Annotated in this window: 93 protein-coding genes; 70 read left to right on the forward strand and 23 right to left on the reverse strand. The window is 46.2% G+C overall.

Annotation, left to right across the window (positions count from 1 at the left end; genetic code table 11):
* Positions 1 to 435 precede the first annotated feature (435 nt).
* The 16 genes from hisG (at position 436) to typA (ending at position 14,740) form a co-directional block, all read left to right on the forward strand.
* Complete coding sequence (gene hisG, locus C8N47_RS02805; protein ID WP_107820994.1) at positions 436 to 1,296, forward strand: ATP phosphoribosyltransferase; 861 nt, start codon at positions 436 to 438, stop codon at positions 1,294 to 1,296.
* Between the two features lie 29 nt (positions 1,297 to 1,325).
* The gene (hisD, locus tag C8N47_RS02810; protein WP_107820995.1) at positions 1,326 to 2,615 is read left to right on the forward strand and encodes a histidinol dehydrogenase; all 1,290 of its coding nucleotides are present in this window, start codon (positions 1,326 to 1,328) and stop codon (positions 2,613 to 2,615) included.
* A gap of 15 nt (positions 2,616 to 2,630) precedes the next feature.
* Positions 2,631 to 3,662: a histidinol-phosphate transaminase gene (hisC, locus tag C8N47_RS02815; protein ID WP_107820996.1), complete on the forward strand. Its 1,032-nt coding sequence runs from the start codon at positions 2,631 to 2,633 to the stop codon at positions 3,660 to 3,662.
* A gap of 41 nt (positions 3,663 to 3,703) precedes the next feature.
* Entirely contained in the window at positions 3,704 to 4,072 is a 369-nt protein-coding gene (locus C8N47_RS02820) for a four helix bundle protein (protein ID WP_107820997.1), read from the forward strand.
* A 46-nt stretch (positions 4,073 to 4,118) separates the two neighbouring features.
* Positions 4,119 to 5,240: a bifunctional histidinol-phosphatase/imidazoleglycerol-phosphate dehydratase HisB gene (gene hisB / locus C8N47_RS02825; RefSeq protein ID WP_107820998.1), complete on the forward strand. Its 1,122-nt coding sequence runs from the start codon at positions 4,119 to 4,121 to the stop codon at positions 5,238 to 5,240.
* A gap of 48 nt (positions 5,241 to 5,288) precedes the next feature.
* The gene (locus C8N47_RS02830; protein WP_107820999.1) at positions 5,289 to 5,663 is read left to right on the forward strand and encodes a GxxExxY protein; all 375 of its coding nucleotides are present in this window, start codon (positions 5,289 to 5,291) and stop codon (positions 5,661 to 5,663) included.
* A 55-nt stretch (positions 5,664 to 5,718) separates the two neighbouring features.
* On the forward strand, positions 5,719 to 6,603 hold the full coding sequence (gene purU, locus C8N47_RS02835) for a formyltetrahydrofolate deformylase (RefSeq protein WP_107821000.1): 885 nt from the start codon (positions 5,719 to 5,721) through the stop codon (positions 6,601 to 6,603).
* Between the two features lie 12 nt (positions 6,604 to 6,615).
* Complete coding sequence (locus C8N47_RS02840) at positions 6,616 to 7,152, forward strand: TlpA family protein disulfide reductase (protein ID WP_107821001.1); 537 nt, start codon at positions 6,616 to 6,618, stop codon at positions 7,150 to 7,152.
* A 57-nt stretch (positions 7,153 to 7,209) separates the two neighbouring features.
* Positions 7,210 to 7,572 carry a four helix bundle protein gene (locus C8N47_RS02845; RefSeq protein ID WP_107821002.1) on the forward strand — a complete coding sequence of 121 codons (363 nt, stop codon included), beginning with the start codon at positions 7,210 to 7,212 and terminating at the stop codon, positions 7,570 to 7,572.
* A 39-nt stretch (positions 7,573 to 7,611) separates the two neighbouring features.
* Complete coding sequence (gene hisH, locus C8N47_RS02850) at positions 7,612 to 8,211, forward strand: imidazole glycerol phosphate synthase subunit HisH (protein ID WP_107821003.1); 600 nt, start codon at positions 7,612 to 7,614, stop codon at positions 8,209 to 8,211.
* Positions 8,212 to 8,330: 119 nt separating this feature from the next.
* Positions 8,331 to 9,056, forward strand: a complete 726-nt coding sequence (hisA, locus tag C8N47_RS02855) for a 1-(5-phosphoribosyl)-5-[(5-phosphoribosylamino)methylideneamino]imidazole-4-carboxamide isomerase (RefSeq protein WP_107821004.1) — start codon at positions 8,331 to 8,333, stop codon at positions 9,054 to 9,056.
* Positions 9,057 to 9,156: 100 nt separating this feature from the next.
* Positions 9,157 to 9,912 (forward strand): imidazole glycerol phosphate synthase subunit HisF, encoded by a 756-nt coding sequence (gene hisF, locus C8N47_RS02860; protein WP_107821005.1) that lies wholly within the window; start codon positions 9,157 to 9,159, stop codon positions 9,910 to 9,912.
* 33 nt (positions 9,913 to 9,945) lie between these two features.
* Positions 9,946 to 11,037: a PDDEXK nuclease domain-containing protein gene (locus tag C8N47_RS02865; protein WP_107821006.1), complete on the forward strand. Its 1,092-nt coding sequence runs from the start codon at positions 9,946 to 9,948 to the stop codon at positions 11,035 to 11,037.
* 10 nt (positions 11,038 to 11,047) lie between these two features.
* On the forward strand, positions 11,048 to 11,644 hold the full coding sequence (gene hisIE / locus C8N47_RS02870) for a bifunctional phosphoribosyl-AMP cyclohydrolase/phosphoribosyl-ATP diphosphatase HisIE (RefSeq protein WP_107821007.1): 597 nt from the start codon (positions 11,048 to 11,050) through the stop codon (positions 11,642 to 11,644).
* Between the two features lie 337 nt (positions 11,645 to 11,981).
* A complete protein-coding gene (locus C8N47_RS02875) occupies positions 11,982 to 12,797 on the forward strand; it encodes a carboxylesterase family protein (protein ID WP_107821008.1) in 816 nt (271 codons plus the stop codon).
* 137 nt (positions 12,798 to 12,934) lie between these two features.
* Positions 12,935 to 14,740, forward strand: coding sequence for a translational GTPase TypA (gene typA, locus C8N47_RS02880; RefSeq protein ID WP_107821009.1), 1,806 nt, complete (start codon positions 12,935 to 12,937; stop codon positions 14,738 to 14,740).
* Between the two features lie 389 nt (positions 14,741 to 15,129).
* Here typA and C8N47_RS02885 read toward each other — a convergent pair whose 3' ends face one another.
* The gene (locus tag C8N47_RS02885) at positions 15,130 to 15,732 is read right to left on the reverse strand and encodes a DUF4494 domain-containing protein (RefSeq protein ID WP_107821105.1); all 603 of its coding nucleotides are present in this window, start codon (positions 15,730 to 15,732) and stop codon (positions 15,130 to 15,132) included.
* 253 nt (positions 15,733 to 15,985) lie between these two features.
* On the opposite strand from C8N47_RS02885, the gene C8N47_RS02890 reads away from it, so the two are divergent.
* Positions 15,986 to 16,192, forward strand: coding sequence for a YgaP family membrane protein (locus C8N47_RS02890; protein WP_107821010.1), 207 nt, complete (start codon positions 15,986 to 15,988; stop codon positions 16,190 to 16,192).
* 76 nt (positions 16,193 to 16,268) lie between these two features.
* On the opposite strand, the gene C8N47_RS02895 is transcribed toward C8N47_RS02890, so the two are convergent.
* The 3 genes from C8N47_RS02895 to C8N47_RS02905 form a co-directional block, all read right to left on the reverse strand.
* Positions 16,269 to 17,771, reverse strand: coding sequence for an aminoacyl-histidine dipeptidase (locus C8N47_RS02895; RefSeq protein ID WP_107821011.1), 1,503 nt, complete (start codon positions 17,769 to 17,771; stop codon positions 16,269 to 16,271).
* 97 nt (positions 17,772 to 17,868) lie between these two features.
* Positions 17,869 to 18,978 (reverse strand): DUF4831 family protein, encoded by a 1,110-nt coding sequence (locus tag C8N47_RS02900; protein WP_107821012.1) that lies wholly within the window; start codon positions 18,976 to 18,978, stop codon positions 17,869 to 17,871.
* Positions 18,979 to 19,342: 364 nt separating this feature from the next.
* Positions 19,343 to 20,866, reverse strand: coding sequence for an NAD(P)H-hydrate dehydratase (locus tag C8N47_RS02905; RefSeq protein ID WP_107821013.1), 1,524 nt, complete (start codon positions 20,864 to 20,866; stop codon positions 19,343 to 19,345).
* A gap of 235 nt (positions 20,867 to 21,101) precedes the next feature.
* Here C8N47_RS02905 and C8N47_RS02910 point away from each other — a divergent pair, with 235 nt between their 5' ends.
* Positions 21,102 to 22,628 carry a peptide MFS transporter gene (locus C8N47_RS02910; protein WP_107821106.1) on the forward strand — a complete coding sequence of 509 codons (1,527 nt, stop codon included), beginning with the start codon at positions 21,102 to 21,104 and terminating at the stop codon, positions 22,626 to 22,628.
* A gap of 87 nt (positions 22,629 to 22,715) precedes the next feature.
* Here the strand turns inward: C8N47_RS02910 and C8N47_RS02915 are convergent, their stop codons facing one another.
* The 3 genes from C8N47_RS02915 to acs form a co-directional block, all read right to left on the reverse strand.
* Positions 22,716 to 23,636, reverse strand: coding sequence for a putative 2-dehydropantoate 2-reductase (locus C8N47_RS02915; protein ID WP_107821014.1), 921 nt, complete (start codon positions 23,634 to 23,636; stop codon positions 22,716 to 22,718).
* 69 nt (positions 23,637 to 23,705) lie between these two features.
* The gene (locus C8N47_RS02920; protein ID WP_107821015.1) at positions 23,706 to 27,173 is read right to left on the reverse strand and encodes a PPi-type phosphoenolpyruvate carboxykinase family protein; all 3,468 of its coding nucleotides are present in this window, start codon (positions 27,171 to 27,173) and stop codon (positions 23,706 to 23,708) included.
* Positions 27,174 to 27,418: 245 nt separating this feature from the next.
* Entirely contained in the window at positions 27,419 to 29,332 is a 1,914-nt protein-coding gene (gene acs, locus C8N47_RS02925; protein ID WP_107821016.1) for an acetate--CoA ligase, read from the reverse strand.
* A gap of 266 nt (positions 29,333 to 29,598) precedes the next feature.
* On the opposite strand from acs, the gene C8N47_RS02930 reads away from it, so the two are divergent.
* The 4 genes from C8N47_RS02930 to C8N47_RS02945 all read left to right on the forward strand — a co-directional run bounded on the left by C8N47_RS02930 (position 29,599) and on the right by C8N47_RS02945 (position 32,306).
* The gene (locus tag C8N47_RS02930) at positions 29,599 to 30,660 is read left to right on the forward strand and encodes an SDR family oxidoreductase (protein WP_107821107.1); all 1,062 of its coding nucleotides are present in this window, start codon (positions 29,599 to 29,601) and stop codon (positions 30,658 to 30,660) included.
* On the forward strand, positions 30,657 to 31,307 hold the full coding sequence (locus C8N47_RS02935; RefSeq protein WP_107821017.1) for an NAD(P)H-binding protein: 651 nt from the start codon (positions 30,657 to 30,659) through the stop codon (positions 31,305 to 31,307). Before C8N47_RS02930 ends, C8N47_RS02935 begins: the two co-directional genes overlap by 4 nt.
* A 143-nt stretch (positions 31,308 to 31,450) precedes the next feature.
* Positions 31,451 to 31,900 carry a hypothetical protein gene (locus C8N47_RS02940; RefSeq protein WP_107821018.1) on the forward strand — a complete coding sequence of 150 codons (450 nt, stop codon included), beginning with the start codon at positions 31,451 to 31,453 and terminating at the stop codon, positions 31,898 to 31,900.
* Positions 31,901 to 32,030: 130 nt separating this feature from the next.
* Positions 32,031 to 32,306 (forward strand): hypothetical protein, encoded by a 276-nt coding sequence (locus C8N47_RS02945; RefSeq protein ID WP_107821019.1) that lies wholly within the window; start codon positions 32,031 to 32,033, stop codon positions 32,304 to 32,306.
* A gap of 65 nt (positions 32,307 to 32,371) precedes the next feature.
* On the opposite strand, the gene C8N47_RS02950 is transcribed toward C8N47_RS02945, so the two are convergent.
* Both C8N47_RS02950 and C8N47_RS02955 read right to left on the reverse strand, forming a co-directional pair.
* Positions 32,372 to 32,785, reverse strand: a complete 414-nt coding sequence (locus C8N47_RS02950; RefSeq protein WP_107821020.1) for a DoxX family protein — start codon at positions 32,783 to 32,785, stop codon at positions 32,372 to 32,374.
* A gap of 105 nt (positions 32,786 to 32,890) precedes the next feature.
* Positions 32,891 to 33,394 carry a nucleoside deaminase gene (locus C8N47_RS02955; RefSeq protein ID WP_245915660.1) on the reverse strand — a complete coding sequence of 168 codons (504 nt, stop codon included), beginning with the start codon at positions 33,392 to 33,394 and terminating at the stop codon, positions 32,891 to 32,893.
* A gap of 517 nt (positions 33,395 to 33,911) precedes the next feature.
* On the opposite strand from C8N47_RS02955, the gene ilvD reads away from it, so the two are divergent.
* The 11 genes from ilvD to C8N47_RS03010 all read left to right on the forward strand — a co-directional run bounded on the left by ilvD (position 33,912) and on the right by C8N47_RS03010 (position 50,292).
* Positions 33,912 to 35,741, forward strand: a complete 1,830-nt coding sequence (ilvD, locus tag C8N47_RS02960; RefSeq protein ID WP_107821021.1) for a dihydroxy-acid dehydratase — start codon at positions 33,912 to 33,914, stop codon at positions 35,739 to 35,741.
* 25 nt (positions 35,742 to 35,766) lie between these two features.
* The gene (gene ilvB, locus C8N47_RS02965) at positions 35,767 to 37,464 is read left to right on the forward strand and encodes a biosynthetic-type acetolactate synthase large subunit (RefSeq protein ID WP_107821022.1); all 1,698 of its coding nucleotides are present in this window, start codon (positions 35,767 to 35,769) and stop codon (positions 37,462 to 37,464) included.
* An 18-nt stretch (positions 37,465 to 37,482) separates the two neighbouring features.
* Positions 37,483 to 38,025: an acetolactate synthase small subunit gene (gene ilvN / locus C8N47_RS02970; RefSeq protein WP_107821023.1), complete on the forward strand. Its 543-nt coding sequence runs from the start codon at positions 37,483 to 37,485 to the stop codon at positions 38,023 to 38,025.
* A 72-nt stretch (positions 38,026 to 38,097) separates the two neighbouring features.
* Positions 38,098 to 38,988 (forward strand): AraC family transcriptional regulator, encoded by an 891-nt coding sequence (locus C8N47_RS02975; RefSeq protein WP_107821024.1) that lies wholly within the window; start codon positions 38,098 to 38,100, stop codon positions 38,986 to 38,988.
* A gap of 422 nt (positions 38,989 to 39,410) precedes the next feature.
* A complete protein-coding gene (ilvC, locus tag C8N47_RS02980; RefSeq protein ID WP_107821025.1) occupies positions 39,411 to 40,886 on the forward strand; it encodes a ketol-acid reductoisomerase in 1,476 nt (491 codons plus the stop codon).
* Positions 40,887 to 41,613: 727 nt separating this feature from the next.
* On the forward strand, positions 41,614 to 43,113 hold the full coding sequence (locus C8N47_RS02985) for a 2-isopropylmalate synthase (protein WP_107821026.1): 1,500 nt from the start codon (positions 41,614 to 41,616) through the stop codon (positions 43,111 to 43,113).
* Between the two features lie 97 nt (positions 43,114 to 43,210).
* Entirely contained in the window at positions 43,211 to 44,611 is a 1,401-nt protein-coding gene (gene leuC / locus C8N47_RS02990) for a 3-isopropylmalate dehydratase large subunit (RefSeq protein ID WP_107821027.1), read from the forward strand.
* A gap of 118 nt (positions 44,612 to 44,729) precedes the next feature.
* The gene (leuD, locus tag C8N47_RS02995) at positions 44,730 to 45,314 is read left to right on the forward strand and encodes a 3-isopropylmalate dehydratase small subunit (RefSeq protein WP_107821028.1); all 585 of its coding nucleotides are present in this window, start codon (positions 44,730 to 44,732) and stop codon (positions 45,312 to 45,314) included.
* Between the two features lie 127 nt (positions 45,315 to 45,441).
* On the forward strand, positions 45,442 to 46,998 hold the full coding sequence (locus tag C8N47_RS03000) for an alpha-isopropylmalate synthase regulatory domain-containing protein (RefSeq protein ID WP_211316019.1): 1,557 nt from the start codon (positions 45,442 to 45,444) through the stop codon (positions 46,996 to 46,998).
* Between the two features lie 32 nt (positions 46,999 to 47,030).
* A complete protein-coding gene (gene leuB / locus C8N47_RS03005) occupies positions 47,031 to 48,095 on the forward strand; it encodes a 3-isopropylmalate dehydrogenase (protein ID WP_107821029.1) in 1,065 nt (354 codons plus the stop codon).
* A 229-nt stretch (positions 48,096 to 48,324) separates the two neighbouring features.
* The gene (locus C8N47_RS03010) at positions 48,325 to 50,292 is read left to right on the forward strand and encodes a cation:proton antiporter domain-containing protein (protein ID WP_107821030.1); all 1,968 of its coding nucleotides are present in this window, start codon (positions 48,325 to 48,327) and stop codon (positions 50,290 to 50,292) included.
* A gap of 242 nt (positions 50,293 to 50,534) precedes the next feature.
* Here the strand turns inward: C8N47_RS03010 and C8N47_RS03015 are convergent, their stop codons facing one another.
* On the reverse strand, positions 50,535 to 50,987 hold the full coding sequence (locus C8N47_RS03015) for a cold-shock protein (RefSeq protein WP_107821031.1): 453 nt from the start codon (positions 50,985 to 50,987) through the stop codon (positions 50,535 to 50,537).
* Positions 50,988 to 51,442: 455 nt separating this feature from the next.
* On the opposite strand from C8N47_RS03015, the gene ybaK reads away from it, so the two are divergent.
* The 4 genes from ybaK (at position 51,443) to nhaA (C8N47_RS03040) (ending at position 56,226) form a co-directional block, all read left to right on the forward strand.
* A complete protein-coding gene (gene ybaK, locus C8N47_RS03020) occupies positions 51,443 to 51,925 on the forward strand; it encodes a Cys-tRNA(Pro) deacylase (RefSeq protein WP_107821032.1) in 483 nt (160 codons plus the stop codon).
* Between the two features lie 117 nt (positions 51,926 to 52,042).
* A complete protein-coding gene (locus tag C8N47_RS03025) occupies positions 52,043 to 53,053 on the forward strand; it encodes a fasciclin domain-containing protein (RefSeq protein WP_107821033.1) in 1,011 nt (336 codons plus the stop codon).
* Positions 53,054 to 53,280: 227 nt separating this feature from the next.
* Positions 53,281 to 54,570, forward strand: coding sequence for a Na+/H+ antiporter NhaA (gene nhaA / locus C8N47_RS03030; RefSeq protein ID WP_211316020.1), 1,290 nt, complete (start codon positions 53,281 to 53,283; stop codon positions 54,568 to 54,570).
* Between the two features lie 336 nt (positions 54,571 to 54,906).
* Positions 54,907 to 56,226 carry a Na+/H+ antiporter NhaA gene (nhaA, locus tag C8N47_RS03040; protein ID WP_146161413.1) on the forward strand — a complete coding sequence of 440 codons (1,320 nt, stop codon included), beginning with the start codon at positions 54,907 to 54,909 and terminating at the stop codon, positions 56,224 to 56,226.
* A gap of 650 nt (positions 56,227 to 56,876) precedes the next feature.
* Here the strand turns inward: nhaA (C8N47_RS03040) and asnB are convergent.
* Together asnB and ychF are read right to left on the reverse strand one after the other, a co-directional pair.
* A complete protein-coding gene (asnB, locus tag C8N47_RS03045; RefSeq protein ID WP_107821037.1) occupies positions 56,877 to 58,547 on the reverse strand; it encodes an asparagine synthase B in 1,671 nt (556 codons plus the stop codon).
* A gap of 539 nt (positions 58,548 to 59,086) precedes the next feature.
* Positions 59,087 to 60,187, reverse strand: a complete 1,101-nt coding sequence (ychF, locus tag C8N47_RS03055; protein WP_107821039.1) for a redox-regulated ATPase YchF — start codon at positions 60,185 to 60,187, stop codon at positions 59,087 to 59,089.
* 211 nt (positions 60,188 to 60,398) lie between these two features.
* Here ychF and C8N47_RS03060 point away from each other — a divergent pair, with 211 nt between their 5' ends.
* From C8N47_RS03060 to C8N47_RS03075, 4 genes are all read left to right on the forward strand, one after another.
* The gene (locus tag C8N47_RS03060; RefSeq protein ID WP_107821040.1) at positions 60,399 to 61,148 is read left to right on the forward strand and encodes an NUDIX hydrolase; all 750 of its coding nucleotides are present in this window, start codon (positions 60,399 to 60,401) and stop codon (positions 61,146 to 61,148) included.
* A gap of 100 nt (positions 61,149 to 61,248) precedes the next feature.
* The gene (locus C8N47_RS03065; protein ID WP_107821041.1) at positions 61,249 to 61,797 is read left to right on the forward strand and encodes an RNA polymerase sigma factor; all 549 of its coding nucleotides are present in this window, start codon (positions 61,249 to 61,251) and stop codon (positions 61,795 to 61,797) included.
* Between the two features lie 53 nt (positions 61,798 to 61,850).
* The gene (locus C8N47_RS03070; protein WP_107821042.1) at positions 61,851 to 62,303 is read left to right on the forward strand and encodes a hypothetical protein; all 453 of its coding nucleotides are present in this window, start codon (positions 61,851 to 61,853) and stop codon (positions 62,301 to 62,303) included.
* Between the two features lie 4 nt (positions 62,304 to 62,307).
* The gene (locus C8N47_RS03075) at positions 62,308 to 62,775 is read left to right on the forward strand and encodes a hypothetical protein (protein ID WP_107821043.1); all 468 of its coding nucleotides are present in this window, start codon (positions 62,308 to 62,310) and stop codon (positions 62,773 to 62,775) included.
* 77 nt (positions 62,776 to 62,852) lie between these two features.
* Here the strand turns inward: C8N47_RS03075 and hisS are convergent, their stop codons facing one another.
* From hisS to ettA, 5 genes are all read right to left on the reverse strand, one after another.
* On the reverse strand, positions 62,853 to 64,217 hold the full coding sequence (gene hisS, locus C8N47_RS03080; protein ID WP_107821044.1) for a histidine--tRNA ligase: 1,365 nt from the start codon (positions 64,215 to 64,217) through the stop codon (positions 62,853 to 62,855).
* 136 nt (positions 64,218 to 64,353) lie between these two features.
* Positions 64,354 to 64,704, reverse strand: coding sequence for a DUF4870 domain-containing protein (locus tag C8N47_RS03085; RefSeq protein ID WP_107821045.1), 351 nt, complete (start codon positions 64,702 to 64,704; stop codon positions 64,354 to 64,356).
* Positions 64,705 to 64,743: 39 nt separating this feature from the next.
* The gene (locus C8N47_RS03090) at positions 64,744 to 66,027 is read right to left on the reverse strand and encodes an MgtC/SapB family protein (protein WP_170111266.1); all 1,284 of its coding nucleotides are present in this window, start codon (positions 66,025 to 66,027) and stop codon (positions 64,744 to 64,746) included.
* Between the two features lie 296 nt (positions 66,028 to 66,323).
* A complete protein-coding gene (locus C8N47_RS03095) occupies positions 66,324 to 66,917 on the reverse strand; it encodes a hypothetical protein (RefSeq protein WP_107821047.1) in 594 nt (197 codons plus the stop codon).
* A gap of 193 nt (positions 66,918 to 67,110) precedes the next feature.
* Entirely contained in the window at positions 67,111 to 68,796 is a 1,686-nt protein-coding gene (ettA, locus tag C8N47_RS03100; RefSeq protein ID WP_107821048.1) for an energy-dependent translational throttle protein EttA, read from the reverse strand.
* A 136-nt stretch (positions 68,797 to 68,932) separates the two neighbouring features.
* Between ettA and C8N47_RS03105 the strand changes: the two genes are divergently transcribed.
* On the forward strand, positions 68,933 to 69,316 hold the full coding sequence (locus C8N47_RS03105; protein WP_107821049.1) for a response regulator: 384 nt from the start codon (positions 68,933 to 68,935) through the stop codon (positions 69,314 to 69,316).
* Here the strand turns inward: C8N47_RS03105 and C8N47_RS03110 are convergent.
* Together C8N47_RS03110 and C8N47_RS03115 are read right to left on the reverse strand one after the other, a co-directional pair.
* On the reverse strand, positions 69,313 to 70,053 hold the full coding sequence (locus tag C8N47_RS03110) for a nitroreductase family protein (protein WP_107821050.1): 741 nt from the start codon (positions 70,051 to 70,053) through the stop codon (positions 69,313 to 69,315). The two genes, C8N47_RS03105 and C8N47_RS03110, sit on opposite strands and share 4 nt — an antisense overlap.
* A gap of 121 nt (positions 70,054 to 70,174) precedes the next feature.
* The gene (locus C8N47_RS03115) at positions 70,175 to 72,415 is read right to left on the reverse strand and encodes an Ig-like domain-containing protein (protein WP_107821051.1); all 2,241 of its coding nucleotides are present in this window, start codon (positions 72,413 to 72,415) and stop codon (positions 70,175 to 70,177) included.
* 798 nt (positions 72,416 to 73,213) lie between these two features.
* Here C8N47_RS03115 and C8N47_RS03125 point away from each other — a divergent pair.
* The 13 genes from C8N47_RS03125 (at position 73,214) to C8N47_RS03190 (ending at position 89,162) form a co-directional block, all read left to right on the forward strand.
* Complete coding sequence (locus C8N47_RS03125; RefSeq protein ID WP_107821053.1) at positions 73,214 to 73,561, forward strand: hypothetical protein; 348 nt, start codon at positions 73,214 to 73,216, stop codon at positions 73,559 to 73,561.
* A 145-nt stretch (positions 73,562 to 73,706) separates the two neighbouring features.
* Positions 73,707 to 74,714: a type I glyceraldehyde-3-phosphate dehydrogenase gene (gap, locus tag C8N47_RS03130; protein WP_107821054.1), complete on the forward strand. Its 1,008-nt coding sequence runs from the start codon at positions 73,707 to 73,709 to the stop codon at positions 74,712 to 74,714.
* Between the two features lie 683 nt (positions 74,715 to 75,397).
* Entirely contained in the window at positions 75,398 to 75,922 is a 525-nt protein-coding gene (locus C8N47_RS03135; protein ID WP_107821055.1) for an IS1096 element passenger TnpR family protein, read from the forward strand.
* 52 nt (positions 75,923 to 75,974) lie between these two features.
* Complete coding sequence (gene miaA, locus C8N47_RS03140; protein ID WP_107821056.1) at positions 75,975 to 76,898, forward strand: tRNA (adenosine(37)-N6)-dimethylallyltransferase MiaA; 924 nt, start codon at positions 75,975 to 75,977, stop codon at positions 76,896 to 76,898.
* A complete protein-coding gene (locus C8N47_RS03145) occupies positions 76,879 to 77,340 on the forward strand; it encodes an NUDIX domain-containing protein (protein ID WP_107821057.1) in 462 nt (153 codons plus the stop codon). The genes miaA and C8N47_RS03145 overlap by 20 nt, the downstream gene beginning before the upstream one ends.
* The gene (locus C8N47_RS03150) at positions 77,337 to 78,485 is read left to right on the forward strand and encodes a glycosyltransferase (protein ID WP_107821058.1); all 1,149 of its coding nucleotides are present in this window, start codon (positions 77,337 to 77,339) and stop codon (positions 78,483 to 78,485) included. The genes C8N47_RS03145 and C8N47_RS03150 overlap by 4 nt, the downstream gene beginning before the upstream one ends.
* 170 nt (positions 78,486 to 78,655) lie before the next feature.
* Positions 78,656 to 80,902 carry a RelA/SpoT family protein gene (locus C8N47_RS03155; RefSeq protein WP_107821059.1) on the forward strand — a complete coding sequence of 749 codons (2,247 nt, stop codon included), beginning with the start codon at positions 78,656 to 78,658 and terminating at the stop codon, positions 80,900 to 80,902.
* Between the two features lie 103 nt (positions 80,903 to 81,005).
* Positions 81,006 to 81,410, forward strand: coding sequence for a Fur family transcriptional regulator (locus C8N47_RS03160; protein WP_245915661.1), 405 nt, complete (start codon positions 81,006 to 81,008; stop codon positions 81,408 to 81,410).
* A 189-nt stretch (positions 81,411 to 81,599) separates the two neighbouring features.
* Positions 81,600 to 82,874 carry an adenylosuccinate synthase gene (locus C8N47_RS03165; protein WP_107821061.1) on the forward strand — a complete coding sequence of 425 codons (1,275 nt, stop codon included), beginning with the start codon at positions 81,600 to 81,602 and terminating at the stop codon, positions 82,872 to 82,874.
* 1,139 nt (positions 82,875 to 84,013) lie between these two features.
* Positions 84,014 to 85,144, forward strand: coding sequence for an alanine racemase (locus C8N47_RS03175; RefSeq protein ID WP_107821063.1), 1,131 nt, complete (start codon positions 84,014 to 84,016; stop codon positions 85,142 to 85,144).
* An 86-nt stretch (positions 85,145 to 85,230) separates the two neighbouring features.
* On the forward strand, positions 85,231 to 86,148 hold the full coding sequence (locus C8N47_RS03180; protein ID WP_170111267.1) for a Ppx/GppA phosphatase family protein: 918 nt from the start codon (positions 85,231 to 85,233) through the stop codon (positions 86,146 to 86,148).
* A gap of 31 nt (positions 86,149 to 86,179) precedes the next feature.
* On the forward strand, positions 86,180 to 87,343 hold the full coding sequence (locus tag C8N47_RS03185) for a sigma-54-dependent transcriptional regulator (RefSeq protein WP_107821065.1): 1,164 nt from the start codon (positions 86,180 to 86,182) through the stop codon (positions 87,341 to 87,343).
* A gap of 337 nt (positions 87,344 to 87,680) precedes the next feature.
* Positions 87,681 to 89,162, forward strand: coding sequence for a DUF2079 domain-containing protein (locus C8N47_RS03190; RefSeq protein WP_107821066.1), 1,482 nt, complete (start codon positions 87,681 to 87,683; stop codon positions 89,160 to 89,162).
* Positions 89,163 to 89,173: 11 nt separating this feature from the next.
* On the opposite strand, the gene C8N47_RS03195 is transcribed toward C8N47_RS03190, so the two are convergent.
* Complete coding sequence (locus tag C8N47_RS03195) at positions 89,174 to 90,598, reverse strand: hypothetical protein (RefSeq protein ID WP_146161414.1); 1,425 nt, start codon at positions 90,596 to 90,598, stop codon at positions 89,174 to 89,176.
* A gap of 191 nt (positions 90,599 to 90,789) precedes the next feature.
* Between C8N47_RS03195 and coaD the strand changes: the two genes are divergently transcribed.
* Together coaD and C8N47_RS03205 are read left to right on the forward strand one after the other, a co-directional pair.
* Entirely contained in the window at positions 90,790 to 91,272 is a 483-nt protein-coding gene (gene coaD, locus C8N47_RS03200; RefSeq protein WP_107821068.1) for a pantetheine-phosphate adenylyltransferase, read from the forward strand.
* Positions 91,265 to 92,683 carry a TlpA family protein disulfide reductase gene (locus tag C8N47_RS03205; RefSeq protein WP_107821069.1) on the forward strand — a complete coding sequence of 473 codons (1,419 nt, stop codon included), beginning with the start codon at positions 91,265 to 91,267 and terminating at the stop codon, positions 92,681 to 92,683. The genes coaD and C8N47_RS03205 overlap by 8 nt, the downstream gene beginning before the upstream one ends.
* Here the strand turns inward: C8N47_RS03205 and C8N47_RS03210 are convergent.
* Entirely contained in the window at positions 92,671 to 93,297 is a 627-nt protein-coding gene (locus C8N47_RS03210) for an NUDIX hydrolase (protein WP_170111269.1), read from the reverse strand. The genes C8N47_RS03205 and C8N47_RS03210 overlap by 13 nt on opposite strands.
* 32 nt (positions 93,298 to 93,329) lie before the next feature.
* Between C8N47_RS03210 and pyrE the strand changes: the two genes are divergently transcribed.
* From pyrE to C8N47_RS03240, 6 genes are all read left to right on the forward strand, one after another.
* Positions 93,330 to 93,965, forward strand: a complete 636-nt coding sequence (gene pyrE / locus C8N47_RS03215) for an orotate phosphoribosyltransferase (RefSeq protein WP_107821071.1) — start codon at positions 93,330 to 93,332, stop codon at positions 93,963 to 93,965.
* A 122-nt stretch (positions 93,966 to 94,087) separates the two neighbouring features.
* Positions 94,088 to 94,537, forward strand: a complete 450-nt coding sequence (locus C8N47_RS03220; protein ID WP_107821072.1) for a polyketide cyclase — start codon at positions 94,088 to 94,090, stop codon at positions 94,535 to 94,537.
* 35 nt (positions 94,538 to 94,572) lie between these two features.
* Positions 94,573 to 95,604, forward strand: a complete 1,032-nt coding sequence (gene mnmH / locus C8N47_RS03225; RefSeq protein ID WP_107821073.1) for a tRNA 2-selenouridine(34) synthase MnmH — start codon at positions 94,573 to 94,575, stop codon at positions 95,602 to 95,604.
* The gene (gene selD / locus C8N47_RS03230) at positions 95,597 to 96,628 is read left to right on the forward strand and encodes a selenide, water dikinase SelD (RefSeq protein WP_107821074.1); all 1,032 of its coding nucleotides are present in this window, start codon (positions 95,597 to 95,599) and stop codon (positions 96,626 to 96,628) included. Before mnmH ends, selD begins: the two co-directional genes overlap by 8 nt.
* A gap of 219 nt (positions 96,629 to 96,847) precedes the next feature.
* Positions 96,848 to 97,555, forward strand: a complete 708-nt coding sequence (locus C8N47_RS03235) for a hemerythrin domain-containing protein (protein ID WP_107821075.1) — start codon at positions 96,848 to 96,850, stop codon at positions 97,553 to 97,555.
* Positions 97,555 to 98,157 carry a helix-turn-helix transcriptional regulator gene (locus tag C8N47_RS03240; protein ID WP_107821076.1) on the forward strand — a complete coding sequence of 201 codons (603 nt, stop codon included), beginning with the start codon at positions 97,555 to 97,557 and terminating at the stop codon, positions 98,155 to 98,157. Before C8N47_RS03235 ends, C8N47_RS03240 begins: the two co-directional genes overlap by 1 nt.
* A gap of 80 nt (positions 98,158 to 98,237) precedes the next feature.
* Here the strand turns inward: C8N47_RS03240 and C8N47_RS03245 are convergent, their stop codons facing one another.
* Complete coding sequence (locus C8N47_RS03245; RefSeq protein ID WP_107821077.1) at positions 98,238 to 99,635, reverse strand: S41 family peptidase; 1,398 nt, start codon at positions 99,633 to 99,635, stop codon at positions 98,238 to 98,240.
* A gap of 80 nt (positions 99,636 to 99,715) precedes the next feature.
* Positions 99,716 to 100,465, reverse strand: a complete 750-nt coding sequence (locus tag C8N47_RS03250) for a biotin--[acetyl-CoA-carboxylase] ligase (RefSeq protein ID WP_107821110.1) — start codon at positions 100,463 to 100,465, stop codon at positions 99,716 to 99,718.
* A 120-nt stretch (positions 100,466 to 100,585) separates the two neighbouring features.
* On the opposite strand from C8N47_RS03250, the gene rsfS reads away from it, so the two are divergent.
* The 7 genes from rsfS (at position 100,586) to C8N47_RS03285 (ending at position 106,235) form a co-directional block, all read left to right on the forward strand.
* On the forward strand, positions 100,586 to 100,966 hold the full coding sequence (gene rsfS / locus C8N47_RS03255) for a ribosome silencing factor (RefSeq protein ID WP_107821078.1): 381 nt from the start codon (positions 100,586 to 100,588) through the stop codon (positions 100,964 to 100,966).
* 3 nt (positions 100,967 to 100,969) lie between these two features.
* A complete protein-coding gene (ftsH, locus tag C8N47_RS03260) occupies positions 100,970 to 103,012 on the forward strand; it encodes an ATP-dependent zinc metalloprotease FtsH (RefSeq protein ID WP_107821079.1) in 2,043 nt (680 codons plus the stop codon).
* 9 nt (positions 103,013 to 103,021) lie between these two features.
* Positions 103,022 to 103,654: a LutC/YkgG family protein gene (locus C8N47_RS03265; protein WP_107821080.1), complete on the forward strand. Its 633-nt coding sequence runs from the start codon at positions 103,022 to 103,024 to the stop codon at positions 103,652 to 103,654.
* An 8-nt stretch (positions 103,655 to 103,662) separates the two neighbouring features.
* A complete protein-coding gene (locus C8N47_RS03270) occupies positions 103,663 to 103,869 on the forward strand; it encodes a putative signal transducing protein (protein WP_107821081.1) in 207 nt (68 codons plus the stop codon).
* A complete protein-coding gene (locus C8N47_RS03275) occupies positions 103,866 to 104,681 on the forward strand; it encodes a phosphatidate cytidylyltransferase (RefSeq protein ID WP_107821082.1) in 816 nt (271 codons plus the stop codon). Before C8N47_RS03270 ends, C8N47_RS03275 begins: the two co-directional genes overlap by 4 nt.
* A 151-nt stretch (positions 104,682 to 104,832) precedes the next feature.
* Positions 104,833 to 105,489: a phosphatidylserine decarboxylase family protein gene (locus tag C8N47_RS03280; RefSeq protein WP_107821083.1), complete on the forward strand. Its 657-nt coding sequence runs from the start codon at positions 104,833 to 104,835 to the stop codon at positions 105,487 to 105,489.
* Entirely contained in the window at positions 105,489 to 106,235 is a 747-nt protein-coding gene (locus C8N47_RS03285) for a CDP-alcohol phosphatidyltransferase family protein (RefSeq protein WP_107821084.1), read from the forward strand. The genes C8N47_RS03280 and C8N47_RS03285 overlap by 1 nt, the downstream gene beginning before the upstream one ends.
* Positions 106,236 to 106,443 lie beyond the last annotated feature (208 nt).

Here is a 106,443-nt window from a genome sequence, read left to right on the forward strand (position 1 = left end):
AAGGCTGCTACTCATCGTCAAACACCAAAAGCAAAGACCTGCTTCAACTCAATAACCGGCACCGCCTCAGACCTTCGTTGCTATTGATAATTCGTCAAAATCATCATTTCTTATTTTTAGCTTTTTGACAAGACTTTCCGGAACATCCAAACAAGTAAAAACCGAAGAAAAATCCCCGCTGTGGAGGCAAAAAACAACAAAAACAACTTCTTAATTTTAAATTAACAGCAATTCGCTTTGTTCAATTTCAATTTATAACTATACTTGCAACACAAAATACAGAACAATGACATTCAATAACGGACATCACGGCCATCATCATTTTTTCCTATTACAAGGTAGGCCGTAATTCTTTTGTCCGCATTGAAACAAAAAATATTAACAAAAAGAAGGCTTACCATCAGGTAGGCCTTTTTTATTTTTAACAAACTGATCATGACACAATTGAAAATTGCCGTCCAAAACAAAGGACGCTTGTTTGAAGATTCGATGGACTTAATTAAAGAAACCGGAATCAAATTTTCGCTCGGCAGCAGCCGTGTGCTTCTGGCCTCGGCTAAAAACTTTCCAATGGAAGCACTTTTCCTGCGCGACGACGACATTCCGCAAACCGTTGCCGATGGGGTAGCCGACATCGGTATTGTTGGCGAAAACGAAGTGCTTGAAAAGAAAATGGACGTTGTTGTTGCCAAGCGTCTTGGATTCAGTAAATGCCGCTTATCGCTGGCCATCCCCAAGTCTGATGATTACAAGGGGCCCGAATATTTTAACGGGAAAAAAATCGCCACTTCTTACCCGGTTATCCTAAAAGACTGGCTCGATAAAAACAAGGTAAACGCCGAAATTCATGTCATCACGGGCTCTGTTGAAATCGCTCCCGGAATTGGTTTAGCCGATGCTATTTTCGACATCGTCAGCTCCGGTTCAACGCTGGTTGCCAACCGTCTGAAAGAAGTAGAGGTAGTGACGCCATCTGAAGCACTTTTAATCGCAACTCCGAATCTTTCATCTGAAAAACAAGCCATCCTCGACGAACTGATCTTCCGTTTGGAGTCTGTTCAGCGTGCTGAAGGTAAAAAATACATCGTCCTGAATGCTCCGAAAGAGAAAATCGCCGCAATTTCAGCGATTCTTCCCGGGATGAAAAGCCCAACTGTTACGCCGTTGGCAGAAGAAGGATGGGTATCCCTATCGTCGGTCATTGCTGAAAAAGAATTCTGGGAAATCATCGGAAAACTGAAAGAAGCCGGCGCCCAGGGAATTTTAGTAATGCCGATTGAAAAAATGATTCTCTAATAACTTCTAACGGGAAAAAATCCACACGCATGAAAACTTATATTGCTCCGGCCCCTGCTGAATGGCCGAAACTGCTGGAACGCCCCCTGTTCAATGCCAACGACCTGGCCGGGCGAGTGCAAGCCATTTTGAATGACATTAAAATTGAAGGTGAAGCCGCTGTTCGACGTTACACCGAAAAATTCGACGGCGTTGTTCTGGACGAGCTGGCCGTTAGCGACAGCGAAATTGAAGAGGCCATCGCACTGGTGGCTCCCGAACTGAAAGCTGCTATTGAAACAGCCGCCGGAAATATCCTGCGTTTTCATGCGCAACAAGCCACCGAAACCCGCAAAGTTGAAACCACCCCCGGCGTTACCTGTTGGCAAAAAGCGGTGGCCATCGAAAAGGTTGGCCTCTACATTCCGGGGGGCTCCGCCCCGCTTTTTTCAACGGTTTTAATGTTGGCTCTTCCGGCCAAAATTGCAGGCTGCAAGGAAATCGTGTTGTGTACGCCTCCGGGAAAGGATGGTAAAATCAACCCGGCCATCTTATTTGCAGCCAAGCTGGTAGGGGTTACAAAGATTTTCAAACTTGGTGGTGTTCAGGCGATTGGCGCAATGGCTTACGGCGCCGGCCCAGTGCCCAAAGTGTATAAGATTTTTGGCCCGGGCAACCAATACGTCATGGCAGCCAAGCAACTCATCAGCATCAGCGACGTGGCCATTGACATGCCTGCCGGCCCATCCGAAGTGGCGGTTATGGCCGACGAATCAGCCAATCCGGCCTTCATTGCCAGCGACCTGCTGTCGCAGGCTGAACACGGCCCCGACTCACAGGTCGTGCTGGTAGCAAACTCAGGCAACCTGATTGAAGCTGTTCAGACCGAGCTGGACAAGCAACTCGAACAACTCAACCGGGCCGACATCGCCTTAAAAGCCCTCGACAATAGCGTCGCTATCGTATTGGACAGCGAAGCAGAGATGGTTGAGCTAATCAACGAGTACGCCCCCGAGCACCTGATTATCTCCATGAAAAAATACCTGGAGGTAGCCGGGAAAATCACCAATGCCGGATCTGTATTTCTGGGCAATTACACCCCCGAGAGCGCCGGCGACTATGCCTCGGGAACCAACCACACCCTGCCGACAAACGGCTGGGCCCGTTCCTTCAGTGGGGTCAACCTCGACAGCTTTACAAAAAAAATAACCTTCCAGGAAATCACCGAACAGGGTATCCAAAAGCTCGGCCCGGTTATCGAAACTATGGCTGCTGCGGAACAACTGGACGCGCACAAAAATGCAGTAAGCTTGCGCTTAAAAGCACTTACAAACGACTAATGGAGATCAAGAACGATGAACTTAGATAAACTATTACGCGAAAACGTTAAAAACCTGAAACCATACTCGTCGGCAAGAGATGAGTTTTCGGGTGAAGCAATGGTATTTTTGGATGCCAACGAAAACCCCTATAATGCGCCTTACAACCGCTACCCGGATCCACTGCAACGTCAGTTGAAAGAGAAAATATCGGGTATCAAAGGATGTGCTCCGGATAAGATTTTCCTGGGTAATGGCAGCGACGAGCCCATTGATCTCCTCTTTCGTGCTTTCTGCGAGCCAGGCAAAGACAACATTGTTTCCATCGACCCAACTTATGGTATGTACCAGGTTGCTGCCGATATCAATAACATTGAAGTTCGAAAGATTAAACTGAAGGAAGACTATAGTTTTTCGGCTGACGAACTATTGGGACAGGCCGATGAAAACAGCAAACTGGCTTTCGTTTGTTCGCCCAACAACCCAACAGCCAACCTGATGGACCAGGGAGAAATGCTGAAACTCATTCAAAATTTCAAAGGCTTGGTTGTGGTCGACGAAGCTTACATCGACTTTGCGCCGGGTGCCAGTTTGTTGCCCGAGCTCGATCGTTATCCCAATCTGGTGATCCTGCAAACCTTCTCCAAGGCTTGGGGAATGGCCGGCATCCGACTGGGGATGGCTTTCGCCTCTCCCGATATCATTAAAATCTTCAACAAGATTAAATATCCCTACAACATCAACATCCTGACGCAACAAAAAGCCCTGGAGTTGATTGAGCAGGAAACCGAAAAGAACGCCTGGGTAGAAACGCTTCTGGCAGAACGTACAAAACTGAGCGAACAACTGAAGGCTTTTCCTTTTGTTGTAAAAATTTACCCTTCCGATGCCAACTTTCTACTGGTCAAGTTGCACGACGCCCGCGGAATTTACGACTACCTGGTTGAAAATGGCGTCATCGTTCGCGACCGCTCCAAGGTAATTTTGTGCGACGACAGCCTTCGAATCACAGTCGGCTCACCGGAGGAAAATGAGATACTGATTGAGAAACTAAAAGAACTAATATAGAAAATATCCAATATCGGATACTCAATAACCAATATCCAAGGATGAATACCGAATCGAGAATTTTTGATCTGGAAGACCGCTTAATTGACTTTGCTCTGAAAGTTGATGAAATCGTTGAAAAACTTCCAAATACGAGGTTAGCCAATCATTTGGCTGGTCAAGTTGTTCGAAGCAGTACTGCTCCGGAACTGAACTACGGAGAAACGCAGTCTGCTGAATCACAACGCGATTTCATTCACAAAATGCAGATCATTTTGAAAGAACTTCGGGAAACAAGAGTGACATTGAAAATTATTCTTCGCAAACCGTTGTTGCCATTCGAAGTTGTTGATTCTGTTCTAAAAGAAAACGAAGAATTGATAGCCATTTTTGCTAAAAGCATTAAAACGGCCAAGTCGAAGCTATCTTAATTGGATATTCAAAATTGTTTATTCATTATTCGAAATTATTAACACTATGAAGAAAGCTCTTTTCATCGATAGAGACGGAACCCTGATTATTGAACCGGCGGACGAGCAAATCGACTCGCTGGAAAAACTGGAGTTCCTGCCCAAGGTTTTCCGCAATATGCATTTTATTGCCAAAAACCTCAACTACGAGTTGGTGATGGTGACCAACCAGGACGGTCTCGGAACTGATTCATTTCCGGAGGACACCTTCTGGCCGGCACACAACAAAATGCTGAAAGCGCTCGAAAATGAAGATGTTGTTTTTGACGACATTTTAATCGACCGTCATTTTCCGCACGATAACGCGCCTACCCGCAAACCGGGCACCGGAATGATGGGCAAATACATGGACGGCAGTTACGACCTGGCCAACAGCTTTGTGATTGGCGACCGCCTGACCGACATCATGCTGGCTAAAAACCTTGGGGCTAAAGGAATCCTGATCAGCGACGGCTCATTGGTCGATGAAATGAAAGCACAAGGGCTGGAAGACTTCTGCGCTTTGATAACCAACGACTGGGACGATATTTACGCACGCGTTGCTGCTCCGGAACGTACCGCCCGCGTTGAACGCAACACCAAAGAAACGAAGATCCTCGTCGAGCTGAACCTGGATGGAACCGGCAAAGGAAACATCTCAACCGGGCTCGGCTTCTTCGACCACATGCTGGACCAGATTGCCCGCCACGCCGGAGTTAACCTGACGGTAAAAGTTGAAGGCGACCTGCAGGTAGACGAACACCACACCATTGAGGACACCGGACTGGCACTGGGAGAAGCGTTCAAGATCGCTTTGGGCGACAAACGAGGCGTGGAACGTTACGGCTACTGCCTGCCTATGGACGATTGTCTGGCCCAGTGCGCCATCGACTTTGGCGGACGCCCCTGGATTGTATGGGACGCCGAGTTCAAGCGCGAAAAAGTCGGCGACATGCCAACGGAGATGTTCTTCCACTTCTTTAAGTCATTTTCCGACACCTCGCTTTCGAACCTGAATATTAAAGCTGAAGGCCAGAACGAGCATCACAAAATCGAAGGAATCTTTAAAGCGCTGGCCCGCGCCATAAAAATGGCAATTAAGAAAGATGTGTTTAACTTTGAGCTTCCTTCAACTAAAGGAACCTTGTAGCAAAACGAACCACAAAGAACGCAAAGACTTGCACAAAGCACACGAAGTATGAATGATTTGGAAGACACGTTTAAATTGATACTCGACAATTCGTTTAAAGTACACTCAGCATTAGGGCCGGGGCTTCTTGAAAGTGCCTATGAAGAATGCCTGGCGTATGAATTGCTTCAATGCGGCTTATTTGTGGAACGCCAGAAAGCACTGCCTCTGGTTTACAAAGATGTAAAACTGGATGCTGGCTACCGGGTCGACTTGATGGTTGAACGAAAAATCATCATCGAAATTAAATCGATTGATGCACTGGCTGATATTCATTTGGCTCAAATACTAACTTATATGAAACTGTCCGATTCAAAACTCGGGCTCTTGGTTAACTTTAATGTAAAAAAACTCAAAGACGGCATTAAACGAGTTATCCTATAACTCTTTTGTGACCTTCGTGAAAAAACTTAGCGCCCTTTGTGGTAAAAAATAGAATATGAAAAGCATCAAACAACTTCGTGAAAAAAAGAATACAGCGATTCTTTTAATACACTGCCCCGATAAACAAGGAATTTTGGCAACAGTTACTGAATTTCTGAATGAAAATAACGGCAATATTATCTACCTGGATCAATATGTCGACCGCGTTGAAAAGATTTTTTACATGCGGGTTGAGTGGGAACTGGAAGGTTTTGCCATTCCCGCGGATAAAATCAAAGAATATTTCGACACGCTGATTGCCTCGAAACTGGAAATGGATTACTCGATCCATTTTTCGAAACAGATGCCCCGCATGGCCATCTTCGTTTCCAAGATGTCGCATTGTTTGTTCGACATCCTTTCGCGCTACACCGCCGGCGAATGGGATGTTGAAATTCCGCTGATCATCAGCAACCACAAAGACCTGGAGCCCGTTGCTCAGCGTTTCGACATTGCCTTCCACTACATTCCGGTAACCAAGGAAAACAAAGCCGAACAGGAAGCCCTGGAAATTGAACTGCTGAAAAAATACAAAGTCGATTTCATTGTCTTAGCTCGATACATGCAGGTTCTTTCTCCGGAGTTTGTCAGCAAGTACCCCAACCGGATTATCAACATTCACCACTCGTTTCTCCCCGCTTTTGCAGGGGCTAAGCCTTACCATGCCGCACATGCCCGTGGTGTGAAGATTATTGGTGCCACCAGCCACTACGTGACCAGCGAGTTGGATGGAGGCCCGATCATTGAACAGGATGTAACCCGCTGCAGCCATATTGATACGGTTGAACGCCTGGTTCGCAAAGGGCGCGACCTGGAGAAGATTGTCCTGTCGCATGCCGTATTCAAGCATCTGCAGCGCAAAATTTTGGTTTACAAGAACAAGACCGTCGTCTTTAACTAGTAACGATATTTTATGAAGAAATTGAAGAACACGCTGAAAAGCATCATTAGCCTAATTGCAATATTTGCAGGCATCAACGCCTCGGCCCAAACGGACTATGGCTACCTTGTGAAGGTCGGCGATCGGGCTCCGGATTTTGAAACAACAACTCCCGATGGGACGATCGTCAAACTTTCGGATCTGCGCGGAAAGGTTGTGATGCTTCAATTTACAGCCAGCTGGTGCAGCGTTTGCCGCAAAGAAATGCCGCATATTGAAGCCGATATCTGGAACAAACACAAGAGCAATCCCGATTTCGCCCTGTACGGAGTGGATCTGGATGAACCGGCGGAGAAAGTCGAAGCCTTTGCCCAACAAATACCGGTGAGCTACCCGCTGCTGCTCGATGCGAAAGGAGAAATTTTCTACCAATATGCTGAAAAAGGAGCCGGCGTCACCCGCAACGTTATCATCGACAAAAACGGTAAAATTGTTTTTCTCACGCGGCTTTTCAAGCAAGAAGAGTTTGACCAGATGAAAGCTGTAATTGAAGAATTGCTGAAAAAATAGTACAGAAGTACGAAGTACATGAGTTCATAAGTACTTCCACAAACGAAATAATCGACGATGAAAACCTACCGTGAATTTGTTGCCTGGCAAAAAGCCATGACCTTTGTAACCAAAGTGTATAAGACTACCCGCAATTTTCCTCGCGAGGAGTTATTTGGGCTCACAAGTCAGATCCGAAGGTCAGCGATTTCGATTCCCTCAAATTTTGCAGAGGGCTTTGGACGGAAAGGCAACAACGAGTTTCTACGTTTCATCCGCATTGCTATCGGTTCACTTTATGAATGTCAAACTCAATTAGAAATCGCATTCAATATTGAATACCTTGAAATGCAAAAATTCGAAGAACTTTTCGAACAAAGCAGAGAAATTGAAGCGCTGTTAAGGGGACTAGAAAAGAAATTATCGGCCCAAAACTCATGAAATCATGTACTTTACACTCATGAACTAAAATTAAAACCCATGAATTTAGTCATCATCAAATACAACGCCGGGAACATTGAGTCGGTGAACAACGCACTGGAGAGATTGGGCGTAAAAGCTGAAATTACCGGCGACCACGAGAAAATAAAAGCGGCCGACAAGGTCATTTTTCCGGGAGTTGGCGAGGCCAGCACAACCATGGCTTTCCTCAAACAAGAAGGCCTGGACAAACTGATCCCCTCCCTCAAACAGCCGGTTTTAGGCATCTGCCTCGGACTGCAACTGATGTGCAGCCATTCGGAAGAAGGCGACACAGCTTGCCTCGGTATTTTCGAAGAAAAAGTGAAACGCTTTCAACCAAAACCGGGCATGGAGTACGTCACCAAAGTACCGCACATGGGCTGGAACACGATTACCAACCTGAAAAGTGACCTGTTCGACGCGTCTCTGCAAGACCAGTTCGTATACTTTGTTCACTCGTACTACGCAACGGTGGGAGAACACACGGCTGCAGTGGGCAATTACATCAACCCGTTTAGCGCGGCTTTGCACAAAGACAATTTTTACGCCACCCAGTTTCACCCTGAAAAAAGCGGAACTGTAGGCGCCAGGATCTTGGAAAACTTTATAAAATTATAAGCCCCTCCTAACCTCCCCGAAGGGGAGGAACAAAGAAGGCGAACAGATAAGAACTTTTTAGTAAAACTTCAAAAAAACGATTCCCCCTCCCTCGGAGGGGGCTAGGGGGAGGCCTATTTATGATTACAATAATCCCAGCCATCGACCTGATCGACGCCAAGTGCGTGCGCTTGTCTCAAGGCGATTACAATCAAAAGACTGTTTACAACGAAAATCCGCTCGAAGTAGCCAAGATGTTCGAAGATGCCGGAATTACCCGTCTTCACCTGGTTGACCTGGATGGCGCCAAAGCCAAACACATTGTCAACTACAAAGTTCTGGAAACCATCGCCTCTAAAACCAACCTGGTAATCGACTTCGGAGGTGGGTTGAAAAGCGATGAAGATCTGCGCATCGCCTTCGAAAGCGGCGCACAAATGGTTACCGGCGGAAGTATCGCAGTGAAAGACCGGGAAACTTTCCTGAGTTGGATTGAAACCTACGGAGCCGAAAAAATCATACTTGGAGCCGATGCTAAAGACAAGAAAATCGCGGTAAGTGGCTGGCAGGAAGTTTCGGAACTGCCGATCCTCGATTTTATCGATGGCTACACACAAAAAGGCATCCAAAAAGTGATCTCAACCGACATTGCCCGCGATGGTATGTTGAGTGGACCAAGTATTGAGCTTTACAAAGAAATATTGGATCAATTCCCGAAACTGGAATTAATTGCCAGTGGCGGAATCGCGTCGATGAAAGATATTATTGAACTGGACGAGATGGGCGTGCCCGGCGTAATTACCGGCAAAGCCATTTACGAAAACAGAATCAGTTTGGAAGAAATTGAAAAGTACATAAGTAAATAGTCCATTCGTGTATAAGTCCAAAGTACATAAGTTCCGATAACGAACACCACTTATGGACTTATGAACATCGCACTTATGAACTCAAAATCAAAACTGCATCATGCTTGCAAAACGAATAATACCATGCCTGGATATCAAAGACGGTCAGACCGTGAAGGGCATCAACTTTGTCAATATAAAAAGTGTGGGAGACCCGGTTGAACTGGGCGCGATGTACGCCGAGCAAGGAGCCGACGAGCTGGTTTTCCTCGACATTACCGCGACCCACGAAGGCCGCAAAACCTTTGTTGACCTGGTGAAACGCATCGCCCGCGAAATCAACATTCCTTTCACAGTTGGCGGCGGCATCAGCGAACTGAAGGATGCGGAAGCCCTGTTGAGTGCCGGTGCCGACAAGATCAGCATCAACTCATCGGCTGTGCGCAACCCGAAACTGATCGACGAGCTGGCCCTCAATTTCGGAACACAGTTCGTGGTGGTTGCCATCGACGCCAAAAACTACGATGGCCGCTGGACGGTAACTGTCAATGGAGGCCGCATTCCAACCGACAAAGAGTTATTCTCGTGGGCCAAGGAAGCGGAAAATCGGGGCGCCGGCGAGATTCTGTTCACCTCGATGGATCACGATGGAACGAAAGCTGGTTTTGCCAATGCCGAATTGTCGAAAATGGCCGACATGTTGAAAATCCCGATCATCGCCTCCGGCGGTGCCGGTAACATGGATCACTTTGTCGATGTTTTCACCAAAGGAAAGGCCGATGCCGGACTGGCAGCAAGCATCTTCCACTACAAGGAAATTGCCATCCCCGATTTGAAGCATTACCTGAAAAACAAAGGTATTGCAGTTCGCGAATAAGCTGACTATCTTTAGGACTCTCAAGTTACAACCATGAAACCAGTGCCACAGCAACAGTTATTCGAATCAATCAGGCAAGTGCTAAACAGCGCCTGGAAAAACATTTACCGCGCAACCAACTCGAACATGGTCGTTGCTTACTGGCAAATTGGCAGGCTAATTGTTGAAGACGAGCAAAACGGTGAGTCCCGCGCCGATTACGGCAAGATGATCCTGCAAGAACTTTCCGGGAAACTCACGGAAGAATTTGGACGAGGATTCTCCGTTACGAACCTCAAAAACTTCCGGAAATTCTACCTGACTTTCCCGGAAATACAGGGAATTCACGGTGAAACTGATGATCAAATGCAAAAAAGTCAGACAGTGTCTGACTTATTGAGCTGGTCACATTACTGCCTGTTAATGAAGGTTGAAGATATCGAAGCCCGCAACTTTTACATTCAGGAATCGATAAACCAGAACTGGAGTGTCAGAGCCCTCGACCGGCAAATCAGCACCTTGTATTACGAACGATTGCTGTCCAGTCAGGATAAATTGGCCATTCAACAAGAGGCCGAATCAAAAACGAACGATCTGAAAGACTCAGCACGCGACTTCATTAAAGATCCCTATATTCTTGAATTTTTGAAATTAACGCCGGGGAATACTTACCTGGAGAAAACACTCGAAAATTCGCTATTAGAAAATCTTCAGTCCTTCATTCTCGAACTGGGAAAAGGTTTTGCCTTTGTTGGCCGTCAGTACCACATCAATGTAGGGAACGAGCATTACTACATCGATTTGGTCTTCTATAATTACATCCTGAAATGCTTTGTATTGATGGATCTGAAGGTGGGTAAATTAACCCACCAGGATGTCGGGCAGATGGACATGTATGTTCGCCTGTTTGAGGAAAAAATTCGACAAAATGACGACAACCCCACAATCGGAATCATTTTGTGTTCTCAACAAAACGAGTCGGTTATTAAATATTCGGTCTTGGCCGAAAACAAACAACTTTTCACGTCAAGATACAAGCTGTACCTTCCGACTGAAGAAGAATTGAAAAAAGAAATTGAACGCGACCGAATTCATATTGAAAACCGGTTACAGGAAGAATTTGTAAAATATTATTCAAAAAAATAGCATCATAATTATGTCTCAAGTAGATTTTGAAAAAATGAATGGCCTGGTTCCGGCCATCATCCAGGACAACAACACCAACAAAGTGTTGATGCTTGGTTTTATGAACGAAGACGCACTGGCAAAAACCGAAGAGCTGGGCAAAGTAACTTTCTTCAGCCGCACCAAAAACCGTCTTTGGACCAAAGGTGAAGAAAGCGGAAACTTCCTGAATGTTGTTTCAATCGCCTCAGACTGCGACAACGACACACTGCTGATTAAAGTGAACCCGGTTGGGCCGGTTTGCCACACCGGCAGCGACACCTGCTGGAACGAAACGAACTCGGAAGATGTAATGTTCCTGAAATACCTGCAGGATTTCATTGACAAGCGCAAGGAAGAAATGCCGGAAGGATCGTACACCACTTCCTTATTCCAAAAAGGAACACGCAAAATCACGCAAAAAGTAGGTGAAGAAGCTGTTGAAACCATCATTGGCGCCATGGCAAACGACGACGAAAACTTCCTGTACGAGGGAGCCGATCTGCTTTATCACCTCATCGTTCTGCTAACACACAAAGGTTACCGGATCGAAGATTTGGCCCGCGAACTGAAAAAACGCCACAAATAATACCGGAGAGCAAAGCTGCTACCGGTATCGGATGATAACAAAAGGGACGAATTTTTCGATTCGTCCCTTTTGTGCCAACTTCAAACTTTATCGGACAACCTGCAAACGCTGTCAGATCACCTGCAAGCTTCGTCGGGCGACCCGCATACAGCTGCGGACGAGCCACCGGTTTTAACGGGCCAATCGCAAATACCATCGCCCAAACCAACAGGTTCTGCCTGAAAGTCGAAAATGATTCAAAACAGTTGTTAACAACTGTAAAACAATCCGTTTTAACAGGACTTGCTATTTCGCAGAATCAACTTTTGCCTATATTCGCCCCAACAATTCCCCCGGTATGCGCTTAAAACTGCTCTTCATCGTTTTCCTGTTCTTTTCGATTGCTTTCAGATTGGAAGCTGCCGAAGGTGAACGACCATTAAAGCAGGTACACTACAACTACCTCACCTACGTGCCCGAAAACTACGACAGCACACAAGCCAATTTGTACCCGGTAGTCATCTATCTGCATGGTCGGTCGGCATCGGGAACGGACCTCAACCGGGTTCGCCGCTACGGTCTGCCCTACTTCCTGGATCACGGTAAAAAGATGGATTTTATTGTTGTTGCACCGCAATGCCCCTGGGGAAAACGCTGGTCGAGCGAAAATTGGCTGGACTCGATGATGGTTGAATTGAATGCCAAGTACCGGATTGACAACGATCGGATTTACCTGACCGGCATGAGTCTCGGCGGCTTTGGAACCTGGGAGTTAGCCAATATGTACCCGAATCGGTTTGCAGCCATTGCCCCCATGTGTGGCGGTGGAAATACAGCCTGGGCCGACAATATTTTCCATATCCCAACCTGGGTTTTTCACGGGGTTCAGGATCGTTTGGTTCCGGTTCTGCGATCAGATCAAATGGTGAAGGCACTCGAAGCGCATCATGCTTTGGTCAAGTATGACCGTTTGAGTAAAAAAGGGCACGACTTGAGTCGCCTTTTCAATGATGACAGGCTCTATGCGTGGTTTGCCCAATTTACACGCCGTCCAATTGACGAAGATAATTCTCTTCCCCCTATTGAACCTCTTTGGTTCAGCGAATTCAAGAGTCCAACACCCGAAGTATCCCCAACGTCAGGTCTTCCATCGCCCAGGATCGGCTCATTTTAGGCGTAGTGACACTTACAAATTTCGATTGATAGTCAGAAGCTTCCGATTCTCCTGTTAAGTTACCGTCAAGAAATAACAGGCAACGAACAATCCATTCGAAATAAAACTATCTTTGCGCCACCAATTTTGGAGAATATATGCAGAAGATCAGAAACATCGCGATTATCGCGCACGTTGACCACGGCAAGACGACCTTGGTTGACAAAATCATTTACTACTGTAACCTCGTTAAGGATCACGAAAAACGTGAAGACCTGATTCTCGATAACAACGATCTGGAACGTGAACGCGGGATTACCATTCTGGCAAAGAACGTTTCGGTAACTTACAAAGATGTAAAGATTAACATTATTGATACACCGGGTCACGCCGACTTTGGTGGCGAAGTGGAACGCGTGCTAAACATGGCCGATGGTGTACTTTTGCTGGCTGATGCCTTTGAAGGAACCATGCCTCAAACGCGCTTCGTACTTTCCAAGGCATTGGCACTGGGCTTGAAGCCAATTGTTGTGATCAACAAAGTTGACAAGCCAAACTGCCGCCCCGAGGAAGTACACGAACAAGTATTCGACCTGATGTTCAGCCTCGATGCAACTGAAGAGCAGCTGGAGTTCCCGACAATCTACGGATCGGCCAAAGAAGGCTGGATGACAACCGATTTGGCTCAAAAATCGGATAATATCGGACCTCTGCTGGATGCCATTTTGGAAAACATTCCTGCACCTAAAGAAAATCCCGGCACTCCGCAGATGTTGATCACCTCGCTGGATTATTCATCTTACGTTGGTCGTATCGCTATCGGCCGCATCCACCGCGGTGAATTGAAAGAAGGCATGCAAGTTGCACTGGCCAAACGCGATGGTTCGGTTAAACGAACAAAAATAAAAGAAATTCATACCTTCAGCGGCTTGGGTCGTCAAAAAGTAGAATCGATGCACGATGGTGACATCTGTGCCTTGGTGGGAATCGATGGCTTCGACATCGGCGACTCCATCTGCGACATTGAGAAACCCGAACCCCTGGATCCAATCGCTGTTGATGAACCAACCATGAGCATGGTTTTCACCATCAACGATTCACCATTCTTCGGTAAAGAAGGAAAATTTGTGACTTCGCGCCACATCAAGGAACGTCTGGATAAAGAGCTGGAGAAAAACCTGGCGCTGCGTGTTGTTCAGGGCGAATCGGCCGATTCATTCACCGTTTACGGACGTGGTGTGCTTCACTTGTCGGTATTGATTGAAACCATGCGTCGCGAAGGATACGAGTTGCAGGTTGGTCAGCCCAAAGTATTATTCAAAGAAATTGGTGGTATTAAATGTGAGCCGATCGAGGAAATGCACGTTGATGTACCGGACGAATACAGCGGCAAGGTTGTGGAGATGGTGACCATCCGCAAAGGTGAAATGCAAAACATGGAACGCAAAGGCGACCGGATCCACCTGGAATTTTTGATTCCGTCGCGCGGCATCATCGGTTTGCGTACCAATATGCTAACCGCAACAGCCGGCGAGGCCGTGATGACGCACCGTTTCATCGAATATCAACCGATGAAAGGGGAAATCGAAGGTCGCCAAAACGGTTCGTTGATTGCCAAAGAACCCGGAACAACCTTTGCCTACGCGTTGAATAAACTGCAAGATCGTGGTAAATTCTTCATCGGACCGCAAACCGAGGTTTACGAAGGTATGGTGATTGGTGAAAATAGTCGCGCCGACGATATCGTGGTAAACGTTACCCAGTCGAAAAAACTGACCAACATGCGTGCCTCGGGTTCCGACGACAAGGTGAAGCTTGCTCCGCCAATCGTGTTCAGCCTGGAAGAAGCGTTGGAATACATTGGTAACGATGAATACCTGGAAGTAACGCCACAATCGTTGCGGATGCGTAAGATCTTCCTGAAAGAAGCCGAACGTAAACGCGGTGGCAAAATCAACTACTAGTAGCTGCAACAAATAACACGCTATAATTCAAACAGCGCTTATCCGACAAACTGGGTAAGCGCTGTTTTTTTTGCTGCGTCATCACGGAGACGCTTACGAGTTGCTAAGGCGAATGTCAATAACGAGTCTTGATTCGACGTGGAACGACAACCCGACAACTTTTGAAAACAACGACAACAGCATCGTTGAAAAAATCCAAAACTTTCATCCCAATTGAAACTTCCCGGGCTCCTGCGCTTTTTTACATTCAGGATATGCTCTCTGCCCTTGAATTGTTGTAACTTGCTTCGTGTTAGCCAAACAAAGTACTTGTTTTAGCAGCATTGCACCCCTGTGGTTTCCTCTAAAAAAACAGGCCCGCCTGAGCGTATCAGACGGGCCTGTATTTTTTAAGCATTGGGATCTTCGTCGGTCTCCCCGTCGGCAATTGGCGGGTCATCGTCAAAGTCACCTTCTTCGGCATCACTTTCTTCAAACTGCTCGGAAGCCATCAACTCCTCGGTCGATTCGTGCACCTGCTCAACCGGCTTTAAATGCGGAGGTACCTCTTGCGGCTGTTGATCTTCCGAGAAATACGGGAACACGTCAACAATGGGGCTTAAGGCCATCGATGTGGTGTTGTAAGGAACCAAGATGTAGGAAAGTCCTTCTTCCAAACGTTGAAAAGCCTCCTTGAAATCGTCGGCGGCCACCAGAAAATAGTTGTTTACTTTCTTTTCCTTGCCCGCTTTTTCGTCGATGGTTACAATGGCAATGCGCGCCTTGTACCAATATTCGCCACTCTCGGCCGGGAAAATTTCAATAATATTCGATTTTTTGATGTTGTCGATATGAAACTCACCACGGATAATCTGTTGCATTTGCTGAATTGTCCGCGTTTCAGCATCGGTGAATGAAACGGCATCAACCAGGTAAGATTCGCTGACTTTCTTCTCGCGACCATCCTGGTCAATTTTTACATATTTTACTTTTACTTCGAACCAAGTTTGCATGTTATTCATTTTTTATCCACCCACAAAGATATTCGCTTTGCCGAGTATGTGCCTCCTTTTCAATATTATTTATCCGGAAAATGTGTTTGATCGACGGCAACGCTACTGACAGCCGACTGGGCTGAACATTGCATATTGGGCACCCCCGTAGTATCTTCAGCCACTCTTATGCTGTCTGTTGCTGACTGAGGCGAAACATCTAGCAGCGCAAAATGCTATCTTAGCGGAATAGGTCAAATTAAACTATCATTCCATGAAACGAAATATCGGAAGGGCCGATCGGCTACTGCGCGTAATCATTGCAGCAATTATTGCTTTGTTGTTCCTCAACGGTACAATCGGTCGAACCTGGGGGCTGGTCTTAATGGTTATTGCCATCGTTTTGGTTTTAACCAGCCTGTTTCGCTTTTGCCCGCTTTACCGCCTTGGGGGCATCGACAGTTGCCGGAAAAAGCCGTAAATAGCCGGCTAAAAAAAACAGGTCCGACTTCGCAAAGCCGGACCTGTTTTTTCTGTTACTTGGAATGGTCGAAAAACTATTCAACTGCATCCTCTGCACCACCTTCCGTTTCTTCCTTCACGGGGATGCTTTTGAGCGTTTCGAGCAGAAAATCCCAGAATTTAGCAACCGATGGCACATTGACTTTTTCGTCGGGCGAGTGCGGGAAGCGAATCGTCGGTCCAAAAGAGATCATGTCCCAATGCGGATAAGTGCCTCCCAGGATACCGCATTCGAGACCGGCATGGATGGCTTTGATCTGCGGAAGCTTTCCGTATTTCGCCTCAAAAATACCCTGCATGGTTTTCAAAATCGGCGAATCCATATTGGGGTTCCAGCCTTGGTACGAACCGCTGAATTTCACCTTGGCGCCGGCCAACGAGAACAGCGCCTTAATCCGTTGTCCCAGGTTTACTTTCACCGAATCTACCGAGCTGCGCATCAGAAAATAAATGCTGACAGTCTTTTTCTTTTTATCGGATTTTACAACGGCCATGTTGCTGGATGTTTCCACCAGCCCAGGCATACTGTCCGACATCCGAATCACGCCATTGGGACAAGCCAGCACTGCCTCGGTTAAGCGAAGCTGTGTTTTTTTATCAATGACCTTTTCAATGACGTTTTCGGGCACCAGTTCAATCCGAATATCGGGATCAGTGAGGGCAAATTCCTGCTTGATGATTTGTTCGAGCGAGCTCACCAAAGCACACACTTTGTCCCACTTTTTCTTTTTCACAGCCACCACGCCAAAGGCTTCACGCGGAATAGCATTGCGCAGGCTTCCCCCCTCGATGCTCACCAGACGAACCTGGTGTTTCTCGAATGCGCGGCTAAGCACCCGAAAGAATAGCTTGTTGGCATTGGCTCGCTGCAAGATAATATCCATGCCCGAGTGGCCACCTTTCAGTCCGGTAACGCTCAAACGACCACCGATATAATTTTTCGACATTTCTTTTTTCTTGTAGTCAAAAGTAACCGAAACGTCTTCGCCACCGGCACATCCTACATACAGTTCGCCCTCGTCTTCCGAGTCCATGTTCAACAGAATTTCACCTTGCAAAAGGCCCGCTTCCAGCCCTTCGGCACCATCCATCCCGGTTTCCTCGGTGGCGGTAAACAAGGCCTCAACCGGCCCGTGTTCCACCGACTTTGATGCTAACACCGCCATGGCTGCTGCGGCACCAATTCCGTTATCGGCCCCCAGTGTCGTGCCATTGGCCTTTACCCAATCGCCATCGATAAGCGTCTCGATCGGGTCGTTTTCAAAATCATGCGTCTTATCCGAATTTTTCTGCGGCACCATGTCCAGGTGGGCCTGCAGAATCACTCCTTTACGGTCTTCGAAACCCGGTGTTGCAGGCTTACGAATAATAATGTTTCCAACTTCGTCTTTCACGGTTTCCAGCCCCAGACTAAGTCCAAAATTGTATACAAAGTCCTGAATTTTTTCTTCATGATTTGAAGGACGCGGTATTTGCGTCAATGCATGAAAGTTCTCCCAAAGCGCTGTTGGCTCCAGTTTACTAATGTCATTACTCATGCTCCTGTTATTTTAAAGGTTGAATATTTACGAATGAAAAAGCCGGGTTTGAGTCCGGCTCTGTTGTTTAAACACCTGTCAATTCGTCGGGTTCAATTTATTTCGCGCCAACATTTTTAATGGCGCCACTCGTGGAGTGAAAAACAACGGTGTGATTCCCATCGAGCAATTCGTCCGGCACTGGAAGTACAGTTCCGAACTGAGCAATATCCAGGCGGGCCATAGCCAACAGGTTAACACCGTTCATTAACCGAAGTTCGGCCTTACCCGGCATGCGGTAGAAGATATGACTTACACCAGCCGTTGCCCCCTTTTGTTTTGCCTGTGCCGAAGCTAGCTCGTCAAGCTTTTTCAGCTCTATTTGCACCGGTTTGCCACTCAGATCGGTCTTCGGAAGCACCCCTTTGGTCTCGGAAAACCTGAACACAACATCGCCCGACACGGAGTTGTCGCCGGGGATATAGTCGAAACTGTATTCAAAACTGTTCTTATAACTCTTTCCAATAAAAAGTGCCACATAGTCATCTTCCAGTTGGTCCAGTTCTTTCACCATCACGGCGTAAGCCTTACCATCGGGCAGTTGCTCATCATAGGCATTGGCCAGGGCTTTAAAGCGGCGTTTGCGTAATTTGGTGATGGTATGGGCTGCTTCCTGCGCCTTTTGCTGGAGCGACTTCGCGATCAAGACATTGGCCGAAGCAGAGTCGGGCTTTTCAAAGAAGGGGTTTAACGATAAGTCGGGGAACGGATAAGCAGGAATGCTGCTATCGTCGGCAAAAGTAGCCACCGCAGGCGCTACTGTCCGGGTTTCAACAGCAGTATTGATCGCTGCCAGCACACCGTCGTCGGTCAGGTTGATCAGCGAGCCATTCAAACCGGCAGTTTTGTAAATCTGATTAGGATCGGCTTCGCCAAAGGTTTCGATACGAACGCCGGTGATCAGCCATTTTTCGTGATCGGTGGTTGGGGCATTTTTCAGGCCCAGCATAGCCTCGGCGAATTGCGCATAAGGACCGGCAAAGAACTTTTCCCGTTCAGCCTGAACATGAATACGCAGACCGGTGCGTGGTAAGCTATAGGCCAATCCGTCCGTGAGAACCGGCATCGCGTTTTTATCACTGCGCTGTGCGAAGGCCGGCACACAAAAGGCGGCCAGCAAAGCGAACAAAAGAAATTTGGTTTTCATATTTTCCTGTTTGAATTTCATGCTTTATGTGATCAATTTTAGACTGATAAAAGATCAGCCAGCCAACCAGGGCCGACCCAACCAGTTCTGTAAGTTCCAAAAATAGCGAATCGATCAGCAATCTACGATGATTTTAATCTTAAAAATTCGTAACAACGAGACTCGGGCGCCCTTCCCCGAATGCTGACAAGCCCCTCTGCGACCTAATACCTCTGCCCGCTTGCCTACTGACTGAATGAATGAAAACCGGGGAGAAGACAATTCTTCAAAAACTAAAATAACGCCGTAGATCTGCTCTCTCAAGTCGATATCGCTAAAAAAAGGACAGAAACTTCTTGAGCCCGAACTAAATTCGCCCCCGGTTCCCGAATCACCATCCCCAGAGTCAATCAGCCCAATTCTGCAATAGCGAAAAAGCCTCGCCGAGATGCGCCACAATGTCGCTCGCCAACAGCGCTTCGTAACCGAGATGATTGGCAGCCAGGTCGCCGGCCAATCCATGCAGATAAACGCCCAGCAAGGCTGCTTCCTTCGGGCGATAGTGCTGAGCCAGCAAGCCCAGGATGATTCCGGTGAGCACATCGCCACTACCGGCTGTTGCCATACCGGGGTTGCCGGTTGTGTTGAAATAGATGTCGCCGTCAGGCAGGCTGATGGATGTAAAGCCTCCCTTCAGGACAACAATTACACCGTATTTCCGGGAGAACGCCTGTTGTGACTGAAGCCGGGAGTAGTTGTCGCCGGTAGCTTCTGTGAGGCGCTCAAACTCCTTGGGGTGCGGTGTCACGATGGCATTGGCGGGCAACAGATCGAGCCATTCTTTGTGCATCGACAAGATATTCAATGCGTCCGCATCCAACACCAGCGCATCGGGTTGGGCCAGCAGGAGCTCTTTGAGGGCCCGCTGCGAGTTGGACTTGGTTCCGATACCGGGTCCGACACCAACGGCCGAGAACTGCTTTAGGTCCGGAAACTCGGTAAACATCAGGTCCGAGGCGTCGATCGAGCACATAGCCTCAGGTACTGCCGTTTGTAAAACAGCTGTTCCCGAGTGTGGTACATGGGCCGTTAACAAGCCCACCCCCGAGCGCAGACAACCTTTAGCTGCGAGCACTGCTGCCCCCATTTTGCCATAGGCCCCGGCCACCAGCAAACCATGGCCAAAAGTTCCTTTGTGGGCAAACAGCGAGCGCACCTTCAGCAGGGCGGCCACATCGTCGGTATCTACGAAAAAGTACGACGTTTGCTTTTGGACAATCCCCTCCTCGTGCAGACCGATGGGCAACACTTCCCAAACGCCAATCAAATCTTCGGTCTCGGAATAAAAAAAGCACAACTTCGGGAACTGAAATGTCAAGGTGTAGGTTGCGCGAATCACATTCTCGAGCGGATTGCCGGCGTTATCCTCGCCAAACAGCCCGCTTGGAATATCGATGGCCAGGATTTCTGCGGGTTGGCTGTTCAGATAATTCACCACTTCCAGCGGCAGTCCCTGCAGCGGGCGGCTGAGGCCCGAGCCAAAGAGGCCATCCACGATCAGTGCATCATCGGGGATCTCCGGAAAGTCGACAGCTGTAGCAAGCACGGTGATTTCAGCTTTCATCTGCTGCTGCAAACGTACCAGGTTCACCTCGGGTGCGCCGGTTAACGAATGCCCCAGATCGAGCAGAAATACCCGACAACGGTAGTCCACATTCGCCATCAGGCGGGCAAGAGCCAGTGCGTCGCCGCCATTATTACCAGGCCCGACAAAAAAATACAACAGACGCTCGTTAACAATATTTTGCACAATCCAGTTGGCTAGCTGTAAGGATGCGCGCTCCATGAGATCGATATTCGAGATTGGTTCGTTCTGCATAGTGTATTGATCCAGCTCAGCGATTTGACGGCTTGTAAATATTTTATTCATGATAGTAATGTTTTTTCCAAAAAGCAGCGAGCTTTTCTTCCTATAAATGTACGCAATGAACTTTGCCTGCACAAAGGCTCAAAACGAAAATTTCCTGCAACTATTCGGGAAAAATATCAGCAAGCAGGATGATTTTATTTCTTAAGAATATCAAAAGAATGACATCTTTCAACAATTTGTGTTTTTTAAAATGATAAATTTGACAGCTTATAATCAAAAAAATTTTTTCGCAGTTATGAGTGACAAGAACAAAGCTTTCTTTGGGCATCCGATTGGACTGTCGACGTTGTTTGCCAGTGAGATGTGGGAACGGTTCAGCTACTACGGAATGCGCGCCTTGTTGGTGCTGTTCCTGACAGCGCAATTTGCAACCGGTGGTTTCGATATGGCAGAACTGGATGCATTCACCATTTATGGGATTTTCACCGGCTTAGTCTATGTAACCCCGATTTTTGGCGGAATCCTGGCTGACAAAGTACTAGGGCAGCGCAAATCGATATACATCGGAGGAGTAACCATGGCTATCGGCCAGTTTTTGCTGGCCTCGAGTGCCTGGCTTCACGGAGCCGACACGGCTTTGGAAACCCGTCAAACCTTGTTTTATGCCGGCTTGGGTATTCTGATTGCCGGGAATGGGTTCTTCAAGCCCAACATCTCGACGATGGTTGGTGAACTGTACGACAACAACGACCCGCGCAAAGACGGTGGATTCACCATCTTTTATATGGGTATTAATATTGGCGCATTTTTGTCGCCGCTTGTGGCCGGTAAACTGGGGGAACAGGTGGCCTGGCAGTATGGTTTCTTGGCTTCCGGTATCGGGATGCTTATCGGTACAACCTGGTTTTTCCTGCGCAGTCATACCCTGGGGCACATTGGCATGCCTCCGAAAGTAAAATCGGAACGCGTGCGTTTGGCCATCAACGACTGGATGAACATCCTGGTTTATGTGGTAGCTGTGGTGGCGCTTATTTTTGGGGTAATTCTGGGATGGACCGCCATACCGTCGGCTGTATCCACCGGATTAATCTACCTCATCGCCATTGGCGCCGTGTTCGTGTTAGGCTTCAACATATTTAAAGGAACATCGGGAAAAACCGAATGGTCGCGTATTGGTGTGATTCTGGTTTTGGCTTTGTTCAACATTTTCTTCTGGAGTGGATTTGAGCAAGCGGGTACAACCTTCAACATTTTTGCGCGCGACAATACGCAACGCATGATCGGCAGCTGGGAAATTCCGGCAACCTGGTTTCAGAGCGTCAACGCGATTTACATTGTCATTTTTGCTCCAATCTTCAGTGTACTGTGGACCGCCCTGGACAAACGCAAATTGAACCCCAACACGCCGATGAAATTTGCCTGGGGGATGATTTTACTCGCTCTCGGCTTTGTAGCCATGGCAATCGCCTATACCCGTTCTACCTCGGGCGAAGAAATCCGTCTGGTTAGCCCGCTTTGGTTATGCCTGGTATTCTTGCTCCATACCTTTGGCGAGTTATGCCTGTCGCCCATCGGGCTGTCGATGGTTACCAAATTGTCGCCTCCCAAACTGGTGTCAACGATGATGGGAATCTGGATGGGATCCTTTGCTGCCGGTAACTTTGTGGCCTCACAAATGAAAGCGATCTCCCTGAAACTTCAGGAAAGCTTGAATATGGAAATTCAGGTATTCTGGCTAATTGCGATTCAATCGGCCATTATTGCAGTTATCCTGATTTTACTATCTCCCTGGTTAAAGCGTATGATGCACGGTATTAAATAACACCAACATTGAGATCTAAAAAACGGGCTGTCCATCTAATTTTGCGGACAGCCCGTTTTCTTTTTGGGGCGAATCAAGCAACGACTGCTATTGCAGATTCATCGCATTGTAAAAATGCAACTGCTTCTCGAGCACCTCAACTTTAGACATTTTAAAACCGCATTTCAACGCCTCGGCTATGGGCTGACTGTATATTGCATCAATCTCCATGGGACGTTTATGCTCATAATCGAGCTTCATGCTGGGCGCATAAGGAGTCATTTTTGCCGTTACAGCCATCATCTTATCCGCAAAATCGCGCTTTAACGGAACACCAGATGCATTGGCTGCATCAACGACTTCATACATCATTTCATGCGCAAGTTTACTGCTTTCTTCGTTAGCCATAATTTGATCGGTCGTTGCATTCAGCACCACCGTGAGTCCGTTAAACGGGACATTCCATACCAACTTCTGCCAACGCGCCATAGCCAAATCATCGGTAAGCTGACAGGGAACACCGGCATCGTTAAAATCGAAGCGAATCTGCTGCAGAACCTCCGGCTGTTTCAAATTAAACGAACCAATCGTAAGCTTTCCCAAATCGAGGTGGTGAATATGCCCTGGCCCAACTTTGCTGGAACAAATAAAGGCCAGTGCTCCGGCAATCTGAGCACCCGGCAAACTGGCTGCGGCTTGTTGCTCGACACCTAGCCCGTTCTGAATGAGAACAACAATCGTATCCTCGTGCATTATGGGCGACAAAAGTTCCTTCAGCAGATGATTGTTTGTTGTTTTCAGGCAAACTAACACCACATCAGCTTTGGGCATCGCTGAGGCGTTGGAATAAGCATGAATCGGCTTAACAACAAAATCGCCCGTCACGGAATCGACCCGAAGTCCCAGATCCCGCACCTGTTGATAATCGGAGTTCAACAGAAAATGAACGTCCTGCCCGTTTTTCGCTAACATTCCACCATAAAAGCCTCCCAGTGCTCCGGTTCCGATAACCGCATAACGTAAATTCATAAACAAGCTATTTGTATTAAAAAACGAAAGGGAGCAAACTGCTCCCTTTCAACTATTTGTAAATTTGATTTATTCAGCAATAGGCTGCATCGGATCCAGTCCGAGTGTACCTTTTAACTCGTTCAGATATTCGGGGCTGCTCACTTTCTCCAACTCTGCTTTGGCTTTGGCCAGACGGGCTGGTAAATCCAGACGCACAGCGGTTGAAGCATAATTTTTGCGGCTCAAAACATCTTCGATATAGGCAACACTTTGTGCACAACGCTCGATATCGGCATTTTGCTTAGCAACCAAACGCTCTTTGTACCAGTCGCTGTTCAGCACCACTTCAGGGGTAAACATGGCACGAATCTCCGGATCGTTGCGGTCTTTACCGTTGTATTTGCCATCCACCATAATGTGCACCAAGGCTTTCAACGGCGGGCAAAGACGCTCAATCGTTCCATCGGTCATCAAGCCTTCGGCAACACGTTTTTGAGTAATTGACAGGTTATCGATTGAAGCGACGAACATATCGAGATCCTGCAATTCAGGATGCAGCATTTCTTCGTTAAACACCGCATCAGCCTTACTGAAGATACGGGCCATGAAATGTTTCACAAACTTCACCGTAATCCGGTAGCCCAGCAAACTGGCATCAATTTTCCGCCCTTTGTATTCGAAATCTTCCACTTTTTCAAGATATCCGTTTTCGATCAGGAACTTCGGATCGCGCTCAGCAACCGACATACGACACCAGATTTCAGGAATCAACAGGCTGACATCGTGGTCAACTTTGTATTTCGGACCGACATAACCGGCGGCCGAGCTAAAGCCGTCGTAGCCCGTCAAAATGTACGACAAGAAAGCATTGTTCAGGTCGGCAGCGGGCAACAAGCTGTTAAACGGGCCTTTGGTCAAAGCACCTTCAGAACCGAAACCGGTTGTCGAGGGCGACTTACCAGTGATACTGCAGATAAAGTCGATAAACAGTTCGGGCAGCTCCTGGTAGTGAACCGGGTTGTATACAGCCAGTGGCGGTACATTGTTGGCCGGTTCTGCCGGGTTGTTCCGACGTCCGGGCAACACTGCGTTAACCGGCATGTATAATGGTTTATCCAAAGGTATCTTCCGGTGGATCCGAGCTGAAATTTCAGCAACATATTTATCCAGCGGATCAACCAAGTCGGGGCGGGTTTGCAGATAACGTACGTTCTTTGACGGTTTTCCGTCGACGATTCGAGGCTCTGAAGATATGACCAGATATTCGGGTTTATCCGATTTCAGGAAGTTGTTGATCAACTCCTTAACCGGTTCTGTGTACAATTCAAAACCAATCGCATCATCCTTAATCGCCTGAACCTGTTCGCGGGTCAAAGGCTCGAAGTTAGATACAAAGGTACCAGCACTTGAAAGATCTTTCTCAGCTTGTTTGTCATATCCTTTAACAACAGCATCGTCAGGACGCTGGAACAAACGAGCCTCACAGTTTTTAACGATCTTCACACTCGGGTTTTTATATTCCGGGTTCAGGTTAGTCAATTTATCTGCACCTAAAACAACTGAAGCGGTGATATCATCTTCAACCTGAACTTTTGCTGAAGGGTTAAAATCCTGACGCAACAAGAAGATTCTCCAGGAACCGTCCGCATCGTGACCTACACGCAGGTAGTTCGACAGCAGTTTGTTGCTCTTATATTTCAGCTCATTACCCGGAACACCGTTAACTTTATCAACCGAGAAATATTTTCTCCAGTCGGTATCCCATTCCTGCGAATAGTTTCCTTTGATAACGTAAATCAACACTTTGATACGCTGTGGCAAGGAAACCAGCCATTCGTTGTATTCGTCGGTATATAAATCAGAAGGAGTCAACAACTTAATCACCGATCCCAATGAACGCTTCGGGCTTAGGATGTGACGTGGCTTGTTTACCGAATAGTCTGCCGGAACTTTGAAACGATTTGAAAAATCATGCGCCATGATCTTTTCAACCATATCCAAATCTTCATTCAAATCACCAACAATGTACGATCCCTGGATCATGGCATCCTTGATTGATTTTGAAATCTCAGACTTACCACCTCCGGATACTGTACAAGGTTTGTGGCAAAGTGTTCCTTCGGCATAAGTACCAACCAGGTGCCATTTGGGTCCTTCGATGCGTTTTTTCATCTCTACCTTATAACCGTTCGGGTAGATGTAAACTTTATATGGCAACAACTTGATTGATTGCTTTTCTGTTCCCTGTTTCCAGCTTACACTTTGCGTGTTTAAGTCGAAAACAGCATCTTCGGGAACATACAGTACATTGTTGAAGTTAACATCAACGGCGTACCCTTCCGGTTTCAATTCAATCAGGTCGGCGTATTGATAAATAAAGGAGGCGAAGTTCATTCCGTTAGAAGGAATACGCTCGTCGATATAGCATTTTTCCCCTAAGTTATAGCTGCGGCAAGCAATTGCACCACCGGCATGCTCTTCTTCAGCCAAACCATACAAGTTGGCCGAGTAACCAATCATGGTTTTTACTTCCTTCTTGCAATAACCGAAGTAGTTATCCGAGATCAGTGTAACAACCACGCCACGTTCATCACGGCAAGTGATTTTAAAGGCGCTTCCATCGTTATACTTTTCGGTTTCATCTTTCCAGCACATGCCATCGCGGCGCTGACGTTCGGTCGCATTATCGTAATGGGGTAATCCCAATTCTTTTTTGGTAAAGCTTGTCAGGTGCGGAGCCAAAATCACACAGCCCGTGTGTCCGGTCCAGTGTTCGGGGTCGAGTGCGGCATCGTTTTCCGGTAGAAACGGGTCTCCGGCATTACCAAAAATTGACTCCACAAAGTCCAGGTTCGACACCAGGCTACCGGGAGCTAAAAAGGCAACTTCCATTGATTTTTCGGCAATAACGCCAGGAACTTCAGGAACAACGATTGGCCGAAGCATTAAGCTTACAAACAGCTGTGCCGGATTTTCCAACTTTGCAGTAAACGGCAAGGTCATCGTTTCTTTTGGCGGGTTCAGAGCCGCCTGCAAAAGTTTACTGAAGGTGATTTTGGGCACGGCTTTTTTATCAGCAGCAATTGGCAAGCCTCCTTCGACGACGTGGAACACTCCTTTTGTTGTACGGCGGTCTGAGGCGGGGTTGTTCAGGATCCCCTGAGCTGTGCGATAAGTTTTAATCTGCTCGGTCTCGTGAAAATCTTCTCCCGGAGGGATCGAGATAATACGAGCCAGGCCGTAGCGATCTAAGATAAACGGATTTTCCGGGAAAGTGATGGTGTTATCACCCGGCACATCACTGAGGTAGTCTTCCAGGAAGTTCCGGATTCTCTGCCCCAAGGGTGAAGCATTATTGGATAACAAACGTGATTTGATGTTATAGTTATTCAATAACGGCTTTGCAATCTCCAGGAAATCAGTTTTGATACCTGAATTACAAGTCGGATAACCATCGGCTGCCAGCTTCAAATTAATGTACTGGATCTTTTTTTTCTCTGACACCTCGGGCTCATTCACTTCGGAGCCAATTCCAAAGGTTCTGTTTACAGTCATGGTTTTTGAATTATTTAAATTAAACTCGATGTTCTGAAGGATCGTTTTTTTTCCTATTTACGTTCGTGTAATTCGATAGTTTCCTTCAGACTCCGGCCAATCAGCCGAAGTTTTAACTTCTCAAAAATAAACAGAAATAAATGCTACAATCAGAATGCAAGCTTTCCGGCTTGAATTTTAACACAAAGATTACACCGTCGGAAAGCAGTCCCCAAAGCGATATTTACATCCATTTTCGTCCTATTTCAGCGTTTCACATCCACCAATGCAGACCCGATTATTGCATCAACAATTTCTTCATCCAACAAAGTTGTTGTATCTCCCAGATTGCTCGCATCGCCCTCGGCGATCTTGCGCAAAATCCGCCGCATAATCTTTCCGCTTCGGGTTTTGGGCAAGCCGGGGACAAGCTGAACCAAGTCGGGCCGCGCAATGGGACCAATTATTTTACTCACTCCTTGCTTAATTGAAAGCCGAATTCCTTCTTCTCCTCCGGTTGACAGCTCCGGACATACCACAAAAGCATAAATCCCCTGCCCCTTGATGGGATGCGGATATCCAACAACGGCAGACTCATTAACCAGCGGGTGTTCATTAATCGCATTCTCAATTTCTGCAGTCCCCAGACGGTGTCCGGATACATTAATTACATCATCCACACGGCCAAGAATCCGGTAATAGCCATCCTCGTCGCGACGCACCCCGTCGCCGGTGAAATACAAATTCTTAAAGCTTGAAAAATAGGTTTCCCGGAATCGCTCATGGTCACCCCATAAGGTGCGGGCCATGCCGGGCCAGGGGTACTCAATACACAAATTACCTTCAACCGAGTTCCCCCTAAGCTTTTCGCCCGCATTATCAACAATCACCGGCACAACCCCGGGCAGTGGCAAAGTGGCAAAGGATGGTTTGGTGGGGGTTACTCCCGCCAACGGCGAAATCAACACACCTCCGGTTTCGGTCTGCCACCAGGTATCCACAATCGGACATCGGTTTTTCCCAACATGGTCGTGATACCAGTGCCAGGCATCCTCGTTGATCGGCTCTCCAACCGTTCCCAATACCTTCAGCGAGGCCAGGCTCTTCCCCTCCAGATGTTGGTTTCCCAGCGACAACAACGAGCGAATGGCTGTTGGTGCAGTATAAAACTGGTTGACCTGGTATTTATCAACAATATCCCAAAAGCGGCCGGGATCGGGCCAGGTTGGAATTCCTTCAAACATCAAACTTTGGGCTCCGTTCAGCAGTGGCCCGTAAACGATGTAGGAGTGACCGGTAATCCAGCCAATATCGGCTGTGCAGAAATACACATCGCCCCGGCTGTACTGAAAGACATTCCGGAAAGTGTAGGCCGTGTAAACCATATACCCTCCGGTGGTATGAACAATGCCCTTGGGCTTACCCGTTGAGCCGGAAGTGTATAATATAAATAGCGGATCTTCTGCATCCATATCTTCAGCGGCACAGTAATCAGCCTGCCCTTCAATCAGGTCGTGCCACCAGATATCTCTTCCGCCGACCATTTGCACGGCTGTATTTGTTCTCTTTAAGACAACCACGCTGCGAACTCCCGGACAGCTTTCGAGAGCCTCATCGGTAATGTCCTTTAATGGTGTTATTTTCGATCCGCGGAAACCGCCGTCAGCGGTCAGCACAAGCTTGGCATCGGCATCATTAATCCGTTCGCTCAACGCCTGGGCCGAGAAACCGGCAAAAATTACTGAATGAATAGCTCCAATACGGGCACAAGCCAGTAGCGCAATGGCCAATTCGGGGACCATCGGCATATACAAAGCAACCCGATCTCCTTTCGTCACCCCCAAACTACGCAAACTGTTGGCAAATTTATTCACCTCCGCATACAACTCGCGATAGCTTAAGCGAATGGAAGCCTCCGTCGGATCGTTGGGTTCCCAGATAATGGCGGTGCTATCTCCGATTGTATATAAATTCCGCTCGAAAATATTCTCAGTAATGTTTAACCGGGCATTGACAAACCAATTGATCCGGGGCTCTTCAAAATTCCAGTCAACCACTTTATCCCATCGTTTACGCCAATAAAGACAATCGGCCTGCTGCTCCCAAAAAGACTCCGGATTAGCTATGCTTTTCTGATACTCGTGAAAATACCCGCCCAATGTGTGAATTTTATTCATCATTTTATTTCGCTTTTAGTGGTTTACCTCACTGCTTTATCCTTCTAATTTAGTCTGAATAAAAATAAGAACAAAAAGGTTATACAACACCAAAACACTAACAATGAAAGCATTCAGCAACCAGCCTCGGCTGCGACACCAGATATGCTGCCGTATGCATTACGAGATCCGCAAGAAAATTTGACTTGATTTTGATCGAAAAATAATTCAACTTCGTGGAAATTCTCCATTCCCGCGAGCAAGAGCAATTGACAACGTTTGAAAACAATATGAAAACGATCGATCCCCAAAAACCTGTATTAGTGACCGGTGGTAGTGGCTATATGGCTTCCTGGATTATAAAATACCTTCTCGACCAAGGCTTCACAGTGCATGCAACCGTACGTAGTATTCACAATCGGGCAAAGATTCAGCATTTGCTCGATATGGAGCACAGAAGTGCCGGAACGCTCAAGTTGTTTGAAGCTGATTTATTAAGAGAAAACGCTTTCGACAAAGCCATGCGAGGATGCGAATTAGTCATCCACACAGCTTCACCTTTTCGGCTGACCGGCGTGAAAGATGCCGATGAAGAGCTCATTCGGCCGGCCTTGCAAGGTGTTCAAAATGTATTTTCATCTGCTTACGGGAGTACAACCGTTAAGCGCATCGTACTCACGTCGAGCATCGTAGCGCTGATTGGCGACACCATTGAAATTGCAGATCTACCCAACAAAAAAGTGGACGAAAACTGCTGGAACACCACCAGCACAATCAGCCATCAGCCTTACCCGTTTTCGAAAACCATTGCCGAACGGGAGGCCTGGACTCTGAGCAAGCAGATGGACCATTTTGACTTGGTGGTGATTAACCCCGGATTAATTTTTGGTCCTTCGCTTAGCAAACGGATTGACTCGACCAGCATCAGCCTGATGATCCAAATTCTGTCCGGAAAATTCAGAACCGGTGTTCCCAAGGGAGCACAAGCCGTGGTTGACGTACGAGATGTAGCCAAAGCCCATATTCGTGCGGGCTTCACGCCGCAGGCCAGTGGCCGGCATCTTGTGGCTGCCGATCTGGCCGATTTCCTCGACATCGCCCGAATCATCCGGAAGAACTATCCAAACTACCCGTTGCCCCAAAAGCATGTTCCCAAATGGCTCTTCAAGCTCATTGCTCCGCTGCTGGGTTACAGCCGGCAGTTCGTTGAACGCAATATTGGCTACGATTTCAAGTTCAACAACACTTATGCGGTCAGCGATTTAAACATCCGCTTCACCCCATTCGAAAAGACCGTTCTGGATCAGGTTGATCAACTGGCCAATGACCAACTAATTGCCGATAAACGATGAAAGCACTAATTATTGGAGCCACCGGCCTGGTAGGCTCGGAGCTCACCCGCCTGCTGTTAGCCGACAACTTTTTCTCGGAAGTCATCGTTTTTGGCCGCCGAAGTTGCGGAATAAACCATCCGAAATTGAAAGAATACCTCATCAATTTCGATGAGCCCGAACAATGGCGGGAACATGTCCGGGGCTTTGTTCTTTTTTCGGCGCTGGGCACCACGCTGAAGCAAGCAGGAAGTAAAGCAAACCAATATCGGATTGACTACCAATATCAATATGAATTTGCAGCGATTGCGGCACAGCACAATGTAAGGCATTACGTCTTGGTTTCGTCGAGTGGTGCAAATGCCAACTCCCGCTTCTTCTACCCAAAAATAAAAGGCCAACTGGAGGAAGCGGTCCTTCAACTCGACCTGCCCAATATCACCATATTCAGACCTTCGCTATTGCTGGGCAAACGAGCCGAAAAACGCCTTGCTGAGTCGATTGCACAACGAATTATGCCATGCTTAACTCGTTTTATCTTCCGCAAATACCGTCCAATTCCGGCAACAACGGTGGCTCGCGCCATGCTGCTGGAATCGGTCCGCCCGGCCGGACGCAAGATCTACCAAGGAGCCGAAATTTTTGAACTGTTGCAGCCGAAAAACTAAACAGCTGAACACGTAGAAATTACAGACAGCAGCGATCAGCTCAGCCAACTATTGACAATTATTAACAAAAGAAACCGCTATCTTAGCCTCTTCTTTCAACCAAATGCTTGTTACAACGTTTTAGAATCAAAAAAAAGATTGAAATGGATCATCTCTACACCGGGTTCTTACATCTTCACAACACACTGCGCTGGATCATCCTGCTGGCAGCGTTGGTTACCTTGCTTAAATATTTTATCGGCTGGTTTGGTCAACAGAAATGGGATAAATCAGCAAACATCCTTGGTGCCGTATTCACCGGCTTAATGGATTTGCAGTTGCTGACCGGAATTGCACTTTATGCCTTCCTAAGTCCCATTACCAAAGCGGCCTTCCAGGACTTTGGCGTGGCGATGAAAAATGCTGACTTACGGTTCTATGCCGTTGAGCATCTGGTTATGATGCTTGTTGCCATTGTGTTGGTCCATATCGGGCGCATCAAAAGCAAGCGAGCACAGCACAGTAAGACCAAATACAGTGTTGGCCTTCTGTTTTTCGGAATTGCCTACATTATCATTTTAGCAGGAATTCCCTGGCAACGGGTGATTGGCTAAACACCGGCAACAAACGCCCCCCAGCTAACAGACCGAAAGGCAATCTACGCGGATCATCAATCATCCCGAAGTTTGTCAATCCGGGCAACACAAAATAATCACAAGCATTGCTTGCACGAAACAATGAAACATGAAAATACTACTGGTCGCATTGTTGGTTTTTCTGATTAACCTCCCTTTTGGAGCGCTGCGAGGGAGTGAGCGCAAATATTCTTTCAAATGGTTTTTATACATCCATCTGCCTATTCCGCTGGTGGTCTTCTTAAGAATATTCTGTGATATTGGTTTTGCACTTTACACCTATCCGGTACTCATTGCGGCCTTCTTCGGAGGTCAGCTTCTGGGACGAAAGTTTCTCCCGCTGAAAGCCCGAAACAAAAAGAAAACGAAAACCGATTGTGCCTGATCAGATCCCTGAGTGAAAATCGGAATCAACCAGCTTTGGTTTTCGTTCTCCCCTGTTCGAACAGGCTAATTTCCCCGTATAAGGTTCCCCAGCGCAAACCGACCGCTACCAAACACCAAAATACTGGTAAAGAGCAGTAGGTAAAGCACAGCCATTTCTTTAGCCGCAAAAGCATCGTGCCCGTGAATAATAAAGATTGCGACAAGCATGGTGATAATGACCGGAATCGTCGCCAAACGTGTTGTGATCCCGACAATCACCAAAACAGAACACAAAAATTCAGCAAACACCACCAGAATAAACGACGGCAAAGCTCCGATACCAAAAGGATCGGCAAAAGCAGTGTCGCCATGTAGCAACTTCAGAAATTTCGGAATCCCGTGGGTTAACATTCCCCCGCCGGCTCCAATTCGTAACAGTAACAGCCACAGATTTTCAACAAAGTCATTCGACTTCGAACCAAGCATTCTCTTTCCCATGGTCTAATTTTTTTTTTTCGCGTTTTAACGTATTTTTCTCTGTCGTGCGAAAATACAATAAACCAACATAATTTTCACGCCGATCGATTATTTCTCACGACAAATTCAATAACGGGTAAACTCACCATTGTTTTTCCATTTCTCAAACACAAGCAGTGCTTCGTTCCGGCCAAGCTGGTTAAATAAGATACTTCGTTTTTCAACGGGCAGCTCAATCTCGCGGTAAACAAAGTGATCGTCAAAATCGACTGCTGCGGCATCCTCCTTAGTGCAGGCATACACCACCCGGTCGGGACGGGCCCAGTAGATCGCCCCCAAACACATCGGACAGGGCTCACAAGAGGTGTAAATCACACATCCCGACAACTGAAAGCGTCCTAATTTGCGGCAAGCTTCGCGGATAGCCAACACTTCGGCGTGGGCTGTCGGGTCGTTCTGCGAGGTCACGCAATTGTAGCAGCCGGCAATTACCACGCCATCCCTGACCACCACCGCACCAAACGGCCCGCCGGCTTTCCTGCTCATTCCCTCTTCGGCCAAAGCAATTGCCCGTCGCATAAATTTCAAATCCTGTTCGTTGGTTCCCGTCATCGTTTTTGGCTTCAACATATTCTATCAACTTAAAAACACCCTCAAATATTATCTGTTTATCAATCAAAAGATAGCACCACTAGCCAACACGCTCCAAAAATGCCGGCACATTTCCGGTTTCATGTTTTGCAATTGGTTTAAGTAAGGGATTTTCAGCAAACAGCAACTTTTGCTTACAAATTAGTTTTGCGTTTTGAAATTAATTCATACTTTTGTTTCAAATAAAAAATAAAAGATGAAAATCTCGGCTATCATATCTAACGTTGTTGTCCTTCTGGTCGTTGTCATTTCGCAAGCGAAGTGAGGGTGTTGCACGTTGGTATATCAGGTAGCCATTCTCACTCAAAAGGGAATGGCTTTTTTCATTTTTAAAAAGATCTATGAAGCATTATTCGACATATCACTTGGTGGTCCTTCTCCTCGTCATTCTTAGTTCATTCTGAGAGAGGCCGCCTGTTGTTGAATGAAAATATAAACAAGCCTTTCTCAACAAGAGAAGGGCTTTTTTTTAGGATATTAAAAAAGCACGAAAGAGATGCAAAACAAATTAAGATCAGCCACCACGACTGAAGGAAGAAGAATGGCCGGTGCACGCAGCCTTTGGCGTGCTAACGGTGTGAAGGAAGAGCAATTCGGAAAACCGATGATTGCGATCGTCAACTCATTTACCCAGTTTGTTCCGGGTCACGTCCATCTGCACGACATTGGTCAGTATATTAAAGGTGAAATTGAGAAACAAGGATGCTTTGCAGCCGAATTTAACACCATTGCCATTGACGATGGAATCGCCATGGGCCACGATGGAATGCTTTATTCGCTTCCTTCACGCGATGTTATTGCCGACAGTGTGGAGTATATGTGCAATGCCCATAAAGTTGACGCCATGGTTTGCATTTCAAACTGCGACAAAATTACCCCGGGCATGTTAATGGCAGCCATGCGCCTGAATATCCCGGCAATTTTCGTTTCGGGCGGTCCCATGGAAGCCGGCGATGTTGAAGGGAAAAAATTCGACCTGGTTGATGCCATGGTATTAGGTGCCGATCCCAATGTTGACGAAAGCTACCTGGCCAAAGTTGAACGCGATGCCTGCCCAACCTGCGGTAGCTGCTCGGGGATGTTCACGGCCAACTCCATGAACTGTTTAACGGAAGCCTTAGGCTTATCGCTGCCCGGCAACGGCACCATTGTTGCGACCCACGCCAACCGCAAGCGCCTGTTCGAAACAGCAGCTCAAAAAATTGTGGAAATCACCTATGATTATTACGAGAAGGGCAACGACAGCGTACTCCCCCGCAATATTGCAACAAAAGCTGCATTCGAAAACGCCATGAAGTTAGATATTGCGATGGGCGGATCGACCAATACCGTGCTGCACATTTTGGCAGTAGCCCACGAAGCCGGCGTAGATTTCACCATGAAGAATATCAACGACTTATCGAGGACAACTCCCAATTTGTGCAAAGTTGCACCAAACGGCCATTACCACATCGAAGATGTGAACCGTGCCGGGGGCATCCTCGGCATTCTGGCCGAGATGAACCGCGGCGGACACCTGGACACCTCGGTTACCCGTGCCGATGGCCTGACATTGGGTGAAGCTATCGCCCGCTACGATATTATGGCTCCGGCAGCCAACGAGGAAGACATTCAACGTTACAAATCGGCTCCGGGAGGTTACCGCAACCTGGTGATGGGATCGCAGGAAAACTATTACACCGATTTTGATAAAGACCGTGCCAATGGCTGTATTCGCGATTTGGAACACGCCTACAACAAAGATGGTGGTTTAGCTGTTCTGTACGGCAACATTGCCGAAGATGGCTGTATTGTAAAAACGGCGGGTGTTGATCCTTCGGTCTATCAATTTAAAGGAACCGCCCGTGTGTTTGAGTCGCAGGAAGCTGCCGTCAACGGAATCCTGGGCGACGCCGTGCAAGCCGGTGATGTTGTCATCATCCGCTACGAGGGTCCCAAAGGAGGACCGGGCATGCAGGAAATGCTATACCCCACCTCGTATCTGAAGTCGATGAAACTGGATAAACAATGTGCCCTGCTGACCGACGGTCGTTTCTCGGGCGGTACATCGGGCCTGTCAATTGGTCACGCATCACCCGAAGCAGCTGCCGGTGGAGCCATCGCCCTAATTCAGGACGGCGACCCGATTGAGATTGATATTCCGGCGCGCAAAATCAACGTCATGATCAGTTCCGAAGAACTGGATAAAAGAAGAAAACAAGAGGAGGCAAAGGGTAAAGATGCATTCAAACCCGCAGGCCGCCAAAGAAATGTAAGCAAAGCACTGAAGGCCTATGCCAGCCTGGTATCGTCGGCCGACCAAGGTGCTGTTCGCTTAATCGATTAGTAAATCAACAAAACTTGAATTAAATATGGCAACAAAACGAATCACAGGATCACAAGCGATCATTCTTTCTTTATTGGAAGAAGGAGTTGACACCATTTTCGGCTATCCGGGTGGAGCGATCATGCCGGTATACGACGCCCTTTACGATTTCGACAAACAAGTCACACACATTCTGACTCGTCACGAACAAGGAGCTGTCCATGCCGCTGAGGGCTACGCAAAAGTTAGTGGGAAAGCAGGTGTCTGCTTTGCAACCTCTGGTCCTGGAGCGACGAACCTGATTACGGGAATTGCCGATGCTCAGATTGACTCGATTCCGTTGGTGTGCATCACCGGACAGGTTGCATCTCCGCTTCTGGGAACCGATGCTTTCCAGGAGTCAGACGTAATCGGCTTGTCGATGCCGATTACCAAATGGAATTACCAGGTTACTGAAGCCTCTGAAATCCCGGAAGCTATTGCCAAAGCTTTTTACATTGCCCAATCAGGTCGTCCCGGCCCGGTATTGCTCGACATTGCCAAAGATGCGCAAGTACAGGAGCTGGACTTCGAATACAAGAAGTGCACAAAAATACGGTCGTACATTCCCGAACATCCGGTTGACCCGTTCAAAGTGAAGGAAGCCGCGGAATTGATCGACGCCGCGAAAAAACCCCTTTTATTGTTTGGGCAGGGTGTCATTATTGCCAATGCCGAACAAGAACTGAAGGACTTCGTTGAAAAAACCGGCATTCCGGCAGCCTGGACACTGCTGGGCCTCTCGGCCCTGCCCAGCAACCATCCGCTGAATGTAGGTATGCTCGGCATGCACGGCAATTACGGCCCCAACATAAAAACCAACGAGGCCGACTTGATCATTGCTGTGGGTATGCGTTTCGACGACCGCGTAACCGGCAAGGTAAGCTCCTATGCGACCAATGCCAAGATCATCCACCTGGAAGTTGATCCGGCTGAAATCGGCAAGATCGTGAAAGCTGATGTTGGCGTATTGGGAAGTGCCAAAAAATCGCTACCGATGTTGACCATGAATGTAAAGGCCAACAAACACGAGGCCTGGCTGAGAGAGTTCCGCGATTGCGACAAAATTGAGATGGAGAAAGTAATCCGAAAAGATACCTTCCCCTCGAAAGAAGGCTTAACAATGGGCGAAGTTGTCCGTCTTACATCTGAAAAAGCCAACAACGACGCCGTTTTGGTAACCGATGTGGGCCAACAGCAAATGATTGCTGCGCGCTACTTCAAATTCACCCAATCCAAAAGCATCGTCACTTCCGGAGGACTCGGCACCATGGGCTACGGCGTCCCCGCAGCTCTGGGAGCTCAACTGGGAGCAAAACACCGCACCGTTTGCTGCTTTGTGGGTGATGGCGGTTTCCAGATGACCCTTCAGGAATTAGGTACCATTGTGCAAAACAAGCTTCCGGTAAAAATCATCTTACTGAATAACAACTTCCTGGGAATGGTTCGCCAATGGCAGCAACTGTTTTTCGACCGTCGCTACTCGTTCACCGAGTTGCACAATCCCAATTTCATCATGATTGCCAATGGTTTTGGCATGCCTGGCCACAAAGTAACCAAACGCGAAGAGCTGGAAGCCGGCATTGAAAAAATGATTGCTCACGATGGACCTTACATCCTGGAGGTAATTGTTGAAAAAGAAGATAATGTATTCCCCATGGTACCGTCAGGAGCTTCGGTATCCGATATCATTCTTGAAGCTTAATTATTAAACAAATCCATTATGAAACAAGAATTTATCATCACCGTTTATTCGGAAAACAATATCGGTTTACTGAATCGAATAACCATCATTTTCACACGCCGGAAAATTAATATTGAAAGCCTGACGGTATCGGCATCAGCCATTCAGGGAATCTCGAAGTTTACAATCGTTGTAAACGAAACCCCGGAACGCATCAAAAAAGTAGTTGGCCAACTTGAAAAAGTAGTCGATGTATTGAAAGCCTTCTACCACACCAACGACGAAATGGTGTTCCAGGAGCTGGCCTTGTACAAAGTCCCCACCGATGCGCTTTACGACAGCGACCAAATTGAGCAGCTGGTCCGCAAATCGGGAGCCCGCATTTTGGAAATCACCAAAGAGTTCACCGTGATTGAAAAAACCGGACACAAAGAGGAAACTCAAAAAATGTTCGATGATCTTTCCCAGTTCGGCGTTCTTCAGTTTATCCGCTCTGGCCGAATCGCGATTACACGCGACCCGATTGAGCGTTTGTCGGAGTTCCTGAAGGAACGCGACGCGTTATTGCAAGCAATGGACTAAGCCGCGACTTGAGAGAGTGAGGGCTTGACTCCAAGTCAAACCCTCACTTTCTTTTTTACAACAGCAGCCTGTATGAAACCCATCAACGAACATTTACCGGTTTACAGCCTCGACAACTTCAGCTCAGGCGAGCGGAAAAGTCAGCAGTTTCAGGTTGAAGTGTTTGATGCCAAGCGCCACTTCAGCGTAAAATATCCGCACCGGCACGACTTCTTCGAAGTGCTTTACCTGATGCGCGGCTCCGGCTTTCATGTGATTGATGGAAACCGATACGAGATAAAACCGCCCTGCATATTTTTTATGTCGCCGGGGCAGGCACACAAAATTGAGTTCTCGCACGATATTGAGGGCTACATTTTCATTTTTACCGCCGACTTCTACCTGGCCAACCGCAGCAACCAAAACAGCCTGATTGAGTTCCCGTTTTTTTACAACCTGCAACAGAACAACCCGCCACTGCTTTTGACGAATGCCAACGACATTTCATTTCTGGAAAGCCTGTTTCAACGCAGCATCAGCGAGCTCGACAATAACGACAACAACAAATTCGATCTGCTTCGTTCGTTACTGGACCTCATTCTGACAACCTGCAGCAGCCGCTACAAAACAACCGAAAATATCGCCGTAAAAGGCAAAGGACACATCCTGGTAAAACGCTTCTACCACCTCATTGAGGAATATAACCATGAAAACCTCTCGTTAAAAGCCTACGCCGAAATGCTTGCCGTTACCCCCAACCACCTCACGCAAACCGTGAAGAGCCTGACCGGAAAAACTTCGAGCCAAATTATTAAAGCAAAACAAATACTGGAAATTAAGCGGCTGTTGGTTCACACCAACCTGAGTGTCGCTGAAATTGCACACCAGCTCAACTTTGAAGACCAGTCGTATTTCACCAAGTTTTTCAAACGAGAAAGCGGCTGCTCACCGCTACAATACCGGTCCCAAGCTGTTTCAAAATAAAACATTCATGATTTCGAATGAATCTCCAACAAGGATGAAAGCTGGATCTTGTTCACCTATCAAGTTGTCGTAGTTGTCATCAGTTGTCGGGTTGTCAATTAATTTCTATTCAAGACTAACGAATACATTTGCGACTCGGCGTCTTTGCGCGAACGGACTTTTAAAATAAAAATTACCAATCGGTCGACTTCCAACACAAAGCTTAAACATCTGAATTTTAAGAAAGACAAAACAAACAACTTCGACCCACGCCTAATAATCCATGAAAAGTACCAAAAAATCAAGCTTTTTTACTCGCCTTTCTTCTGAATATTCTGTTGCTTTGTATTCGAGAATTAATAAGCCCGATTTCCTAACCCGAAACCGGTGACAACGTAAGTTGAATTTACAGACTTAAATCATACAAATTAAATACACAAAAAATGGCAAACTATTTCAACACGCTCCCATTGCGCTTACAATTGGAACAATTGGGAACTTGCGAATTCATGGACAAAGCTGAATTTGCTGATGGTGTTAAAAAACTGGAAGGTAAAAAAATCGTTATCGTTGGTTGCGGTGCTCAAGGTTTAAACCAAGGGTTAAACATGCGGGACTCGGGTCTGGATATCTCTTACGCATTGCGCGAAGGAGCCATCAAAGAGCAACGCCAGTCCTACAAAAACGCTGCTGAAAACGGGTTCAAAGTGGGTACTTACCAGGAAATGATCCCAACTGCTGACTTGGTCATCAACCTGACTCCCGACAAACAACACACCAGCGTAATCAGCGCTGTTATGCCATTAATGAAACAAGGTGCTGCTCTCTCCTATTCTCACGGTTTCAACATCGTTGAAGAAGGAATGCAAATCCGCAAAGACATCACAGTTGTGATGGTTGCTCCTAAATCTCCGGGTTCTGAAGTTCGCGAAGAATACAAACGTGGCTTCGGTGTTCCGACGTTGATCGCTGTTCACCCTGAAAACGACCCGAATGGCGACGGGTTGGAAATTGCCAAAGCTTACTGTGTTGGTACGGGTGGCGACCGCGCCGGCGTATTGCGTTCATCTTTCGTTGCTGAAGTAAAATCAGACTTGATGGGCGAGCAAACCATCCTTTGTGGTTTGTTGCAAACAGGTTCTATCCTGTCGTTCGACAAAATGATTGAAAAAGGCATCGAACCGGGATACGCTTCAAAGCTGATCCAATACGGATGGGAAGTAATTACAGAAGCTTTGAAACACGGCGGTATCACCAACATGATGGATCGCTTGTCGAACCCCGCAAAAATTAAAGCCTTCGAATTGTCAGAAGATATGAAACGCATCATGCGTCCGTTGTTCCAAAAACACATGGATGACATCATGAGCGGCCACTTCTCGAAAACAATGATGGAAGACTGGGCCAACGACGACAAAAACCTGTTGACCTGGCGTGCAGCAACTGCAGAAACAGCTTTCGAAAAAACGCCGGCAGGTGATGTTGAAATCAGCGAACAAGAATACTTCGACAACGGTGTTTTGATGGTTGCTTTCGTGAAAGCCGGTGTTGAATTGGCTTTCGAAACCATGACTGAAGCTGGGATCAAAGACGAGTCGGCTTACTACGAGTCACTGCACGAAACTCCGCTGATCGCGAACACAATTGCCCGTAAGAAATTGTACGAAATGAACCGTGTAATTTCTGACACGGCAGAGTACGGTTGCTACCTGTTCGACCACGCTTGTAAACCATTGTTGGCCGACTTCATGAAAACCATCGATACTGATGTGATTGGTGAAACTTACGGCGAAGGTTACGACAACGGCGTTGACAACAAACAATTGATTGCTGTAAACGAAATCATCCGTTTCCACCCGGTTGAACTGATTGGTTACGAATTGCGCGAATCAATGACTGCGATGAAAAAAATCGTTTAATCAAAACGAGTCACAATATCAGAAAGCCCGTCATTTTTTTTTGGCGGGCTTTTTTGTTGCGCAATTGCGATCCGAGGAACTCAACTTCGCAACAAACAAAAACCGACGATGCCCGGGAAATGCGCAAAAAACCTGCCTGATTCCGGGGAATCACCAATTGGGATGAAAGTTTACTATTTTTCGACGATGCTGTTGTCCTTGTATTCAAAAGTTGTCTGGGTTGTCGTCCCACATCTAATCAAAACCTTTATTGACATTACACCTTAGCGTCTTTGCGTGGCAGACTTTCAAAAAAAAAACGAGACCACTCATTTCCCTTACACAAAAAATCATCCTTCAGCCTTTTTCCGACAAAAAAGCGAACTTACTCCGAAACGTTTTTTAGATCTTCCGTGTTATACACTAAAAGATAACATTTTTCAAACCGAGCAGTTTTATCGCTTAATAAGTCAAGTGAATCTTTTTCTTTAAAATCGTAAAATTAACAAGCCAAATATTTTCAGTTTAAAATTTAATTGTCATATTTGCAGGAAATCATTTGAAGATGACAAGAATTAGCACCATTTCTATTCTCAATATTCTACTCGGTATTCTACTCTGGATGCGCGATTGAGAATGGTATAGGTGTATTAATAATATTTTAAATGACATAAAGCCATTCTCAGCAGAGAGTGGCTTTTTTGATGTGTAAAAATTAGTAACAGATTATAAAACAATTCATTTCATCATGAGCGACAGATTGTACATTTTTGACACCACATTGCGTGACGGCGAACAAGTGCCGGGCTGTCAGTTAAACACAGTTGAAAAGATTGAAGTGGCCAGAGCATTAGAAGAATTAGGCGTCGATGTGATTGAAGCCGGATTCCCCATTTCCAGCCCGGGAGACTTTAAATCAGTAGTCGAAATTTCAAAAGCGGTTACCTGGCCAACAATTTGTGCCCTAACCCGCGCCGTTGAGAAAGATATTGATGTTGCTGCCGACGCGCTCAAATACGCCAAAAAAGGACGTATTCACACCGGTATCGGAACATCATTCTACCATATTCACCACAAACTCAACTCGAATCCTGATGAAATTATTGAACGTGCGGTTCGCGCTGTCAAGTACGCCAAAAAGTATGTCGAAGATGTAGAGTTCTATGCTGAAGATGCCGGAAGAACGGAAAACGAATATTTGGCCCGTGTTGTTGAAGCGGTTATTAAAGCAGGTGCTACCGTGGTAAACATTCCGGACACAACCGGTTACACGATGCCTTACGAGTTTGGCGAAAAAATTAAATACCTGATCGACAATGTAAAAGGGGTACACAATGCGATTATTTCAACGCACTGTCACAACGACTTAGGTATGGCAACAGCCAACACGGTTTCAGGAATCATCAACGGTGCTCGTCAGGCCGAAGTAACCATCAACGGTATCGGTGAGCGTGCCGGAAACACCTCGTTGGAAGAAGTGGTGATGACACTGAAAAGCCGTTACAAAGTGTTGGGAATTGACACCAACATCAACACCAAAAACATCTATAAAACAAGCCGCTTGGTTTCGAACCTGATGAATATGCCGGTTCAGCCCAATAAGGCAATTGTTGGCCGTAACGCATTTGCACACTCGTCGGGAATCCACCAGGACGGCGTGTTGAAAAATCGGGAGAATTACGAAATTATCGATCCGGTAGAAGTTGGCATCAACGAGTCGTCGATCGTATTGACTGCTCGCAGCGGACGTGCCGCCTTAAAACACCGACTGGAAGTTTTAGGTTACGAACTGACCAAAGAAAAGCTGGACGATGTTTACCAAAAATTTCTGGAATTGGCCGACAAGAAAAAAGACATTCGCGACGACGATGTTGCCATGTTGGTTGACGACCACCGCAAAAAAGAACGTCAAATTAAATTGGACTTCTTACAAGTGGTTACCGGAAAATCGCTGCAACCAATGGCGTCAGTACGATTGGATATCGCCGGTGAGAAATTCGATGCTACAGCATCGGGCAACGGACCTGTTGATGCAGCCATCAATGCAGTCAAACAAATCGTGAAACGTCACGTAATCCTCGAAGAATTCCTGATTCAGGCCATCACCCGAGGTAGCGACGATATTGGCAAAGTGCACATGGAACTGGATTTTGAAGGCGTGAAATATTTTGGCTTCGGAGCGAACACCGACATTATCACGGCCTCGGTCGAAGCTTTCCTGGATGCCATCAACAAAATGAAAGCATAACAGATAGTCCGTTTTCAACAAGAGAAACGTCTAAAAATAAATACATTCGAGATGCTGCCTGTAGCTATACAGGTAGCCTGCATGAAAAAAAATTTTTATGGAAGCTAAAACATTATTTGATAAGATTTGGGACGCCCACGTGGTAAAGCAAGTTGAAGGCGGCCCCAATGTATTGTATATCGATCGTCACTTCATCCACGAAGTAACCAGCCCGGTTGCCTTCCTGGGCTTGAAAAGCCGCGGTCTGAAGGTTTTCCGTCCGGATCAGACAACCGCCACACCGGACCACAACGTACCAACAATCAACCAAAACATGAGCATCAAAGATGAGTTGTCTCGCAACCAGGTTGAGATGTTGAAAAAAAACTGCGAAGAAAACGGCATCGTTCACCATGGCTTGGGAACTGATGGTCACGGCGTGGTTCACATTATCGGGCCGGAAATGGGTTTAACTCAACCGGGTATGACTATCGTTTGTGGCGACAGCCACACCTCGACGCACGGTGCATTCGGTGCTATCGCGTTCGGTATTGGTACCTCCGAAGTAGAAATGGTATTGGCCAGCCAATGCATTATGCAGCCCAAACCCAAGAAAATGCGCATTACTGTAAATGGTGAATTGGGTAAAGGTGTTACCGCAAAAGATATCGCTCTTTACATCATCTCAAAAATCTCAACCTCAGGTGGTACCGGCCACTTCATCGAATACGCCGGTTCTGCCATCACGGGCTTATCTATGGAAGGCCGGATGACCTTGTGTAACCTGAGTATTGAAAGTGGTGCCCGTGGCGGAATGATCGCTCCGGACGAAACCACCATCAACTACGTTAAAGGTCGCCAATTCGCCCCTAAAGGTGAAGCCTGGGATAAAACAGTAGCCTACTGGGAAACATTGAAGTCGGATGAAGGTGCAAAATTCGATACAGAATACAGTTTTGATGCTGCCGACATTGAGCCGATGATTACCTACGGAACCAATCCGGGAATGGGACTGGGTGTTAGCCAAACAATCCCAACTGGTGAAGAACTGACGGGTACCGACAAAGCAACTTTCATGAAATCACTGAAATATATGAATTTCAATCCAGGGGATGCCATGAAAGGTAAGAAAGTGGACTATGTATTCCTGGGTAGCTGTACAAACGGCCGTATTGAAGACTTCCGTGCATTCGCCGATTTCGTTAAAGGCAAACAAAAAGCCGACGACGTAATTGTTTGGTTGGTGCCGGGCTCTAAAGCTGTAGAAAAACAAATTATTGCTGAAGGTTTGGATAAAATCTTCGAAGCTGCCGGCATGTCACTTCGCCAACCGGGATGTTCGGCCTGTTTGGCCATGAACGACGATAAAATTCCGGAAGGCAAATACGCAGTATCAACTTCGAACCGTAACTTCGAAGGTCGTCAAGGTCCTGGTGCCCGCACCTTACTGGCCAGCCCGCTTACTGCTGCAGCTGCTGCTGTAACAGGTGTGATCACAGACCCAAGAGAGTTTTTGTAGACAGCCCCCTAACCCCCGGAGGGGGAATTGGGAAAGTCATAATGATGAACGATAAAAAAAAATCGCGCTCTTTTCTCCTCCCCTCAGGGGAGGCCGGAAGGGGCTCAATCTAAAAAAAATGGCATACGATAAATTTTCAAACATAGTATCTCCGGCTGTTCCACTGCCGATTGAAAATGTGGATACCGACCAAATTATCCCTGCACGCTTTCTGAAAGCGGTAGAACGCAAAGGATTTGGCGACAACTTGTTTCGTGACTGGCGTTACGACAAGAGCAACCAACCGATTGCTGATTTCGCCCTGAACAATCCAACTTACAGTGGCAAAATATTGGTTGGCGGTAAAAACTTTGGTAGCGGATCGAGCCGCGAACATGCAGCCTGGGCGATTTACGATTACGGTTTCCGGGTGGTGGTTTCGAGCTTCTTCGCCGACATCTTTAAAGGAAACTCGTTGAACAACGGATTGCTTCCTGTTCAGGTTAGTCCTGTGTTCCTGGAGAAGATCTTCGCTGCCATAGACGCTGATCCAAAGGCTGAATTTGAAGTTGACCTGCCCAGCCAAACCTTCACCATCAAGGCCACAGGCGAATCAGAAGAATTCGACATCAACCCCTACAAAAAGCATTGCCTGCAAAACGGGCTCGACGATATCGACTATCTGGTTAGCTTGAAAGACCAGATCGCTGCATTTGAGCATTAATACAACAAGAGCAGAGAAATGCCTGTAACCCTTGCAGCGATCTCTGCTCTTATTTTTACAGAGCCGGCAGACAAACCGGCTGGTTGAAGAAATTATTCACTGAAGGCATAAAGGAGAAAAACAAAACATGACGGTAAAATCAGGCGAATTAGCCCAACGAACCTTGCAAATCATGGACACCACGCTGCGCGACGGTGAACAAACCTCCGGCGTATCGTTTACAGATACCGAAAAGCTTAGTGTGGCAAAAGTGTTGCTCGAAGATGTAAAAGTTGATCGAATAGAAATTGCTTCGGCCCGGGTTTCGGAAGGCGAGTTTAAAGCTGCTCAGCGAATCATGGCCTGGGCCGCAGAAAAGGGACATCTGAACCGGGTTGAGATACTCGGCTTCGTGGATAGAAAGACTTCACTGGACTGGATCAACCGTGCCGGCGGAAAAGTGTTGAACCTGCTGTGCAAAGGATCACTCAACCATGTGACCCACCAACTGCGCAAAACTCCAGAAGAACATATTGCCGACATTCAAAAGTCAGTTGATTACGCCAGCCAATTGGGCATCTCTGTCAATGTTTATCTGGAGGACTGGTCGAACGGTATGCGCAACTCCCGGGATTACGTTCATTTCATGATCTCAAACCTACAGAAAATGAATGTTCAGCGCATTATGCTTCCCGACACGCTGGGGATTCTGGATCCGGACGAAACCTTTGATTATTGCAAAGAAATGATCGATACTTATCCGGATGTGCTGTTCGATTTTCATGCGCATAACGACTACGACCTGGCCATTGCCAATGTCTTCCATGCCCTAAAAGCCGGTATCGACTGCGTGCACACAACCGTAAATGGCCTGGGTGAACGTGCCGGGAATGCCCCCTTATCGAGCGTTATTGCCACGGTTAAAGACCATACGCAGATCAAAACAAAGGTGAACGAAAGTATGCTTAACCGGATTTCCAAAGTCGTGGAAAGTTTCTCCGGCATCCGCATTCCGACCAACAAACCGCTGATTGGCGAGTTTGTATTCACCCAATGCAGCGGGGTACATGCCGACGGCGACAACAAAAACAAACTTTATTTCAACGATCTTTTACCCGAGCGCTTCGGTCGCACCCGAACTTATGCACTCGGAAAAACATCGGGGAAAGCCAATATTAAAGCCAACCTTGAAGACTTGGGCATCGAATTGACGCCTGAGGCTCTTAAATTGGTAACCGACCGGGTGATTGAATTAGCCGATCACAAAGAAACGGTAACAGCCGAAGATCTACCCTACATTGTGGCCGATGTACTGCAGGAAAGCGTTGAACAGCGCATCTCCATCAACAACTATGCCCTGACACATGCCATGGGCCTTCGTCCTTCGGCAACAGTGAGCATCAACATAAACGGCAAATCCTACGAAGCCAGCTCTTCGGGCGATGGTTTGTACGATGCCTTTATGAAAGCTGTCAAAAGTATTTACGCTAAGATGAATAAACCATTTCCGACGCTGATCGACTATTCGGTAACCATCCCTCCGGGCGGCCATACCGATGCACTGGTTGAAACGGTCATTATCTGGAAAATGGATCGGGAATTCAAAACCCGTGGCTTGGCGCCCGACCAAACAGCAGCTGCCATTAAAGCAACAACCCGGATGCTTAACCTGATTGAGCATACCTATAACGAGAAAGTTGACTAATACATTTTAAATATATTTGAAACGATTATAAGATGAAATTAAAATTAGCTGTTCTCCCCGGAGACGGAATCGGTCCTGAGATTGTTGATCAGGCGATGAAATCAGTGAAAGCAATCGCTGAAAAATTTAACCATGAGTTAGAATATGAGTTTGCACTGACAGGTGCAACGGCCATCGACCAGGTAGGTGACCCCTACCCCGAAACGACCCACGATATTTGCATGAAAGCCGACGCCGTGCTTTTCGGTGCCATCGGCGATCCCAAGTTCGACAACAACCCCAAAGCAACGGTTCGCCCGGAGCAAGGATTGTTAGCGATGCGCAAAAAACTAGGTTTATATGCCAACATTCGCCCGGTAGAAACATTTGAGTCCTTGTTGCACAAATCACCACTTCGTCGCGAATTGGTTGAAGGGGCCAACTTTGTGGCTATCCGCGAGCTGACCGGTGGTATTTATTTCGGCGACAAAGGACGTAGCGACAACGGAAACACCGCTTATGACCACTGCGTTTACACGCGCGAAGAGGTAGAGCGGATCCTGAAGCTGGCTTACGAATTTGCCGGAAAACGTAACAAAAAACTAACGGTTGTTGACAAAGCAAACGTTTTGGAAAGCTCTCGCCTGTGGCGCGAAGTAGCTCAGGAAATGGCTCCAAACTACCCGGACATCAAAACCGAGTATATGTTTGTTGATAATGCTGCCATGCAAATCATTCAGTGGCCGAAAAACTTCGACGTGATGGTAACTGAAAACATGTTCGGCGACATCCTGACTGACGAAGCGAGTGTGATCACCGGTTCGTTAGGCTTGCTGCCTTCTGCATCAATGGGAATCCACACTTCGGTGTTCGAGCCAATCCACGGTTCGTACCCGCAAGCTGCCGGTAAAAACATTGCGAACCCAATTGCAACGATCCTCTCGGCTGCCATGATGTTCGAATATGCATTCGACCTGATGGAAGAAGGAAAACTGATTCGTGAAGCTGTTGATGCATCAATGGCTGAAGGTGTAGTTACAACCGACATTGCTGAAGGAAAAGCATTCAGCACATCGGAAGTTGGCGACTGGATTGCCGACTACATTGCAAAGAAATAATTCGGTTTCGAAGCAAAATAAAAGGAGGCTTTCCGCAATTCGGAGAGCCTCTGTTTTTTTACGCACAAAGCAAGCCTCCCCACCAATAGCGCAGTCCACCCAAATCCCCGTCCTCTCCAAATCAACGCCTTAGATCATCTATCTTGCCAGCTCGCAAAATTTCGTTGAATCGCTTCAATTTTTCCACAGTTGCTTTATTCATCTGTAAAAACTATATTGGGAAAAGAATATGATACTCCAATTCGAACATTTCCTCTTTTTCCTGTTAGCTTTCCTCTGGATTGTGATTGGGAGCTTTCATGTGGCGAAATATTTTCAGAAGATAAAACTGCCGCTGATAACCGGATTCCTCATCTCGGGAGTCATTGCCGGCCCCTTTTTCCTGGAACTTGTTTCGGATGAATCGATCCTGAACCTTCAGATTGTCAACGAATTTTCACTCTCATACATCGCATTTGCTGCCGGAACGGAACTATTCCTCAAAGAGATCCGAAGCAGCCTGAAAAGCATCCTTTGGAATACCTTCGGACAGCTGGTGATCACCTTTGGCGTGGCTGTGGTCGCAATCATTCTATTAGCCGATCACATTCCGTTTTTGTCGGGTTTATCGCAGAGCAATGTCCTGGCCATCGCCCTGCTAACGGGAACCATCTTTGTAGCCCGGTCGCCATCGTCGGCCATCGCCATCATTAACGAAATGCGGGCAAAAGGGCGTTTTACCAAAACGGCCATCAGCGTCACCGTGATTAAAGATGTGCTGGTAATTCTGCTATTTGCCATCTGCTTATCCATTGCAAATTCACTGGTCAAAGGGGTTGAATTAAGCTATTTTTTCTTGCTGGAACTCCTCGTTGAACTTTCGGCAACCTTCTCCATGGGGATTATCCTGGCTCGGATCCTGAAGTTTATTTTTTCGTTCAAGATACACCAACACCTGAAGGTCGCCATCTTGCTGGGATCAGGTTATGCCGTCTATCCATTTTCACACTACATCCATCATTTAAGCGAAAACTTTCTGCCGTTCGAGATTCTGATAGAGCCCCTGCTGGTATGTATCACAGTCAGTTTTATCATTGTGAACTACACCAGTTTGCGGATCGAATTTCAAACGATCGTGGAGAAAATAGGCCCGGCCATTTACGCAGCGTTCTTCACACTGGCCGGCGCCATGATGTCGCTCGACATATTGGCCGACACCTGGAAGATTGCCCTGCTGTTTTTTATCATCCGTCTGGTTGGCATGATGGGCGGTGCCTGGCTTGGCGGCACCTTTGCCGGCGACCCCAAACTATTCCGACGCATTGGCTGGATGCCTTACGTCACTCAGGCGGGTGTTAGCTTGGCGCTTGTTATGGTAATCAGCAACAGCTTCCCGGCTTGGGGAAGTCAATTAGCCACCATCATCGTTGCAGTGGTTATCGTCAATCAACTGGTTGGTCCACCGCTTTTCAAATGGGCTATAAAACGGGTTGGCGAAAACCGAAATCAGCCCCGGGATCACTACGAGCACTCGCGCCGCGTTCTGATATTTGGCTACGAAAACCAGTCGGTAGCCTTATCCAACGAGTTGCAGAAAAACAACTGGAAAGTATCCATTGCCACGCGCAAACCCCAAGATCAGATCGAAGAAATTCCCGGCGTAAAAACCTATCACATCCCCGGCCTGCAAGCCGAAACATTGGCCAACTTAAACCTAAAGAAATTCGACACCTTTGTTTTACTGCACTCCGATCGGGGCAACTACCATATCGCCGAATGGATTTATGAAAATATTGGAGAAAAAGTGGTTATCGTCCGTCTGGCGGATCGGAAAAACCTGAAAAAGTTTTACGATCTGGGAGCCTTGGTCATCGATCCGTCAACAGCTTTTGTAAATCTGCTTCAACATTTCGTTCGATCTCCTCTGGCAACCTCATTGCTCATGGGCATGGAGGCCGATAAAGATACGCTGGATGTAACAGTCGAAGATGAAAGCCTCTTTGGCATCGCCTTGCGTAACCTCCGCCTGCCGGTAGATGTTTTGATCCTATCGGTAAAACGAAAAGGAAATATCATCATTACCCATGGCTACACGCGCTTGCGGCAGGGAGATGTGGTGACCGTTGTCGGATCTGTTGAAAGTTTAGAGAAAGTGGCCCTGCAATTTGAATCGTTTGAGCTGGAAAAAAACAGCACGCGCTCTGCCGGCAACAATTAATGTCTGGCAATATTAGCATCCAATATGCGGGATGCTTATCCCATTAATTTGAAAATCGTTTTGGCTTACAGGACACCCGGCTGCCGCAAATGGCCGACTTGTCGTTACCGATTGTTCGCAAAACCAGGGACATCTGCGTTCCGCCGTCTTGCATCCATGAGGCAAAAAAAATACTGTTTCTGCATTTATAAACAGAAACAGTACTTCATAAAATGGGCTTATCAATAAGCCGTATATCTTACCTAGCGGTTAACTTTTACCTGCACGGCCATCATACCTCTGGGGCCACGTTCCATTTCATACGAAACAGAATTGCCTTCGGTAATTGGCTCCAAAATATTATTCACATGAACAAACAAGCTTTCGCCGCTTTGCCCGTCACGAATAAAACCAAAGCCCTTCGATTGATTAAAGAAGGTTACTGTTCCTTTACGCACTAAATCCTCCGGTTCTAAATCAGCCTCCTTGGGCACTCCGATAACAATATCTTCAACCTTCACCTCTGTTTTCTTATCCGGATCCGGAGGCGTATCGGTAATCATACCATTTTCATCAACATAAGCGATCATATCGTCCAGACTATTGGGCTTATCGCTCTCTTTACGTGCCAAACGCTTGGCTTCTTTTTCTTTACGTTTCTTTTCCTTTTTGTTTCGTACTTCCTTTTTTTGAAATGATTCTTGTGATCTACCCATATATAAATTTATCTTTTTTGTGACGGGTTTTGGCCTCTGACAGGAAGGATGCTGCAATCAACTTGCGGTAAACATGCAAAAGGCCGGTTGAAAACAAATTTTCAGGCAGTCAAGCGTGACTTTGTTTCCGAAAAAACCCGGTGTTATTATTCGTTGGTGGATTCCAAAAGAACTAATGAAGACTAATTAAAAGCGATAAATCAGCACCAGACTAAGCTCCTTCCGAATTTCTAAGCTCTAAAATTAGTCATTTTAATTGACAAAGCAATCCGCTTTTAGCCTCAGCCTGCAAGTTCTGCTAAAATTAACGTGCTTTAGGGCAAAACCGTCGGGTTTGAATTACAAAAACTTAACAAACACCGTCCCCGCGATTCTTGAACTAACGCAACAAAGTCCGGCATCGTTGGATCTTCCCTCAACTGGTTTTCCTAATTTTGTCTGCCAAATAAGCAACGATGAAAACTCCTGCCAAGACCAATGCCTCACGCTTGCTCGACAAGCAAAAAATAGCCTACGAACTATTCGCCTATGAGGTAGACGAGACGGATTTAAGTGCCGCGAGCCTGGCGGCAAAACTCGGACAAAACGTGAAGCAGATTTTCAAAACCCTGGTTCTGCGGGGAACCAACACCGGCATATTCGTTTGTGTAATCCCCGGCGATGAAGAGGTTGACCTGAAACTTGCTGCCAAAGTATCGGGAAACAAAAAAGCTGAACTGATTGCCATGAAGGAATTACTGCCCGTTACCGGATACATTCGCGGAGGCTGTACGCCAATCGGAATGAAAAAACAATTCCCGGTGTTCATTCACGACAGTTGTCTGATGTTCGACAAAATCTACATCAGCGGCGGAAAACGGGGCCTCCAGCTAAAACTCTCACCTCAGGACATCATAGCTGCCAGCAAGGCAAACTTGGCAAAACTCGTCGTAAGTTGAAGCGTTCGATCTTCTGCAAAAGAATGTTTTTTGAAGTTTTGTTTAAACTTTATTGCTTTTTCTTAAACATTTTGATCTTGTTCACGTTTAGACTATTGAAACTTAAACAAAAACAAGATGAAAACATTAAATTTTAGACACTCGATCCACCCGTTTTTTGCAATCAGTATTCTTGTACTGTTAGCAAGTTTGCTATTTACCAGCTGCAATGACGACGATGACGATGATATGGTCATGCAACCCACGCCGGAGAATATCGTTGGCGTTCTGGATCAAATAACCGAAAGCCCGGAATCGTACATGACCGATGACACCAAAAGTGCCCGCCTCAAAGCCACAAAACCCAAGTTTAAGCATTTACGCCAGGCATTAGTGAAAACAAAATTGGTAAGCACTGTTGCCTCAACCGAATTAACGGTATTTGCACCAACCGACGAGGCCTTTAATATGCTCTTTGAACAACTGGGTATTGATGGAATTGACGATCTGACTGCCGAACAGCTTACGCCCATCCTTCTGTATCATGTTGTTGGAGGAAAAGTGAGCTCTGGTAAATTAAGCAACGGCTATGTCGAAACGGTGAATGGCTCTGCCATCCGGGTAGACCTAACGGATGGGGTCATGATCAACGATGCTCAGGTAACCATTGCAGACCTTCACGCAGCCAACGGTATCATCCACATCATCGATAAAGTTTTACTTCCACCATCGATGAATTTAGTAGAAACAGCTTTGAGTTACGATCCGGAATTTTCAATTTTGGTACAAGCGGTTGTCAAAGCCGACTTACAGGAAACACTTGAAACCGGAGGACCTTTTACTGTTTTTGCACCGACCAACGATGCCTTTGTGGCACTGCTCGGCGAATTAGGGCTTCCGGATTTGGATGCCATTCCGACTGAAACTTTAGTTGAAGTTTTAAAATATCACGTGGTCGCCGGGCGGGTTTACAGCAGCGACCTGGTATCCGGAGAAGTGTCAAGCTTGAATGGCACCTTCAGCGTGAACACATCTACACTGACAATTACCGATGCACAGACCAGAGAAGCAAACCTCATTCCATCGTTATTAAATGTCCAGGCAACAAACGGAGTCATTCATGTGATCGACAAGGTACTGCTGCCCTAATTCATAAAACGTCATGACATTTTCCAAGAAATTTAAAGCTCCTTAAAAAAGGGGCTTTTTTATTTACAAAAACGTTCAAAAAATCTGTTTTTGTTAGCTAATTGTTAAATCGGATTCCGGTTATTTCAGGATCGAACCTGAAAGGCGTTATTTGCGTTTATTATTCTTTGAAAACAGAACAAACGTCCTGAATGAAGGATCTTTAATTATTACGAATTATGTCGCCTATGAAATTTATTGCCGAGCCTTTCAATCGGTTTTTTAAACAAGAAAGTTCATCCAGCATCTTGCTGCTTGCCGTAACACTACTGACGCTGATCTTTGTAAACGTCGGTTTTTACGACCAGTACTTCACCCTGCTCCACCAAAAACTCACCTTTGGCATCAGTAGCTTCGTACTGTCAAAGTCATTAATTCTGTGGATCAACGATGGCTTGATGGCCATCTTCTTTTTTGTGATCGGGCTTGAAATAAAACGGGAGGTTATGATTGGTGAATTATCCACCGTACGTAAAGCCAGTTTACCGGTTTTTGCGGCAGTGGGAGGAATGCTGTTCCCGGTTATTATTTACCTGACACTCAATAATTCGCCGGAGACTCACCAGGGATGGGCGATCCCGATGGCCACCGACATTGCTTTTACACTGGGGATTATGAAACTTTTAGGCAAACGCGTACCCTACGGGTTAAAAATATTCCTGACGGCCTTTGCCATTGTTGATGACCTGGGAGCCATTCTGGTTATTGCGCTGTTTTACAGCTCATCCATTCAACTTTCACTTATTCTCAGTGCGCTGGCTCTGTTTGCCTGCTTGCTTGTGCTGACCCACTTTGGCCTTTTCAACAAGTACTTCTACTTTATCGTTTCAGTGATCATTTGGGTACTGTTCCTCAAATCGGGCATTCACGCAACACTTGCAGGGGTGCTGGTAGCCTTTGCCATCCCAATCCGCAAAAACATCAAGATCACGCATTTCCAGGACAAGATGCACGATGCTTTAGGTGAATTTAAGACCATTAGCAACAAGCTTCACTCGAAATACACCCTGACAAACGATCAGATGGCAGCCGTTGACCAGATGGATGATTTAACCGAACAAGTTCAGTCGCCACTGCAATATCTCGAGAAAAGATTACACGGCTGGGTGGCTTTCGTCATCATGCCCATTTTTGCATTTGCCAACGCCGGGGTACGCATTAATGCCGAGAGTTTTGCCAATATGGATTTATCGCTCATTATTGCAGTCAGCTTGATCCTGGGAAATGTAATCGGAATCAGTTTGTTCTCATTCCTGGCTATCAAACTGAAGATGGCCAGTTTACCCGAAAACACGTCTTTTAAACAACTTGCTATTACCGGCTTGCTGGGTGGTGTTGGCTTTACCATGTCGCTGTTTATAACCAATCTCGCTTTCGAGAGCAACAGTTATATCGACGCCTCCAAAATCGGAATTCTACTGGGTTCCCTCATTGCCGGAATCGGCGGTTACTTCCTGTTAAAATCAACCATAAAATAGATCTGGAGAGCCGCAATTTGCGGCTCTTCTTTTCTTTGATACTCTTACACCGCAGAGGTGCTAAGGCGCAATGTCAATAAAGGTTTTGACCAGAGGTGGAACGACAAGCCGACAACTTTTGAAAACAACGACAACACGTGACAACCAAAACACCAAGATTTCCGGAATCCGGCAAAACAGCCTTCCAGCTCAAAATACAATCACCCATAAAACTTGCTGGCTGATTATCGTTCATTTATGCTCATTGTATTCCGGTTTAACCGACATTTTTGCTTAAATTAGACCATAGGCCACGGCTCAGTTTTGGCTAAAAATGGCCTGGAAATTTTAGTGCGTATGTCACCAATAGCGCTGTCGCTAAAACCGTTTAATCGCTTCATCAAAAATGAAAGCTCGCCAAGTATTCTCTTGCTTGTCGTCACTGTTGCGACCCTACTTGCCGTAAATTTGGGGCTCCATGAGTCGTATGTGCATCTGCTTCACGAGGAATTCGTCATCGGATACAGCAAATTCACGCTTTCCAAATCGCTGCACCACTGGATTAACGATGGCCTGATGGCCCTGTTTTTCTTTTCGGTTGGCTTGGCCATCAAACGCGAAATATCGATTGGGGAACTATCAACAATCCGCAAGGCCAGCCTCCCTGTATTTGCCGCACTGGGCGGCATGGTTTTTCCTGTTATTTTCTTCCTTTTACTGAACAACACGGCTGAAACGCAGGATGGATGGGCCATACCGATGGCTACCGACATCGCTTTTACAATTGGCATTATGAATCTGCTGGGGAAACGGGTGCCTCATGCCCTGAAAGTTTTTATAACCGCCTTTGCTGTTGTTGACGACCTTGGAGCAATTCTGGTTATTGCCATTTACTACAGCACATCCATTCAAATGCACCTGATTTTATCTGCCATAAGCCTATTTTTACTTTTACTGATATTAACGCGGTTCGGGCTCTACAATAAATACTTCTATACGGTGGTCAGCATTGCGATCTGGCTGCTTTTGCTCAGATCAGGCATACATGCAACCATTGCCGGGGTATTGGTCGCCTTTGCAATCCCGATCCGCAAAAAACGAAAGATTTCCCGCTTTCCGAAACATATTCAGAAAGCCGTTGATCAGTTTAAAAGTCTAAAGGGCAAAATTCCCTCCCGATACATTTTAACCGAGCACGAAATGAAAGCCATTAAGCGCATCGACCGTCTAACCGAGCAAGTACAAACACCGCTTCAAAAAGCCGAAAATAAACTGGAAGGTTGGGTTGCTTTTGCCATTATGCCTCTGTTCGCCTTTGCAAATGCCGGCGTAAAAATAGATGCTGAAAGTTTTATACAGATCGATTTCTCGATGATTATTGCAGCAAGTCTGCTATTTGGCAAACTAATCGGAATTAGCTTGTTCTGCTACCTGGCCATCAAAATGAAACTGGCAAGCCTGCCCGAGAATGCTAGTTTTAAGCAGCTAAGCATCACCAGTCTGTTGGGAGGTGTAGGCTTTACCATGTCACTGTTTATTGCAAACCTGGCATTCGAGTACAATCATTTTATCGATGCCTCAAAAATCGGCATCTTGCTGGGATCAATTCTCGCAGGTACAATTGGTTACTTTTTGCTCAAATCGACCTTAACCCGAGAGTCTGACTCGCCCGGTTAGGATTATATTTTAGCTACAGAAAAAAATGCAACGCCGGCAAAGGCTATTAATGCCCACTGAAGCTCTTTCAAATTCAGCTTTTTCTTTAAATATCACGATGGCGGCACGAATAACTATCAACGGCACAATAGCTATAATTATAGCTGCAATACGAGCCAGCAAATGAAAACCGACAAAAAATAAGTAAGAGTAACAAAAACCGATGGTTAATGCTTATATTTACGAGATTGAAAAAGTACTTTTATTAAAAGCAAAATATTGTCAGCAATGGCAATACAGAAGAATGCAATTAACTTCTTTTGTTACTCATGATTAAAAGACCGCAGCACCAAGCGGTCTTTTTTCATAAAAGCTCCCCGTCCCAACCCAATCGTTGAATTTTCCGGAAGCATTCCGCAGCCCGTATTAGATTCCAGTGCTGGTATCAAATCTGCATCCAATCCTTCGAAAAGATTCGGCACCAGCCCGAACACATTCAAGACATCGGCAAAACCATAAAAGAAGAAACCAGCATCGAAAGGACGCTGGTTTCACACTCATTTTTGGCAAAATGATTGACTTCGGTTGTAGTCAATATATCTTCAGGATATGAATGAGATATCCTTTTTACAAACGAATTTGCCCCCTGAAATATCTAACGGTATCACCAATTAATCTTCCAGATCGTGCTCATGCACACCACGCACGGCACGCCCTGATGGGTCGGCGTTATTCTGAAACGAAGCATCCCAAGCCAAAGCTTCGGCGGTACTACACGCGATAGAGGGTACCGAAGGCACACAAGCTGCTGCCTGATCGGACGGGAAATGCTCGGCAAAAATTGACCGGTATAAATACTCTTCTTTCGAGCGCGGCGTATTCACCGGGAAGCGGAAATGCGCATTTTTCATCATCTCATCCGATACTTTATCGGTTGCAATTTGCTTCAACGTGTCAATCCAACCGTATCCTACACCATCCGAGAATTGTTCTTTCTGTCTCCAGGCTACGCTCTCGGGCAACACATTTTCGAAGGCTTTGCGAACCACATATTTCTCCATTTTTCCTTTTCCGGCCATTTTGTCGGCAGGATTCAGGCGCATGGCCACATCCATGAATTCTTTATCCAGGAACGGCACCCGACCTTCAACGCCCCAGGCTGAAAGCGATTTGTTGGCTCGCAAGCAATCGTACAAGTTCAGCTTGCTGATTTTGCGTAAGGTTTCGTTGTGAAACTCCTGAGCGTTCGGGGCCTTATGGAAGTACAGATAGCCACCGAAAATTTCGTCAGCCCCCTCTCCGGTGAGCACCATCTTAATACCCATCGATTTAATCACACGGGCCAGCAAGTACATTGGAGTAGAAGCGCGAATTGTAGTAACATCGTAAGTCTCGATGTGATAGATGACATCACGGATGGCATCCAAGCCTTCCTGAATAGTATAATGGATCTCGTGGTGAATTGTTCCGATATAATCGGCCACTTTTCTCGCTGCGGCCAAATCGGGCGATCCTTCCAGACCAATTACAAATGAGTGCAACTGAGGCCACCAGGCTTCTTTTTCTCCTCCTGCTTCAACGCGCTTACCACTGAATTTTTTGGCTAGTGCCGAAGTGATCGATGAATCCAAACCGCCCGACAATAAAACCCCGTAAGGCACATCCGACATCAATTGGCGCTGAACTGCATCTTCCATCGCCTGCCGCAAGTCATCGATGCTGGTCATGTTATCTTTTACATTCTCGTAATCCATCCAGTCGCGGGTCCACCACCGTTTCACCTCACCATCGGTGCTCAACAAATAATGCGCTGGCGGAAATTCCTGAATCCTGGTACAATAGCCTTCCAGGGCTTTCAACTCGGAGGCTACATAAAACTGACCGTGGGCATCCCACCCCATATACAAGGGAATAATACCAATGTGATCGCGCCCTACCAGGTACAAATCTTTCTCAACATCGTACAATACGAAACCAAAGATCCCATTCAGATCATCCAGAAAATCCACCCCTTTCTCTTGATAAAGAGCTAAAATCACTTCACAATCCGATCCGGTTTGATATTCGTATTTATCTTTTGTGCGTTCCCGGATTTCACGGTGGTTATAAATCTCACCGTTCACTCCAAGAATCAATTTTTTATCTTTGCTATATAATGGCTGACCTCCGGATTCGGGGTCAACAATCGACAAGCGTTCGTGTGCAATAATTGCCTTATCGCCACAATAAATACCGGACCAGTCCGGCCCGCGATGTCTTATTTTTTTCGATTGTTGCAATACTTGAGTTCTCAACTCCTGAGCATCCATCTTCAAATCGAATACACCTACAATTCCACACATAATGCCAAAAATTATTCGTGTTATTTATCTTCAAAAATTATTCAATCGTCAAAACTAAGCTTTTTGTTTCACATACAAAACAATGACTGTCTTTTTTCCATCATTATTGCCCATTGCCTAGCAAATAATCATGCAATTTGCACTTTAAACCTCAAAATGAAATACCAATTTTCAGAGACACTCCCCCAAACATAAAGGGATAACTTCTTGTGAAACCCATTTTTTAACACACCGCCCCCTCTACACGGCAGGGTCCTGTAAGAAAAAACAGCTTGATTTCCGAAATCAATAAAAAAAGAAGAATCTAAAACATTTTTGGCACATTTTATCCTTCGATCCGTTACAATTTGTCCGTCTTCCGGCGCAGCATATTCAAAAAACAACGAGTATGCTATCCGTCGGACTCCCTTACGCAGACCGACTCCGTGAAAATTCGAGCACAACTGCTAAAAAAACGGGTATTCATCGTTTAAATTAAAAAGGCACAAAAAAAGCAGCTTAGAAACTAAACTGCTTTGAGATATTTTACGGGACTTCCGTTACACATTGAAACGGAAGTGCATGATGTCGCCATCATGAACGACATAATCTTTTCCTTCTACCGACATTTTACCGGCTTCTTTGCAGGCTTGTTCCGATCCGTATTTGATGAAGTCGTCAAACTTAATCACCTCAGCCCGGATAAATCCCTTTTCAAAGTCAGAGTGAATCACGCCGGCGGCCTGAGGAGCTTTAAATCCGCGGTGATAAGTCCAGGCACGCACTTCTTTCACGCCGGCGGTAAAGTATGTTTCAAGTTGTAACAAACGGTAGGCCGACTTAATCAGCTTATTAACCCCCGATTCGGTCAGGCCTAAGTCGTCGAGGAACATCTGCCGCTCTTCATAGGTTTCCAGCTCGGCGATATCGGCCTCCGTAGCAGCTGCAATCACCAAAATTTCGGCATTTTCATCCTTTACGGCATCTTTCACGGCATCAACATAAGCGTTACCGGTTAAAACAGCAGCTTCGTCAACATTACAGACGTATAAGATTGGCTTATTCGTGAGCAACTGCAAATCTTTGGCCAGTTTCAGGTCCAGGTCGTCAATTTCAACCGTACGGGCCGATTTACCTTGCAGCAAAGCTTGCTGATAGATTTTCAGTACATTTACCAGACGCTTGGCTTCCTGATCGTTGCCGGATTTTGCTTGTTTTTCGGCTTTCAACAGTCTAGCCTCAACGGTCTCCAGGTCTTTCAGTTGCAATTCAATATCGATGGTTTCCTTGTCGCGAACCGGATCAATCGTAGTATCGACATGGGTGATGTTGTCGTTTTCGAAACAACGCAACACATGTATGATCGCGTCTGTTTCGCGAATATTGCCCAGGAATTTGTTCCCCAAGCCTTCGCCCTTACTGGCACCACGCACCAAGCCGGCAATATCAACAATTTCGACGGTTGTAGGCTGTACCCGTTCCGGTTTCACCAATTCGGCTAACTGATTTAACCGTTCATCGGGAACAGTAATTACCCCAACATTCGGCTCGATTGTACAAAAGGGGAAGTTTGCCGACTGCGCTTTTGCGTTCGACAAACAATTAAACAAGGTTGACTTCCCGACGTTGGGAAGTCCGACGATACCACACTGTAATGCCATTCTAATTAAGTTCTAAAAATTGCGGTGCAAAGTTAAACCTTTTTCCCTATTTTCGAATAAAACACCTGTCTCAGGCCCGACATTCGAATATTTTTCACTAAAATGCAGCCAGGCATCGCGTAATGTGATAATATTGCCGGGCAGCAGATACCTAAGAAATAATATGAACCAAGCAGGAGTCAGCACGATTTCCACTAAACCTGAATGACCTATGATCTTAAAATCAATATCGGTCGATTGTGTCATCTTTGGATTCGACAACCAATCGCTCAAAGTTTTACTGTCCAGACAAAATCCGGAGGTTATCCTCAACCAAATCAACCAGCAGGAAAGCTGGGAGGAGGTAAAACACCTTTTCGAAAATCATCCTTCTTTTTCCAACAATCCAAGCTGGAATGTTATCGGGGCTCACATCCCGTCTACCACTGACTTGGATGCTTTTGCCCGCGAAATTGTTGAGAATGCAACCGGGATGAATGATGTTTACCTCCAGCAATTTCATTGTTTTGGCCAGGTAAATCGGGTACCAAACCACCGGGTCATAACAATTGGCTATTATGCACTCATCAATCCCACCCATCACTTAATCCGCAAATCGGTTGCGGTTAAAGCGCTGGAGTGGTTTGACCCGACCGCGCTTCCGCCGCTCGCTTTCGACCATGCTGAGATTGTTCAAAAAGCACTGGAATCGCTTCGACAAGAAGTGCAATACCGGCCAATCGGTTTTCACCTGCTTCCCGAGCAATTCACCTTGACCGAGTTCCAAAGCCTTTATGAAGTGATCCTGGGCAAAAAGATGGATACCCGTAATTTCCGAAAAAAAATTGCCAATATGAATCTGCTGATCGATACGGGTGAAAAACAAAAAAATGTATCACACCGTGCGGCCAAGCTCTATCGCTTCGATATGGATGTGTATGAACAATTGAAACGCGAGGGTCTAAAATTTCGCATCGAATAAGTATCGGGGAAACACGATCGACAAACCTGGCAAAAAACGCCTCTGCCGGTTAAACTTGTCGACCGTTGTGCAGTCCTAGCAAAAAAGCCTGAAAGAAGGAATGATTGATGAGCAGCAACTTATAGAAGACCTTAAAAACGAATCGAGCAAACAACAAGCGTTTCGTGTACTGGTTGGTCGCTACAAAGAGCGGCTGTACTGGCATGTGCGAAAAATTGTGCTGAACCACGATGATGCTGACGACGTTTTGCAGAATACCTTCATTAAAGTGTGGCGCAATATTGACACATTCCGTGCCGAATCGGGTCTGTACACCTGGCTGTACCGAATTGCAACAAATGAATCGCTGACCTTTCTGAATCAAAAAAAGAAAAAGACTTTTGGCGGTTCCGATGATGATCTGCAGGAGCACCTGATTGAAAACATTCAATCCGATCCGTATTTTGACGGAGATGACATTCGGCAAAAACTGCAGGAAGCCATTGCCCGCCTGCCCGAGAAGCAAAGGCTGGTTTTCAACATGCGCTACTTCGACGACATCAAATATCAGGATATGGAAAAAATACTGGAAACATCGGAAGGCGCACTAAAAGCATCCTACCACCATGCCGTAAAAAAGATTAGTGAATTCATGAAAAACCTCAGCTAATCTTGAAGAAAGTGGAATTAAACCTTTTAAAGAAAGCAGAGTCACAAAGACAGATGAGAAAATTTGACGACATATTAAAGCACACCAACGGGAAGCAAGCCGAACATCCGTTTAAAGTACCACAAGGCTACTTTGAAACGTTTGAAGATCGGCTGGAAGCACAACTGCAAGCTGCGGAGGAACAAAAATCGCCCCGTCAAACAATTGTTCGCATCCTGAAGCCGGTTTTAGGGCTGGCTGCCAGTTTTGTCCTAATTATGCTTCTGATAAAGTATCCGTTACAGGAAATTACGCCCATGATCGGTTCCGAAGAGCTTAGTGCTCAGAATGACTCCGGCTGGTTTGAGGATGTATTGATCAGCTCGACAACCTTCATGGATGACAATAGCCTGCTTTTGAATATTGACCAAAACGAAGATCAAACGCCGGCAGAGTCGGAAGAACTGATCAACTACCTAAGCACCGAGTTAAATGATTATGAAATTTTTGCAGAACTCAACAATTAACAAGATGATGAGAAAAACATTCATATTCCTTGTCCTGAGCATATTTACAGCTTCTGTTTTCGGGCAACCACCACAAAACGACAAACACGAAGACTTTGAAATTTACAAAGCCAAACGGGTGTCGTACATGACCGAAAAGCTACAGTTAACACCGGATGAAGCGCAGAAATTCTGGCCTCTCTACAACGAATTTGATAAAAAAAGGGCCGATTGCCACTGGACCCGCAAACGAATGGAAGACGAAATTCGCCAGCAATACGATCAATTGACCGAGAAGGATTTCAAAAAAATGAATTCCGAGATTGTCCAGCTCTACATACAGGAAGCCAATCTTTTAAAAGAATACAACGACAAATTCCTGACCGTTCTGCCCGCACGCAAAGTTATTTTGGTGGGGCCGACAGAGAATGAGTTTCGCTTTCAGATGATTCGCGAATACCGACAAAAACGCAGGGACGAAAACAAACAATAAGTCAACACATATCACAACAAAGGCCGGAAAGTTCAATTTCCGGCCTTTGTTATAATGGGCTATTTAAACATCTTGCTTTACTCCGCAAGCTTAGCAAGCAACTCTTCGGGGCTAACTAATGCCTGGTCGCCTGTTTTCATATTTTTCAGTGTCAGCTTGCCTTCGGCCATTTCGCTTTCACCAGCCAGGGCCACCCAGGCAATCTGTTTGCGGTCGGCCCAGGTCATTTGCTTTTTCATTTTTGCTGCTTCGGGGAAAATTTCAGCATTCACCCCGGCTTTTCTAAGCTGCTGCAATATTGGCAAACAATAGGCTTGTTCTTTCTCCCCAAAGTTCACAAACATCAACTTGGTTGATGACACGGTTTCTTCCGGGAAAAGTTCCAGTTGTGTCATCACGTCGTAAATACGGTCGGCTCCAAAGGAGACACCAACGCCCGACACTCCCGGCATACCGAAGATCCCGGTTAAGTCGTCGTAACGCCCACCACCACAAATACTGCCAATCTGCACATCCTTCGCTTTTACTTCGAAGATTGCCCCTGTATAATAGTTTAGTCCGCGGGCTAGCGTCAAGTCCAGTTCAACTTCGGTATTCAACTCAACCGAGTTAATGTAATTAAAGAACGTACGAACCTCTTCAATTCCTTTTTTGCCAACTTCGGTAGCGCCAATCACCGCCTCAATGCTATCCAGCTTTTCGTCGGTTGTTCCGCTCAATTTCAAAATAGGTTGAAGCTTATCCACGGCTTCTTGCGATACGCCTTTTTCAACTAGCTCAGCATTTACTTTTTCCAGACCAATTTTATCCAGTTTATCAATCGCAACTGTGATATCCACAATCCGATCAGCTTCGCCAATCGATTCGGCGATACCGGCTAAAATCTTTCGGTTGTTAATTTTCACTACCGTATTCACCTGCAGACGAGTAAACACATCGCTGATAATTTGCACCAACTCGAACTCGTTCAGCAACGAGTCGCTGCCAACAATGTCCACATCGCATTGATAAAACTCGCGGTAACGCCCTTTTTGAGGACGGTCGGCACGCCACACCGGCTGTATTTGGTAGCGTTTAAAGGGGAAGGAAATATCATTGCGATACTGAACCACAAAACGGGCAAACGGAACGGTCAGGTCGTAGCGCAGGCCTTTTTCCGAAATTTGATTGGTCAATTTAACACTGTTGCGTGCCAACAAATCGGCTTCGTTGGCCTTGGATGCAAAGTCGCCCGAGTTCAAAATCTTAAACAACAGCTTATCGCCTTCTTCCCCGTATTTCCCCATTAAGGTTGAAAGATTCTCCATCGCCGGAGTTTCAATCGGTTGAAAACCATATAACTGAAATACCGACTTCACGGTATCAAAAATATAATTCCGGCGAGCCATCTCCACCGGCGAAAAATCTCTTGTTCCTTTTGGGATTGAAGGTTTCTGTGCCATTTTATTCCGAATTTACACTCCGCATCAGCGGACAGATCTTTATGTGAGGCTGCAAAAATAATCAAAAATGACTGGTCTTCAAGAACTGTTGTTACAGAAAGACCAGTCATCCTAATATTGGCTTAAAACAAAATGACTATTTCAGGAAACGAATGGTTATCGGATAACGGTAAAACTCGCCTTGCGCGGCCTTTACTGCTCCGATCACAGTAAAGATCAGTGAAACCAAACCAACCACCACCAACAGTAGAATACCAATCAGCAGGATGGTCAGTATGGCCGATACCATCAGGGCGATGGTCATGGTAATTTGAAAATTCAGCGATTCTTTACCTTGGTCTTCCACAAAATCGTATTCGTCGCGCTTGATGCTGTATACGATCAGCGGGCCAACAATATTTCCAAAAGGAATAAAACCGGCCAGTGCCGCCAGATGACAGAGCATTCCCCAGGTTCTTTCGTCGGGGTTGTCAATAATTCTTTCCATAAAACAATTTTCAGGGGTTCAACATGAGTTTTTTCAGTACTAACAGTAAATGTAGTAAAAAGCTGCTGAAATGATCAATCCGGAAACGACGAGTACCAGAAAACTGTAGAGCAACAGCTTACGCGAGGACTTACTGATAAGCCCCAGGGCGTAAATCATCTTCATGATATTGTTGCTGTTTGTTGCATTGATAACTGCCAGCGCAATCATGGCGGCCAACAAACCGGAGTTTTGTTGCAAAAGGTACAGCAAAAACGGATCGACATCGAAAACTCCAATAACAAAAGCCAGTCCGGCCACGCCACTATCGCCATAATGCTCCATAACAAACTGGGTGATCAAGCCGAAGCCCACAAACATGATCCCAAAGATCGTTGCCGTCTTTAGCTCCAGCGGGTTTTTCGACTCAGTTTCGTGAATTTCCGGCTTTGCATCGCCCTGCTTTCCGGATCGGCGAAGGACGACACGCGAAAGGATATACGCAACAACAAACTGCACCAGAAACGGCCATACCAACATCGCTCCAATCGAGCTATTAAACACAAACGCAAGCACCAACACGCGCAGGTACATCATGCCATTGGCCAGCATTATAGCCGACACCGACTGCAAACCGGTATGTTCTTCGCGCTCGCGACGGGCCAAAATAACTGTCGTGGCCGTGCTGCTGTAAATACCGCCCAGCAAGCCGGTAAGCTGAATACCTGAATTGGGAAACAAAAACTTTTTGATCAGATAGCTGACGTACGAAACCCCCGACACTACAACAATAGCCAGCCAAATTTGATAGGGCGAAACCGGAATGAAATCCGCAATATTCTCGGCCGGCAACAAAGGCAAAATAATGCCGGCAAAGGCAATAAACTTGGCCAAAGTTGTAAATTCCTCCTGCGAAGCCTTCTTCGAAATGGTCCGGAAAGTACGTTTCATCTCGGTAAGAATGAGAATGGCCACCACAAACGACAACACCAGCCACACCGGCTGAGTAAACACCATAATCGACAAGCAGTAGGTCAACAGCGCCAACACCGAGGTGGTAAGCCCGAAGTCCTTCAACGATTTTATTTTATGGAAATACTGAATCCCGATCAGCATTCCAAGCACGACAAAGCCCACCAGAAAAGGCACCCGTCCGTTGGGATCGAACAAAAAAAGCACATAACCCAACAAACCAATGAAAGTAAAGGTACGATCGGTACCAAACAGCTCATTGTCGTCCTGACTAAGGTGGTGTCGCCGCTGCCCCATCCCGATAAGCAGTGAAAAAACCAACACCAGGAAAAAATTGATAATCTCGGTCGGTAAATATTTCTCCAGATCCATGGCCGACATTTTTAAATAAAGATAGCACTCCCGGCAAACGAAAGCAATTATCGCGCAGATTTAATCCGGTTGATCGAACCAGGAATCTCGCGTTTCAGGAAGGCTCTCTTCCGAAGAATCCATTTCTTTTTTTGGAGAAAAGCTAATCACGCCACATCGAGAAATAAGCACTGCCAGCGGGAAAAGAACAAGTTGAATTTGAGAAATAAGGTCTTACATCCGTGAAATAGCAAGCTTCACAGAGGAAATAAGGCTTGAGAGATTAAAAATTGTCCTTGGTGACGCATCGTTCGTTATCAGATCGCCCCTGGCGCATTGCTGCGCTCCTGTCCCGACTGCTTTTGCTCGTCCCGAAATTGTTCAAAATGCTGCTCAAATTCCTTCCGGATCTCTTCGAACTCGCGAGGATTGCCAAAGAAGTCGAATCGCAGATCACCGGGAATCGTATCGTATTTGATTTGAGCGGTATCACGCTGAAAAAACTGACTAAAATGCTGCATCATGCGCTGGTGCATTTCTTCCAGATCGGGGAAAGCATTCTGAAAGCCCGGCATCGTTAGCGTGCTGTCACCAGGCTGGTTGAAAAAATCCTTCGCCGAACCGGGGAAAGGATCCCCGAAAAAGTTGTCGGCATCGTCGCCAAAGGCACCACTGAACATCTCCTGCATCTGTTTTTGCAATTGCTCAACATCCTCAGGGCTCATGGTCATGGTCGAGTCCGACGACCAGCTTTTCACATAAGTTGAATCGAAGCGAATCAGGTTCCCGTTTTCGTCGTATTCACGGGTTACTTTCGATTGTTCATTGGGTTCACCGGGTTTCTCGCGTTGTTGAGCCTGTGCCATTGGAGCCACAAACAGAAGCATCACGAAGGGAATCAACTTTTTCATAACGCTAAACTATTTTGGATGATTTTTACGATTCAGCAATTTTTAGTTCGCTTTCAAAATTAAGCCATCGAACTGCAAATTTTTGTCAAAAAAGTTTAAACAATTCTTATCGGGAAATCATTTGCAGTCTTAGCCAATGCACTCACCCTTTTAAATTAAAAATGGCCACCTTCGTGGCAGCCATTTTCATCGTTTATTCAACTAACTTCTTGTATTTTATGCGGTGCGGGCCAGTATCGCCCAGTCGCTTCTTCTTGTTTTCCTCGTATTCCGAATAACTACCTTCGAAATACTGCACGTGCGACTCTCCCTCGAAGGCCAGGATGTGGGTCGCAATCCGGTCGAGAAACCAGCGGTCGTGCGAGATCACCACGGCACATCCGGCAAAATCGAGCAAGCCTTCTTCCAAAGCACGGAGGGTATTTACGTCGATATCGTTGGTCGGCTCATCGAGCAGCAGAACGTTGCCTTCTTCTTTCAGGGCCAAAGCCAGATGCAAACGGTTACGTTCACCACCGGAAAGAATACCACATTTTTTCTCCTGATCCGATCCGGTAAAGTTGAAACGCGACACATAAGCACGGGCGTTAATCTGGCGGCCTCCCATGGCAATCAGATCGGCTCCGCCCGAGATCACCTCGTACACTGTTTTATTCGGGTCGATGGCGGCATGCGACTGATCAACGTAGGCCAGTTTTACGGTATCCCCCACATCGAAGGTCCCTTTATCGGCCTCGAGCTGCTTCATTATTAATTTGAAGAGCGTGGTTTTACCGGCACCGTTTGGCCCGATGACCCCTACAATACCGTTCGGCGGCAATACGAAGTCCAGGTCATCAAACAAGATGCGTTCGCCAAAAGCTTTGGTCACGCCATGCGCTTCAATTACCTTTTCGCCCAAACGAGGCCCGTTCGGGATGAAGATCTCCAGCTTTTCTTCCTTCTGCTTCACATCTTCGTTCATCATCTGGTCGTAGGCACTGATACGCGCTTTCGACTTGGCATGACGGGCTTTGGGGGCCATTTTAATCCACTCGAGCTCGCGCTCCAGCGTTTTACGACGCTTGGATTGCTGCTTCTCTTCCATGGCCAGCCGCTTCGACTTTTGCTCCAACCACGATGAGTAGTTCCCTTGCCATGGAATACCTTCGCCTCGATCGAGTTCCAGGATCCAGCCGGCCACATTGTCCAGGAAGTAACGGTCGTGCGTAATGCAAATCACGGTTCCTTTATATTGTTGCAGGTGAAGCTCCAGCCATTGCACCGACTCGGCATCCAGGTGGTTGGTCGGCTCATCAAGCAGCAACACATCCGGTTCGCGCAGCAACAGGCGGCAAAGAGCCACACGGCGTTGTTCACCACCCGAAAGTTCCTTCACCGGCTGGTCGCCCGGGGGGCAGCGCAGGGCATCCATAGCACGTTCCAGCTTCGAGTCCAGGTTCCAGGCATCGTACTGGTCAATTTTATCCTGAAGGCTGGCCTGCTCATCCATCAAAGCCTGCATTTTATCGGGATCTTCCAGCACCTCCGGATCCATAAATCTCTCATTGACTGCCTCGTAAGCTTTCAGCACGTCAACGACTTCCTGAACACCTTCTTCAACAACTTGTTTCACTGTTTTCTCCGGATCCAACTGCGGTTCCTGCTCCAGGTAGCCAACCGTGTAGCCCGGCGAGAACACCAACTCGCCCTGAAATGATTTATCCAGTCCGGCAATGATCTTCAACAAAGTTGATTTTCCGGAACCATTTAAACCGATAATACCAATCTTTGCCCCTAAAAAGAAGGACAACGAAATATCTTTAATCACATGTTTCTGCGGAGGGTAAGTTTTACTCACCTTATACATCGAAAAGATGATTTTTTTATCGTCGCTCATAGTATAAAATTATATTCAACACAAACAGATGCCTGTTTCAAGCTATCCAACTCAAAACTTTGGTTAGCAAAACTAATGCATTTTTGTTTCCAAAATTCCTTATTTTAGACTTAGATAATACAAAAACAGGAACGCTTTGAAAATACTCGTTGTTGATGATAATCCGATTAATCAGAAGTTCGTGCAGTTATCGTTGCGAAATGCCCATGTTATTGAAACGGCTAACGATGGCGAAGAAGCTGTCATCATGGCTTCGCGAAACATTTATGATCTGATCATCATGGATTTGTGGATGCCCATCATGGATGGGGCGGAAGCAACGCTTCGGATCCGTCAGATCGATCAGGAAAATAACCGAAAAACGCCGATCCTGGTTTTTACCACCAGCAATATGGAAAACGACCGTACCCGCTGCCTCGAATACGGAGCAAACGAGTACTTGGTTAAGCCAGTCAGGGCGGCTACGCTGATGGAAAAAGTATCCTATTTCTCCAACCAGGGCAGCGCCTCATTCTCTTAAAATTGAAAACCTTGCGCTTTCAGAAAATCCAGCAACTTTGCTGAGAAGTGCAGGTTGTCGGCCTTCTTGTATCGAATATCGGTGAACACCTGCGCCAGATTATCCTTCGCATTTTCGGCAACAAATTTTCGGGAACTGTCCAAGGCCTCCTTTTCGGCGTACAAACTATTAATCCGCTCTTCGGTATTGGCCTCATATTTTTCATTGTACACCACAGCCGACAAGGGTAAACGATCAGTCAAAGGTGGATTCTGATCGGGATAGCCAACCGTAATTGCCGTAAGCGGAATTACCCCTTTAGGCAGCTCCAGTGCTTCACTAATCTCTGGGGCATTATACAATGCTGTACCCAGGTAGCAAATACCAAGTCCTTCTGATTCGGCGGCCACGCAAATATTCTGAGCAAACAGCGAAGCATCAACCACGGCATTTAAAATCCAAAGGAAGTTATCGTAACCAGCATCGGCATTCCGAAATTCGCACCAACTGTTAAAGCGATTCAGGTCGGCACAAACGGTGAGCAGCACCGGAGCCTGCTTAACCATGGGTTGATTAAAATGCAGCGGCGCCAGCTTTGCCTTGGCCTCCTCATTGCGTGTCACCACCACACTGTACAACTGCATATTGCCGGTGGTTGATGCGCGTGTTCCGGCTTCCAGAATTTTATCCAGCAGCGCTTGATCTATCGGTTTTGATTGATATTGACGAATAGATCGGTGATTAAATATTGTTTTCATTCTTGCATATTTTCGTTCAGCCGTCAAAGTTACGCGCTTAGGACGATTAATAAAAAGGCGGATGCTAAAAATAACAAAGGGAAGCTTAAAGCTTCCCTTTTGTCTCTCTCATAGCATGCACTTAGCGCTTTACAATCGTCTGCGTACTAGCTATTACATTGTCGTCTAACATGAGGGTAATAATATAAATTCCATCTCGCAGATCCGAGGTCGATACCATGCCATTGGGATTGGTTACTTCTTTCACCCGTTGCCCAACAACATTGGTAATGTAAAGACGGCTAATATTTTCGGAATTTGAAATGTAAATCACATCGTCAAAGGGATTGGGGTAAACGGCATAGTCGTCGCTCATGGCCAATTGGTCATCAGCGGCCAAAGCATAATCCGTGCCGGTCGTAAATGTCCAAACCGATGGATCTGCAACTCCGTCAAAACTGTTTCCATCGGCATTCCCGATGGCTTCGGCATCAACCAACACGTAATAATCGGTATTCAGATCCAGTCCACCTGTCACTGCTGCATCGTAGCTCACATTGACCTCGTTGTTCTCAAACATATCCGATGTCAGCGGAATCGTTAACGATGGAGTGGTATCTCCTACTTTGTAGACATACACGTTGCCCCCCTGCGCCGATAAAGACACCGGCTGATTAAATATCATGGCCAGATTGGGGTGATTATCCGGAATTGTTGTCCCATTGGGTTGATAAGCTAATACCTGCAAATCAGACTCATCGACAGCTGTTGTAAACCCCCAGTTAAACACTTTCTTAATACCTGCAAACGACTCGGGCGTAAACGTGGTATTTTGAACAAAATCCGTATTAACAATAATATAGTATTCGGTATCCGACTCCGTGAGTCCGGTTAAGTCAACCGACACATATTGCCCGGAGATAGAAACACGGTCGTCAGTTGCGCCAATCGTTGTCACGAGTGTATTTTGTCCATCGTGAATGTGCAGCTCCAGAACACCGGTTCCGGCTTGCATATCCATGTCAAACTCCATCACGAAGATTTGATCCAACGGCACATCAACCGAGTCATCCTCAGGTGTCAGCTGAACCAAAGTTGGCTCAACATTGTATTCTGTTTCAAACTGCCAGTCGTCGGCTGAGATTGCAGCGGAAGCCTCGCCTGCTGACGAAACAAAAGCTCCGGCTTCAACCGCCACTTTATAAGCTGTTGCCGGACTTAAGTCGTCGATTTCAATATAAACACTATTGCCGATTGTATTGAAATCAAACGCATCATCGACAACATTCAGGGATTGAACAAGCGTGCCATCCGCCAAATAAATTGTCACGGTTCCTTCGCCCAAGTCAACCGGCATATCAAATTCAATCATCAGGTCGGCCTCGGTCGAAATGTTTTCGTCGATGGGCGAATAACGCAAAATGTCGGGCACCAGATCCTCGCGAACGGTAAATGCCCAGTCGTCTTCCTCTTCGATACCGGCAAACGCATTGCCCGACAAGTCGACCACGGCTCCAGGCTCCATGGTCACATAATATTCTTCACCTGATTGGAGACCATCCACTTTACCGACGACGATAATCGACGGATCGTTCGGATCAGTCGTCAAGCTGGCAGCATCAATGGTCTGAACCAAAATTCCGTTCCAGGTATAAATATATACGTTACCTGTACCGGCTACAACCGGCTCTTCAAAATCCAACTGGAGCGAATCGGTGGTTAAAATTGTCTCGCCGCTTCCAACATAGTAACCGTCTTCCCACAAACCGGCATCGGCATCAACATCCAAAACCGGAGCTGACAAATCCTGTGTGATGTAGGCATTTTCGGCATAGATATCGTTGTGAAAATCGCTGTTACCCAGCGGCTGTGAGTTTCCCTGTCCAATCTGCAACTTATCATCAAGTATACTTAAAGTGAAACGGGTACCATCCTCCAACTCTTCAGTCGGTGTTATGGTGACCACCGTAGGCTCCCCGCTTCCGGATACAATAGCCACCGAGAAGTCGACGAGCAGGCCACGATCGGTGTCTGTCAGTTCAAAGCAGTTCTGAAGATAGGCTTCGGATATTTTGATATTATTTTCAGGGATACTTTGCACATAAGTAAACAACTCGCCGGCGAACGAAATGGTGAACACCTGACCGATCGAAACCAATGTCGGTGTTGAAACATCTCCGTTGTCGGGCTCAAAGCTGGCAGCCACCTCGGTTGTTTGAAACTGGTAAGTAAAATTATCCTGATTGTCTGCCTGAGCCAGTAAAGCTCCTGAATCCGAAATAGCGGCATCAACTGTCGGCTGAGCATTAACAGCACCTAGAGCGAGCCCAATAAACAGGAAAAGAATAAGGGCTCTTTGATAGGTAGTAACACGACTCTTCATAAGCGCCAGTATTATTAAAATGAATCAAAAATGTTTTGTTTATTAACAGCTGCATAAACCTCAGATTATTCTCTCGTGCAGGACTGTTAACCATTACAAACCTAAAACATTTCGTTTCAAAACACAATAGTTTTCAGGCATAAAAAACAAACGACACTCAAAAAAATAAGCCCAGAATGCCCGCAAACACTAGCCTTTTGCATTTTTTAACATTTTATAGATCCTAATTTTCATTTTATCTATCACAGGAATTAATTATTTTCTAATGACCAAATCGTGGTAAAAAATCTTTTCATTAAAACGAAAACAATAAATCAATTTTCATTCAGTTTTATTGGCAAACGGCGCAATCAAAGAAGTCAAATAAAGGCCTGTTTGATTGAGCAAAACAAAATCGTCATAGCTATGAAAAACGCAGCTGAAGCAGTCTTCATCAAATCAGAACAACGCCGCAAGCGCAAGTGGCCTTTCGGGGGTCTGGCAATTTCGACGTCTCTTTTATTGGTCCTTTTTTCGTCTTGCAAGACTTGCGAATGCCCCGCATACTCGTCGAAATACACCAACCCAATTTTAAAGCCGATCTGCCAGAAAAGTACAATCAGCCCGAACCGACAAAACATAAAACATCCAACTAAACATATCACACAATCCACCTACCAAAATTGGCTTTTCACCTATCAAAATTAGCTTTTCAGTGATTTTTTAGTCCATTTCAATCGATCAGGACTTCAAAAACAGCCAATCACCCCGACATGAGAGGCCAAAAAACTTCATGATTCCGGGGAATCACCAACAGAAATGAAAGCTTACTATCCTTCAACGATGCTGTTGTCGTTGTTTTTAACAGTTGTCGTTCCACATCTAATCAAAACCCTTATTGACATTGCGCCTTTGCGTGCAGCCACTTTCACCCAAAATGGTTGGAGCAAGGCTCACCCACAGTTTTACTACAAAGTCATGCTGCAAACAAGGCCTGCGAACTTTAGGCAAGCGGCTCAATTCATTGTCGAATTTCAAGCAACCAAATTCATAACAACTGGCCAGGGGTACCAACCAAAGGACAACCTGCTGCATCATCGACAATTACAAGCCGACGAAACGACCTTTTCCGACTCCATGATCCGACTCTCTAACAGGCAACATTAACTAAATTTTAAACTCAGGGAGCGAAACAGCAAAACCGATTTAAAAAATTTGACCGTTATGAATTTAGTTCGTTATTTTGTGTGGCTTTGAAAAATGAGCTAATGAATCAAAGATAAATCTTTCATTAATTATTAAACTTTCAACTATGTCACAAATTAAAATCGGTATCAACGGATTTGGTCGTATCGGTCGTTTCGTATTCCGTCAAGCTGTTAAAAAAGGTACTGTTCAAGTTGTAGCTATCAACGACTTGATCGATGTTGAATACATGGCTTACATGTTAAAATACGATTCTACTCACGGTATTTTCGATGGTACTGTAGAAGTTAAAGACGGTAAATTGGTTGTAAACGGTGTTGAAATCCGCGTTACTGCTGAAAGAAACCCTGCTGATATCAACTGGGGTGCTGTTGGTGCTGAGTATGTTGTTGAATCAACTGGTCTTTTCTTGACAAAAGAAAAAGCTCAAGGTCACATCGACGCTGGTGCTAAAAAAGTTGTTATGTCTGCTCCTTCTAAAGACGACACTCCTATGTTCGTTATGGGTGTAAACAACAAAAACTACACGAACGACATGACTTTCGTATCAAACGCTTCATGTACTACAAACTGCTTGGCTCCTATCGCTAAAGTATTGAATGACAAATTCGGTATCGTTGAAGGTTTGATGACAACTGTTCACGCTACTACTGCAACACAAAAAACTGTTGACGGTCCTTCAATGAAAGACTGGAGAGGTGGTCGTGGCGCTGGTCAAAACATTATCCCTTCTTCAACTGGTGCTGCTAAAGCCGTAGGTAAAGTAATTCCTGAGTTGAACGGTAAATTGACAGGTATGGCTTTCCGTGTTCCTACTCCTGATGTATCAGTTGTAGACTTGACTGCACGTTTGGCTACTGAAACTACTTACGAAGCTATTTGCGCTGCAATGAAAGAAGCTTCTGAAGGCGAATTGGCTGGTGTATTAGGTTACACTGAAGACGCAGTTGTTTCTAACGACTTCGTTGGTGACACTCGTACTTCAATCTTCGACGCTGGTGCAGGTATCCAATTGTCTCCTACTTTCGTGAAAGTTGTATCTTGGTACGACAACGAAATGGGTTACTCAACTAAAGTTTGTGAATTGATCGAATATATGGATTCAGTAAAATAATTCTGAATTTATCGACCATATTCAAGGGCATCCCAACGGGTGCCCTTTCTTTTTTCTCATTGATCAGAAGACCTTCTTGCTGGTTAATGCTTTGGGGGATGACAACCCGACAACCATTGAAAACAACGACAACAGCATCTTCGAAAAATAGTAAACTTTCATTCCTGTTGGTGATTACCCGGAACCATGAATATTTTTTTACATGACGCGATTAAGCAATTCTTCGCCCGAATTCCCCCGCAAATCAGCTCCGGACCTAAGGGTAAATGTAATCCTGATCGATTTCCGAAACAGAAAACACGCCATTTCCAGGCCAATCGTCCTCTTCTCCGTTGCCGGTAGGTACCGGAACTTTCGGGCGGCGTAACAAGAACCGATCTTCCGTAGAAAATTCCCTTGCGAAAAGTATCAACATCAGTCCGAAATCAGGACAAAAACGACTCAGAAAACGGTGATTTGGATGTCACAGCTTCCAATTATGTAATCCGCGAACTTCAATCGGCAATAAAAACACACGACAAACGATACTCACTACAAACCACTTAGCCTCTACAATTCGCCACTTAATATTTTTTAACATTTATTACCTAACCTTATCCGCAACACCAGCGTTTAACAAGGCTGTGTGCGAAAACGAAAGAGATATTCTGTATCATATTTCACAAAAAACAAACAGTATAAAAATGGTTTATCAGTTTAAAGTTAGCTCGACTGAACTATCCCGTTTTCAACTTTTGATTGAACTGGATGGCACGCATACTTTTGCTGACTTTCACAACTGCATACAACAAGCATGTGGGTATAACTCCGATCAACTGGCCTCATTTTTCACCCAAGGAGCCCGCCACGGAAAACAAACTGAGATTAGCCTGCTTGATTCGAAATTTCACAAACCGAATAGTCTTTGCATGACGCGAACCACTATTCAATCCATTATCAATAGGAAAGATCAAAAGATGCTTTACGTCTTTGATTTTTTCGCAGACAGATTATTCTATGTTGAATTAACTCAAATTCTTATGGGAAAAACTCGATTAGAACCTTCAGTGATTGAGCAAAACGGTGCTGCACCGTCTCAATTACTCGAAGAAGAAGTAATGGGCCAGGGGCCTGAAGTCACGAAAGAGGAAGAATGTCTGGATTACGGAGATCTGGATGATTACAATGAAATTTTTGGAGAAATAGAAGACTTGACAGGAGGGGTTTAACCCTCCTTTTTTTTGACTAAAAACGATACCTTTGCGCTCCAACGGATTTTAAATGAGAAAAACTTTAATCGTCATATTGGGGCCAACCGGAATTGGAAAGAGCGATTTAGCGATTCAAATTGCTCAACACTTTCAAACTGAAATTATATCCGCCGACTCGCGGCAAATTCTCCGCGAACTCTCCATCGGAACCGCTGTTCCACCACAACGCGATCTTGAACGGGTGAAACATCATCTGATCCAACACCGGTCTATTCACGACTATTACAGTGCCAGTGTTTTTGAGCAGGAAGCTCTCCAAATAATCGAAGAACGTTTCACCGCGAAAGACTGGCTGGTGGTCACCGGCGGTTCCATGATGTACATCGATGTGCTCTGCAACGGCATTGATGATATCCCCAATGCCGATCCGCAAATTCGGGCGCGCCTCATCCGCGAGTACGAGGAACAAGGACTGGAGCATATCCGGCTTCAGTTAAAACAACTTGATCCCGACTACTACGATTTAGTTGATCTGAAAAATGCCAAACGCATTATTCATGCTGTGGAAATTTGCCTGACTTCGGGACGCACATACTCATCCATGCGCAAGGCAACCCGCAAACAACGCCCCTTTCAAATCATCAAAATAGGGCTAAACTGCGAGCGCGAACAACTGTACAATCGCATCAATTTACGCGTTGACAAAATGATCGAAATGGGACTCGAGCAAGAAGCCCGATCGGTATTCGCGCATCATCAGTTAAATTCACTCAACACGGTTGGCTACAAGGAATTGTTTGCTTATTTTTCAGGCGAAATCACCCGCGAGCAAGCCATTGAACTGATTAAACGCAATTCGCGCCGATATGCCAAAAAGCAATTAAGTTGGTTCAGGCGCGACCCGCAAATCAGCTGGTTTACACCAGAACAGCTAAGCGAAATTATTCAACTGATTAAAGAACAAACAGAACAGGATGAGCAACAAACAACCTAAGCATTTCAACATTCGCGTTTACGGGCTGTTTGTTCAAAACGGATCCGTACTGGTATCGGACGAGTACCAGTTGGGCATGCGAATGACAAAATTTCCGGGCGGCGGACTCGAGTTTGGTGAGGGAACCATCGACTGTTTGAAACGGGAAATACACGAAGAATGCAATCAGGAAATTTGCGACATCCGCCACTTCTACACCACCGACTTTTTTCAACAAGCGCTTTTTTTCGACGACCACCAGCTACTAAGCATTTATTACACGGCTCGCTTTACCGAGCCCCTGAATTTTTCGACAAGTCGCAAAGCTTTCGATTTTTCAACAAACAAAAACGGCAATCAATCGTTTCGATGGCAAGCGATTGCATCACTCCGGGAAGACGACTTTAGCTTTCCGATTGACAAGCATGTTGCCAATTTACTGAAGCAAAAATTTAAACAATGAACGACGCGAAAACCATCAAAATAATCGGACCGGCCTACCCCTATCGCGGCGGACTGGCAAACTACAACGAACGGTTGGCGCGCGAGTTCATCGCACAGGGACATCAACTGAGCATCGAAACCTTTAGCTTGCAATACCCGAACCTGCTGTTCCCGGGCAAAAGCCAGTATGTTGACGGCCCGCCACCGGATGATTTGCAAATTAGGCGAACGGTCAATTCCATCAACCCCGTCAACTGGATCCTTGTGGGCTCCCGGATCAAAAACGAGGCACCTGATATACTGATGATTCGCTACTGGCTTCCGTTTATGGCGCCGGCTCTGGGAACCATTGCCCGGATTGTGGCATCCAATGGCCACACGCGGGTTATTTGCCTGGCCGACAACATCATTCCACACGAAAAGCGCCCCGGCGATCGCCTGTTGACTCACTATTTTATGAAGAGTATCGATGGGATGGTTGCCATGTCGCAGTCGGTGCTCGACGACATTGACCAGTTCAACAAAGCGCTGCCACGCGCCTTGTGCCCTCACCCACTTTACGATAACTTTGGTCCGAAAACAGAGCCGGAGGAGGCCAAAAGTCTGCTCGGACTCGAGCCAGACACCAGCTACCTGCTTTTCTTTGGCTTCATTCGCGAATACAAAGGCCTGGACTTGCTGCTTGAAGCTTTTGCCGACCCGCGCCTGAAAAAATTGCCGGTGAAACTGATTGTTGCCGGTGAGTTTTACACCAAACCCGAGCCTTATCTGGAGCTGATCCGTCGGCTGAAGTTGACCGATCGCGTGGTGTTACGGACCGATTTTATTCCCGAAAAGTATGTGACTCGCTATTTTGGGGCCTGCGACCTGGTTGTGCAACCCTATAAAAGTGCGACACAGAGCGGTGTAACGCAAATCGGATACCACTTCGAAAAACCCATGCTGGTCACCAATGTCGGCGGATTACCCGAGATAATCCCCGATCAGCGTATCGGTTACGTAACGGATCCCACTCCGGCTTCAATTGCCGATGCCTTGGTAAACTTCTACCAAAAAGAACGTAAAAAAGAGTTTGAAGCCAACATTAAGCTTGAAAAACAAAAATTTTCATGGGGGAATATGGTCAAAGCTTTTCTGAAAGTAGACCAACTCATTCAGAAGTAATTCACCCACAACATTTTTTGACTGCCCCATTAAACAAACTTTCAGCTTAAGCCTTATAGTCTGTATTAAAGATTAGTGAATTTTAATGCTGAAGTTGATGAGCGCTGAGTTGCGAGTGTTGTATATGATATATATTTACTTTTTAGAACCTGTTGTTAGGACATAGATTTATGGAGGACGGAATTAGCAAATTACAAACCAAGGCCGATCAGCGCTTAATTGCTGATTACTACGATGACCTTAGCCGATCGTTTGATCAACGCATCTCGGAACAAGACCGTGTGCGCATCCGAAAAGCATTCGAATTTGCCAACGAAGCCCATGCCGGAGTAAAACGCAAGTCCGGAGAACCGTACATCATTCACCCGATTGCTGTAGCCAATATTGTTTCTGCGGAAATCGGGCTCGGAGCAACATCGATTATTGCAGCCATATTGCACGATGTAGTTGAAGATACCGACTACACCTTAACCGATATGGAAAATCTGTTTGGTGTCAAAGTAGCACGCATTGTTGACGGGCTAACCAAGCTCTCGGACGAGATGACCGCCCAGCACGATTCGAAGCAAGCCATCAATTTTCGCAAAATGCTGATGACCCTTTCGGACGATGTTCGCGTGATCCTGATCAAGCTGGCCGACCGCCTCCACAACATGCGCACGCTCGAAAGTATGGCTCCGCACAAGCAACTTAAAATTGCGGCCGAAACCCTTTATATTTTTGCGCCACTTGCGCATCGCCTCGGCCTGTATGCCATTAAAACCGAACTCGAAGATTTAAGTTTAAAGTACAAACAGCCCGAAACATATAACCTCATCAAGTTTAGGCTGCACAGTCAAAAAGAACGACGCGATTATCTGGTCGATCAATTCATCACCCCCATTCAGGCTGAGTTGGCCAAAGAGGGAATCAACTTTACCATTTCGGGGCGGCTGAAATCCATCTATTCCATCTGGAACAAGATGCAAAGCAAAGGAGTGTCCTTTGATGAAATTTACGACCTGATGGCCATCCGGATTGTTTTCCGGCCCAACGATTCCCGATCGGAAAAAAGACAATGTTTTGATATCCTTTCCTTAATTACCGACATCTACAAGCCGAAACCCGACCGCATACGCGACTGGATTACCATTCCAAAAGCAAATGGTTACGAGGCCCTGCACGTCACGGTGATGGGGCCCGCCGGGAAATGGGTTGAAGTACAAATCCGCACCGAGCGCATGGATGCCATCGCCGAACGAGGATTTGCCGCACACTATAAATATAAGGGCGACAGTTCGGCAGAGACAGAACTGGACCGTTGGCTGGAGAAGATTCGAGAGATGCTCCAAAATCCGGAGTCCGATGCCCTGGAGTTTCTGGACGAGTTTAAAATGAATCTGTACTCGCGCGAAATTGTTGTATTTACGCCGAAAGGGAAAATGGTCAACCTGCCGAAGGGAGCCACGGTCACCGATTTCGCCTACGAAATTCACACCGATCTGGGAAACCATTGCATTGGTGCAAAAATCAACCACAAGCTCATGCCCATGAGTCATGTGTTGTCCAGTGGCGATCAGGTTGAAATTCTGACCTCCAAGTCGCAACGCCCCGATATTGAGTGGCTGAAGTTTATCACCACAGCAAAAGCGAAATCCAAGATCAAACAAGCCTTCAAGCTCGACAAACGGCAACACCTGGAACAAGGTCGCGAGATCATTGAAGAGAAGCTCAAAGCCTTTAATATCAAACCGACTTCCGACACCCTCAAAAAAATAACAGCCTACTACAACCTGTCCAACAAAGACCAGTTGTATGCTCAAATAGGCATGGGTTTTATCGACTTCAACGATATTGAAAACATCTTAAAATCGCGCCGCCAAAGCAAGCTGGCCAAATATTGGAAACTATCCTTCGGGAAAAAAGAAAACGATGAAGAAGTCGAATTCGATCTGCCCGACAAAAAGATCGATAAGAAAAACACCTTCATCCTGAAAGAAAATCCGGAAGAAACCAACTATACGCTGGCTAAGTGCTGCCAACCCATTCCGGGGGAAAACGTTTTAGGATACCTCACCTCGTCGAACCATGTGGTGATCCACAAGCGCAACTGTCCGGTTGCCAACAAACTGATGAGCCAGCACGGCGACCGGATTATCACGGCCGAGTGGACTAAATTCAAAAAACGATCGTACCTCACCCGTTTAAAAATGAATGGTTTCGACCGTGTTGGTATCGTTAGCGAGATCACCAATATCATCTCCAAGCTCAACAACATCAACATGCGCACTGTTATGTTTGACACTCACGACGGCATCTTCGAAGGCGAACTCTTTTTATACATTCACAACGTTGAAGACCTGAATAAACTGATTGCCCGACTTATGAAAATCAAAGGAATAGAACAGGTTGAACGGATGGAACGGGTCGAGGATTAATTTTTATTTAGTCTAAACTATTATAAATTTTTCCTATTTTTGGGCATTATTTAAAATTAGATTGAATATGAATAGCCCCCGTACGCGAGAGACCGTTAAAAACATGTTTACGGAATATTTGGAGAAGAACGGGCACCGGAAAACACCTGAACGATTTGCGATTTTGGAAGAGATTTACTCCCGTGAAGGTCATTTCGATATCGAATCCTTGTACATTTCGATGAAAAACAAGAACTACAGAGTCAGCCGCGCAACCCTGTACAACACCATCGACTTACTATTGGAATGCAAATTGGTCGTAAAACACCAGTTTGGGAAAAACATTGCTCAGTTTGAGCGTGCTTTTGCAACCCTGCAGCACGACCACATCATTGACACCAACAGCGGGAAAGTGCAGGAATTTTACGACCCGCGAATCCGCGAAATCATCGAAGAGGCCTGTTTAAAACACAATTTTAAGCTATCGCACCACACGCTTTACATTTATGGCGAACAAATTAACAAGTAGCAGCTTGTAAACTCATTATAAATTAGAATCCTCGATACAGATCGGAGGATTTTTTTTCGCCTTAAGCCAAAATAATTTGTAATTTTAGCAGCCAAATAAAAATCGATCTGGCACCGTGGAAATTTAGCCTCAAGCATACCGGCTAGCTTCCGCGGTTTAATATGTCTGCGAATTTGTAAAAAACTGATAATGAAAGTAGATGTCATTTTAGGTCTCCAATGGGGAGACGAAGGAAAGGGAAAAATTGTTGATGTCTTAACCCCAAAATACGATGCAATCTCCCGCTTTCAAGGAGGCCCCAATGCCGGGCACACACTCGAAATTGGAAATTTAAAGCACGTCCTTCACACCATCCCCTCCGGAATTTTCCACGAAAATAAAGCAAATATCATCGGCAACGGTGTGGTATTGGATCCGATCATCTTCAAAAAAGAAATTGAAGGAATTCAGAAACTGGGGATCGACCTGCACAAAAACCTCTATATCTCGAAAAAGGCCCATCTGATTATGCCCACCCACAAGTTGTTGGATGCAGCATCGGAAGCAGCCAAAGGAGATACCAAAATCGGATCGACCTTGAAAGGAATCGGCCCGACATACAAAGATAAAATTGGTCGCGATGGACTGCGTGTCGGTGACCTGGTTGAGAATTTCGAAGAAAAATACAACAGCCGCATCGCAGCACACAAAGAATTATTGGAGAAATTTTACAATTTCGACTACGCGGACTTACTCGAACAATGGGAAAAAGAATGGATGGAAGGCGTGGAAATCCTCAAATCATTCACCTTGGTCGACAGCGAGCACATGATTAACGACCTGATTCTGGAGGAGAAATCGGTTTTAGCCGAAGGTGCTCAAGGAACCCTGCTCGACATCGACTTTGGCTCGTATCCCTTTGTAACTTCATCGAACACCATTTGTGCCGGAGCTTGTACCGGACTGGGCATTGCGCCTCAAAAAGTTGGCGAAGTGTTCGGTATCTTTAAAGCTTACTGTACCCGCGTTGGTATGGGACCATTCCCGACGGAACTATTCTGCGAAACAGGTCAAAAGTTACGCGATGCCGGGAACGAGTACGGTTCAACAACAGGACGCCCCCGCCGTTGCGGATGGCTGGACCTGGTAGCCTTGAAATACTCGATCATGATCAATGGCGTGACTGAATTATTTATGATGAAGGCCGACGTTTTGGATAAGTTCGACACCATTAAGGTTTGTACCGGATACGAAGTCGACGGTGAAGTGACCGACAAATTCCCCTTCGAGCTGAACGAAAATGTGAAACCGGTGTATGTTGAATTACCAGGATGGAACAAAGATCTGACAGAGCTCACGCATCAGAATGAGTTCCCCGAAGAATTCAACAACTACATTAACTTCATCGAAGAAGAAACGGGATTGCCGATAACGATTGCTTCTGTTGGGCCAAACCGTGCTCAAACAATCATGATCGAAAAATAGCCCCCAACAACATACCGATAAAAAAAGAGCTCTTTGGGCTCTTTTTTTGAAAGTCTACCACGTAAAGTAGCTAAGCCTCAATGTCGATCAAGTTTTTGAATAGATGTGGAATGACAACCCGACAACTTATGAAAACAACGACAACAGCATAGTCGAAAACTACGACACTTTCATCCCTGTTGGTGATTCCCCGGAATCATGTAGGTTTTTTCTGAAAGTCTCTTCGGGTGATGTGGTTTCCAAACCGCATCTGGGATGTATTAAATAGGGGTTCAGCGTCAACCGGTAGCCAGGCTTCTTTTGTAGCAAACCAGCGCTGATGAGCGTTGCCCCAAAACTGGCTGTTTTTCACTCCTACTTTTGCGCAATTCGGATCTTTTGTCCTACCGGACGGGTTTTCATCTTTGGCTTGCCCCAAAGACGAAACAGAAAACGCAAGGCTTATTTTTATCTTCAGGTGTCAGCTTCCGAAAGCTAAGTTCAGCCGGGTGATCTCCTTTCCGGCAGCTGCCGGATCGGAGCTTCCCGGATTCACTAAGCTTCCGGTTCACCTCTCACCATCGATAAAAAGTAGGCCGGTCCCGCTCCGAGCGAGCTTCCGTCTTCTCTTAAATGCCTTCAGCTGTCTTCCACCACTTTCATCCCTGTTGGTGATTCCCCGGAATCATGTAGTTTTTTTTTTTTGAAAGCCTACCACGTAAAGTAGCTAAGCCTCAATGTCGATCAAGTTTTTGAATAGATGTGGAATGACAACCCGACAACTTATGAAAACAACGACAACAGCAAATTTCGCGGCGTGCTAATCATTATTAAACAACGAACCAGCCAGTTTTTACCCGATCATCAGAGTTGCAGAATCCAGCTCATTCCTGTCATAATTCGTCCGCTTTCCCTTTGCCTAAAATTGGCATTTCATTACCTTTAAACCCGCTTGATGTGGGATAAAAACACTTTACGAAGCATGATTCAAACTTAAGTGCGCAAATATAAGAGAATCATATCTTCTAAAACTTACTGAACTGTTTTGTGTTACAGTTTACAGAGCAAGAAAACGCCTCTCGTTTGTTTTTCGGGCTTTTCTTATCTGTGGCTCAAACAAGTGGTTTACATATTAGAATAGAGAAAAAACGATTGACACAATGGACATCATCCGCCCGACGCTGCTATTAGACAAAGAAGTTTGTTTGCAAAATATTGCCAGGATGGCTCAAAAGACCAAAGCTAAAGGCTTAATCTTCCGTCCGCACTTTAAAACCCATCAGTCTGCCGGAATCGGAAACTGGTTCAGGGATTACGGCGTTACGGCAATTACGGTATCATCAGTAAGTATGGCGCAGTATTTTGCGCAAAACGGATGGGACGATATCACCATCGCTTTTCCGGTGAATATTTACGAAGTTGATGCCATTAACGCGCTGGCTAAAAACATCCGGTTAAACCTGCTCATCGAGAATCTGGAGTCGGTGCAAATGCTGACCCACAAGATCAGCCAGGAAGTGGGTGTCTTTATTGAAATTGATACCGGCCACAACCGGACAGGAATTGCCCCAAATAAATTTCACGGGATCAATGCCATGCTCGATGTGATCAAAGCCAATCAGAAATTCCAATTCAAAGGTTTTTTATCGCACACGGGGCACACCTATCAGGCTCAAAGTAAACAAGATATCTACAACCGGCACTTTGATGCGCTGCTCAAAATGAGAGCATTGAAAAACTATTATCTGAAAGATTTTCCAGATCTCATTTTATCGCTGGGCGACACACCATCGGCAGCTCTATGCGAGAATTTCAACGGTATCGACGAGCTCCGCCCGGGGAATTTTGTGTTTTTCGATCTGATGCAGTATAAGCTAGGTGCATGCAATTTCAACGACATTGCCTTGCGCTTGGTATGCCCGGTCATCAGCCGTCACGGCAGCCGCAGCGAGGTGATCATCTACGGTGGCGCTGCCCATATTTCCAAAGATTCGATCATCAACCTCGACGGAAAAAGCCTTTACGGTCAGGTTGTCATCAACAAAAATGGTAAAAAGACGCTGCTGGACGAAAGAAACTACCTGTACAAGTTAAGCCAGGAGCATGGTGTCATCCGCACCACGCTTCAGGAATTTCACAATTTTGCCGTTGGCGACCTGGTTGAGATCATCCCTGCACACAGCTGCCTTACGGCCAATCTGATGGGTGAATACCTCACCACCGAAGGCGAATGGATTCCGATGATGAGCAAAGATTTTCATCGCTCCGCAAGCAGCCCGGTTCCGGAATAGTTCCGCCGGCGATAAACATTTTCATCGGGCAAGTGCACCGGCCAGGCGGCTTGTGCTACCTTTACCATCAACAAAACAGACATCGCATGAAACTGGCCATAATCGATCTGGGCACGAACACCTGTAATTTATTAATTGCAGGTATCAACCAACACAGTTACCAATTTCACTATCAGGGAAAGGTAGGCGTGAAGTTGGGCAAAGGGGGGATTCATAAAAACTTACTCAGCCCCGAAGCTTTCGACCGCGCGGTGGCGGCCTTTAATCAGCACAATCATACCATCGACCAATTCGGTGGGGTTGACCGCCTTATTGCGATCGCCACTTCTGCTGTTCGCGATGCCAGCAACAAAGACGAATTTACACGAACACTCCTCGAAAAAACGGGCATTCCGCTAACCATCGTCAGCGGCGACGAAGAAGCCCGCTTAATCTGTCAGGGTGTGAAACTCGCCTTTGGTGATCTGCCCGACAATAGCCTCATCCTGGATATTGGCGGAGGAAGCAACGAGTTCATCCAAACACAAAACGATCGGGTTAGCTGGAAAGAAAGCTTCCCGCTGGGCATGGCACGTGTGGTCGAAAAATTTCCGATTAGCAACCCCATTCGTCCTTCGGAAGCCGAGGCAATTGAACAATGGTTTTCGAGCGGACTAAGTGCACTTTGGCAACAGTGCCGCGAAAAGCCGCCAACAAGTCTGATCGGTTGTTCGGGAGCCTTTGACACTTTAGCCGACTTAATTGACAACACCGCTCCCGGCACGAAATCGCGGGTGAGGCAGGAAATCAGCATCAGCCAATTCAACGAGGTGACCGACACCATCATTGGCTCAACCACCGAATACCGCTCTCAACTGGCAGCCATGGAGCCGTTACGGATCGAAATGATTGTTCCGGCTTTCATCCTGATTAAACTGGTGTTGAAAAAGTTAAAGATCAAGAAAATGATCCAAACTGATTTTGCTTTGCGCGAAGGTGTTTTGCTTGAATGGATTAATCATTAATTTTGCTACTCAACCCTAAAAAAAACAGAATATGTCAAAAATACTTGTAGTCGACGATGAACGCAGCATCCGCAACACGCTGAAAGATATTCTTGAGTACGAAAAGTATCAGGTTGATGTCGCCGAAGACGGAAATGCCGGGCTGAATTTGGTCAAAAAGAACGAGTACGACATTGTTTTGTGCGACATAAAGATGCAGGGCATGGACGGCATTGAGGTGCTGGGAAAAATCCAGGAAGCAGGGATTGACACCCCGGTAGTGATGATTTCGGGGCATGGCAATATCGACACCGCTGTAGAGTCGATCAAAAAAGGCGCTTACGATTTCATTGAAAAACCCCTCGATTTAAACCGGCTGTTGATAACCATCCGCAACGCTATGGATAAATCGAGCCTGCTGACCGAAACCAAAGTGCTGAAAAAGAAAGTCAGTAAAAAATACGAAATGGTTGGAAAATCGGGAGCCATCAAAAAAATTATTGATATGGCCGACCGTGTGGCGCCAACCGACGCACGGGTGTTAATCACCGGATCGAACGGAACCGGTAAAGAACTGATTGCCCGCCGGTTGCATGAAAAAAGCAACCGCTCGGCCCAGCCCTTTGTCGAGGTAAACTGCGCCGCCATACCATCAGAGCTCATCGAGAGCGAACTGTTCGGCCACGAAAAAGGAGCCTTTACCTCAGCGATGAAACAACGCAAGGGGAAATTTGAACAAGCCGACGGTGGCACCTTGTTCTTGGATGAAATCGGCGACATGAGCCTTTCGGCACAAGCCAAGGTACTGCGGGCCCTCCAGGAGAACATCATCACCCGCGTTGGCGGCGACAAACCCATCAAAGTTGATGTACGCGTACTGGCTGCAACCAACAAAAACCTCAGTGAGGAAATTGAAAAGGGCAATTTCCGCGAAGACCTTTACCACCGGCTGAGTGTGATCCTGATCCAGGTTCCCGCCTTAAACGAGCGCCCCGAAGATATCCCCTTGCTGGCCGATCATTTTATCAACCAAATATGCGGAGAGTACGGCATGCCAATAAAAACAATTGAGCAGGATGCTATCGAGAAATTACAGCAAATGAAATGGACCGGCAACATCCGCGAATTCAGAAATGTGATTGAAAGATTGATCATTTTGTGCGACAAGAAAATCACCGGGAATGATGTGGATGCCTTTGCTGCCCCGCTGAAGTAATTCCCAGCCCGGGAAGGACAACAAGAACTGCCCAAAGCGGTTTTCCGAAAAATATCGGCTAATTTTCGAAAGAAAGAAAACATCTTTTCCGATTCGTTGTTTAGTATCACATAAAAGATTGTAGTTCTTTCACAAACGATATAAAAGGGTAACCTCTGAATACGGTAAGTTTATTTGTTGTTGTCATGGCGTATTTTTATAACATTTAACCGGGCTTTGTCCGGATGCTCACCGTTATTCAGGGGTTTTTTATTGTTCGCCTACTTCCGCGTCAATGCTTCTCTGTATTTTCAAAATTCATTACCTTGTCAATTTCCCTTAAAGATAATGTTAACCAATGAACCCGAAATCTGTCCTAAACACCCGAAACTATATTCTTTTGTTATTCTGTCTTTTATTCCTTTCGATACCTGTTTTGAATCATTATTTCTATCGAACAAGTGCGTTAGATTTAGGAATTTTCAACCATGCTATTTACAACTATGCCCATTTTAAGACGAGTTATTTTTCGTTGGGGCTAACGCCTCAGGAAACCGGCATTATAGAATGTTTGGGCAATCATTTCTCTCCCCTTATTTTTTTACTCGCACCGTTCTATTTCATTTTTGGAACATACACGCTACTAATCGTTCAAGTAGCTTTCATTATAGCCGGAGGAATCGGGAGCTATCGTTATAGCTCATTACTTACTGAAAATGAGTTCACGAAACAAACTGTAATGATCCATTTTTTTTGCATCTGGGGGATTTATTCGGCTTTGGCATTCGATTTTCATCTGAATGTAATCGCGGCGATGCTGGTACCATGGCTATTTGTTTTCAACAAAAAGGGCAATATCAAAAGCCTGCTTCTGGTTAGCATACTAATCTTGCTAACACGCGAAAATATGTCGCTTTGGTTAGCCTTCATTTTCACGGGGCTGTGGATCGATAAAAAACTACGTTTCAGCGGATTCACGAAACTTATCTATCCCGCAGCAATTGCGATTTCGATCATTTACTTTGTAACCGTAACAAGCTATATTATGCCTGGTTTTGTACCTTACGAAAGCTCCGGCCAGCTTGCACGATACAGCCACCTTGGCAATAACCTTAGCGAAATTGTAAAGACAATTATTTTAGAGCCTTTTCAATCTGTCAAAATGCTCTTCTCAAACACAAAGCAAGGTGACATCTATCAACCCATTAAAACAGAATTACATTTAATGGTTCTGCTGGCCGGGGGATGGCTTTTTCTCTTCAGACCATCTTTTCTGGTAATGTTGGTTCCGATCTATTTTCAGAAACTGTTAAGTAATGACCCGGGTATGTGGGGAATCAATTATCACTATTCTATTGAATTTGTTCCCATATTAAGTCTGCTTTTTATTGAAGTGACCTCCGGAATAAACCACAAAAAATGGCTGTATCCGGTTACGCTAAGCATTCTTGTATTAACGGCATCGAGCACCACTTACACATTTTTCCACCGCAAGTCGATCTGGTACACAGAGGTAAAAGCCAATCCTTTTAGCCCCACCCATTATAAATCGAATCTCCAGATACAGACCATCAATCATCAGCTCAATACAATCCCGCAAAATTCAGCGGTTTCTTGCCATTACAGTTTAGCTCCACATTTGGCTTATCGTGAAGAAATTTACCATTTCCCAAATATCAAAAATGCTGAATATATTGTTTTGTTAAAAAACACAACAAGCTTCTACCCCCTGCAAAAGGACGAATACCTTGAAAAAATCGAAGCTTACAGAAATTCTGAAATCTTCTCGATCTGGAGTGAATCAAACGATTTAATTATCTTCTCGAAATCGAAGAAATGACACAGCCTAAACTATTCCGGCCAAAATACATAGGCCTGATTTGGTAAATTAAAATAGAAGCGATTCAATTGGGATTGACCGTACGAAAGGTAGAAAGGAGCCGCCAGGAAACTGTCGGTTTTCCCCATCTCCTGATCCAAACGCTCTGATTTATTTTCTACAAAAATCGTCACTGCCTGATCTGAATTCATCATCGCACTCAAGAGCAGACTTTCCACTCCGTTTGCCCAGCTAAACATCATCCTCTCAGTATCAATTTTATCCGGCGTAATCACCCATTTGCGTTCTTTATTCTGCTTAACATGCTCAATCAACTCAACCTGGTATTGAATCCGTCCTTGGTACACCGAACGTACCATACCAACTTCAAAAAAGAAAACAATAGCAATCAGCATGGTACTGCCTGAAAGCAGATACATCGATAATCGCGTCTCTCCGATATTTAGCAGACTTCCGAAACTTAAAGCAACGAAAAACACCAATGGCAAAAAAATCTTCTCCATCTGCATATCAGCATCTCCTTGCTTAAAAGCAGCAGACGTAACAACGAAATACACTGCAAAAGCGAATACAAGCAGGAAGCATAACAGATACCTTCTTCTCACAACCAAGAGAGATAAACTTATCAGCAACATTACCAATAGCGGAAAATACAAGTCATTCATGCGTTTTATAAAAAACCGAACAGGATAATAGTCTGCTAAGTCGCCGATCAATTTTAACGGATTATTAAACGCATTATGATATAAACTTTGATGTTCGACCGAGCTGTCCACATTCAAAATATGCCAGAAAAACACAGCTAACGTCAAAGCAAATGCCAAATACGGATAACTTGTTTTTAATTTATGCGACTCAACAGAAAAGAATCCGATAACAAACAATAACGAAAAATAGGCAATAGAATGTGTGAAGTAACCAAATAAGACAAAAACGAAGGTTCCAAGCACCAACCTCCAGCTTCTCATCTTTGCTTTTTGCCATCTACAATCGTAAAAGTTGAGCCAGGCATATAAAAGGCAACTATTTAAAAGAGCAATTGAACTTTCAGAAGTGGGCCTAAAATAACTATGGGCAACTCCCAAAGCCGTCACAGCGATAATGGTGAATCCGGCAGTTCTATTTTTAAAAACACTCGTTGCTACGAAAAAATAACACACTCGAATAAGGACAAAGGATACAGAATAAAGTGGCACCAGGCAAACTAAGGGTAACTGTATTTTCACCCCTCCAACGACCAGTAGTTGGCTAAAGATTGCGGTTAGCCGCCCGTGTGCTTCAAAAAAAGACTCACGGTTAATGATATTAAAAAGATAATAAGCAGGATCAGTAATCAATATTCGGGATTTTGCATCACTAAGTGCCATACCTGCTAACCCCAGGAAAAACAAAACACCAACTATTTTAAACCAATCTCGTCTGTTGATTAAATCCATTCCTTTTATTTGTGGTGCTTAAAGATAGCTAATCCATTGCGATTTCAAGCCAACAATTAACCGCCCAAAACGCGACTAGCTTAGCCTGACGACTACCGCAGTCCACCTAAGCAAACCAAGAATAAACCTCATATTCTTTCAGCATTCCGAATTTTATCGTTTATATTTGGTGATCGATTCAAAATAAACAAATGGAGAGAATTGCCATATTTCCGGGATCTTTTGATCCTTTCACGATCGGGCACGAAAGTGTTGTACGCCGTGCCTTGCCCATGTTTGACAAGGTGATTATCATGATTGGGTTTAACACCAATAAGCGGTCGTTTTTCCCGCTCGAGAAGCGCAAAGGATGGATTGCAAAGGTTTTCAAAGGAGAAAGCAAGGTTGAAGTTCGCACGCACGAAGGTTTAACGGTTGATTTTGCCCGATCGGTGAATGCCAATTACATTCTCCGTGGTTTGAGAACCTCGGCCGACTTCGAATACGAACGGGCTATTGCGCAGATGAACAAGAAACTTTTTCCGGAGATAGAGACGGTCTTTTTGCTGACGATGCCGGAACACACCCCTGTTAATTCGTCGATTGTTCGCGACATTATTCTTCATGGGGGCGATGCCAGCATGTTTATCCCTTCGGGCTTGGATATGGCTGAATTTACCTTAGACCATGAATAGGTTCGTTGCGGTATTACTTGTATTGCTGGGCTGTGCATCTGCTTTTGCGCAATCGCTGCCAACTGTTTTAAGCGGATTAGCTCCGGAGTATGCCGGCCGCCGGATTGCACTGCTGCAACAAACGGAGCCGCTAACCAACCAGCCGCAAAAAATCGGCACGATAACCATCCTTCCCGATGGATCGTTCTCAACGGCAGTCAAACTCTCGGGAACCTCGCATTGTTTTGCGGCTTTCGACCGTTGGCAAGCCGAAATTTACCTGGAGCCGGGAAAAAACTACCAAGTGGTTCTTCCTCCTTTTCAACCGCTTAGCGAGTCCGAAAAACAAAACCCTTTTTTTCAGCCGCAGCTGGTAAGCCTGGGCATTCAAAACTCGGACGATACTGACATCAACCATCTGATCCGGGTGTTTGAACAAAGCTACAGCGCGCTGGAAAGCCAATATTTCAACCAACTATTTAAGGATAAATCGCAGCCGGCAGCCGATTCGTTAATCGCGAAGCTTAGCCGCTCCTTTCCCCATAACGACAATCCCTATTTTGAGCAATACAAGTTCTACCGCTATGCCTCCATTCGCTTTGCCGTAAACCAGGCTAAAAGCAACGAATTCATTAAAAGCTATCTGGATCATCCCCCGCTGAATTTCAATCTGCCACCTTTTCGCCAGCTTTTCAACCAACAGTTTTCGAATTATTTCAACACCGAAAGCAACCAACTCAATGGCACAAACTTCAGAGTGCTGGTGGGAACGGCCAATCTCGCCGGAATTGAGCAATACCTGACACAAAATAAAGGATGGTCGCACGAACTCAGCCGTATGGTCATTATGAAAGGCATCAACGACGCTTATTACCAGCACACCTACAGTCCGGCGACCATGCTAAACCTGCTGGATAAAATTCAACAAAGCAACTGGCCTGCTACGGACAAGAAACTGGCACTACGGCTAAGTGAGAAACTACGCTACCTAAGCCCCGGAACAATGGCTCCAAACATCAGCATCACCAATTTTGAGGGCGAAGAACAGGAGCTCAGCAATTTCAACGGCCACTTAACTTATTTGCATTTTACAAGCGTTACCAATCCAATTTGTCGGCAACAGCTGGATGAGCTGGCCAAAATAGAGCAGCAGTTTAAAGGACAGTTAACCATTGTGAACCTGCTACCGGAAGCCAATCTCGATAAGAAAGAGTTGATTTTGCAGCAACACTGGGCAGGCACTTTTTTTACGGTAAACGAAGAAGCACGCGAAAGCTATCGGGTGAAAACATTCCCTAGCTCGTATCTGATTGACGAGACTGGAAAACTATGGGCTTCGCCGGCGCTCAACCCTCTGGATGGATTGTCGCACCAGTTGGCCGGCTACTTCAAACAAAAACAGCTGGAGCGTTTTCGCAATCAGGCGAAATAATCGCCCAACAGCAACTTCAGGTTTCCGTAGGTGGAAGCATAAACCGGCGCCAGTGCATCGGGCGCAAACCAGGCTACTTCGGTAATATCTTCCTCGGTCTGCGGAACGAGAGTCTCCCCGCCGTCATAGCGCATTTCGAACCAGCTGGTTTCTTTCCAAACCCAGTTGTCGGGCCCGGCCAAATACGGCGACCGGTAAATATGGAAGGTTGATGGCAGCTGCTTCACCAGCTTCAGCTGGCGAATGCCGCACTCCTCTTCAACTTCGCGAACAGCAGCATCTTCCACCCGCTCACCTTTTTCAATCTTGCCCTTGGGCAAATCCCATCGGCCAAATCGCTTGATAAACAAAATCTCGCCCGCCGGATTGCGCACAAGCCCTCCCGCCGCCGGAAGTTGCACCATCGATGAAATCACCGCTTCAATCAATTCACTTTTTATCAAACAGTTAAAAACAGGTTCTTCAACACATTTCGCTCCATCAAGCGATTCGAGCAAAGCCATAAAGGATGAAACACGTTCTATATCAATCACTTGCTCAATGTTACCTGAACGTAAATTCTTATTTTCAGGCTGAAGAAGGATCAGGCATTCATTAAAAAAAACTTTGTACATTTGCGCTGTATTCAGAAAAAACATTTACCATTATGCAAGACATCCAATTGGAAGTAACCAAAAAGCTCGTACAAATTAACACAATAAAAATCCAACCTTCAAACCCATTTACATGGGCCTCAGGCTGGAAAGCTCCCATATATTGCGACAACCGCAAATTGTTGTCGTACCCTGAAGCCAGAACCTTTGTTTGCAAGCAATTTGCCAAAATCATCCGCGAAAAATATCCGCAGGTAGAAGTGATTGCCGGAGTTGCAACAGGCGCAATCGCTCATGGCGTGTTGGTTGCTGAAGAACTCGGTCTTCCATTCATCTATGTGCGTGCGAAACCCAAAGATCACGGGTTGGAAAACCTGATTGAGGGAGATTTGAAAGCCGGACAAAAAGTGGTGATTATCGAAGACTTAGTTTCAACAGGAGTGAGCAGCTTGAAAGCAGCCGAGGCTATCCAAACAGCCGGCGGTGCCGAAATCCTGGGTATGTTAGCCATCTTCACCTACAACTTCCCGGTAGCCAAAGAAGCTTTCGAAAAAGCAGGCATCGAACTGACCACTTTAAGTCGCTATCAAACCCTGTTGGAAGTAGCCCTGGAGTCGGGTGAAATTGAAGAAAGCCAACTCGAATCGCTGAACCAATGGCGTGAAGATCCGGCCAACTGGGGAAAATAATCCAGACAATATTTAGTATATCTTTAGCAATCCCCGGCCCTGTCGGGGATTTTTATGTTTTTAACTATTGGTTCATAAACCAGGTACACCATTGAGCTGTACCACAAAACAATTACACAAGTATGGCATTGCAGAAATATGTAAGCGATATTAAAGTCATCGAGCAAAACCAGGATATCGTCTATAACTACTTATCCAACTTCGAGAACCTTTCAACTTATGTCAATGAAGGGCTGCTGGCAAAAATGAATGAATCGGTGCCGCAAATCCAGGTGTCCGATTTCGAGTCCGACAACGACTCCTGTCGTTTCAACATATCGGGTATGGGACAAGCCGAAATACGCATCATTGACCGTGAGCCGAGCAAGACCATCAAAATAAACAGCTCGGGCGGATTGCCAATCGGCATCACCTTTTGGATTCAGCTGCTGCCCGTAACCCCTTACCAGTCGAAGATTAAATTAACCCTGCATGCCGAAATGAGCATGATGATCAAGATGATGGTTAATAAAAAGCTGGAAAAAGGGATTAACCAACTGGCCGATATGCTCACTCAGCTCCCCTATCGTTAACAGTCACTTATAATTCGATCTGAACAGCAAAAAAAATGGTAAAACAACTCACCATCGATGAATATTTCAATGGATATGCAAACTTACCGCTAATTGATGTTCGGTCGCCCGGCGAATACCAAAAGGGACACATCCCCGGAGCTCACAGTATTCCGTTATTTACCAACGACGAGCGAGCCGAAATTGGAACGATCTACGTTCATCAATCGCGCGAAAAAGCCATTGAAAGGGGTTACCAGTTGGTCAACCCCAAACTCCAGCACTATATCAACCGCTCGGCAGCAATTGCGGCCGACAAACGCGTTGTCGTTCACTGCTGGCGGGGGGGCATGCGTAGTGCTTCGTTTGCACAACACCTGGCCGACAATGATTTCCGCGAAGTATATACCATCAAAGGAGGCTACAAAGCCTTCCGCAACCACGCGCTGAAAACCTTCGATCATCCATTTCGCTTAAATGTACTTGGCGGATATACCGGAAGCGGAAAAACCGAAATTCTGAAAGTTCTTCAGGCTAAGGGCGAACAGGTGATTGATCTGGAAAAACTGGCCAATCATAAAGGATCGGCCTTTGGAGGAATCGGACAACAGGAACAACCCACCGTGGAACAATTCGAAAACAACCTGTTTGAAGCATTCCGGCAGCTGGATTTCAACAAGCCCATCTGGCTTGAAGATGAAAGTCACAACATTGGCAGGGTACAAATTCCGATCAATCTCTTCAGACAAATACGCAGCTTGCCGCTTCTCTTTCTGGACATCCCTGTTGAAGAGCGAACAAACAAGCTTGTAGCCGAATATGGACAATGCAAAACCGACGAGCTTGCGGGGGCCATTCAACGCATACACAAACGCCTAGGTGGCCTGGCCGTTAAAACAGCTCTCCAATCGCTGGAAGCAGGAGATTTGAATGAAGTAACCCGAATCGCCCTGTTCTATTACGACAAGGCCTACCAAAAAGGAATGAACGCCCGCGACCGGGCAACGGTGATCACCATAGCCCTGGAAAGTACAAACGCTGAAGTGAATGCCGCAAAAATTTTACAAAAAACGACACACCATGTCTGAAATAAAACTCACTCAATACAGCCACGGAGCCGGATGTGGCTGTAAAATTTCGCCCGAAGTACTCAGTAATATCCTGCATCACGCGCAGGAGCAGATTAACGACCCGCGCTTGCTGGTTGGCAACGCCAGTCGCGACGATGCAGCCGTTTACGATATGCAAAACGGAACGGCCATCATTAGCACAACCGACTTCTTCATGCCCATTGTCGACGATCCGTTTACTTTTGGCAAGATTGCAGCCACCAATGCCATCAGCGATATCTACGCCATGGGGGGAACTCCCTTGCTGGCCATCGCCATTCTGGGCTGGCCGGTGAATAAAATTCCCGCCGAAGCAGCTCAAAAAGTGATGGAAGGTGGTCGTCAGGCTTGTTTCGAGGCAGGCATTGTACTTGCCGGAGGCCACAGCATCGACAGCCCCGAGCCAATTTTCGGATTAGCAGTTACCGGCCAGGTTGACTTGAGCAAACTAAAACGTAACGACACCGCCACGGAAGGTTGCTTACTGTACCTGACCAAACCCCTGGGTGTTGGTGTTTTTACCACTGCTCAAAAACAAGGAAAACTAAAAGCTGAACACGCCGATGTCGCCGTAGAGGCGATGACAACACTGAACAGTATCGGTCGCGAGCTGGCCGATGTTGCCGGCATCCGCGCAATGACCGATGTTACCGGTTTTGGCCTGCTGGGCCACCTGACCGAAATGTGCGAAGGCAGTAAGCTGTCGGCCGAACTTGAGTTCGACAAAATTCCACTGTTCGATGATGTACAGGACTATATTGACAAAAATTGCGTTCCGGGCGGCACACACCGCAACTGGGCCAGTTACGGCTGCGGCATCCAACTGCGAAACGAGAAGGATAGCCTCATTCTGTGCGACCCCCAAACCTCCGGAGGCTTACTGATTGCTGTTGAGCCCGATGCCCAACAGCAGGTCGAACAGATCCTTCAGGCACACAATTTCAAGGCTGAACCCTTCGGACAGTTGACCAAACAAGCGGAAAAACGAATCGTGGTGCGATAATGCTGAGGCATTTGCAACTTAGATCGTTTCATCGGCTAATTCACAAACAGAAACACTTGGGGACAGTGATGCCTGATATTTGAAAACCACTCTAACGATCTATTCAACTACAAATCGGTATTATTTTATCGCGGCTTTAATCAATTTCGCCGAAAAAATGTTTTACAAAGCAGTGGCACTGATTTCGCCATCAACAAGCTCTAATCACGCGAAAAAGGAATGAAAATATTCACAAAAGACAACAAAATAAGTTCGTTGGTTGCAACCAATTCCAATCTGATACCGGTGATCAACCGCTTTGGTATTCTACTGGGATTTAAGGAGAAGACAATTGAAGAAATCTGTTTGGAGAAAAATGTCAATACCGATTTCTTCCTGGCCATTGTAAACACTTACACCAACGAGAATTATTTCCCCGAAGACGAGCTGCTGTCCTTCTCGCCCCTACTGTTGATCGACTATCTGAAAACCACGCACCGCTATTACAACCAGTATGTTTTGCCCAAAATTGAGCGTTTACTGGCGGCAGTGATGCAAACCTGTGCCGAGAATTGCTCGAGCCTGAAGATGATCAGCAGCTTCTACCAAAAATTCAAGACGGAGTTACACATCCATCTGGCCCAGGAAGATGAAAAAGTTTTTCCGTACATCATTGATTTGTACCACAACCGGGTGCTCACCGAAGGCAAATCTATTCGGAAATATGAAGACGAACATACCAGTGTGGAAGAAAAGCTTAGCGACCTGAAAAACCTGGTAATTAAATACCTGGAGCCCACCTACGATCCCAGCGCGATGGTTGAATTTCTGAACACCTTGTTTCAGTTTGAAAAAGATTTATTCGACCATGCCCGCATCGAGGATCTAATCTTAATCAAGCAGGTCATACGGATTGAAGAGGAACTCAAAACAAATGCTGCCCGGTAATGGAAGAGAATGTATTTATTATTCATCCCTCTGAAATAGTCCGGAAAGGGCTGGCGCTTATTTTACAGGAATATTTCAAAATGGAGATCACCCAGCTGAGCTCCATTAACGATCTGAATTCGTTTGCAGCCATCACCAACAACCTGATCATTGTTATCATTCAGAAGGGACTGGTTTTGCCCGTAGAAACGGAAGAACGCCTGCGTAAAAACAACCAGTTTTTCCTGATCAGTCTCAGTGCATCAACCGATACCGAGGGTGTCACCGACGGCTACGATTACGATTTGAATGTACTGGCCTCCAATTTGGAGATCCAGAAACTGGTACAGGTAATTCGCAAATCGGCCAGCAAAACCAAAACAAGCAATACCGATAATGGCGACCTCACCCAACGCGAAAAAGATGTCATCCGTCAGGTTGCGCTGGGCTTGTCGAATAAAGAAATGGCTGACAAACTGAACATCAGCATCCATACCGTCATATCGCACCGCAAAAACATCACTGAAAAGCTGAATATCAAATCCATCTCGGGGCTAACCGTTTATGCGATCATGAACAACCTGTTGGACATTTCGGATATTAACCCCGAAGAACTCATTTAATCCGGCTTCAATAAACGAATGAATACAAAGAGTCCCGCCAATTAACATCGGCGGGACTCTTTGTATTCATTCACATTATCCTATTCCGAAATCACTTTTCCATGCGGAACAAATAAGTTTCGCTTCAGTTCCATTTTTGCCGGATTCAACTCCCGACTGATCAATTTCATTTTAGCCGATTTAACAGAAGCGGTTGCCACAGGAGCTCCGGTGGTAATTAAGCTAAGAGCTTGGGCCAGCATCGGATCGGCCGGATCGCCAAACGGGACAGTCTCCAGAAGATCATCCAAGATTTCATAATCGGGCTGCAGGCCATCGCTAAAATCAGTATAACCATTCGCATTGGCATATTTCATGACCACAGGAAGCATACACCATTCTTCGTTATCGTCGGGTAACACGTACATGCCGGTATATTTGCCGTAAGTTGCCTCGCCAATCTGCACAACATTCATGTACGGTGCCAGGCCGGTAATTAGCAATTCGCTGGCCGAAGCCGTTCCCGAAGTCGTCAGAAAGTACACCGTCCCCAAATTCATATTTACAGTAGTGGTATCGGTAAACGAATAATAAAGTTCGTCGGGATAATAATACTCATAAGCAGCCTGCACGTCATCGTTAAACTGCAAATTGATTAGCGTCTCGTGATTGGTGACAACACTGGCCGGAGCAATAGTTGAAGCCAGATAGCTGGCAGCGTCAATTTCGCCTCCCGGGTTATAGCGTAAATCCACCACCAGATCGCGAATACCTTCCGCTTTAAAGTCATCGAAAATTTCGTCCATCGAGCTCAAAAACTTGTCATCATCGCCGGCAACAAACTCAACATACGCCAGGTAACCCACTTTGGTACCATCGGCATCCAGTACCGTGTGATAGACCGAGGGATCAGTAGAAACAACGCGAGCCGTGAGATCATAGGAAGCTCCCGACAATCCGATAGAGCTGCCCGACAGCAGCCCCAATTGAACGGAATAACTACTGCCGGAATACAAATCGTAATAATTATCGGTGGTCATTGCTGTATTGTCAATTTCCAGGATGATATCTCCACGTTTCAAACCGGCTTCTTCCGCCGGTGAGTTCGGGTAGACGTACTTCACGACAATAAACACGCTTGTATTATCACTAAACAAATAGAAAGCCGGCTCAAAGCCCATGGTTACCGGCACACCGCTAAAGTCGGCTGCCAACGAGGAATAATCATCGGTAATCCACGACCACTCGTCCTCGTCGGTATAAAGCAATTTCTCAAAATACAGGGCTGGATCTTCCTCCTGTGTCTCATCAACATCGGGCATCCGGTCGTTCCACAAATAGAAGGTTTCCATGTTATCCTTAATCCACCCATTCGTGGCTAAAGTCGCTGCATCAATCTTGTCGCTGCCATCTACAATTGTTTCTTCGTCTTTTTCACAGGCCGTCATCAGTAGCAGTAGTCCTGCAAAAAGCTGAATCACCCAAAAATTGTGTTTCATAGTCTATGATGTATTTTCGTTTTTTACTAAGTCCAGTTAGCTGGGCATCAACCCTACCCTGATTTTCAAAGATATTAAACTTATATCAAATATGAGACTTCTTTAAAATGATACTCATTCACCAGGCCACTTTCTTCTTCAACCTTTAACTGACCTATTTCATTTACACCGATAATGCGACCGCGGTATTCATGGTTTTCATCCCGAAAGGTATGCCAACTATTTAGCCGAAAGAGTTTAGCCTCGAACAAGCGATTAATCTCACCTACATTGCCGTCGATCAATTGACAATAGTAACGGTCTATTTGTTCCAGCAACTCCTGCAAAACAGCTTTCAGGTCGAATGTTTGACCGGTTAATTGAAACAGGGATACCGGGTTGGGTGCATCAGAAACGAAGGTCGCCTGATTGATATTCAATCCAATACCAACCACCGACGAACTAAAACGACCATTCATGATCGCATTCTCGATCAGGATGCCGCAAATCTTTTTGTTGCCAACATAAATATCATTTGGCCATTTAATAGAAACCTGATCGACATACTTACGCAAAAAGGCATCGATGCCCAGGCAAACGGCCTTCGATAACAGAAATTGATCCTTGATTTCCAAAAAATCAGGATGCAGAACAATTGAAAAAGTCAGGTTTTTCCCATCTTCACTTTCCCAACGGTTGCTTTGTTGCCCGCGCCCCGAAGTTTGATTCACTGCCAAAAAGACAGTACCCTCTTCTACTTCATTTTCACGAACTTGACTGGTGGCATAGTTATTGGTACTGGCCACCCGTTCCAAAAGCACAACCGTTCGACCAATAACAGAAGTCTTCATTTTTGAGCTTTTTAACAAATATGAACAAACTATTTTTTTTATTTTCAGTTTATTACCCGAAACGAGAATAAACATCAAAATAAGCGAAAAAATTTATCTTTGTATCTCTAATAAAAATCTATGGCAAAAACGCAGAAAGAGAAGGATAGCGAAAATCTTATCCACGCGATTATTGAAGGCATCGACCGCAACAAAGGATTGGACATTGTAAAAATAGATCTCCGGAAAATCAATCACTCCGAATGTAATTATTTCATCATCTGTCACGGAAATTCGAACACCCATGTGGATGCCATCGCCCGCTCGGTTGAAAAAACAGTTGAAGAACTAACCGGCGAGAAAGTATGGCATAAGGATGGCTATCAGAATTCGCTGTGGATCTTGCTGGATTATGCCGATATTATGGTGCACATCTTTCAGTACGAGGCCCGTAATTTTTACAATCTGGAGAACCTTTGGGCCGACGCCTTAGTTGAAGAAGTAAATATTGAAAACAAGTAAATAATGGCTGACAATAAATCAAATAATAACAAAAGCAAAAAACGTCCGAATCTGGGCAATCTGAAACCGGGGGCTAAACCTCCCAAGTTCAACCCCTACTGGATTTACGGGATCGCTATCGTGGTCTTTCTGGCTGTACAATATTTTAGTTTTGGCAGCGGGCCGGTGCAAACAAACTGGCAGGAAGTAAAACAAACCATGCTGAAAGACGGCGACATTGCCAAGCTGGTTGTTGTAAACGAACGCGAAGCCCGGATTACCCTGAAGGAAACCAGCTACCAAAAGTACGCCGATAAACTGAATACAGGTTTCAATACCCCATCGAAAATCGGTCCTCACTTTTACTTTGAAATCGGCCCGGCCGATGTTTTTGCCAACGAGTTCAAGGACACGCAGAAAGATCTTCCCGAAGCGCAACGCTTAAGTATTGAGTGGAAAACCGAAACCAACTATTTCGGTGAAATTCTGGGATGGATCTTCCCCTTCATTCTGATTATAGCGCTATATCTGTGGTTCTTCCGCCGCATGAGCAAAGGAACCGGTGGCGGTGGCGCCGGCAATATTTTCAGTGTCGGAAAATCGCAGGCCAAGGTCTTCGACAAAGACTCGCGGGTAAACACAACCTTTAAAGATGTTGCCGGCTTGTCGGAAGCCAAGCAGGAGGTTGAAGAAATTGTGGAGTTCCTGAAGAACCCTTCGAAATACACCAAGCTGGGTGGTAAAATCCCCAAAGGAGCGCTGCTGGTAGGTCCTCCGGGAACCGGTAAAACTCTGCTTGCCAAAGCGGTTGCCGGCGAAGCCAACGTACCATTTTTCTCCATGTCGGGTTCCGACTTTGTGGAAATGTTTGTCGGCGTGGGTGCATCGCGTGTTCGCGACCTGTTTAAACAAGCCAAAGAAAAATCGCCCTGTATCATCTTCATCGACGAGATTGACGCCATTGGCCGCGCCCGGGGAAAAAACCCCAATATGGGATCGAACGATGAACGCGAGAACACCCTGAACCAGCTGCTGACCGAGATGGATGGTTTCGACACCAACTCGGGTGTTATCATCCTGGCGGCAACAAACCGTGCCGACATTCTGGATCGCGCCCTGCTGCGTGCCGGACGTTTCGACCGCCAGATTCATGTTGAATTGCCCGACCTGAACGAACGTCGCGACATTTTCAAGGTGCACCTGCGGCCGTTAAAGCTGGCTGAAGAAGTTGAAGTAAACTTCCTGGCCAAGCAAACCCCCGGCTTCTCGGGTGCCGACATTGCCAACGTTTGTAACGAAGCCGCACTGATTGCCGCCCGTAACAACCACGACAAGGTAAACAAACAAGACTTTCTGGATGCTGTTGACCGGATTATAGGCGGTTTGGAAAAGAAAAATAAAATCATCTCGAAAGATGAGAAAAAGCGTATCGCCTATCACGAAGCAGGCCATGCCACCATCAGCTGGTTGCTCGAACATGCTCACCCGCTGGTAAAAGTGACCATTGTGCCGCGCGGTAAAGCCCTGGGCGCTGCCTGGTACCTGCCCGAAGAACGCTCCATCACAACCAAAGAGCAATTACTGGACGAGATGTGTTCGACCCTGGGAGGCCGCGCTGCCGAACAGCTGGCTTTCGGCAACATTTCGTCGGGAGCGCAAAACGACCTGGAGAAGGTGACCAAAACAGCCTATGCCATGATCAGCATTTACGGCATGAGCGATAAGGTTGGTAACTTCAGCTATTACGACTCAACCGGCCAGAACGACTTTGGCTTCACCAAGCCATACAGCGAAAAAACCGCTGAACTGATTGACGCCGAAGCCAAGATCATGATTGACGAGCAGTACCAGCGTGCGCTAAAAGTGCTGCAAGAAAATGTTGAAGGACACCACCAGCTAGCCGAGAAACTGCTGGAAAAAGAGGTGATTTTTGGCGAAGATCTGGAAACCATCTTCGGGAAACGCCCCTGGCACAAAGACGAGCTGCCGGGTAATGGTAATGCCACCGAAAACAAGCCATTGCCCCCCGTGGAAGAAAGTCCGAACATTGAAGAAAAAACTGAATAAAACCGCATCATGTCGTCAAGGGAAAATATTTTAGCCCGTATAAAACAAGCCCGGGAAAGCCGGCCGGAACAACTGATTCCGCAACCGGATTTCGGATCGCCCATATATCACGAACCCAACGGCAGCCTGGCCGACTGGTTTCAGGAAAATTTAGAATTGGTAGCCGGCACCGTGTTGCGCCCCCAAAACCTGTCCGAAGCTGTTGGGTTGATTGCCCAACTGCAGAAAGAGGAAAACTGGCAAAACCTGTTTTGTGCCGACCCGCAACTGCAAAAAGCACTGAGTGGCCAAGTCAACATTCAGCAAAACGAAGATGAATTTTTGCAGCTCGACGCCGGCATAACCGGCTGCGAGTTCTTGGTGGCTCACCTGGGCTCGGTCATGATCAGCTCGGCCAGCCCTTCGGGACGCAGGCTGCATGTTTTCCCCGAAACCCATCTGGTGGTTGCCCATCAACGTCAGCTGGTGAAGTACCTCGACGATGCCATGATGGCCATACAGGCCAAATACCACGGAAAGCTGCCCAGCTCAATCACCAACATTACCGGCCCGAGTCGGACCGCCGACATCGAAAAAACGCTGGTGATGGGTATGCATGGTCCTAAAAAGCTGCTTGTTTTGTTGTGTGACGAACCGTTTTAACCCACACCATGGAAAAAGATTTTGTGTTAATTTACCGGACAACTGTTCCCTTTCAGGCCGAAATTGCCCGCGACCTGCTGACCGACAACGGCGTGAACTGTGTAGTGCTAAACCAACAGGACTCGGCAATTCCGAGCTTTGGCGAAATGAAAGTTTATGTGCATCAGAACGACCGCGAACAAGCTCTCAACCTTCTTAAAAACTTAATCAATTGAAAAACCTACTCACGCGTTCCATCACCGGTCTTATTTTCGTTGCCGTTATTTTAGCCGGCTTGTTTTTGGGCGAATACACCTTTGGCATTTTGTTTTTAGCCATTTTGATTGGCGCCTTATACGAATTTTTCAACGTGACCAGCGAAACAGGCTTCAAACCGCATCGGGTGCTGGCCTCCATCACCGGCGCCTTGGCCTTCATTTTGAGTTTTCTGATTGCCTCGGAACGGATCTCAGCCATCTGGTTTTTCAGCATTTTTCCCTTCATCCTGATAACCTTTATCAACGAACTGTTTGCCAACAAAAAGCATTCGCTTCAAAATATTGCCATCAGCCTGGCCGGCTTAATTTATGCCACCGTACCGCTGAGTCTGAGCAATTACCTGGTGTTCTCGAAATTCCACGGACACTACAGCCCAAAACTGTTTTTAGCCTTGCTCATTCTTATTTGGGTATACGACTCGGGGGCTTACCTCTTTGGCGTGAGCCTGGGCAAGCACCGTTTATTCGAGCGCGTGTCGCCAAAAAAATCGTGGGAAGGCGCTATTGGCGGAACCCTGGTGGCAGTGGGTGTTTCGGCCTTACTATCGCGTTACATCACCGAAATTTCGATGTTGCATTGGATCGTTTTGGGCTTTCTGATTGTGGTTTCGGCCACCCTGGGCGACCTGACCGAATCGATGATTAAGCGGCAATTTGGGGTGAAGGACAGCGGTACCATCTTCCCCGGCCATGGCGGAATACTGGATCGCTTCGACTCGCTGCTGTTTGCCATCCCGGTGTTTGTATGCTACCTCGAGGTCTTCATTTAGCTTCTTTTAAATTGAAACCCGGCAAAGCATTGCAATTTTACTTATTTTTGCAGCGCATGGCTTGCGGTGCACAACCGGCTGAATACGGAAGATTAACGGTCGTTTGGCGCAGCAGCCCATCAACTGATATCAATTTAAACCAACAAAATACATGAGATTTCATCCGGCGGGAAAAACAATTATCCGCAATACCATCCTGATTGCGCTGGCATTGAACCTGATTGGCTGGCTGTTTGTCAGCATCCCAATCGTTAGTGGCCTGCTCAGCCTTACAGCCCTGGTTATCCTTGTCTTAGTTTTGCAATTCTTCCGCTACCCCAACCGCAAAGTGCAATTGAACCCCAAACAGGTAATTTGCCCTGCCGACGGTAAGGTTTGTGTGATTGAAGAAACGCAGGAAAACCTTTACCTGAAACAGAAGTGCCTGAAAGTATCAATCTTTATGTCGCCGCTGAATGTGCACATCAACTGGGTACCGGTACCGGGCAAGGTTACTTTTCTGAAGCATAAAGAAGGGGAATTTTACGCCGCCTTTAAAGACAAATCGGCCGAGGAAAACGAACGCTTCTGCACAGCCATCCAACTGGCCGACGGTCGCGAGATTATGGCCAACCAGGTAGCCGGAGCTGTTGCCCGCCGCATCCTCAACTTTTTGGAAGATGGCCAACAAGTGACCCAAGATATGGAGATGGGCTTCATTCGCTTTGGCTCGCGCGTGGACTTGTACCTGCCGCTGGACACCAAACTGAAGGTAAAACTGGGCGACAAAGTAACCGGATCGCAAACCATTATTGGAGAGTTAAGCTAATGAAAACTGTTCGCAATTTCTTTTTCTGGGTTCCTAACTTCATCACCTCGCTGAACCTGGTAGCCGGTAGTGTGGCCGTGTTTCTGGGGGTGCAAGGTTATTTGGGCTGGGCTGCTATCTGTATTGCCCTGGCCTCGGTATTCGACTTTATGGATGGCATGGCTGCACGCCTGCTGCACTCCTACTCCGAAATTGGTAAACAAATGGACTCGCTGGCCGACCTGGTATCCTTTGGCCTGGCACCGGCCGCCATGCTGACTGCGATGTTGCAGTTGGCCATGTTTGGCGAAGTTCGTCCGCTCCTAAATATTGAAGCTAGCTGGCTGCAATGGGTTTTCCTGTTCTCGGCTTTGCTGGTTCCTGTTGCCGGGGCCTTCCGTCTGGCCAAGTTCAATCTCGACACCCGCCAAACCGAAAGTTTCCTGGGCTTGCCCATCCCGGCCAATGCCTTGTTTTACGCCTCGCTGGCTGTGGTTGTCGACTGGGGCAGCAACGCAGCGCTGGACCAGGTGATCCTGAACCGCTTTAACCTGCTGACAGCAATCGCCATCATTTCGGCGCTGATGATCTCGGAAATTCCGATGTTCTCGCTGAAATTTAAAAACCTGAAATGGAAAGGCAACGAGATTCGTCTGCTGTTTTTACTGCTTTGCGTGGCCTTATTCGTAAGCCTCAACGTATATGGGTTACCGCTGATCATCATCAGCTACATCACCATTTCGCTGGTGCAAAAAGTGGTGGCTTAAGCCAACTACAAACACGTCTTTAGCATTATTTTCAATCAATATAGAACGGCCCCGGAAATGGGGTCGTTTTTTTGTTGCACGAAATCGGCTAATCAAATCCAGCGGATTTGTATGTATCCGTCTCCACGATAACGTATAGGCTTTCGGGATTATTCTTTCGATTTTCACATCCTTGATGTTTCACAAAAAAAAGGATGTACTATGATTT

It is taken from the genome of Mangrovibacterium marinum (genome assembly GCF_003046625.1).
GTDB lineage: Bacteria > Bacteroidota > Bacteroidia > Bacteroidales > Prolixibacteraceae > Mangrovibacterium > Mangrovibacterium marinum.

What these genes read in the sequence shown, in the direction of transcription:
- ybaK (WP_107821032.1), top strand. Translation starts at nt 51,443, where the DNA reads ATGAAAACTCCTGCCAAGACCAATGCCTCACGCTTGCTCGACAAGCAA.
- hisF (WP_107821005.1), top strand. Translation starts at nt 9,157, where the DNA reads ATGCTTGCAAAACGAATAATACCATGCCTGGATATCAAAGACGGTCAG.
- C8N47_RS03145 (WP_107821057.1), top strand. Translation starts at nt 76,879, where the DNA reads ATGAGCAACAAACAACCTAAGCATTTCAACATTCGCGTTTACGGGCTG.
- C8N47_RS03070 (WP_107821042.1), top strand. Translation starts at nt 61,851, where the DNA reads ATGAGAAAATTTGACGACATATTAAAGCACACCAACGGGAAGCAAGCC.
- C8N47_RS03025 (WP_107821033.1), top strand. Translation starts at nt 52,043, where the DNA reads ATGAAAACATTAAATTTTAGACACTCGATCCACCCGTTTTTTGCAATC.
- asnB (WP_107821037.1), bottom strand. Translation starts at nt 58,547, where the DNA reads ATGTGTGGAATTGTAGGTGTATTCGATTTGAAGATGGATGCTCAGGAG.
- C8N47_RS03075 (WP_107821043.1), top strand. Translation starts at nt 62,308, where the DNA reads ATGATGAGAAAAACATTCATATTCCTTGTCCTGAGCATATTTACAGCT.
- C8N47_RS02955 (WP_245915660.1), bottom strand. Translation starts at nt 33,394, where the DNA reads ATGTTGAAGCCAAAAACGATGACGGGAACCAACGAACAGGATTTGAAA.
- C8N47_RS03015 (WP_107821031.1), bottom strand. Translation starts at nt 50,987, where the DNA reads ATGGGTAGATCACAAGAATCATTTCAAAAAAAGGAAGTACGAAACAAA.
- C8N47_RS02945 (WP_107821019.1), top strand. Translation starts at nt 32,031, where the DNA reads ATGAAAATACTACTGGTCGCATTGTTGGTTTTTCTGATTAACCTCCCT.
- C8N47_RS03135 (WP_107821055.1), top strand. Translation starts at nt 75,398, where the DNA reads ATGGTTTATCAGTTTAAAGTTAGCTCGACTGAACTATCCCGTTTTCAA.
- C8N47_RS03185 (WP_107821065.1), top strand. Translation starts at nt 86,180, where the DNA reads ATGTCAAAAATACTTGTAGTCGACGATGAACGCAGCATCCGCAACACG.
- C8N47_RS03150 (WP_107821058.1), top strand. Translation starts at nt 77,337, where the DNA reads ATGAACGACGCGAAAACCATCAAAATAATCGGACCGGCCTACCCCTAT.
- C8N47_RS02910 (WP_107821106.1), top strand. Translation starts at nt 21,102, where the DNA reads ATGAGTGACAAGAACAAAGCTTTCTTTGGGCATCCGATTGGACTGTCG.
- leuC (WP_107821027.1), top strand. Translation starts at nt 43,211, where the DNA reads ATGGAAGCTAAAACATTATTTGATAAGATTTGGGACGCCCACGTGGTA.
- leuB (WP_107821029.1), top strand. Translation starts at nt 47,031, where the DNA reads ATGAAATTAAAATTAGCTGTTCTCCCCGGAGACGGAATCGGTCCTGAG.
- C8N47_RS03160 (WP_245915661.1), top strand. Translation starts at nt 81,006, where the DNA reads ATGTTTACGGAATATTTGGAGAAGAACGGGCACCGGAAAACACCTGAA.
- C8N47_RS02985 (WP_107821026.1), top strand. Translation starts at nt 41,614, where the DNA reads ATGAGCGACAGATTGTACATTTTTGACACCACATTGCGTGACGGCGAA.
- C8N47_RS02920 (WP_107821015.1), bottom strand. Translation starts at nt 27,173, where the DNA reads ATGACTGTAAACAGAACCTTTGGAATTGGCTCCGAAGTGAATGAGCCC.
- ychF (WP_107821039.1), bottom strand. Translation starts at nt 60,187, where the DNA reads ATGGCATTACAGTGTGGTATCGTCGGACTTCCCAACGTCGGGAAGTCA.
- hisD (WP_107820995.1), top strand. Translation starts at nt 1,326, where the DNA reads ATGAAAACTTATATTGCTCCGGCCCCTGCTGAATGGCCGAAACTGCTG.
- C8N47_RS02840 (WP_107821001.1), top strand. Translation starts at nt 6,616, where the DNA reads ATGAAGAAATTGAAGAACACGCTGAAAAGCATCATTAGCCTAATTGCA.
- C8N47_RS03085 (WP_107821045.1), bottom strand. Translation starts at nt 64,704, where the DNA reads ATGGAAAGAATTATTGACAACCCCGACGAAAGAACCTGGGGAATGCTC.
- C8N47_RS02900 (WP_107821012.1), bottom strand. Translation starts at nt 18,978, where the DNA reads ATGAAATTCAAACAGGAAAATATGAAAACCAAATTTCTTTTGTTCGCT.
- C8N47_RS02940 (WP_107821018.1), top strand. Translation starts at nt 31,451, where the DNA reads ATGGATCATCTCTACACCGGGTTCTTACATCTTCACAACACACTGCGC.
- C8N47_RS03175 (WP_107821063.1), top strand. Translation starts at nt 84,014, where the DNA reads ATGGACATCATCCGCCCGACGCTGCTATTAGACAAAGAAGTTTGTTTG.
- C8N47_RS03180 (WP_170111267.1), top strand. Translation starts at nt 85,231, where the DNA reads ATGAAACTGGCCATAATCGATCTGGGCACGAACACCTGTAATTTATTA.
- ilvB (WP_107821022.1), top strand. Translation starts at nt 35,767, where the DNA reads ATGGCAACAAAACGAATCACAGGATCACAAGCGATCATTCTTTCTTTA.
- C8N47_RS03065 (WP_107821041.1), top strand. Translation starts at nt 61,249, where the DNA reads ATGATTGATGAGCAGCAACTTATAGAAGACCTTAAAAACGAATCGAGC.
- mnmH (WP_107821073.1), top strand. Translation starts at nt 94,573, where the DNA reads ATGGTAAAACAACTCACCATCGATGAATATTTCAATGGATATGCAAAC.
- C8N47_RS02875 (WP_107821008.1), top strand. Translation starts at nt 11,982, where the DNA reads ATGCGCTTAAAACTGCTCTTCATCGTTTTCCTGTTCTTTTCGATTGCT.
- C8N47_RS03235 (WP_107821075.1), top strand. Translation starts at nt 96,848, where the DNA reads ATGAAAATATTCACAAAAGACAACAAAATAAGTTCGTTGGTTGCAACC.
- C8N47_RS03210 (WP_170111269.1), bottom strand. Translation starts at nt 93,297, where the DNA reads ATGTACAAAGTTTTTTTTAATGAATGCCTGATCCTTCTTCAGCCTGAA.
- hisS (WP_107821044.1), bottom strand. Translation starts at nt 64,217, where the DNA reads ATGGCACAGAAACCTTCAATCCCAAAAGGAACAAGAGATTTTTCGCCG.
- hisH (WP_107821003.1), top strand. Translation starts at nt 7,612, where the DNA reads ATGAATTTAGTCATCATCAAATACAACGCCGGGAACATTGAGTCGGTG.
- C8N47_RS03195 (WP_146161414.1), bottom strand. Translation starts at nt 90,598, where the DNA reads ATGGATTTAATCAACAGACGAGATTGGTTTAAAATAGTTGGTGTTTTG.
- hisA (WP_107821004.1), top strand. Translation starts at nt 8,331, where the DNA reads ATGATTACAATAATCCCAGCCATCGACCTGATCGACGCCAAGTGCGTG.
- nhaA (WP_211316020.1), top strand. Translation starts at nt 53,281, where the DNA reads ATGAAATTTATTGCCGAGCCTTTCAATCGGTTTTTTAAACAAGAAAGT.
- acs (WP_107821016.1), bottom strand. Translation starts at nt 29,332, where the DNA reads ATGATGAATAAAATTCACACATTGGGCGGGTATTTTCACGAGTATCAG.
- C8N47_RS03165 (WP_107821061.1), top strand. Translation starts at nt 81,600, where the DNA reads ATGAAAGTAGATGTCATTTTAGGTCTCCAATGGGGAGACGAAGGAAAG.
- C8N47_RS03110 (WP_107821050.1), bottom strand. Translation starts at nt 70,053, where the DNA reads ATGAAAACAATATTTAATCACCGATCTATTCGTCAATATCAATCAAAA.
- hisG (WP_107820994.1), top strand. Translation starts at nt 436, where the DNA reads ATGACACAATTGAAAATTGCCGTCCAAAACAAAGGACGCTTGTTTGAA.
- selD (WP_107821074.1), top strand. Translation starts at nt 95,597, where the DNA reads ATGTCTGAAATAAAACTCACTCAATACAGCCACGGAGCCGGATGTGGC.
- ettA (WP_107821048.1), bottom strand. Translation starts at nt 68,796, where the DNA reads ATGAGCGACGATAAAAAAATCATCTTTTCGATGTATAAGGTGAGTAAA.
- C8N47_RS03240 (WP_107821076.1), top strand. Translation starts at nt 97,555, where the DNA reads ATGGAAGAGAATGTATTTATTATTCATCCCTCTGAAATAGTCCGGAAA.
- C8N47_RS02865 (WP_107821006.1), top strand. Translation starts at nt 9,946, where the DNA reads ATGAAACCAGTGCCACAGCAACAGTTATTCGAATCAATCAGGCAAGTG.
- C8N47_RS03090 (WP_170111266.1), bottom strand. Translation starts at nt 66,027, where the DNA reads ATGGATCTGGAGAAATATTTACCGACCGAGATTATCAATTTTTTCCTG.
- gap (WP_107821054.1), top strand. Translation starts at nt 73,707, where the DNA reads ATGTCACAAATTAAAATCGGTATCAACGGATTTGGTCGTATCGGTCGT.
- C8N47_RS02890 (WP_107821010.1), top strand. Translation starts at nt 15,986, where the DNA reads ATGAAACGAAATATCGGAAGGGCCGATCGGCTACTGCGCGTAATCATT.
- hisIE (WP_107821007.1), top strand. Translation starts at nt 11,048, where the DNA reads ATGTCTCAAGTAGATTTTGAAAAAATGAATGGCCTGGTTCCGGCCATC.
- C8N47_RS02930 (WP_107821107.1), top strand. Translation starts at nt 29,599, where the DNA reads ATGAAAACGATCGATCCCCAAAAACCTGTATTAGTGACCGGTGGTAGT.
- C8N47_RS03205 (WP_107821069.1), top strand. Translation starts at nt 91,265, where the DNA reads ATGAATAGGTTCGTTGCGGTATTACTTGTATTGCTGGGCTGTGCATCT.
- C8N47_RS02950 (WP_107821020.1), bottom strand. Translation starts at nt 32,785, where the DNA reads ATGGGAAAGAGAATGCTTGGTTCGAAGTCGAATGACTTTGTTGAAAAT.
- C8N47_RS03010 (WP_107821030.1), top strand. Translation starts at nt 48,325, where the DNA reads ATGATACTCCAATTCGAACATTTCCTCTTTTTCCTGTTAGCTTTCCTC.
- C8N47_RS03125 (WP_107821053.1), top strand. Translation starts at nt 73,214, where the DNA reads ATGAAAGCTTACTATCCTTCAACGATGCTGTTGTCGTTGTTTTTAACA.
- ilvC (WP_107821025.1), top strand. Translation starts at nt 39,411, where the DNA reads ATGGCAAACTATTTCAACACGCTCCCATTGCGCTTACAATTGGAACAA.
- C8N47_RS03190 (WP_107821066.1), top strand. Translation starts at nt 87,681, where the DNA reads ATGAACCCGAAATCTGTCCTAAACACCCGAAACTATATTCTTTTGTTA.
- nhaA (WP_146161413.1), top strand. Translation starts at nt 54,907, where the DNA reads ATGTCACCAATAGCGCTGTCGCTAAAACCGTTTAATCGCTTCATCAAA.
- ilvD (WP_107821021.1), top strand. Translation starts at nt 33,912, where the DNA reads ATGCAAAACAAATTAAGATCAGCCACCACGACTGAAGGAAGAAGAATG.
- C8N47_RS02885 (WP_107821105.1), bottom strand. Translation starts at nt 15,732, where the DNA reads ATGCAAACTTGGTTCGAAGTAAAAGTAAAATATGTAAAAATTGACCAG.
- rsfS (WP_107821078.1), top strand. Translation starts at nt 100,586, where the DNA reads ATGGCAAAAACGCAGAAAGAGAAGGATAGCGAAAATCTTATCCACGCG.
- C8N47_RS02975 (WP_107821024.1), top strand. Translation starts at nt 38,098, where the DNA reads ATGAAACCCATCAACGAACATTTACCGGTTTACAGCCTCGACAACTTC.
- C8N47_RS03060 (WP_107821040.1), top strand. Translation starts at nt 60,399, where the DNA reads ATGATCTTAAAATCAATATCGGTCGATTGTGTCATCTTTGGATTCGAC.
- hisB (WP_107820998.1), top strand. Translation starts at nt 4,119, where the DNA reads ATGAAGAAAGCTCTTTTCATCGATAGAGACGGAACCCTGATTATTGAA.
- purU (WP_107821000.1), top strand. Translation starts at nt 5,719, where the DNA reads ATGAAAAGCATCAAACAACTTCGTGAAAAAAAGAATACAGCGATTCTT.
- C8N47_RS02845 (WP_107821002.1), top strand. Translation starts at nt 7,210, where the DNA reads ATGAAAACCTACCGTGAATTTGTTGCCTGGCAAAAAGCCATGACCTTT.
- C8N47_RS02905 (WP_107821013.1), bottom strand. Translation starts at nt 20,866, where the DNA reads ATGAATAAAATATTTACAAGCCGTCAAATCGCTGAGCTGGATCAATAC.
- C8N47_RS03285 (WP_107821084.1), top strand. Translation starts at nt 105,489, where the DNA reads ATGAAAACTGTTCGCAATTTCTTTTTCTGGGTTCCTAACTTCATCACC.
- C8N47_RS02915 (WP_107821014.1), bottom strand. Translation starts at nt 23,636, where the DNA reads ATGAATTTACGTTATGCGGTTATCGGAACCGGAGCACTGGGAGGCTTT.
- C8N47_RS03220 (WP_107821072.1), top strand. Translation starts at nt 94,088, where the DNA reads ATGGCATTGCAGAAATATGTAAGCGATATTAAAGTCATCGAGCAAAAC.
- hisC (WP_107820996.1), top strand. Translation starts at nt 2,631, where the DNA reads ATGAACTTAGATAAACTATTACGCGAAAACGTTAAAAACCTGAAACCA.
- miaA (WP_107821056.1), top strand. Translation starts at nt 75,975, where the DNA reads ATGAGAAAAACTTTAATCGTCATATTGGGGCCAACCGGAATTGGAAAG.
- C8N47_RS03250 (WP_107821110.1), bottom strand. Translation starts at nt 100,465, where the DNA reads ATGAAGACTTCTGTTATTGGTCGAACGGTTGTGCTTTTGGAACGGGTG.
- leuD (WP_107821028.1), top strand. Translation starts at nt 44,730, where the DNA reads ATGGCATACGATAAATTTTCAAACATAGTATCTCCGGCTGTTCCACTG.
- C8N47_RS03245 (WP_107821077.1), bottom strand. Translation starts at nt 99,635, where the DNA reads ATGAAACACAATTTTTGGGTGATTCAGCTTTTTGCAGGACTACTGCTA.
- C8N47_RS03155 (WP_107821059.1), top strand. Translation starts at nt 78,656, where the DNA reads ATGGAGGACGGAATTAGCAAATTACAAACCAAGGCCGATCAGCGCTTA.
- C8N47_RS03280 (WP_107821083.1), top strand. Translation starts at nt 104,833, where the DNA reads ATGAGATTTCATCCGGCGGGAAAAACAATTATCCGCAATACCATCCTG.
- C8N47_RS02895 (WP_107821011.1), bottom strand. Translation starts at nt 17,771, where the DNA reads ATGAGTAATGACATTAGTAAACTGGAGCCAACAGCGCTTTGGGAGAAC.
- C8N47_RS03270 (WP_107821081.1), top strand. Translation starts at nt 103,663, where the DNA reads ATGGAAAAAGATTTTGTGTTAATTTACCGGACAACTGTTCCCTTTCAG.
- C8N47_RS03265 (WP_107821080.1), top strand. Translation starts at nt 103,022, where the DNA reads ATGTCGTCAAGGGAAAATATTTTAGCCCGTATAAAACAAGCCCGGGAA.
- ftsH (WP_107821079.1), top strand. Translation starts at nt 100,970, where the DNA reads ATGGCTGACAATAAATCAAATAATAACAAAAGCAAAAAACGTCCGAAT.
- C8N47_RS03095 (WP_107821047.1), bottom strand. Translation starts at nt 66,917, where the DNA reads ATGAAAAAGTTGATTCCCTTCGTGATGCTTCTGTTTGTGGCTCCAATG.
- C8N47_RS02820 (WP_107820997.1), top strand. Translation starts at nt 3,704, where the DNA reads ATGAATACCGAATCGAGAATTTTTGATCTGGAAGACCGCTTAATTGAC.
- C8N47_RS03115 (WP_107821051.1), bottom strand. Translation starts at nt 72,415, where the DNA reads ATGAAGAGTCGTGTTACTACCTATCAAAGAGCCCTTATTCTTTTCCTG.
- C8N47_RS03000 (WP_211316019.1), top strand. Translation starts at nt 45,442, where the DNA reads ATGACGGTAAAATCAGGCGAATTAGCCCAACGAACCTTGCAAATCATG.
- C8N47_RS02830 (WP_107820999.1), top strand. Translation starts at nt 5,289, where the DNA reads ATGAATGATTTGGAAGACACGTTTAAATTGATACTCGACAATTCGTTT.
- C8N47_RS02935 (WP_107821017.1), top strand. Translation starts at nt 30,657, where the DNA reads ATGAAAGCACTAATTATTGGAGCCACCGGCCTGGTAGGCTCGGAGCTC.
- coaD (WP_107821068.1), top strand. Translation starts at nt 90,790, where the DNA reads ATGGAGAGAATTGCCATATTTCCGGGATCTTTTGATCCTTTCACGATC.
- ilvN (WP_107821023.1), top strand. Translation starts at nt 37,483, where the DNA reads ATGAAACAAGAATTTATCATCACCGTTTATTCGGAAAACAATATCGGT.
- pyrE (WP_107821071.1), top strand. Translation starts at nt 93,330, where the DNA reads ATGCAAGACATCCAATTGGAAGTAACCAAAAAGCTCGTACAAATTAAC.
- typA (WP_107821009.1), top strand. Translation starts at nt 12,935, where the DNA reads ATGCAGAAGATCAGAAACATCGCGATTATCGCGCACGTTGACCACGGC.